Here is a 108,530-nt window from a genome sequence, read left to right on the forward strand (position 1 = left end):
CGCGCATCTGCGACGACGGCGGACCCACGCGCGCGGCGGGCTTCGCGTTCGGCGGCGACGCGGCGGGAGACTCCGCCGGGACCGGCACCGTGCCGCCCGCGGCGGCGGCCGCGACCTGCTTCGGCGCGCTCATCGCAGGACGCGAGCCGGACGCGAGCGACGCCGACGGACCGGACGAGGACGCCGCCGGCGCCGAGAGCATCGACGAGGAGGCCTTCTGCCAGGCCCCGCCCTTCGCCGCCATCGGGCTCTTCTTCTGCCCCTTGAACGAGAACTGTCGCGTCACCGCGAGGGTGTAGACGAGCGAGGAGACCGTCTCGTCGTCCGCGATGCGGCGCTTGAAGAGCTCGTGGAGCGGCATGCTCTCGGCCCGGATCGCGTCGAGCACCTTCTGCTCGTCGGGCACCGCGGCGAGGTTGCCGAGGTCCGACTCCGCGTGGACCGCGAGCGGGTGTTTGCCGATGCGATTGAGCGTCGCGCGGACGCGGCTGCGATCGGTCCAGTGGCGCACGCTCGCGAGGATCGGATTGAGCGGATGCGTGACCGCGATCTCTCCGCCCCACTCCGAGAGCAGGTCGACGTCGCGGTAGAACGAGTACTCGATCTCCGGCGCGAGGTTCGCGACGTGCGCGATCTTGCGGAGGAGCTGGCCCTCGAGCGCCCACGCGAGCGCGTCGCGCGAGACGAGGTCGTGCCCGACGAGGTACTCGCCGAAGAGGAGCTGCATCCGCTTCGCCCCGGCGACCGCCTGCTCGACCGCGTTCTCGTCGAGCGAGCCGTCGGCGACGAGCACCTCGCCGAGCAGCGCGACGCTGTCGCCGAGGCGGACCTTCGACGGCACGCCGTTCACGAAGTAGATCGTGTCGTCGATCGTCTGGCCGCCGCCGGTCCCCTCGAAGACGACGCTGCCGGTGAGGCCGTGGTCGAGCATGTAGACGAGGACGTGCGGGATCGGCGTCGCGGCGAGGTTGCCGCGCGCGGTCGGCTCGCGCGGCGTCGTCGAGATGCGCGCGGGCGGGGCGCTCTCCGGCGCGCCGGCCGCGCCTTGCGGCTGGAACACGGTGCGATCCGGGCGATCGGCCTCGCGCGGCGGCATCGACGGCGGCGCGAGCGGCTCGTTGATCATCCGCCCCATCGCCTCCGCGACGGCCGAAGGCGTGGACCCGATCGACGGGACGGACTGGTAACCAGGTTGCTCCGCCTCGCCCTCGCTCTCCGCCGCGGCCGGCCCCGACCACGACGCGAACTGATCCGCGTACTGCTCCGCGACGCTCTTCGAAGGGTCGTTCTTCGGCGGGTCGTTCTTCGGAGGCACCGCGGTCGCGGTCTGCACCGGCTCCGCGCCGCCGTCGTCGTGGCTGACGTCGCCGTCCGAGTCGGGGCCCGCGCCGTGCCCGTCGTCGGCGGTCGGCATGCCGGCGAGGCCCTTGTTCCAGCCGTCGATCGCGAGCACGCGGAGGACGTTGCGGCGCGGGTCCTGCGCGACCTCGAGCTCCATCGGCTGCGCGTACTGGACGTTGTTCGCGTCGGCGAGGAGCATGACGCGCGGCTTGTCGCCGAGCCCCCTCGCCCCGCGCGTGACCTCGGCGATCTCGCCGGTCTGGAGCTGCACGATCGTCCCGATCGGCAAGAGCCCGAGCGCCGACACGAGCATGCGGAGCACGGTGCGGTCCTGCGCGTCGGTCAGCTCGTTCGCGAGCATCGCGACGGCGTAGTCGGTCGTCGGCGGCGGGAGACCAGGCTCCGGGGTGAGAAGATCGTTGTAGCGCCGCGCGACCGCGATGATCGTCGCGTGCAAGGTCGGCGCGCGCACGCCCCAGTACACCGGGCCGAGCCACGTGCGCCGGCGGAGCCAGAGCGACTCGAACGCCAGCACCGTGCGCGTGATCGACGGCTCGTTGACGCGACCGAGCGCGGTCAGGACCGCGGCCGCGCCGGCGGCGAGCCGGTCCTCCTGATCCTCCGAGAGCGTGGTCGGCCCCGCCATCCCGGGCATCGGTCCGCCCTGCGCCCCGGCGAGCGCGAGCGCGCGCGGCCGCGCGACGTCGTGCATCATCGCCGCCATCGCGATCTGGGAGAGCGCGATGCGGCTCGAGGTGGTCTCCTTCGCGATCGCGACCGCGAGAATCGCGGTATTCACGGCGCGCCCGGCTTCGTCGAAATTCGCGTTACGCACCTCGGTGACGCCGAGGTAGGAGGCCGCCTGCGCGTCGGAGAGGTCGACGAGGCTCTGCGCGATGCGCTTGATGCGGCGCGGGAGGACGTACTTGCTCGCGGAGAGGTCCTCGAAGAACCGCCGCATGATGACGACGGCGGACGCGTACGCGCGGACCATGCGCTGATCGGGCGACAGGTCCTCGAGCTCGATGCCGCGGAGGCGCGCGGTGTCCGCGACCTGGCGCAGCTGCATGCTCCGCGGGAGCCGCACCTGCGCGGCGTTCCCGGAGCGATGCATGATCGAGATCTGCTCCGCGAACTGGTGCAGCTCCTCGCGCGTGATGTCGCGCGCGATGTGGAGCTCCGAGCCGCCGAAGCGCTCGAGGATCGCGCCGAGGTCGGTCGCGGCTTCGTAGGCGCCGCGGTTGCCCTTGAGGAGCTGCCCCGCGACGAAGGTGGCCTTCTCCGCGAACAGCACGCTCACGTTGGAGCCCGATCGGAGGCCGTACTCCCCGATCATCTGGTGCGTCTGCTCGAGCTGCCGCACGAAGGCCTGGTTCCCCAGGTCGTGCATCTGCGCGAGCTTCACGAGCCGGTAGATCGCGACGACGACGCCGCTGCCGAGATCGCGCGCGTGCTCGCGCCGGACGTTCTCGCCCGCATCGTTCGTCACGATGTCGAGACGCATCGTCATGCGATCGCGGCCCCTTGCGGCTGCGCGAGGCGCTGCCCGATGCGCTTGGCCGCGTTGGCGGCGGCCATGCGGGTCTCCTCCGAGACGCCCCAGCGCGCGTTCGCGATCTCCTGGAGCGCCATCGCGGTCGGACGCGAGCGCGAGAGCTCGCCGAGGAGCTCGGCCGCCATCGCGCGCGTGGCCTCGCGCTCCTCGCTCGTGAGCACGCCGCCCTTCTTCGCGAGCTCGAGGAGCACCGGCTCGCCGCGCTCCGGCGAGAGCACGACGCAGGCGCGGAGCAGCTCGCGGCGCTCGTCGTTGCCGAGCTCGTTGAAGCCCTTGCCGTTGATCACGCGCGCGATCGACGGCCACGCGTTCCGCATGCCGTAGCGCACGCTCGTGCGGAGCGCCGCCATGCGGACGAGCGCGGAGCTGTTCTCGAGGAGGGCGGAGACCTCCTTCTGCGCCTGGTCCGGGTTCGCCGCGACGAGCACACGAGCTTCGACGCGGACCCCGACGTCCTCTGACTGCGCGAGCTGGCCGAGGACCTGCCGCGCGCCGGGGGACTGCATCCGCCCGAGGAGCTGCACGATGTACGCGCCGGTGTCGGGATCGGCCCCCGCCGCCGCCTGCCCGAGCTCGGCCTCGCGCCCGCCGGCGTGGCGTTCGATGTAACCTGCAAGCAACTGGCGGACCTGCGGGTGCCCCACTTGGCGGAAGGCCGCGAGGACGATCGCGAACTCGTTGCTGGAGAGGCCCGGGAGGACGTGGGCGAAGGCCTCCGCCCCCGAGGGGTCCTCCTTGAGCCGGGTGAGGAGGAGCTCGAGCGTCTCTCCGCCGAACATCGCGTTCGTGAGCGCGGCGGCGAGCTTGAGCTGGTTCTCCTGCCCTTGCACGCGCGCGCGCAGGCGCTCGATGACGGCGAGGTTGATCTGCACCGCGACGGTGAGGCGCCCCGCGACGATGAGGTCGGCGGCGGAGCGGCGGAGCGAGGCGAGGACGAGCGGCGCGTCGCGATGCGCGGCCGAGTCGAGGTATCCCTCGACGAGCGCGTCGACGAAACGCTCCGCCCACACGTCGTGCGTGAGCTCGAAGTGCGGCGCGAGGTGGGCCTTCGTCTGGTCGTCGAGCGCGAACGGCGAGCGCTCCTTCTGCTTGCCGAGCGCGGCGTCGTCGGTGTTGACGACCATCGCCTGCGCCTCGAGGCGGTCCATCTGGTTCTTCGCCGCGGCGTCGGCGAGGTGCTCGATCTGATCGGTCTCTCCGTAGAAGGCCTCGCGCTCGGCCGCGTCGCCCTCCGCGAACGCGTCGACGGTGTCCCACTTCACGTGCGTGAGCGACTTCTCCCAGAGCGCGGCGGCGAGGTCGTCCTCGGGCGGGAGGTCGCGCCCCGGATCGAGGAGGAGCAGCACGAAGAGCTCCCGCAGCTCCTCGAGCGTGATGCCGGCCTCGACGCGGAGGTTCCGGATCCCGCACGCGAACAGGTTGTACGGGATCGCGTCGTACGGCGCGGTGGGCTCCCAGACCGTGTGCCCGAACGCCATGAAGTTGTACGGACGCACCGTCCAGCTCACGAGGGTGGGCATCTTCGTGAGCGCCTCGGTGAAGCCGTCGAACGCGATCCGGAGCGCGCGGTCGGTCGCCGGGTGCGCCCAGCCGAGCTGGCGGACGCTCGGGAAGAGGCGATCGCAGTGCTTCATCAAGTCGCGCAGCGCCTGCACGCGCGGATCGGACTCGGGGACCTCGCCCGGGCCGAGCGCCGCGGGCACCGCCGGCGACTGCGACTGCATCGGCGAGAAGCCGCCGAGCATCGGATCGAACGCCGGCGCCTGCTTCGCCGCGACCGGAACGGGCGGGGGCGGCGCGGGCGCGACGGAGATGGCCGGCGCGGCCGCGGCCGCAGCCGCCATCGAGATCGACGGCGCCGGCTGCACGGGAGCCGCCGGCCCCGCCGGCGCGGCCGCCTTGAGCGAAGAGACGGACGCCTGGCCGACGGAGCTGCTGAACGCTTGCTGGAGCGAGGGCGGCAACTCCGGCGCGGGCGGCGCGACGACCTCCTGCGGTCGCGGCGGCGGACGCCCGAAGAGCGGAGCGACGCCCTGACCCGGCATCAGGTCGATGAGCGCCTTCTGCATCTCGCGCGCGTCCTGGTAACGGTTGCGGCGATCCCACGCGAGCGACTTGTCGATGACCTTGATCAGCTCGATCGGGAGATGGGGCGCGAGGCGGGCGACGGAGGGGACCGGCTTCGTCGCGGCCATGACGAGCGCCTCCTGCTCCGTGCGGCCGTTGTTGATGCGGTGGCCGGTGATGAGCGCGTGCATCATCGCGCCGACGGAGAAGAGATCGGCGCGTCCGTCGAGCTGATCGACGAGGCCCATCGCTTGCTCGGGCGACATGTACGCGGGCGTGCCGAGCGCGGTGCCGGTCGCGGTGCGCTCGCTCGTGGCGTCGCGCATCTGGGCGACGCCGAAGTCGAGCACGCGGATCTCGTCGTTCTCCTTGAGGATGAAGATGTTCGCGGGCTTCAGATCGCGGTGAATGACCTTGATCGCGTGGCACGACGCGAGGCAGTCGAGGACCTTCTCGCAGATCTGGAGGACGCGGCCCGCGTGCATCGTGCGGCCGCTCTTTTTCCAGGCGTCGCGCACGGTCTCGCCTTCGAGGAGCTCCATGATCAAGAACGGCTCGCCGCTCTCGGTCATGTCGTCGTCGAGGACCTGCACCGTCGCGCCGTGATTGACCTTGTTGGAGACGTAGGCCTCGCGGAGGAAGCGCTCGCAGATCGTCTTCTCGCGCGCGAAGTCGGTGTGGAGGATCTTCAGCGCGGCGCGCTGACCGTTGCGGTGCGAGGCCGCGTACACGGCGGCCATGCCGCCGACGCCCAAGAGGGAGTCGATGGTCCACTTGCCCTTGATGACATTGCCGACCCGCGCGTTGGGGCCGCCGTCATCACCACCTTTCGACTTGTTGGCCACCGCGAAATCACCCCACTAGGGCTCGTCACAGGATATCGAGATGGCCCGGCCGAGGACACTTTCATCTGCGCGTTTCCCCCGAGGTAGGCAGGTGTGGGGTCGAGTCAGGCCGGCGCAGCCCCGGATTCTCGGGAAATCGAGAGGATGAGCACGGCGGACATCACGCCGAGGACGGGGATCGCGACGGGAGGAGCGATCCCGAAGGCGAGCGCCAGGCTCGCCGCCGCGGAGGTCAGGCCACCGACCAGGACCGCCGTGCGCGCTCGATCGCGCGCCGCGCGCGGGACCGTCAGCGCGAGCGCCGCGTCGCGGACGTCGTCCGACGCGAGCGCGACCGCCCACTCGCCGGGAGCGGCCCCCGCCGCCTCCATCGCGATCGAGACGTCCGCCGCGCCGAGCGCGCCGTCGTCGGTCGACGCGTGACCGATCGCCGCGACGACGCGCCCGTCGTCCGCGAGCGCGCGCACCTCCGCGCCGCGCTCGGAGGGGAGGATCTCGGGGCGCACGTGCTCGATGTCGAGCGATCGCGCGATCGTCTCGCTCGTGTCGCGCGACTCGCCGCTGAGGAGCACCGGCTCGATACGTGCATCATGCAAGCGTTGAACGGCCGCCCGCGCGCCGGCGCGGAGCCCGTCTTGCAGCGCGAGGACGCCGACGAGGCGACCGCCGAGCGCGACGAGGAGGACGGAGCGACCTTCGGCCTCGAGCGCCGACGTGCGCGCGTCGGCGATCGCGACGCTGACCTTCTCCTGCAAGAGGAACGCGCGCGAGCCGACGATCACCTTGTCGCCGTTCGCCGCGAGCGCGGTGACGCCGAGGCCGGAGTGACCGAGCGCGCTCCGCACGTTCTCGGGGCGGACGCCGCGCGCGCGCGCCTCGCGCAAGACGGCGGAGGCGAACGGGTGGCTCGACGACATCTCCGCGCCGGCGGCGAGCGCGAGCACGCGCGCGATCTCGGGGCTCGGCGGCTGGGAGGAGCGGCCGATCCGCGGCTCGGAGCGCCACACCGCGTTCGTCGCGACGCCCTCCTTCGTGATCGGCTCGACGGCGACGATCTCCGGCTCGCCGAGGAGCACCGTCCCGCGCGAGCAGAGCACCGCGACGTCGGCGCGCGCGGCTGCGTCGAACGCCGCCGCGTCCTTGTAGACGATGCCGCGCCGCTGCGCGGAGGCGTGCCCGCGCGCGTGGGCGAGCCCCGCCGCCGCCGTCGCCGCGAACGCGCCGAGCGCGAGGCCGGACGCGGCGGCGGCGACGATCACGTCGAGCCACGAGCCGTTGTCGGCGTAGACCGCGGCCGCGACCACGAGCGCGGCGATCGGCGCGCCGCGCTCCACGACGCGCCGCGCGAGCACCACGAACGGCGACGCGACGTCGATGCGCGTCGCGGTCGCGCTCACGAGCCGGAGCCAGGCGCGCTCGGAGCCGGAGAACGTCGTGTTGATCCGGAGGCGGCCGCTCACGACGACGGCGCCCGCGACGACGGCGTCGCCCTCGCTCTTGCGCAGGAGGGCCGGCGACTCGAGCCACGGCGCGACGTCGGCGTCCCCCGCCGCGACGATGCCGTCGACCGGGATCGTCTCGCCTACTTCGACGACGACCTGCTCGCCCGGCTTGATGTGCGCCCCCCCTTCCTCGATCACGCCGTCGCCGCGCACGACGCGGGCCGACACCGCGAGCGCGGTCCGCACCCGCGCGCGGACGGCGAGCACGTCCTTCCGCGCGCGCGCGAGGAGCACGTCGACCGCGAGCGCGCCGGCCGCCGCGACGCCGACGAACGAAGCGTGCGCGATCGCGTGAGGATGACGGAGCACCGTCGACGCGCCGGCGGCCGCGGCCGCGACGACGATCGGCAGCGTGACGACGAGCGACGAAGGCTCGCCGTGCTCGCGCGCCCCGAACGCGCGGCGCGCGACGAAGACGAGCGCCGCCGCGAGCGCCATCGGCAAGCGCAAGAACGCCGCCGCGTCACCGGCGAGCCCCACCGCGGGCGCGAGGACGCCGAGCACGATCCCGACGTACGGCACGAGATCCGCGCCGTCCGTCTCCGCACGCTCCGCGCGCTCGGCACGCTCCGCGCGCTCGGCACGTGAAGGCTTCTCCTCCTCGCTCTCCTCGGCCGCCAGCGGCTCCGGCTCCTCTTCGGGCTCGCCCTTCCACGCCGGCGCCTTCGACCACCGCGTGCTCTCGCGTCGCCGCTTCGCGTCCTCCTTCGGCGACCGCAGCGTCTTCGGCGTCAGCTCGAGCGCGGGCTCCGACTCCGGCTCGAGGAGGCTCCGGCGCGACGGCGGCGGCTCGGGGAACGAAGGCGGCGGCTCGGAGAACGGCTCCTCTTCTTCTTGAGGCTCGGGTTCTTCTTGAGGCTCGGGCTCTTGGTGCTCCGGCTCGTCCGGCTCCTCGACCGCGACCGGCGGAGGAGGCGGCGGCTGCTCGCGCACGTGCGAGACGGGCGGCGGCTGCGCGGTGTGCGCCTCGAGCGAAGGGCGCTTCGAGAGCACCTCGACGAACTCGGCCTTGCACTTGGCGTCGCAGAAGTAACGGAAGACGCCGTCGAGGATCGCGACCTGACCGGCGCGGAGCGCGTCGATCGGCTTCCGGCACGCTGGACAAAGGGAGGCCGATGTCGGTCCGCCTTCCCCCGATCGTGCGCGTCCCTCCATGACCGCGCTCAGCTCGGCGTCGAGAGGACCTTGCGAACGATGTCGACGCCCTCGGCGATCTCCGCCTCCGAGATGACGAGCGGCGGCGTGAACCGGAGCACGCGCTCGCCCGCGGCGGTGAGGAGGAGCCCCGCGTCGGCGATCTTCGGCAGCACGTCGCGCGCGAGCATGCCCTGCTTGAGGATGAGGCCGCGGAGGAGGCCTTGCCCGCGCTCGCCTTCGCAGACGTTCGGGAGGTCCTTCGCGACCGCGGCGAGGGCGGCGGAGAGCTTGTCGCCCTTCGCCTTCGCGCCGGCGACGAGCCCCTCCTCCTCGATGATCTCGATCACGGTGAGCGCGGCGCGGCTCGCGAACGGGTTGCCGCCGAAGGTGGAGCCATGGGTCCCGGGCGGCAGCGCGCCCGCGAGCTCCTCGGTCGTGAGGAGGCAGCCGATGACGGCGCCGCCGCCGAGGCCCTTCGCGAGCGCCATGAGGTCCGGCTTGATCTTCACGTGCTGGTGCGCGAACCACGCGCCGGTGCGGCCGATGCCGGTCTGCACCTCGTCGAGGACGAGGAGCGCGCCTCGCTCGGTGGTGAGCGCGCGGAGCGACTCGAGGAACCCGGCCGGCGCGGGGAGCACGCCGCCTTCGCCCTGCACCGGCTCGACGACGATCGCGGCGACCTCGTCGGTCATCACCTTCTTCACCGCCTCGAGGTCGCCGTAGGGGACGTGGACGACGCCCTCGACGCAGCCGAAGCCCTCGCGGTACTTCGGCGTGCCGGTGAGGGAGACGGCGCCCATCGTGCGGCCGTGGAACGCGTTGTCGAACGCGATGAACTTCGTGCGCTTCTTGTCGCCCTTCGCGTAGAAGTGGCGGCGCGCGAGCTTGAACGCGGCCTCGTTCGCCTCCGCGCCCGAGTTGCAGAAGAACGCGCGGCCCATGCCGCTCCGCTCGCAGAGCGCGTCGGCGAGGAGCACGTTCTGCTCGTTGTAGAAGTAATTGCTCGTGTGCATGAGCATGCCCGCCTGCTCGGCGAGGGCCTTCACGAGCTTCGGGTGCGCGTGCCCCACCGAGCACACCGCGACGCCGGCCGCCATGTCGAGCCAGCGCTTCCCCTCGACGTCGAAGAGCTCGCAGCCCTTGCCGCGCTGGAGGATCATCGGCGCGGGCTTGTAGTTGGGATAGAGCCGTTTCTGCGCGAGGGAGAGGAGCTCGGAGCCTTTGGACATGGCGCCCGCACCCTAGCGCACCGGCCGCCGCGGAGCTACGTGCCGGAAGCGAGAACCGTCACCGGCGTGCGCATGTAGACGTGCTGGCGGGCGCGGTTGAAGCGGACGCCGATCACGTTCCCCGTTTTCAGCTTCTCGAGCGTCTCGTCGCCGACGAAGACCGTCTCCGCGTCCTGGAACGTCTCGCTCCCGTCGTCGGGCGTGACCTCGAAATGAACGACCGCGATGTGCGCGTCCTCCTCGAGCTTGCGAACCACGCCGCAGCGAACGATGCGTCCCTTCCCCGACGCGCCGAACGCCGCCGTCCACGTCGACGTCGCCTGGCGGAAGAACCCGAACGCGCGGAGGACCAGGACGACGATCGGGAAGACGATGATGACCTTGAAGATCGACGCATACGGCACGAGGAAGACGAAGAGCACCACGAGCCCCACGCAGAAGAGCAGCGTCAGGAACGAGAGGAACATCCCCCGCGCGGTGAGCGGGAGGTGTTTGGTCAGCTCGTAGTGCGACGAGAGCACGAGCGCGTCGATCGCGGCCTCCGCCTCGCCGCGCGGCATCGCTCCGATGCGCATGTAATGCGTGATCGCCTCCTCGCGCTTTCCGTCGAGGAGGAGGGCCTTCACGGTCTCGATGTCGGCGACGGAGAAGCCTTCCGGCGTGAGCGACGCGGGCACGCCGGGCTGCGTCCGCGTCACCGAGAGGCTGCGGTTGCAGTAGACGCAGATCGCGTGGAGCGTGCCCGGCGGCACGTTCACCGGCGCCCCGCAGTTCGGGCACAGCGACACCGTCACCCTCGCCATGCGCCCACGCTACATCAACGCGCTACGATGGGTGCGTGCGACGTGCGCTCTTCCTCTTCCTCGGCGGCCTCGCCGCGTGCACCGCCCGCGCTGGATCGCGATCACGTGGGCGCCGTCGATCGCGACGCACCACGAGGCGATCAAGCCGTCGCGCGACGTGGTCGCGGAGCTCGCGCGAACCTCCGCCCCCGGCGTCACGGGCGCGGTGCTCGACGTCCGCCGGATGTCCTACGGCGACCTCGACGACGAAGCGCCAGCTGACTAGCGCGAGTGCTACGATGACCAAGCTGATGGCCCAGCGCGCCTCCACGCGGCACCGCTACACCTACGCGGAGTACCTCGCGTACGAGCGCGACAGCGGCCTCAAGCACGAATACGAGGACGGGGAGATCACGGCGATGGCGGGCGGCTCACGCCGCCACAACGCGCTCGCGCTCCGGGTCGGCGCCGTCCTCGACACCGCGCGATCGCGTGGCTGCCTCGGGTTCCAGTCCGACCAGAAGGTGCGCGTGCTCGCGACGGGCAAGGCGACGTATCCGGACGTCACGGTCGTGTGCGGCCCGATCGAGGGCGATCCCGCCGATCCCGACGGCCCCACCATCACGAACCCCACCCTCCTCGTCGAGATCCTCTCTCCATCGACCGAGGAGGAGGACCGCGGGAACAAGTGGCGTCACTACCAGCAGATCCCGTCGCTCCAAGAGTACCTCCTCGTGAGCCAGGACCAGCGGGTCGAACGCTACCGGCGACTGGCCGGCGGCGCTTGGGAGTACACCGACACGACGAAGGGTGGTGTCGAGCTCTCCGTCGGAGTCACCCTCGACCTCGCGTCGCTCTACGACGCGCTCCCTCCCTGACGCCCGCCACGCTTCGCGAGGATCGCGCGCGCGATCTCCGCGAACCCCGCGCCGCGCTCCGCCGCCGCGATCCAGCGCGGCGGGACGCTCAGCTTCGAGACGAAGGGCCTCACGTTCGCGACCCCGAACGTGAGGCGCAGCGCGGCGAAGCACGCCGCGTCGTTCGGGCTGTCGCCGACGAACGCCCACGTCGAGACGACGCGCCCCGGGTCCTCGCCGAGCCGCGTCCGCGCGAAGCGGAGCGCGCCCGAGGCCTTGTCGTCGCGCTCGTACGACGCGTGGAGGTGCACCGTCGATCGCGTCGTGCGCGCGCCCGCGGCGACGACGAGCCGCCCCAACATCGCGACGCGGTCCTCCGCGACGACGACGCGCTCGCCGATGTCCCACGTCACGTCCGACCTCCGCGCGCGCACGTCGTCCGAGAGCACGAGGTCCGGCATCGCCTCGCGCACGGCGCCGACGAGCGCGTCGAGCCGCGCGCGCCGCTCCGCGAACCCCTCCTCCGTGATCACAGAGGCGCCCTTCCCCGCGCGCACCACGAACACCGCGCCGTTCTCCGTCACCGCGCCGTCGATCGGCCAGTTTCGCACGAAGACCTCGGCCCACCCGCTCGGCCGCCCCGTCACCGCGACGAGCGGAATGCCTGCATCATGCAAGTCCCACAGCGCGCCGTACGCCTCGCGCTCGAGCAGCCCGTGCGTGAGGAGCGTGTCGTCGAGGTCGAAGAAGACGCCGCGGAGACCGGCGACGTCCTCGCGCGCGAGCGAGGCGAGCGGCCTCACCATTTCACCGTTTCACCGCGGCTCGATGCGCGCGACGAGGGCCTTCAAGTAGAGGCCTTCGCCGAACGCGGCCGGCACCGGGTGGTCGGGCCCCTGGAACGCGCGCTCCACCACGAGCGCGCTCACGTTCGCGCGGACCGCGCCCGTCGCGAGCGCCCGCGTCAGCGCGGTGAGGTCCACCGCGGCGGAGCAGGAGCACAAGACGAGGAGCCCGCCTGGCTTCGTCGCGCGGCAGCCGAGCTCGGCGAGCTTCGAGTACATGACGAGCGCCTGCTCGCGCGCGCTCCGCGTCGGCGCGAGGCGCGGCGGATCGACGACCGCGATGTCGTAGACGCCGTGCGCGCTCTGCATCACGTGCCGCGCGTCGTTGCGCTCGAACCGGACGCGCTCGGCGAGCCCGTTCGCGCGCGCGTTCTCGGCCGCGATCTCGATCGCGAGCGCGCTCTCGTCGACGCACGTGACCTCCGCCCCCGCGCGCGCCGCGGCGAGCCCGAAGGCCCCGACGTACGAGTACGCGTCGAGCACCTTCTTCTTCGCGACGCCGCCGGGCACGTGCGCGAGCGCCTCGACGCGCGCGCGGAGCTCGCGCTGATCGAAGTAGAAGCCGGTCTTCTGCCCGAGCGAGAGCGGGATCTTCCACCCGATGCCGCGCTCGGTGAACTCGAGCTCGGTGACCTCCACCGCCCCCCGCACGACGCCGCTCGCGGCGGTGAAGTGCTCCGCCTTCGCCGAGCCCGCCGGCGTCCGGTCGACGATCGCGCGCGGCTTCATCACCTGCCCAAGCGCCTCGAGGACGAGGACCTCGCGCTGCTTCATCCCTGCGGTGAGGAACTGCACGGAGAGCACGTCGCCGCAGCGATCGACGATGAGCCCCGGCACGAGATCGCCCTCCGCATGGACGAGGCGGTAGCCGGTGGTCTGGTCGGACGCGCCGAGGCCGATCGACGCGCGGGCGGCGATGGCGCGCTCGAAGCGATGGCGGAAGAACCCGGTGTCGAGCGGCGCCTTCGGATCGCGGGTGAGGAGGCGGACGGGGATCGCGGAGCCGGGCGAGTAGAAGCCGCGACCGAGGAAATTCCCTCGTGGATCGACGACGTTGACCTCGTCCCCGCGGCTCGCGCCGCCCTCGACGCGATCGATCGCCTGCGCGTACACCCACGGGTGGCCGGCCCAGACGGGCTGAACGTGGCCGGGCTTGAGCCTCACCGTTGCCAAGGCGGCCGCCTTCTAGCACGAGAACCTGATGTCGTGCGGACGTGAACCACCGGCCACAGCCGCGACACGCACCCCTCGATTTCCCGCTGTTTCCGGAGGCCGGTCGCCGTTGCCCCGTGGCACACCGGGTGCTTTGCTTGAAGGACACCTCATGAGCCTCAAGCGCGTCGTCAGCTCGCTCACCTTCGTCTCGGCGCTGGCCGTCCCGGCCGTCGCCGCCGCCCAAGAACCGAAGAAGGACTGCGAGCCCGGCAGCTGGTTCTGCGGTGACACGCAGGCCCAGCCCGCGAACAAGGACAACCTCGACCCGCTCCCCACGGAGAAGACGGACACGACGCCGGCGGAGACGAAGCCGTCGTCGCCGCCGCCTCCGGTCGTGGTCTACCAGCCGCCGCCTCCCACCGTGGTGGTGCAGGCGCGCGAGGCGCCGGCCCCGTACTACTACGTCCCGAAGAAGGCTCAGCCGAAGAAGGAGTGGGGCCTCAACCTGCACATCGGCGGCGCGATGCTGGGCAAGGGCCGCGACGACAACGCGGGCCTCGGCATGGCGGGCCTCGGCCTCCGCTTCCGCCCCATCCCGCAGGCGGCGATCGAGGGCAACCTCGATTTCGCGGCCGGCCGCGACTACAACGGCTACCGCCGCAACGAGACGGCGTTCACGGTCAACGGCCTCATCTTCCTGAACCCGAAGAACATCACGCAGGTCTACCTCCTCGGCGGCTTCGGCTGGTCGGGCGCGAAAGCGACGGACGACCGCGCGGGCTACGACGCGATGGAGTACAGCTACGGCTACTTCGGCATCCAGACGGGCATCGGCCTCGAGTTCCGCCTCTCGCGCGCGATCGCGCTCAACGTCGACCTCCGCGGCCTCGTCCGCACCCGCATCGACGACGACAAGCGCCGAAACCCCGAGTTCGTGTCCGGCGACGGGAAGTCGACGAACACCTCGGGTGCTGGTCTGATCACGGGTGGTCTCACGTTCTATTGGTGACGCGCGCGCGCGCCCGCGCCCACGCTACGACCGTCGCGACCTGATCGCGTTCGCGAGCGGCCTCGTCTTCGCCGCGTCGACGCCGCCGATCGACTTCACGCCCGGGATCCTCGTCGGTCTCGGGCTCTTCGCGTCCTCGCGCCCGACCGCGCGCCGCGGCTTCCTCTTCGGCTTCGCCGCGAACCTCGAGGCGCTCCGCTTCGTCCCGGAGGTCATCGCGCGCTTCACCGATCTCGCGCGTCCGCTCGGCTGGCTCGCGCTCGTCCTCCTCTCCGCCGCGCAAGCGCTGCCGTGGCTCGCCGGCGGCGCGCTGACGAAGCGCCTCACCGAGCGCCGCGGCGTCCCGAGCGCGCTCGCGTTCGCGATCGGCGTCTACGTCGCCACGCTCGTCCCCGCGATCTTCCCGTGGACCCCCGCCGGCGGCATCTCGGGCTGGCCGATCCTCCTCCAGACCGCCGAGGCCGTCGGCGAGCGCGGCGTGAGCTTCCTCCTCGCGCTCGGCTGCGCGCTCGCGGTCGAGGCGCTCGCGACGCGCTCGCGCGCCGCCGCTGCGCTCGGCGCGGCGACGTTCACGCTCCTCCTCGCGTACGGCGCGATCCGCATGCGCGCGATCGACGCCGAGCGCGCGGCCGCGCGGCACGTCCGCGTGGCGCTGCTGCAGCCCGACTTCGACGCGATGATGCGCACGGAGCGTGACAGCGGCCCGCCGATGATGGCGCGCCTCGGCGCGCTCACGCGCCATGCAGAAGAGCAAGGCGCCGAGCTCACGATCTGGCCCGAGTCCGCGTACCCCTACACGCTGAAGCACGGCCTGACGCGCATGCCGCGGGACCATCGCGCCATCCACGCGACGCGCCCGGTCCTCACCGGCGCGTACCTCACGAAGGGCAACGGCGTCGGCACGAACTCGGCGCTGCTCGTGACGCCCGACGGCGCGGTCGCGCGCTCCTACGACAAGCGGCACCTCCTCTGGTTCGGGGAGACGGTCCCGCTCGCCTCGCAGCTCCCGGTCCTCCGCCGCGTCTTCGCGCGCGGCACGGGCCTCGACGCGGGCACGGAGAGCGTGCCGCTCGTGACGGGCCCCATCGTCGCGTCGGTCCTGAACTGCTACGAAGACACCCTCCCGCTCGCGGGCCGCGAGGCGATGGCGCCGCGCCCGAACCTCCTCGTCAACGTGACGAACGACGCCTGGTTCGCCGGCACGGCGGAGAGCGAGCTGCATCTCCGCACCGCGGTCCCGCGCGCGATCGAGACCCGCCGCGACATGGTCCGCGCCGTCAACCGCGGCCCCACGACATGGCTCGACGCCAACGGCCGCATCCTCCGCCGCGCCGAGAGCGAGCCCGGCCTCGGCCCGTCCCCGCCCCTCCTCGCCGACCCCGCCCTCCTCGACCGCCCCCTCACCCTCTACACCCGCGCCGGCGAAGCCCCGATGCTCATCCTTCTCGTCGCGACGGTGCTCGGCCTCGTATTAAGACGCAGAGCTGCAAACCTGAAGAGGACAAGCCATGGATGCCCTTGACGCCGACATCGTCGATATCGCGCTCCAAGACGGACGGACCTTGTACGTGCTCGCCGTGTTCGAGCCCACCCCAGACGCGTGCTTCAGCGCTCTCTATCGTCACTCCCTCGACGAGGAGAACGCGACGCCCGTCAGCCCCGTCTTCCACGCGAGCACCTGGCTCACCTGCGTCCGGCCGCTGCGCGAGGGCGTCGCGCTGGGCACCGCCGACGGCGAGCTGGTGCTGGCGCTCCCCGACAGCGACGTCGACGTGGTCGAAGCGTCCGCGCGCGCGATCTCGGCCATCGTCGAGGACAACGACACGCTCATCGCGACGACGACCGCCGGCGAGGTGCTCGCCCTCCGCGACGGCGAGCTCGCGCGCTGGAAGACCGGCGGTCCGGCCCTCTTCGCGCTCGCATCCCTGGACGGAGCGCTCTGGGTCGCAGGCGACAGCGGCTACCTCGCACGACGCGACGGCGACGACTGGCGAGCGTTCGAAACGAAGACACAAGAGACGCTCAACGCCCTCGTCCAAACGCCGGAGGGCGTGCTCGCCGTCGGCAACAACGGATCGCTCGTGCTCGTGCAAGGCGACCGAGCAACGCTCGAAACGGCGGGCCAGCTCAAGCTCACCCGCGCCGCGCGCTGGCGAGGAGAGACCTTGCTGGCAGCCGGCGTCGACGGCCTGCGCCAGCTCGGAGCCGCGAGCCGCATCGTTCGCGAAGGACCCTGCCACGCCGTCGTCGCGGGACCGACCTACCTCGCGGTCTCCGGTGAAGGCACCGTCTTCGTGAGTCGAGACGGCGTCGAATGGCAGTCGTTGCGGCACTCTCGTCCCGCCCCACTCGACTGAGCGAATTGTTCTTCAGGACGTTGCACTGGCGTCTTCCCACCTGGAACCTCTTCGCATGCGGCGCTGCAACCGCCTTCTGACCGACGAGGTCCCGCCGCCACTCTCCGCCTCCCCCACCCCCCTCGCACGGCCACACACCCCCAGCAAGCTGCCCAACGAAGCCTCGCCGCCAGCCCATACACCGCAGCGTTGGAAGTCCCGCGACGGCGCCGCTAGACGACGGACGCCGACGCACGACCCCAACGCGCAACGCCGCCAAAATGGCCGGGCGGCGCGACGCGAGCACCCCAAATGCACGGCGGGCGCTCGTCCTGGTGGACGGCGCCCGCGGTGGCGTGATGTTGGCGCAGGTCGCTGGGAGACCTGCGTCAGGGGATCACTGGATGAGGTCCTTGAGGGCCTTGAGCGCCGTGGCGCGGACCTTCTTCGACGCCGGCTTCGCCGGGAAGTCCTGCATCTGGCCCGTGAAGGGGTTGCGGCGCTGGCCGGCCGGGATCGCCTTCTTCTTGACCGTCTTGAGCTTGAGGAGGCCGGGGATCACGAACTCGCCCGGGCCACGGGGGCCGAGCTGCTTCTTGATGAGATCCGTGAGGCCCTCAAACACCTTGGAGACGCTCTTCTTGTCGAGATCCGAGTAGGTCGCGATCTCACCAATCACTTGAGCCTTCGTCATGCGCTTAGCAGCAGCCATCTTCCAATCCTCCTGTCGAGAGCCATCACCGAACGTCGAGAAGACGCCGGCGCACAGAGCTTTTCAATCACGGGACCTTTTCCGGATTTCGTCCTCGCCTCATCGGAGAGGGGAGCCGGAGCGGACCGTGCGGGAACCCGTTTGCAGCCCCCGCGACCCGCTCGAAACCGGGCGAAATCGCGGTACGCACGATGGTTAACACCCACGGTTCCATCCCCGCAAGGGAAATTCGCCGAGAAAGTGCGTTTTTTTGTGAGGCACGATCGACGCGGTGCGTATTTTTTCGGTCTCGCATGCGTCCCGACGCATCATCCTTTCGGTGAGCGGCGAGCTTTCAAGCCACGAGTTGCTTGGTCTTTCTTCGGTCCGGCACCGGTCCGGACCACATGCCGTTTCGAGGTGAGAGCCGCCTCGCCTCTTCCCTTTGAGGCGCGGCCCTCGGTCCGACGAGCCGGAGCTGCGGCAAGACAGAGGCGCTCGGTCTCGGCGGTCATGCGGCGATCCTTCGCCGGGGTGTCGTGGTCCCAGCCGAGGAGGTGGAGGAGGCCGTGGGCGGTCAACATGGTCACTTCCTCGAGCACCGTCTTGCCCCTCTCCGCGGCCTGTTTCCGCGCCGTGGGAACGCTGACAATGACGTCACCGAGGGCATCCCCCGCGAGCTCGGCGAAGTCCCCTTCACGCATCGCAAAGGCGAGCACGTCGGTCGGGCGATCTTTGTGGCGATAAATCTTGTTCAGCTCGTGGATGCGATCGTCGTCAGTTAGGAGGAATGAAACTTCGACATTCTCCAATTGAAGCTCAGACATCATCGCATTGATACGACGAACCACCTCCGCACGCCCAACCCCCGGATGCGGCCCCCGCTCGAACGTCACGCTAACCCGCACCCTCCCCGCCCCGCGCGCCCCATCGCCACCACGCCCACGAACATCGGCACCACGATCTCCCCCACCAGCACCGCGAGCATTCGCATCAACGCGCCCGCGCTTCGCGTCCCCATGCTTCGCGGCCCCACGCTTCGCGTTGCTGTGGTTCGTGGGGCCGGTCGCTTGGGTTGCCGGGGCGGGGGGGCGCTTTGGCTTCGTGGGGTGCGATCGCATGGCGCCGACGATACGACGGGCTTTGCGTGCATGGTGATCGTTGTGCAAGAGTCGGAGAGAACCGATGAGCGACGCGTGTGTGATCGTCCCCGCGCTGGATGCTGCGGCCACGCTCGGTGCCGTACTCGACGATCTCCACATGCACATGCCCGCGCTCGAGGTCGTCGTCGTCGACGACGGATCGCGCGACGACACGGCGCGCATCGCGCGCGAGCACGGCGCGACGGTGATCGCGCACCCTACCAACCTCGGCAAAGGCGCCGCCCTGCTCGCCGGACTGGAAGAAGCCCGCGCACGCGGCAAACGCGTCGCGCTGACCGTCGACGCGGACGGTCAGCACCCCGCCGCCGAAGCAAAGGCGCTCCTCGAGGTCGATGCCCCCGAGCGCGCGCTCGTGCTCGGCGTGCGCGACCTCGATCGCGACGGCGCTCCGCGCGCCAATCGGGTGTCGAACGGCATCTCGAACTTCTTCCTCTCCCGCTTCGCGCAGCGAACGCTGCACGACACGCAGTGCGGCCTCCGCCGCTACCCCGTCGCGGAGACGCTCGCGCTCGGCGCGCGCGGCCGCGGCTACGACTTCGAGGCGGAGGTGCTCCTTCGCGCGCTCTGGTCCGGCATGACCGTCGTCGAACGGCCCGTCCGTGTGCTCTACCCCGACGACCGCATCACGCACTTCCACGTCGCGCGCGACCCGTGGCGCATCATCCGCACCGTCGTCGCCGCCCTCGGCGACCACTGGCTGCGAGCGCCACACGACCACGCGTCGTCAGGGCACGACGCGAGCGGTGCATGATCACCCGCCGTCGTCACCGTGCTCCTCTCCTCCCGCCGTTCGGAGCAGCGCGGAGCAGAGCGTGAGCGCGTCGGCCGACTCCGCCGCGGAGGCTCGGGCGGAGGCTCCGGCGAGGGCCCCTCGGCGATGGGTGCGGAGGCTGCTCGTCGGGGCGGCGGTGGTGATGCTCGCGCCGGTGATGGCGCATCTCGCGATCGGGCCGCTGACTCGGATCGAGCCGCCGACGCAGGACACGCCGCGGTTCACGATGCAGGAGCGGGACGACGTACGGCGGGCCCAGCGCGGATGGAGCGCCGTGCGCGGCGTGCGGCTCGTGTACCTCGCGGGGACGCCGGAGGAGATCGGCGCGCAGCACACCGCGCTGCTCTACGACCGTATGGCGGAGGACGAGCGCGTGCTGTGGGACGGGTTCGCTGAGCTCGTCCCGCTCTCGCCGGCACGGACGCTCCTGTTCGACATCGGCCGCGTGCAGCACCGGCACGTGAGCGACAACTTCCCCGCGGAGCGGCGGCGCGAGATCGGCGCCCAGGCGAACGCGTTCGTGCCCGATCCGTACGCGTCGCTCCTCCCGACGTACCAGCGCATGATCACGCTCCACGCGCTCTACGACATCGCGCTCGGGTTCGAGCGCTCGCCGCTCCTCGCGTGCACCGCGTTCGGGATCGCCCCGCCCCAGAGCGCGGACGGACACGCGTTCTTCGCGCGCGCGTTCGACTTCGAGGCGGCCGAGGTCTTCGATCAGGACAAGGTCGTCTTCATCGTGGAGGAGCAAGGCGCGATCCCGTTCGCGAGCGTCGCGTGGCCGGGCTTCATCGGCGTCGTCACCGGCATGAACGAGGAAGGCGTCGCCGTCGCGGTCCACGGCGCGCGCGCGCGAGAGACCTCCACGACCGGCATGCCGGTCCCCTTCTCGCTCCGCAACGTCCTCTCGAAGGCGCGGACCGCCGAGGAGGCGATCGCGCTGCTGAAGAGCGAAGACGTGATGGTCTCGCACATCGTCTACGTCGGCGACGCGAGCGGGAGGTTCGTCGTCGTCGAGCGCGCGCCCGGCGTGCCCGCGTTCGTGCGTCCTTCGAGCGCGATCACGAACCACTTCGAGGGACCGCTCGCGGGCGATCCGAAGGACGACGAGGTCCGCAAGACGACGACGACGCTCGAGCGCCGCGCGCGCATCGACCAGCTCCTCGCGAAGGTCGACCCCGCCTCCGCGACGAAGGAGAGCGTGCTCGCGATGCTGCGCGATCACGAGTGCGCGGCGGAGCCCTGTCCCGCCGGCGATCGCCGCAGCATCGACGCGTTCATCGCGACGCACGGCGTGATCGCCGACCTCACCGCACGCGAGCTCTGGGTCTCGGAAGGACCGCGGCTCTCCGGTAAATTCGTGAAGGTGAAGCTCCGCGGCGAAAGGAACGACGCCCCGCCCGCCGACGTCGAGGAGCTCCCCGCCGATCCGGCGCTCACCGACGGCCGCTACACCGAAGGCCGCGCGCGCGCCGGCGGCCCGCTCCTCGGCGCAAAGAAGGGAGCGGCCCAGTGACGCGCCGCCCGACGACCGAGCAACGACGCCTCGGCGAAGTGAGCCGCGCGCGAGGCCCAAGAGGAATATGCATCTGCATCCTTTTGACGTCGGCCCTCGCCCCCGCCGGACTCGCGCACGCCGACGCGCCGCTTTCGGAGCGCGGCGTTGCGACGTCGGGGCTCGCGGCCGCGGGAGACGATGCGGGGGCGCGGGAGGTCGTGGATGGGGCCAAGCTCGATGCGCTCCTCGCGGATGTCGCGAAGGCGCGGAAGGGGGTGACGAGCTTGCGGGCGGGGTTTCGGCAGGAGCGAAAGCTCACGCTGCTCGCGACGTCGGTGGTGTCGAACGGCGAGCTGATCTTCGTCGCGCCCGATCGCCTGCGATGGGACCTCGCGGCGCCGGATGACATCGTCTACTTCGTCGGGCCGGAGGGGCTCTCGTACAAAACGAAGTCGTCGTCCGCGACCGTGCCGGCGCAGGGGGCGAGCGTCGCGCGCGCGCTCGCCGACGTGCGGGCGCTCCTCGGCGGCGACCTCGCCGCGCTGCGCGATCGGTACGTCCTCTCCGCGACGCGCGGCGCGAGCGACGTCGAGATCGGAGGCGCGGCGAAGGACCCGAAGGCGAGCGTCCGCGCGTTCACGCTCGTGCTCGAGCGCGGGCTCGTGAACCCCGTGCGCGCGAAGCTCCTCGAGGGCAAGAGCGACAGCGTCGAATTGCAGTTCAATAACGTCGTCGTTAACGGGCCCGTCGACCCCGCGAAGATGCGTCCGTAACTTGGCCATCGGGCGCGCGGTCGAGCATCGTCGGCCGCGTCATGGCCGAAGCCGCACAGACGATCGAGACGATCGAGAGCCCCGAGTCGAAGCGTCCGCCGAAGGAGCGCCGGCGCCATCGCGTCTACGTGACGCGCAACACCGAGTATCACTTCCGCGACGGGTTCTGCGTCGCGGTGCGCGACCGCCGCTCGGGCGACTTCCTCCCCGGGCACCTCGCGGTGCAACGGCGACTGCACGGCGGGCTCAAGTTCTTCGCGAACGGCGCGATCGTCCCCAACGCCGGCGATCCCAAGCCGGGCGAGGCGCTCTACTTCGCCGCCGACGGACGCGATCTCGTGACGAGCCCGCTCGAGAGCATCGAGCGTCCGGCGAAGGCCCTCGTCGAGGCCTACCCCGAGCCGCCGCGCCCGCCGCCCGTGCCGACGCGGATGAAACGCCACTCTGCTAGCTGAGCGCCGAACAAACGATCTACGCTCTCCGCGTGCTCGCCGTTCCGCCGCGCTCCGAGGTCCGGTTTCGTCCGGTGGAGACGAAGCGGCTCCAGCTGTTCCCGCTCGATGCGACCGACACCCGTGAGCTGTGGAGCGCGGTCGAGAGCTCGCGCACGCACCTCGAGCCGTGGCTGCCGTGGGTGCCCTTCAACGCCGACCTCGACTCGAGCGGCCGCTACGCCGAGGCGAGCGCCGCGGACTGGGACGCCGCGCGCGCCACGCGCTTCTCGATCCGGGACAAGGGCTCCCATCGCTTCCTCGGCGTGATCGGCCTCGAGTCGTTCGCGCACCTGCACGAGAGCGTCGAGCTCGGCTACTGGCTCCGCGTCGACTCGTGGGGCAAGGGCCTCATGACCGAGGCCGGAAGGGCCGTGCTCGACTGGGCGTTCGGGTCCGTCAACGCGCATCGCGTGCGCGTCGCGGCGGCGACGGACAACCACCCGTCGCTCGCCGTGATCGGACGGCTCGGCTTCCGCTTCGAAGGGATCGCGCGGCAGGCCGAGCGCGTGAACGGGCGCTGGCTCGACCATGCGGTCTTCTCGCTCCTCGTGACCGATCCGCGCCCACGCGCTTAAAGCCCGCGCCATTTCGGCCGTTCGATCGGGTGCCATGCAGCGCCCCGTCACCGCCCTCTCCTTCTTCCTCTTCATGCTCGGAGGTGGAGGAGCCGCCCTCGCGGCCGAGCCGGTCCGCGTCCACGTCGGCGCCGGCGCCGCGCACGCCGTCGGCGGCGCGCAGGTGAGCGAGTTCTCCGCCGGCGGCGCGGGCGACGCGACGGTCGAGGTTCCCGCGACGTCCCGCTTCGGCGTCCAGGCCGGCGTCGGCGCGGTCGTGCTCGGACAAGGTGACGCGGCGAGCGATCCGAACCTCGCGCGCACCGGGACCGGCGTCGCGTTCGTCGGCACCGCCGGCGTCCGCCTCCGCGCGTTCGGCGAAGGACGCCCCGGCGGACCGTGGATCGACTCGAACATGGGGCTCGCCCACACCGGCGGCCTCACGCGCCCCGCCGTCGGCGCGCACGTCGGCTGGGACTTCCGCGTGTCGTCCGGGAGCCGGATCGACGTCGGTCCCTACGTCGGCTACACGCAGATCATCCAGCCGGACTCGGCGCTGCGCGGCGACGACGCGCGCATCCTCTCCGCCGGCCTCGCGATCAGCCTCGGCGCGAAGGAGCGGCCCAAGGCCGTCGCGCCGCCGCCGGTCGAGGCGCCTCCTCCTCCGCCGCCTTTGCCGTCGCGGCAGGACCGCGATCCGGTCGAGCTCGCGGAGGCGTACGACGCGTGCCCCGACGGCGAGCCCGTCTCGGCGGAGGGCTGCGTCGGCGAGATCCGCATCTTCGAGGACCGCATCCTCCTCGAGGACGTCATCCACTTCGAGTTCGCGAGCGCGAAGATCCGCGCGAACAGCTTCCGCGTCGTGAAGAAGCTCGCGAAGTTCATCCTCGATCACGACGAGATCGTCGACGTCAGCATCGAGGGGCACACCGACGAGATCGGCACCGACGAGTACAACCGCGTGCTCTCGGTCGAGCGCGCGACCGCGATGCGAGAGCTCCTCATCTGGTTCGGCGCACCGGCGAAGCAGCTCCGCGTGATCGGTCACGGCAAGTCGCGCCTGAAGATCGTCACGCTGAAGGCCGAGGAGTCGAACCGCCGCGTCGAGCTCTTCGTCACGGTCACGCGCACGGCGGTCACCGGCGGCGCCGCCGCGTCCAACGGAAAGAGCTCGAGGTAGTTGGTCATGAATCGGTCGTTCGTCCTTTCGCTGTCTTTCTTCCTCGGCGCCTGCAGCGCGGAGAGCGCGCTCGTCGGCGGGGAATGCCGCCCCGGCACCTCCGCCGAGTCGGGCCGCTGCCTCGCGCCGCCCGCGACGACGATCGTGCCGGGCCCCGCCGCGCCACCGCCCGCACCGCCGGCCGTCACGCCAGCGCCGAGCACGCCGTCTTCGTCATCTTCATCCTCGTCTTCGTCGTCGGGCAGCGTCGCGCCCGAGCCGGAGCCGCCGGTCGTCATCGTGACGCCGGAGCCGGAGCCGACCACGTGCGCGGACGGCTTCGTCGCGTGCCGCGGCGGGTGCCTCCGCGTCGACGCGGACGGGCAGAACTGCGGCGCGTGCGGGCGCGTGTGCCCGTCGAACATCTGCGTCGCCGGCGTCTGCCAGGGCGCGACGCCGGGCGACGTCGTCGTCATCGGCCACGACATGGCGGCGGCGCCGTCGTTCTCGACCCACGCCAAGGTCTTCACGAACGCGGTCTCGATCCCGAAGACCGATCCGCTCCGCGTCCTCGCGTTCGAGGCCGACACGACCGACGACGTACGCCAGAAGACGCGCGCGCTCACGGTCGCGAGCAACCCGTCGCGCGGCGTGCGCTTCGCGGTCGCGACCGCGCCGGAGGCGCTCGAGGACCCGAACCTCTACGCGAGCTGGGACGTCGTGCTCGTCGACGGCGTCGCGACCGCGAACGCGGCCGCGTTCGGCGCGCGCTGGAGCTCCGCGCTCGACACGTTCACGAAGCAAGGCGGCGTCCTCGTCGCGCTCGACGACGGCCGCGGCGACCTCCCCGCCTTCTTCGACGCGACCCCGCTCCTCTCCCTCGGCGCGCGCGTCACGCTCGCGCCCGAGACGCCGCTCACCGTCGCGGCCCCGAACGACGTCGTCGGCGTGCACCTCCTCTCGCCGTACGCCGCCTTCGGCCGCGCGATCGCCTACGACGTGCTGCCGTCGGCGAACGTCACCTGGGTCGTCACGACCACGGCGGACGACGTCCGGCCGACCGTGCTCCACAAGGTCGCGCGGTGAGCTTCAGAGCGCGTCCTCGAAGTGGGTGATGAATGCATCGTACACGGGATGCGAGGTCTCCTCTTCCGGGGCGAGCTTGATGAGGATCTCGTCGTAGTTGTGCGCGGCGCTTCCGCTCAGGTTGTGGGATCCGGTGTAGACGCGGTAGGCGTACTTGGCGCCGTATTTCGCGTAGACGAGGAACACCTTGTCGTGGATCGGCTTGCCGGCGTGGACCTCGATCTTCGCCGCGGCGAGGAGCTGGGCGGCGCGCGGCTCCACCGTCTCGGCGACGACCTGCAGCTTGCAGCCGCCGTTCTTCATCGTGATGAGGTGGCGCACGACGTCGAGGCGGCTGTCGCGGATCGAGGCCTGCATCACGCGCACCTCGCACTTGCCGTCCGGCGTGATGTCGTCGAGGCGGTTCACGACGAGGTCGGTCTGGACCTCGGGTGAGACGTAGACGTCGGCGCTCTCGGTGAGGACGTGGCCGCGCCCCGTCGCCGGCACGTAGTAGTCGCGCGCGGTGCGCCGGAGGTAGAGGTCGTCGAGGTAGCCGCGCATCCGGCCGTAGAACGGCGCATCGCCGTAGATGGTGACGGTGTTGTTCGTGAGCTTCATGCCGCTCGCGTAGGTCTGGTTCGCGGACCCGAACCAGACGACGTCCTTCGAGACCTTGCCGTCGGGCGCGGTCGCGGTCGTGAACGTGAAGAGCTTCGTGTGCGAGATGCCCTTCGCCGCGGTCGACACGCACGACGAGCGATCGGGCGAGGTGCAGTAGACCTTGTGCGTGAGCTTGTCGAGGTAGTCGGTCTTCGCCTTCGCGGTCGACGCGGCGACGCCGCCGTCGGTGGAGATCCACACTTCGACGCCGCGCTTCTCCGCCGCGAGCAGGGCCGCCGCGACCGAGGGCACGGTGATGCTGAAGATGTGGCCGTCGATCCGCGCGCCGGCGGGGACGCTGTCGATGAGGCGCGTCAGCTCGTTCAGGGCGTGCGCGTCCGATCCCGGCGTGCCCGCGCATGGGCGATCGGGGCGCGTGAAGAAGATCCAGGTCGGGTACCCGGCGAGGGTCGCCTTCGCGGTGCATCCGGGGACCTCGAGCGCGGGCGCGACGGTCGGCGCGGGCGCGACGGTCTCCGCGACGAGCGCCTCTTCGGCGGTATCCGCGGCCTGCTCCTCGTCGACGAACGCCGTTTCACCCGCCGGCCGGCTCGACAGCGTGCTCGCCTCGTCACCCGCGTCGACCGCGCACGAAGCGCAAAGGAGGAGGAAGGACCCACGCTTCACGAACGCCATGCCGCCCCCAAGGCAAGAACCGTGACCACACCGACCCCCGCAATTCTGCGCGGCTCGCGCACGATCGCGCGCAGCCGAGTGGCCGCTCGACTGCAGCCGCATGGCCGCTAGTCGAGGGGCAGGGTGCTCCTTCTTACAGGCCGGACGAGACCACCGTCTTGACCGAGGCCGATCCGAATCGCGAGATCGCGTCGCTCACACGCGACCAGGTGAAGCTCGGCCTCAGCGCGCCGATAAGGCCTCGCTGGCGAGAACCCGCGCAAGCGCGCGACGCACGCGATTCCAGCGACTCCACGAGCAGCGCATGCTCGCGCGCAGGTGGAGAGGGCCGGCATTGCGCGCCGGTGACTACACGCTCACGACGCTGGCGCCGCCGTCATCCAGCACTTCCTGACGAATGAGGTGGGTGAAGAGCAATCAAGGACATCCGACGATGCCATCGCGACCGAGCGCGACGGCACCATTCATCCACACCCCCGTGCCCGTGCCGTTACCGCGGCTCGCCTTCGAGGCTAGACGGACAGGCGCTGCCGGACATCACTTCGTTGCCGAGGGCCTCATCGCAGTTTGTGAAGACCCCGCCCGGGTTCGGCAAGCTCCCGCCGACAACAACGAGTCCGTCGCGACGAACGAGACAAGCCTCGTCAAGTGTGGAACCAGAATTTGTTCCCTTCTCATAGCAGCTCACCGTCGACGATGTGAGCGTTCTGCACTTCCGCGACTTGTCGTATCGTTGGGCGACAACGGCATTGCACCCATCGGGACACGGACCGTCGCTGACTGCAGGACATGCATCGGAATCGCACGCCATCAACAAAGTAGCAGCGACGAACGAGCGTATTGCGCACTGAATGCTCATGCGTTGACCCTCCTGCCAAACGACCTACCAGGCAGTCGGTAGGTGCTGGCCACTATCGCTGGGCGAATCTATCGCTGTTCGGCGATGAGGGTGCGCAGGCGCGGGAGGCCTTCCACCGTCCAGGCGCCGTACCAGCACAGGTCCTTGCCGCTCGTGTGGACGACCTTCGCGCCGGTGCCCTGGGCGCGGAACGTGGCGGCGTCTTCGGGGCTGAAGGGGTGCGGCTCGTCGGGGAGCAAGATGAGCTCGGGTCTTCGCGCTACCACCTCCTCCATCGTGACGCGCGGGTAGCGGACGTCGCGGCCCGCGAGCTCGGCCTCGGGGAGCGGCCTCGCGGTGCCGAGGTCGGCCGCGAGCGGGTAGCGGCGCTCGCGATCGGCGAAGACGTTCTGCGCGCCGGCGAGGTCGAGCATGTCGCTGATGAAGGTCGCGCCGTGGATCGTCATCAGCGGCTTCATCCAGATCGGGCAGAAGGTGCGGAGCGGCGTCTGTGCCGCGCGCGCGGTCTCGGCCTCGGCGACGGCGGCGTAGCCGCGCTTCAGCATGTCGCGCACCGCGGGGTCGCGCTCGACGCGGAAGACGCGGGCGAGGCGCGCGAGGTGCGAGAGGCCGTCGGCGGCGCGCTTCGGGAAGCAGACGAGCACCTTGATCCCGGCCTGCGCGATCGCCTCGAGGTCCTTCTTCGTGTTCTCCTCTTGATTGGCGATCACGAAGTCGGGCTCGAGCGCGAGGACGTCGGCGACGCGCGGGTTCTTCGTGCCGCCGACGCTCGGGACGCGCTTCGCCACGTCTTCGGGGAGCTCGCAGTAGTCCGTGCGCCCCACGAGCGCGGCGACGCATCCGAGCGCGGCGACGCTGTACGTGTCGCTCGGGACGAGGGAGACCACGCGCTGCGGCGCGCGGCCGAGCGTGAGCTCGCGCTTCATGTCGTCTTCGAAGCGGAGGATCATTCGTCGTCCGTCGGCGCCGGTGGCGCGGGCGGCCCGCCGTCGGTGTGGATCCCGATCTTCGCCGCGCAGTCGGCCCAGACGACGTCGGTGCAGCGCCGCGCCCCGCCGGCGACGCACGCGATCACGTTCTTGCCCTCGCGCTCGACGAGGCGATCGATGATGAACTCGCAGCCGCGCCAGCACTCGTCGTCGGTGCAGTTACGCTTCGCTTGCTCGGTGCAAGTCTTGTGACAGTTGTCGATCGGCTTGTTCGCGGGCTCGTAGACGCGGCACGCGAGCGGACCGAGGACGAGCACGAGGAGGAGAGCGAAGCGCCGCATGGGCTTTCGGGCGGGAGGTTTACCCTGCTATCGCTCGAGCGTCACGAACTCCACGCCCTCGGACTCGCCTTTGCGGCGCGCGGTCTCGCGCCAGCCGCTGCGATCGAGGTGGAAGAACGCGTCCCCCTCCACCGCGCGATGGACCTCGGTGAGATGGATCTTCGTCGCGAGCGGGAGCGCCGCTTCGTAGATCGCGGCGCCGCCGATGACGTGCGGCTCGTCGTCGGTCGTCCGCGCGCGCTCGATCGCCTCCTCGATCGAGCGCGCGGTCTCGCAGCCGTCGAAGCCGTCGGCGGTGCGGCTCACGACGATGTTGCGGCGGCCGTCGAGCGGGCGCCCGATCGACGCGTGCGTCTTCCGGCCCATGATGACGGCGTGGCCCATCGTCACCGACTTGAAGTGGCGCATGTCCTCGGAGATCTTCCAAGGCAGCGCGCCGTCCTTCCCGATGACGCCGCCGTCACCGATCGCCACGACCAACGTGAGCGGCGCGCGCTCGCTCACTAGACGCTCACCTCGGCCGCGATATGCGGGTGCGGGTCGTAGCCTTCGATCACGATGTCCCCCGCCTCGATCGCGAAGAGGTCCTTCGTGTCGGTCGCGATCTTCAGGGTGGGGAGCGGGCGTGGCGCGCGTTCGAGCTGGAGGCGCGCTTGCGCGAGGTGGTTCTGGTAGAGGTGCGCGTCGCCGAGCGTGTGGACGAAGTCGCCGACGCTCAGGTCCGTGACGTGCGCGATCATGTGCGTGAAGAGCGCGTAGCTCGCGATGTTGAACGGGACGCCGAGGAACACGTCGCCGCTGCGCTGGTAGAGCTGGCAGGAGAGCTCGCCGTCCTGCACGTAGAGCTGGAAGAGCGTGTGGCACGGCGGGAGCGCGACCTGATCGGCCTCCTTCGGGTTCCAGCCGGTGACGATGAGGCGGCGCGAGTGCGGCGTCTCGCGGATGTCGCGGAGGAGCCGCTTGATCTGATCGACGCCGTCCTGCTGGTACGAGCCGTCGGGGAGCTTCGACGCGCCGAAGTTCCGCCACTGATGGCCGTAGATCGGTCCGAGGTCGCCCTCGGCGCGCCCGAAGCGCGCGGTCTGCTCCGCGGTCGCCCACTCGTTCCAGATCCGAACGCCTGCATCCTGCAACGATTTGACGTGCGTCTCGCCGCGGAGGAACCAGAGCAGCTCCTGGAAGATGGAGCGCGTGTGGAGCTTCTTCGTCGTGAGGAGCGGGAACCCCTTCCGGAGATCGAACCGCATCTGGTGCCCGAAGACGGCGCGCGTGCCGGTCCCGGTGCGGTCGGGTCGGTCCTTCCCGTCGTCGAGGATCCGCCGGAGCAGGTCGAGGTACTGCTGCATCGCGATTTGAGTACCACAACGACGGAAAGATCCGTCGCGCGGCCTGGATCAAACGTGATGAGACGCGATCGACACGGGTCAAGTTGAGCAATCGACGATCCGGATCGCGCTTTACCTGGCGCTTCAGACCCCAGTCGTCATACCCAATCGCACCGGAGGTTACGCGAGATGACCCTTCGACCTTCCTTCGCGCTCGTCCTCGTCGCTGCATCGCTGATGGCCTGCACGGCGGAGGGTCTGCCGGAAGAGCCGGTGACGGCGACGGACTCCGCGATCGTCGGCAGCGTGATGACCGACACGGCGGAGGTCGAGGCCGACCGCATCGTGTTCGAGAGGGGCACCGTGCCCGCCGTCCTGAAATCGCGCATCGACGCGTACGCGAAGGGCCGCGCGAATGGCACGAACCGGCAGAACGTCGACGACGTGATCCTGGCGGGCGATCGCCAGAAGGACGCGGTCGGCGAGGACGGGCGGATCCGCGAGGGCATCGGCAATCCGTACGGCTTCGTGCGCCGCGCGGTCGGCTGGGAGGACCGCGGCGACAAGACGATCGTGCTCACGGAGAGGGTCTCGCTCGAGGAGGCGTTCCAGGAGTTTCGCGAGGGCAAGATCATCCAGGTCGGCACGCAGCCGATGGAGCAGGGGCTCGCGCCGCGCTTCAACACCGAGCTCCGGTACCGGATCCCGGTCATCGACATGAGCGGGCGCGAGATCTGGTCGAACGGCAACGCGAGCGTGCGCCTCAAGACGGCGTACGTGAACCTCGACACCACGGTCGACCTCGGCGCCGACATCTCGTGGTTCAGCCTCAGCGACGCGCACGTGATCATCGACGCGAACGTCGACTCCGAGCTCGTGGTCGAGACGCGCCTCGTCGGCGCGCTCGACAAGTCGTTCTCGAAGGAGGTCTACCGCGGCAGCTGGCCGATCGGCAGCGTGGGGCCGATCCCGGTCACGCTCGGCCTCGTCGCGAAGGTCGGCTGCGACGTCCACGCGAAGGCGGCGGTGACGGCGTCGGCCGGCGTCGGCATGAACATCGCGCTGAAGGGCGGCGTGAAGTACGAGAAGGACAGCGGCACGAGCCCGGTCTGGGAGAACCCCCGCTTCACGCCGCGCGCGATCTCCCCGCAACTCACGGTGAAGGGCGACGCGACGACGCGCTGCTACGTGCGCCCGCAGCTCTCGCTCATGCTCTTCGACGCCGCCGGCCCCACCCTGACGCCGGACCTCGCGGCGAGGGTCGACGCGACGTATCCGCCGCTGCGCGCGACGCTGACGGGCGAGATCGGCCTCGACGTCGGCGGCAAGCTCGAGGTCTTCGGCAAGAACCTCGGCGAGGTGAACTACCACCTCTTCACCGTCGACAAGCAGCTCTGGCAATACCGGCCCTGACGGGGCGGCGCGGTCACCGCCTCCGCGGGGTCCGAGCGGCCCTGCGCGCGGGCTTCTTCGAGAGAGCATCGAGCCTCTCCTCGATGTTGCGATGAGTCCCCGTGTGCACGGTGAGCTCGGCATCGATGCTCGCGAGGGTCTTCCGCGTCTCGGCCCGATGCTCGTCGAACTCTTTGCGAAGCCCCGTGACTTCGGTGCGAAGCCCCGCAAACTCGACGCGATGCTCGTCGAACTCTTTGCGGAGCCCCGAGACTTCGGTGCGAAGCCCCGCAAACTCGACGCGATGCTCGTCGAACTCTTTGCGGAGCCCCGTGACTTCGGTGCGGAGCCCCGCAAACTCGACGCGATGCTCGTCGAACTCTTTGCGGAGCCCCGAGACTTCGGTGCGAAGCCCCGAGACTTCGGTGCGAAGCCCTGAGACTTCGGTACGAAGCCCCGCGAACTCGACGCGATGTTCGTCGAACTCCGCGCGAAGTCCTGCGAATTTGGTGTGAAGCCCCGAGACTTCGGTGCGAAGCCCCGAGACTTCGGTGCGGAGTTCCGAGACTTCGGTGCGGAGCCCCGTGACTTCGGTGCGGAGCCCCGAGACCTCGACGTGAAGTCCTGTGACTTCAGTGTGAAGTCCCGAGACTTCGGTGTGGAGTCCTGAGACTTCGGTGTGGAGTCCTGAGACTTCGGTGTGGAGTCCTGAGACTTCGGTGCGGAGCACGTTGGTCAGCGTGCGATGTTCGTCGGCTTTCTGGTCGAGCGCGGAGAGCGCGGACAGCACGTCGTGGAGGGTCGGTTCGGACATCGCTCCCCTATCGTACGCGTGGGCGCGCGGGTTCGCGAAATCGACGTCGACGCGCGGCTGGCGCGCCGTCGCTTCGAGGCGCGAGGATCCTCGCGTGCGGGCGAAATCGTCGGCGCTGCTGTCAGGAGCGATGCGACGGCGACGTCCTTCACGCACGAGCCGGGCACGTAACCCCCCGGCAAATGAAAGGAATCGGTCAGGTCATCATGTTTCGTCGTATCGCCGCCGTCGTCGTTGCTACCGCTGCTCTCGTCGTGCCGAGCCTCGCGCTCGCCGGCAACACGACCGGGCCCGCGACGCGGTTCGGCGTCGTCGACGCGCACAAGAGCGCGAACTACTCCGTCACGCTGCGCGGCGGCGAGAACGCCACCATCCTCGTGAAGGGCGACGGCCACGCCGACCTCGACTGCTACCTCGAAGACGAGAACGGCAACGTCGTCGCGCGCGACATCGACAGCACCGACTCGTGCCTCCTCTCCATGACCCCGAAGTGGACCGGACAGTTCCGGGTCGAGGTCCGCAACATGGGCAAGAGCTCGAACCGCTACCTCATCACCACGAACTGAAGAGCCCGCTCAGGGTCGGGCCATCTCCCGCAACGCGAACGCGAAGCCCTCCATCAGGGTCGCGTTCGCGTCGTCTTTGCCGCCGCCGCGGTGGCCTGCGTCCCAGAGGACCTTGAGCAGCACCTCGCGGCCCGCCGAGGCATGCTGGAGCGCGGCGACGAGCTTGCGCGGATGCATCGGATGAACGCGCTCGTCCTTCGACGGCGACGTGACGAAGAACGCCGGATACGGGACGCCTTCCTTGATCTGGTGATACGGCGAGAAGCCGAGGAGCGCCTCGAAGTCGCCCGCGTCGGCCGGATCGCCGTACTCGCTCACGCCGCCGCGGCCGAAGAGCGGGAAGCGGATCATGTCCTCGAGCGGCGCGAGCGCGAGGACCACGCGCTGGAGGTCCGGCCGCTGCAGCGCCGCCGCCGTCACCATCATGCCGCCGTGCGACCAGCCTTGCGTGACGGTGCGCGCCGGCGTCGCGTAGCGGCGGCGATGCAGCTCCTCGAGGCAGGCGTGGAAGTCCTCGAGCGTGCGCTGGCGGTTGCGCCGCGCGCCGGCCTCGTGCCACGGCTCGCCGTGCTCGAGGCCGCCGCGGATGTGGCACGTCGCGAAAGCGCGCCCCTGCTCCGAGGCCCACGCCATCCACGGCGGATAGAAGATCTGCTCCGCGTTGCCGCGGAAGCCGCCGTAACCGTAGACCGCGAGCGCGGCGGTGCCGTCGACCGGCGTGTCGATGCGGCGCAGCACCGTGATCGGCACCTTCGTCCCGTCCTTCGACGTCGCCACGAGCAGATCGCGATCGTAGGCGCGCTCGTCCCAGTCGACCTTCGAGGGGACGAACGGCGTGAGCGCGCCGGTGCGAGGATCGAGCTCGTAGCGGCGCTGCGGGACGCCGAGGCCCTCGCGCGTCACGATGATGGTGGGGCTCTCGGGGTACGCGAAGTACCAGTCCGTCGCGCCGCGCGGCGTCGACGCGGAGCCGAGCCGCGTGAACGACGAGTCGTAGAAGTCGCGATGAACGAAGCCGCTCGCCTCGTCGCCGGGGCGCGCCGCGCGCGTCGCGGTGAGCGTGCTCCCGTGGACGCGCAGGTCGAGGAGCTCCGGCGACGCGGCGGCGAGCGCTTCGGCCTCGGCGCTGCCCGCGTTGAAGCGCGCGATCGCGTCGGCGCCGCCGTCCGCGCGGACGATCGCGAAGACCGTGTCGTCGACGACGACCGGCGACTCGACGCGCGCGCCGGCGGCGGCGAGCTCGGTGAGGGGCCAGCTCGGCTTCGCGAGGTCGACGAGCGCGTAGGTGGAGCGCGACCAGTTGCCGAACGTCTGCACGAGGAGCCGCGCGCCGTCCTTCGTCACCGCGATCGGGTTCATCGCCGACGACGCGTCTTTGTCGCGCGTCGCCGGGACGACGACGCGATCGCGAGCGCGCGGCGCGCCGACCGCGTGCCACCGGATCTCGCGGTTCGCCCAGCGATCCGCGTGCGCGGCGGCGGGCGGCGTGTAGCCGTAGAAGAAGCCCTTGTCGGCCCAGACGATCTCGGAGCCCTCGAGGCCGTCGACCACCTCGAGCGGCCGGAGCGCCTTCACGTCGACGACCGCCGCCGTCTGCATGTCGGCGCCGTGCGAGCTGACGACGACCGCGACGAAGGCGCCGTCGCGCGACGGCTCGAACGAAGCGATGCTCTCGAAGCGCGTCTCGTCGACCTCGAACAGCACGTCTTCGCGCGCGCCCTTCGTCACGGTGAGGCGCCGCCCGCGCTGCATGAAGACCAGCTCGCCGCGTTTGGTCGCGAGGCGCGGCAGCGGGCTCTGATAGAGCGCCCCCATCGCGGCGATGAGGCCCTTCGTGTCGAGCTTGTCGATCTCGCGGCGCGCGCGCTGGTCCTCTGCCTCGAACCACGCCTTCGTCTCGTCGCTGTCCTCTTCGAGCCAGCGGTACGGATCCGGCACCCGCCGCCCGTGCATCGTGTCCGCGTCGCCGGTGCGCCGCGCCGGCGGATAGTCGAAGCTCGGACGCACGTCGATCGGCGGCGGCGTCGCGGTCGTGACCGGCGGCACCACGACGGCGGGCTCGTGCGCGCACGCGGCGAGCGCGACGCAGCCGAGCCAGCGACGCATCTCAGGCGACGACTTCGATGACGCCGAGGTCGAGCAGCGCGTGGAGACGATCGAGCGCCTCCGGCGGGGGGAGCCCGGAGAGGCGCGCGACGGTCGCGGCATCGGTCATGCCGTCGACGTGGCCGAGCACGAACGACGAACGCGAGTCGATGTGCTTCGACTGCCGCTCCAGCGCCGCGAACTTGAGGCGGACGACGCTCGACGGCGAGAGCGTCTGCCCCTGCGGCTTCATGCGCTCGCGGCAGCGATCAGCGACGAGCTGCGCGAGCGCGTGCGTCGGCTCGCGATCGAGCACGCGCTCCGCGAGGACGAGCGCCTCGGGGAAGTCGCTCGCGAGGTACGAGCTGTACATCTCGCGCCCGATCTCCTCCGTCGCCGCGTCGGGCTGCGCCGTGTCTTCGAGCGCGAACTGGAGCTCCGGCACGCGGCTCGGCGGCGTCGCGTCCGGATCGCACTGCCGCAGGCGGCCCGTGACCGGGACGAGCTCCGTCGGCGGCAGCGGCTCCGTCGGCGGGATCGGCTCCACGATCGCAGAGTTTCCGTCCTCCGGGAGCACCTGGAGCTCCGTCTCGGTCGCACCTTCGGCGTCGAATGCCTCCGCGGCGCGCGCGTAGTCGAGCGGATCGAACGGCGGACGCGACGTCTCGCAGTTCGCCTCGTTCTCGATCTTCTTCGCGAGCTCCTTGGGATCGAATGCCGGCACCATCGTCCTCCGCTCGCGAGGCTTCTCGTTCTTCCTTCGTCGCACTGCCACCCCGACCTCGAGAGCCCTCCTAACACGGAGGGCAGCAGCCATCGAGTCCAACAGGCCTCAATCCGCGCATTAAATAGCGCCAAACGTGCCGCATCCATGGGGGCAGGGTGACCACGCCGATCGAGATACGGGAAGAAAGCTCTTCAACGCAGGGGGTTGCACCCCCTGCACCCCGCTCGCAGCCGTAGGACGCGCGCGAAGACGCGCGCATCCTCCGCTGCTCGCCGATGCACGCCCCACGGGACGGGCGAGCTTGCGCCCGGACGTCGAAGGCGAGCACGCGGCGTTGAAAGCGAGCACGCGGCAGAAAAACGTTCCGACGTTATTCTGCATCGTGCGAGCGGGGTGCAGGGGCGCAGCCCCTGCGTTGAAAAGCTCAGCGCAGCGCCATCAGTGAGATGAGCTGCCAGCTGCCCTTCTGAACCAGGATCTCCTGCGAGCGGTTCCAGCCGCGCACGTCGATCGAGACCTTGTGCCGCCCCGCCGGCAAGCGCACGCGCGCGACCGCGACGCGCGACGGGAGCGTCTCCCAGCTCCGCGTGTCGGGCGTGTCGAGCGCGGTGAGCGTGGCCTGCGCGCCGAGCGACGCGAGGAGGCCGACGACGTTGTCGCGCCCCGCCGCGCTCTGGATCCCCTGCCCGACGAGGACGCGCGCGACCATGCGCGTGATCGCGCTGACGATGATCTTCCCCTCGATCTTCTTCCACTCCGCGCGGACCTCGCGCTCGACGTTCACCGCTTCCTCGAGCTGGATGAGCTTGCTGTCGAGCTTCACGCCCGGCGCCGAGTAGCCGCCCTGCCCCGGGGCGAGGGACGGGAAGTTGATCCAGGTGACGAGCCCCTGCGCCGCGAGCTTGTTCGCGTTCGCGCGATCGTGCGGCGAGATCGAGTCCGCGAAGAGCGTGAGGGCGAGGCCGATCGGGATGCGCTGCGCGATCTTGTGCGGGACGCGCCCGTAGCCGACGACGAAGAGGACCTCGCCCTCGTTCGCGTCGTCGTCCATCTTCGCGCCGGGGTGCTTCTCCATCGCCGCCTTGATCCGCGGCGAGCGGTAGTTCCCCACCGACGCGAGGCGCGCGACCGCCTCGCCGTTCGCGTCGAAGCCGCTGAACTGGAGCGCCTCGTCGTAGTAGCGGAGCGCCTCGTCGGTCGCGCCGTCCTTCTCGAACGCGAAGCCGGCGAGGAGCGAGCCGAGGCCGAGGACCGGGTTGTTCGGCTGCTTGAGCGAGTCCCGGTAGTACTTCTGCATCACCGCGAGGCGGCGCGCCTCGACCTTCGCCCCGTTGAGGTCGTGCTGCTCGAGGTAGTTGATCATGTCGAGCGTGTTGATCATCAGCTTCTCGTACGGGGGCGCCTGGTACTTCCCCGCGTCGCTGCTGAACACGTACTCGCCGATCGAGTCGCCCGCGTTGTGGGCGAGGTCGAGCATGTCGATCGCCTTGTCGGCCGCCTCGAAGTCCCGCTTCGAGAGGTCCCACTTCATCAGGCCCTGCTGGATGCTGCCGCGATCGAGGACGAGGAGCGCGTTGTCGCCCTTGATGTCCTTCGGCAGGTCCTTGTCGCTCTTGACGTCGAGCTCTTCGTTGATGTCCGCGATCGCGCCCTTCGGGTTCCCCGCGTCGAGGGCGGAGCGGAACTTGAACGTGCGCGCCTCGTGCCCGCCGCAGCCGACGAGCCACGGAGCGGCGAGGAGCACGAGCGCGCTCGCGATGCGGAGGACGGCGTGATGCACCGCAGTCTCCTCAGCGAATGGCCTTCGTGATCTCCGACTTCGCGAGGAAGAGCTTCTCCGACGTCTCGACGTCGACGACCTCGAGGTAGAGGAAATACTGGATGCGCCGCATGTCCTCGTTGCGCTCGTCGTTGCCGGAGACGTGGCCGGTGATGAAGTACTTGGCGCCCATCTGCTTGCCGTACTTCGCCGAGTTCTGCGGGTTGAACGCCGCCGACTGCTGGCCCTCGACCGCGCGGATGAACTCGTGCTGGCGGCGCTGGTCGATGATGCGCACGGTGCCGGCCTCGAGGATCCAGTTCTCGGTCTCGCTCAGGATCGTGTCGAGCTGAGGCTCGATGTGCTCGGTGGTCGAGTTCTGGAACGGGAACACCGCGACGAGCGGCTTCGGGCTCTCGGTGCGCCACTGGTTCATCACCGGCGACGCGCGGAACTTGTTGAGCGTCTCCTTCAGCGCGCGCTTCATGTCCTCTTTGTCGAGGCTCGTCGAGACGGCAGCGCGATCGATGCTCGGATCGTCGGCCCCGCGGACGACCTCCTTCCCGCATCCGGGCTGGAGAGCGAGCGCAGCGAAACCGAGGGCGATCGACGCGTGGCGAACGAAGCGAAAGAGCATGGAAGAGAGCCTAGAGCCGCCGAATCGCGCCGTCGAGAGCGGCCTCGAGGTCGGCCCTTTCCTGGACGCCCTCGAGCTTCGTGTCGTCGACCCAGATCGTCGGAAGACCGTGCCCCTTCGCCTGCTTGAACGCGGCTTTGTCCTGCTCGATCCGCGCCGCGGTGGCGGGATCGTTCACGCATTTCCGGAACTGCTCGACGTCGAGGCCGTGCGCCTGCGCGATCTTCTCGCAGCCCTCGGGCGTGAGCTCCGTCTCCGGCACGGTGAAGAGCGCGTCCGCGATCTCCTCCCCTTTGCCCATCGACTCGCCGCAGCAGCCGGCCTTCGCGGCGTCCATCGCGTGCGGATGCATCCGGAGCGGCACGTGCTTGCGGACGAGCCGCACCTTGTCCTTCCGCGCGGCGACGAGCGGCGCGAGCTCCTGGTGCGTCGAGCGGCAGAACGGGCACTCGAAGTCGGCGAAGTCGACGACGGTGACCTTGCCGCGGCCGGTCCGGCGGATCTCCTCCGCGACCGGCTCCGGCAGATCGCCCGCGAACGCGCGCCGGTTGAAGCCCACCGCGAGCGGGACCGCGAGCGCGACGACGAGCGCGACGACGACGCCGCCGATCACGCTCTTCTTCTCCGGCGGGTCCCAGTCCTCGCGCCAGCGCAGGAACGAGAGGCCGGCGAGCACGAACGACGCGCCGTCGACGACCGCGCAATAAGGACAGAGCGCGCCGAGGCGCGCCTGGATGATCAAGAAGACGGCGCCGGCGACGCCGCCGATGAGCCCCAAGAAGAGCTGGGCGGTGCGGGCGCGCATGCCGGGGAGGAGCGCCGAGAACCCGAGCGCGAGCATGCCGAGGAGCCCGATCGCGGGGAGCGGGATCCCGAACGGCCGCGCGAGCGCGGTGGCGCGGACCTTCGCGCAGCCGCCGCCGGCGTCGCAGAAAACGGGGGCGGGGCGCACGTAGTCCACGAGCAACACCGCGCTCGCGACGAGCGCTGCGGCGACGAGGACGACGGTGAGCCAGAAAACGGCCTGTCTCTTCACGCGACCATCATAGTGGCAAAGGGCCGCCGATTATTCCCGGGGACGGCCGGATCGATCTCGTCTAAGACACCGCCATGCCCCGAAAAGCGCTGCCTTCGCGCACGCACGTGCTCGACGTATTCGAGCAAGCCGACGGCGCGCTCCACACCAACGAGGTGGCCGAGCGCCTCGGCGTCGCGGAGGAGTCCATCCCCGGCCTCCTCCGCCTCCTCGACGACCTCGTGTTCGACGGCATCCTCGTCGCGCGCGGCCAGCGCTTCAAGCTCGATAGCCGCGGCCCCGCCAGCGCGCCCGCCGCACCGCCCACACTCCACGCCGCAAAGCTGCCAGCTCCCGCGAAGAAGAAGGGCCTCCCTCCGAAATCGCCCAAACGCACGAAGGCGCACGACCCAGACCCAAAGCCGCTGTTCGAAGAAGAGGCGGAGGAAGAACCCTCTCGGGGGCCCGGGGCGGCGAAGCGCGTCTCCGCGCGTAGAGGCCCCGGCGGGGTGAGCTCGAGAGGGGCTGGCCCCTCTCGAACTAGAAGAGAGGGGCTGCTGAAGATCAACCCGCGCGGGTTCGGGTTCGTCGCGTCGCCGACGGCGACCGGCGACGACGTGTTCATCGGCGCCGAGTCGCTCGGCGGCGCGATGCACGGCGATCAGGTCATCGTCGAGGTCGTCGCCCGCGGCACGCGCGGCGCGGAGGGCCAGATCGTCGAGGTCGTGAAACGCGGCGTCACGCGCGTCTCCGGCATCCTCCAGCGCAAGGGCAAGAGCGCGTGGGTCGACCTCGACGATCCGCGCATCCGTGGCCCGGTCGTGCTCGCGCGCGAGATCGACCAGAGCGTCGAGGGCAACAGCGGCGAGAGCGGGCAGGTCGTGGTCGCGGAGATCACGCGCTTCCCCGAGAACCCGGGCGAGAACCCGGAGGGCCGCCTCGTCGCGGTGCTCGGGCGTCCGGGCGAGCTCTCCGTCGAGGTGAACAAAGTGCTCCTCATCGCCGGCATCGAGGAGGTGCACTCCGCGGAGGCAGTCGCCGACGCCGAGAGCTACGGCGCCGAGGTCCCGAAGGAGATGCTCGAGGGCCGCGAGGACCTCACGCATATCCCGCTCCCCACGATCGATCCGGACGACGCGCGCGACCACGACGACGCGATCTGGGTCGAGCGTACGGACTCCGGCGGCTACGAGGTCTGGATCGCGATCGCCGACGTGAGCTCCTACGTGCGCCCGGAGAAGAAGGCGCTCGACGACGAGGCGCGCGACCGCGGCTGCAGCATCTACCTCCCCGACCGCGCGATCCCGATGCTGCCGCGCGCGCTCTCCTCCAACCTGTGCTCGCTCCTCCCCGACGTCGTTCGCCTCTGCCTCTGCGTGCACGCCGAGCTCGACGCGAGGGGGACGATCAAGAAATCGCGCATCGTCCGCGGCTACATGAAGAGCGCGGCGAAGCTGACCTACGGCGGCGTCGCGCGCGCGCTCCGCTTCACCGATCAGCCGCCGAAGCAGCCGAAGGCGGAGGCGATGGTCGAAGGCCTGAAGGTCGCCTACGAGTGCTCGCGCCTCCTCCGCGGCCGCCGCATGAAGCGCGGCGCGCTCGATTTCGATCTGCCGGAGCCCGTCATCAAGCTCGTCGACGGCAAGCCGGTCGACGTCACCAAGCGCGCGAAGGACGAGGGCGTGAAGAAGGCGTATCAGCTCATCGAGGAGCTGATGATCTTCGCGAACGAGGTCGTCGCGCGCTGGCTCCTCGATCGCGAATTGCCGGGCGTGTACCGCGTCCACCTCCCGCCCGATCCGCTGAAGCTGATGCGCCTCCAGGCGATGTGCGAGGTGCTCGGCATCGACCTCGACGTCGATTCGCTCCAGACGCCAAAAGGCCTCTCCGAGACGCTGAAGGCTTTTGCCGATCATCCGAACGCCGCGGTCCTCAACAACCTGCTCTTGCGGTCGATGAAGCAGGCCACCTACGACACCGCGAACCTCGGCCATTTCGGACTAGCGAGCGACGCCTATCTCCATTTCACGTCCCCGATTCGCCGTTATCCCGACCTCGTCGTGCACCGCGTCTGCCACGCGGCGCTGACGAAGGACGAAAAGGCGAAGAAGAAGGCGCTCGCCCGCGACGCGAAGCCGGAGGACCTCCAGGACGCGGCGATCCGCTCGTCCGCCGCCGAGCGCCGCGCGATGGAGGTGGAGCGCGAGATCGCGGACATCTATCGCTGCTTCTACATGATCGACCGCATCGGCGAGCGCTTCGAGGGCACGGTCTCCGCCTTCGTCGGCGCGGGCGCGTTCGTCACCCTCGACGATCCGTTCGTCGACGTGATGGTGAAGACGGAGGACCTCGGCTTCGACTACGTGATCGAGGACGACGGCCTGATGGCGACGAGCAAGCGGAGCGGCGCCGCGATCCGCCTCGGCGACCGCATCGTCGTCGACGTCACCGACGTCGCCATCCTCCGCCGCACGGTCTACGCGAAGAAGGCGCGCGGCGAGGGCGGCCTCTTCGAGGACGACGGCGGTCGCCCGCGCTTCAAGAACGTCAAGGACCGCGCGCGCGGCAGCCGCGACGCGAAGGGCAAGAAGTTCCCGGGCGGCGGCGGCCTCGGACGAGGCCGCGACCGCGACAAGGGCGGCCCGCCGAAGGGTCACGGCCCGAAGAAGGGCAAAGGCGGCGGCGGCGGCAAGAAGCGCCGCTGAGCCGCGGTCGGCGCGCGTCAGTTCACGTACGGATCGAAGGCGACTTCGGGCGACTGCTCGCGGAGCATCGGCTCGCCGGCGAGCTTCGTGATGACCATTTCGACGATGTGGACGTTGTCGTCGAACATGAACTTCTGGCCGTTCGCGTTGCGGACGCCGAACTCGTAGCGGCGGCCCGTGACCTTGTTCAGGCCGCGGACCTCGTCCCAGCGGATCTGCCAGAGCGGCTTGCCGTGGCCGTTGATCGCCATGAGCCGTTTGTTCGTGATGGTTTGAACGTACGTCGAGTGACTGCGGTCGGTGATCGTCAGGTAGAGCAGGTAGAGCCCGAGGCCGAAGGCCGGGATCATGATGATGCCGATGATCAGGCCGAAGATGACGTAGCCGATGCGGTTCGCGCGGTAGTAGTAGAGGACCTTCTCGCCCGGCTCGAGCGCCACGCCGCCGACGAGACGCTGCATGGGCTGGCCCTGCGGACCCCACTGCCCGTTCGCGACCGGCGGCTGCTGCGGCTGCATGTACGGCGCCGCGGCCGGCTGCGCGTACGACGACGGCGGCGGCAACGGCTGCGTGCCGATCTCGGGCGGCGGAGCGGCGACGGGCGGCGGCGGCGCGCCGGCCGGCGGCGGCGCGACCGGGTACTGCGCCATCACTTCCGTGCCGTGCTGCCCTTTCGCCGGGCCCGGAGGTGGACCGCCGCCATAAGGGTTCTGCATGACGCTCAGCGTATCAGCGCGCCTGTCGTCGATGGAGCGTCAACGATGCTCGAAGACGGCGCCGTCCCAGGGAGGCAGGTCGACGGCGAAGCGGCCGTTCGCCAGCGAAACCGCCTCCTTACCGGTCGTCGTCACGCGCTCGACGCTCCGGAGCGCGGCGGCCGCCCGCACCTCCACCCGTCGCGGATCCGGACCGTGGTTCACGAGCACGAGGTAGCGATCGCCGAGCGGCGTCGCCTCGACCTCGGGCTGCGCCGGCGCGAGCTCGAAGCGCGGCCGCGGACCGAGCGCGCGGACGGCGCGGTAGAGCCGATCGACCAGCTGCGGCTTCGCGCGGAAGTCCTTCGCGTCGAACGCGGACGGCGTCGTCGCGAGCCAGCTCTCGAACGGGAACGCGGCGAGCACCGTCGTCCCGCGCCCGAGCTTGTTCACCACGATCGCCGGCCGTCCGTCCTGATCGACCGCGACGACCTCGCCGCGTCCGGCCTCGAGGACGGAGCCCCAGTAACGCGACGAGGCGACCGGCACCGTGAACGAATACGTCTCGCCCGGCGCGAGCTCACCGAACGCCTTCACGATCCTGATCGTCACCGACGACGCCGTGTTCGTGTCCGCGAGGCGCGCGCCGAAGAGCGGCTCCATGTCGGGGACCGCCGCGTCCGCCGCGACCGACGCGTAGAGGACGCCGCCCGCCTCCACGTACCTCCGCGCCCGCGCGTAGAAGCCCGTGTGCACGTGGGTGAGGAACGGCGTCGACGTGCTCGTGAGCGGCGACGGGAGGAGCACGATCGGCCGCCGCGTCCACGCGTCGTCGTACTCGCGCGGCATGTCCGCCTTCATGCCGGCGCGGCGCGCGAGGACGAACGAATTCAAGAGCCCGCCCATCAGCCACTCGTTCCCGCTCGCCGCCTTCTCGAGCGTCCCGACCGTGTCCTCGGTCGAGACGTAAGGAATGGGCTCTTTGCCGGTCAGCCTCTGGCGCGAGAAATCGCCGTGCGGTTTCGCCCACTCCTCCGGCACCACCAGCGCCGCGTCGGCGGCGGCGACGCCCGTAACGTCCATTCGCCCCACGACCTGGGTGAGCTTCCGGAATTCGCGGCCGCGCGGTTTGTCCTTGCGGTCCCACGTCGCCAATCCCCACTCCGTCTCCTGCGGAGTCCGCAAATAAGGCAATTGGCTCCATTGCTCCGGAGCGGCGTCGGTATAACACCAGAGGTCGACGCCGATCGACCCCGCCGCGAGGGCGGAGTAGAGGCTGGCGCGCTCGTAGTTGGCAATCCGCTCCGGCGCGTACTGGGCAGTGGAGGCGCCCATCTCGTGCACCATCGCCGGCCGCCCCGCGCCGCTCGCGAGCGCGATCTGGAAGGCGGCGCCGTACGTGCTCCGCTCCGACAGCATCGCGTCCGGGAACAGCTTCGGATCGTAGATCGTGAACGGGTGGACGCTCAGGAAGCCCACCGCGTCGACCTTGACCATGTTGTCGGCGCGGAACGGGCCGTGGCTCGTCTCCTGCCCCGCCGCGCCGACCACGATCGGATGTTTCTTGTCGTGGCGCCGGATCCCCTCCGCGATCGCGCGCGTCCACGCGATCGCCTCCGCGTCGTTCACGTCGGTCGCGATCCAGAACGGAGGCTCGTCGGTGAGGTCCCAGGCGAGGATCGCGGTCTCGTCGGCGTAGCGCCGCCCCAGCTCCGCGGCGAGGTTCGCCTCGAGCCGGATCATCTCCGGGTCCTTGTGCGGGTGCCGCCCGTTGCGCCACGGCACGTCCCAGTACGCCTCGCCGACCTCGCCGCCGATGAACAAGCTCGGATGGAGGTAGACGCCGTATTTTCCCGCGAGCGCGACGAGCGTGTCGAGCTGCTTGAACGCCGCTTCGTTGTAGACGCCCGGCCGCGGCTCGAACCACGCCCACAAGAGATCGAAGCGCGTCACGGTGAAGCCGAGGTCGCGCATCTTCGCGAAGTCCGCCTCGACGTCGGCGGGATCGAAATGGAGCGGCCAGCCCATCGCCGCCTTCGCCGGCACCCAGTGCGCCCCGAGCGGGACGAAGCGCTTGCCGCCGCGGACGAAGCCGTGCGCGTCGAGCGTGACGGCGGGGAGCGTCGCGGCGCGGACGTGCGTGGCCGAGACCGCCGGCGCGGGCGGCACGCGCGCGCACGCGCAGAGGAGCAGGCCCGCCAGCGCGACTCTCATCGCGCGCGAGAATAGGCGATACGTCAGACCGCGGTCGACTCGAGCTTCGAGCGGAGGTTCGGATCTTCGAGCTTCGCGATCTCGTCCGCGATGCGTTCGAGCTCGGGCGAGGCCTTCGTCGGGACGTGGACGACGAAGTGGACGTAGAGATCGCCCTTCGGACGCCCCTTCCGCTCGACGCCCTTCCCGCGCACGCGGAGGACGCCGCCCGACTGCGTCCCGGCGGGGACCTTCACCGCGACCGCGCCCTCGAAGGTCGGGACCTTCACCTTCGCGCCCTTGATCGCCTCGCTCACGTGGATCGGCACCTCGATGTGGAGGTCGTCTCCCTCGCGCTTGAAGAGCGGATGAGGCGTCACCTTGATGACGAGGATGAGGTCCCCGGACGGCCCGCCGTTCGGCGAGCGGCCGCCCTGCCCCGGGATGCGGAGGCGGCTGCCGTTGTCGGCGCCGGGCGGGACGCGCACGGTGACGGTCTCGGTCGCGCCGTGCTGCCGGAGCTGGAGCGTGGTGCCCTTCACCGCCGCGTCGAAGTCGACGGTGAGCTCCTGCTCGAGGTCCTCGCCCTTCATCGGCCCGCGCGAGCGACCGGCGCTCCGGCCGAAGAGGTCGCCGAAGTCCGCGCCGCCCACGCCGCCGCCGAAGAGGTCCTCGAGGTTGACCTGATGCGCGCGCCCGCGGAAGCCGCCGCCGGCGAACGGGTTTCCGCCGCCACCACCGCCGCTACCCCACTGTTTGTAGGCGCGCGCCTTGTCGGCGTCGAAGCCCTCGCGGAGCGCGTCCTCGCCGAACTCGTCGTAGAGGGCGCGCTTCTTCTGGTCGCTCAGCGTCTCGTAGGCACGGTTGACCTTCTTGAAGCGCGCCTCGACCTCCTTGTTCCCCGGGTTCTTGTCGGGGTGGAGATCGCGCGCGAGCTTCCGATACGCCTTCTTGATCGCATCGGCCTCGGCGCCCTTGGAGACGCCCAGCACGCCGTAGAAGTCCTCGGCCATCGTCGGATGAACCTAAATCCCAGGCGCGCTCGTTGCAATGAGGTGCTTCGCAGGAAAGGCGCCCGGGCGGTGAGGCGTTGCTAGAGTCGTGCAGATGCTCCTCGGGAGGCGTGGCTGGGCGGTGGCGTGGTTCGGCGGTGCAGCGGTCGTGCTTGCGTGCAGCCCCACGCAGCCGCCGCACGACAACGTCCCCGACACGAAGGCGCCCGCGGTCGACGCGGCCGCCGGCGGGAGCTCGACCGACGCCGCGATCGAGGCCGCCGCCCGCGCGATCCTCGACGCAGGGCCGGCCGACACGGGCGCGCCGATCGTCTACTCCGACCCGATGACGAGCCACAAGGAGTCGACGGAGGAGATGCTCTCGCTCTTCGAGATCCGGAAGTTCACGGAGCAGGAGGAGAAGACGATCCAGGCGCAGGCGTTCTTGAAGCGCATGTTCCAGCCGAAGGGCCCGCAGTTCGCGAACCAGGGCAACAAGGCGATCGCCCAGCACTCCATCTCGAAGGAGAAGTGCCTCGAGGGCCTCGCCGGCATCACGCTCCAGACGCCCGAGCAGAAGGAGAAGTGTGGGGCCGAGAACATGGTCCCGGTCTGGATCAAGGGCAAGGAGGCCTGGTACTGCGTCGACATCTTCGAGTTCCCGAACAAGGCGTGCGAGCTCCCGATGGTGTGGACGCAGCCGCCGCTCGCGAAGAAGGTGTGCGAGCTCCAGGGCAAGCGCCTCTGCTCCGACATCGAGTGGAACATCGCCTGCCGCGGCGACCCGGAGGGCGGCGAAGACTGGAAGTACGCTTACGGCAACAAGCTCGACATCGAGATCTGCCACACCAACCTGCGCCACCGGCAGCCGTGCGTCGTCCAGGACGCGCAGACGACGTGGAAGACCTGCACGACGGACACCGAGCCGAGCGGCGCCTACCCGAAATGCCGATCACGCTTCGGCGTGTTCGATCAGCACGGCAACGTCGCCGAGGTCATGATGCGCCGCGACAAGGCGACGAACAAGGTCGTCACCCAGCTAAAAGGCTCGGCGTGGTTCTACAACGAGCTCGCGCGCGAGCCAGGCGAGCCGGTCCCCGCGACGACGACGAACAAGACAGGCGCCTATCCCGATCACTGCAATTTCGACCCACGCTGGCACGTCGAGCCGCTCGAGAGCGCCGGCCACGTGAATTACCACTTGGGATTCCGCTGCTGCAAGGACATCGCGTACCTGAACCCGCCGCCGGCGAAGTAGAGCGCATTACCGTTTCGACGCCTCGGCGCGCTCCCACATCCGGATGTACGCCTCCGCCGATTGAAAGGCGGCGCGGAGGTCCTTCACGCGCGCGTTGCGTACCCGCAGCTGGTTCGAGACGTCCTGCAGGAAGTCCGGAACGAGGCCGTAGTGCGCGAGCCCGTCGAGGTTGTAGTCGTAGTCGCGGACGTTCGGGATGACGTAGCGCTCGAGCGGCGCGTCGACGTTGCCGCTCTCCATCCGAGACCACTGCAGCGCGACCGCCTTCACGGTGTCGTACGCGCGCCGTAGATCGCGCGGCTCCTGCGGCCGCGGCTTGGCGGCGGCGACGCGCGAGGCCGCTTCCCACCAGATCGCGTCGCCGGTGACCGGACGGCCGCACATCCCCGCCGCGACGGGACCGACGACACCACGTTCCTCCTTCAGGTCTCGCTCGACCGCCGCCGTCGCGCCCGCCTTGCAGCGCGCGATCCCGATCCATACCGCGCGCTCGGTCGCCGTGTAGGCCGCGTGGTCGCTCTTGGGACCGAAGAAGCGGTGCACGCTCGCGGAGGTGATCGGCCGGTCGTAGGTCACCCCCGCCTCCTGCGCGTCCGCGTCCGCGCGCAGCGTCTCGCGCATCGATCGCGCCGGGAGCCGCCGCGCGTCGTCTTTCCCGCCGCCGACGCGGAGCCGCGCCGAGCACGCCCACGGACCGAAACGTGGGAGCGGTTCCTGCGCGAGGCCGTTCATGTCGCTGCCGAACCCGACGCCGGTCCCCTCCATCCTCTCGACGGTATACGCATACGCGTTCATCCACGAGGTCGAGGCCCCCTGACACTCGGGGCCGGGCAGCACGCTCCGGACGTCGCCCTGATTGGTAATCGGATTGACGACTCCGCCGAGCCCCCGCACCCAACCGAGCTCGTTGCCGGTCTTCATCGGCTCGCTCCGCAGCTTGGTCGAATCCTCGGACTCGTTGACCGAATACCCGAGATCGCGCAGCCACGAGTGGCCCATCGCCACCGGCGTGCACGTCGTCGCGAAGTGCTCGAGCGTATCCATCCGCGCGAGCTCGCTCATGTGATCGACGTCGACGACCGCCCCTCGCCGCCGCAGCTCGTCGATCACCTCGAATCCCAAGTCGGTCAGGCCCACTCCGTTGATGTGCCCGCCGGCGATGCTTTTGTAGTCGCCCATCGGCGGGTCGAACGGCGCGCCGCCGTAGCGATTGGGCTTTTGCAGGAGCTGCGCGCCCCAGACCGGAAGCGCCTGCTGCTCGAGCGAAAAGGCAAAAGCGACCGAGTCGTCGTGGATGACGCGCTGATAGTGGCCCGTCATCCACCAGGTCAGCAGGTTGAAGACTCCCTCGTGATAGACGGCCGCACCGCCAAACGCATTGTCGGCGAGGTGGATCGGGAAGAAGTGCCGCGCCCCGAGCCGATACAGCTCGTCGACGCCGGCGAGCGCGCGGGAACGATGACAGTCCTCCGCACGACGGCACCCGCCGATCGCGTCGACCTCGACGCCGAGGACCACCGCGAGCTTTCCCGCACCTACGATCCGGCGCGCGTCCGCGGGCGTCTCGGCGATCTCCATGAAGTCGCCGTGTCGGCCCACGAAGGCGCGCGTCTCGACGAGCTGCTTCACCGCCGCCGGCATGTCGTCCTTCGGCTCCGCTCCACGGAACTCGCGCGCGAGCAGCTCGTTGTGAACCGCGAGCGCGATCATGATGCGCTGCCCACCGCGCCAGGCGCGTCGGATCCAGTCGACGTGCATCTGCTGATGCGTCTGCGTCGCGAACCAGGGCCAGCCCTCGAAGCGCGCCGCACCACCCGTGACATGGCCGGGCAAGCCGTCCGTCGAAGGCTCGAACAGCGCCATCATCGCGCCCGCCTTCCCGTCGACGCCGAGGCCGCGCGTGCCATGCTCGCGGCGACAGTCCGCGAGCGCAGCGTCGAACGGTCCTTCGTTCTGCCCGACGAGGACGTGCGTTCCGAATCCATGCTGGCTGAGCGGATGCGCGTGCGTGTCCGCGAATCCCCACACCGGCGCGGGCGCGGGCGCCGGCGTCTCCTCCGAGTCGTAGATCGCGTCGACGAGGATACCGTCGGGCGCGCTCCCGTCGTCGAGCACGCGGAGCCGCGCGGTCTTGCCGCGGTACGCGGCGACGTCCCAGACGACGGCGCCGAGTTGAACGTTGCCGCTGCCGTTCACGACGATGACGGGGGCGAAGCCGTTCTCCTCCAGCTCGAGCTGGACGCTGCGTCCCGGTCCGCCGCCGCCGACGCGCAGCGAGAGGTAGCGATGCGCGAGCGTGAACGTCGGCGAAACGATCGCCTGCGCGCGACGCTCGAGGCCCGTGTCGAGGCGGCACTGGCCCTCCTGCCCGACGTCGATCGGCGTGCGCCAGTAGCTGCCCGCCGGCGAGAGCGGCTCGAGACGCTTCACGCGATCGGCCATCACGAGCCCACACGCGGGCTGCGCGCCGGCGTCGGACTGCCATCCCTCGAGCCCGTGCTCGAACGACCAATCGATGGTCCGGCCCCGCTCCCGGCCGAGCGGCTGCGCGCACACGATCGGCCCCGGCGCCGCCGACCGCGCGATCACGGGCGGCAGGTCGCGACACGCGGAGAGGAGGAGCAGCAAACACCACGACGAATGACGAGCTCGCACGGCGCGACGATACACGAACGATGATGTCCGAAAAATCGCCTATACCAATTATACCGGCTCTACGAGATAACCCTTATCACCCCCAGGGGTGATGGCGGAGCGGCTCCGAACCGAATAGGTTGCGCTCGATGCTGCGTCACACCGTCCTCGGGCTGATGCTCGCCACGCCGGTCCTCCTGGGATCTCGACCGGCCTCCGCTTTCATCTTCTCCGAGCACTCGCAAATAACGGAGCAGGCGCTCACCACGCTCACTCGAGACGGCGAGGTGCGCGCCATCTTCGACGAGCTCGCGAGCATGACCGACCTCTGCGCGCGGGAAGGATCCATCAACGAGACGGACTGCCTCGCATTGATGAGCGACTTCGTCGCCATCGCCGGCGACCACGCCTGCACTCCCGTGGAGCTCGCGCGAGAGCTCGCGGCTTCGAACGAGCCGACGAAGAAGGACCGTCATGGCGACAACGAACGCGACCACTGGTACTGGGAGGTCCGCCGTGTCGCGTGGGACGAGGACGCGGAGCTCAACGGCGACAATCCGAAGAACCGCCGCCGGCTGAACGTCATCGACATCCTGACCGACGGGACGAAGGACGCCGCCGGCTACACGTACAGCAACGACCGAAAGAAGCTGGACGACGGCGACTACTCCACCCGCAACTTCGTCCGGCGTCGCCTGAACCTCCAACTGCAGAACGCCGATCCGAAGTACACCTCTCGCGCGAAGGGCGACGATGGGCATTTCCAACTAGCGAGAGCTCCCGGCGCAGAGACCTCTCTCACGGCGTTCCTCGAGCAATCCCTCGCGCCGGACGCGCTCTCGAACGCGACCGCGTTCTATGCGACCTACCACCTCGCCGCGCTGAGGCTCGCCGCCGAAGCCGAGGCCGCGAAGGGGAAGCCGGAGCGTCCGGGCCTGCTGAAGCGCGCGTTCCTCGCCGAGGTCTTTGCGCTTCACTTCCTCGAAGACTCTTTTGCTGCGGGGCACGTCGTCGGCCATTGGGGTGACGAAGGGATGGGCGGAGTCCGTCTGCCGCTTCGGAGCGAGAGCGTTCGAATCGGAACGCACGACTACTATTGTGACCGCGGCGTCGAGACGACACGCTGGGTCGACCTCGCGTCGCCGCCGGCGGGTCCGTACTCGGTCGCTCACCACGTCACGCACGGCGACGCGAACATGACGACGACTGATCTCGATTTCGCCGCCGCCGCCGTCTTCACGAGCCTCCGACAGGTGCTGCTCGTTGCGTCGCAGCGCACGCCAGCGGACGCCGCCCATCGGCTCGCGGCCTTCCTCCCGGCCGGAGACGAGTCGTTCGACTCGTGCGTCGGCGGCAAGCACACCCCGCAGGGGCTCGCCGGGATCGCTCGCGTCGCCGGCCCGATCCAGGAGGTGCTGCAGCTCGAGCCGATTCCGAGCGCACGTAGCCCGGAGCTCCCACGCTTTCGTGCGGAGGTCGGGCTCTTCATCGGCGCGGCGGCGGCGGTCGACGGCGGCACGGGCTTCACGCGCATCGATTCGGGCGGCGAGGGCGCGATCGGACGGGCGCGCGCGACGCTACGCGCCGGCGTCGGCCTCGGCGGCATCAGCACGGATCCGATGAACAGCTTGATGTTCGTCGAGGTCGGCGCCGTCGCGCTGGGAACACGCATGTTCGAGAGTCCAAACTCGAACGTCGGGCTCTCGGTGCGGCTTCGCTCGCCAGGGCTCATCTCGCTCGTCGAGGGCACGCCGCTCTTGATCCTCGCCGCGGCGACGCGCGCGCCCTGGCTCCTCGAGGCCGCGTCGACCGCCGCCAACGGAGGCTGGCTCCCGAGCATTTTCCGGTCACATCACATCACGGGGACCTGGAACTGGCAGATCTCCGCCCTCCGTGACGTCGCTTGGAATTTCTACCCGCGCGGGAGCGACGGACACTTCCGGTGGGAATTCCAGGTCCCGATGCTCACCGCTCGGAGCGCCAATCCGAGCTCGGGCGTCGTCTGGGCGCAGTCGAACGACTTCTGGTTCGACCTCGGGATGACGGCCGGCCGCTCGAATCAGTTCCGCGACGGAAACTACGGCGTGTACCTCGGCTTCTCGGCGTCATCGCGCTCGTTCCCCTGATCGTCGCCTCAGTTCTTCGTGCACGTGAGGGTGAAGGGTTTGCAGTCGCCGCCCTTGTTCATCGCGACGGCGTCGCCGGTCATTGCGCGGCCGCCGGGGTCGAGCTTGAGGCGGCCGCCGGAGTAGGAGTCGTCGGCGTAGCGGAACTGGAGCTCGCTCCCGACGACGGCGCCGCTCCACGTGCGCGACGCGTCGGGGCCGCCCGTGATCGTCGCCGTGATCTTCCCGTCGGCGAGCTGCACGATGTTCATGTGATCGGTGCCGGTCCACGTCCCGCCGATCACGCACGTCCACCGGCCGTCGACCCTCACCTTGCCCGGCGCCGGCTTGTCCGCCGCCGGCACCTTCGCCGCGCACTCCTTGTGGCCGGCCGCGGTGCGCGCCGCCTGCTGATCATGCTCGATCGCCGCGACGCGCGCGTGCGCCTTGCTCTGCGCGTAGTAGGTCGCGGTCGTCTCGACGGCGGTGTAGCCCGCGGGCGCCGGCGGCGCCTCGGGCGGCGGCTTGTCCCCTTCGTAGACGAGGACGCGCGTGCCCGCTTCGGTCAGGTGGAGCTTCTTCTTCAGCAGGACCTCGACGAACTTGTGGCTCCGGAGGGTCACGAGCCACACGCCCGGCTTCACCTTGAAGTCCTGGGTCGAGGACGGCGCGATGACGGGGCGCTTCGAGTGGTAGTTCTCGCCGAGGTAAATGGTGCCGCTCTCGGTGCGCCCGCCCGGCGGCACGTCGGCGAGCTCGAGGTCGACGTACTGGATGTGATGCGGCGTGTAGTTCGAAATGACGAGGGGCGCCTTCCCCTGCATCGAGCCTTCGACCGCGTTGTAGTCGTGCTCCTCCGCCGGGCCCGCCGGCTGCGGCTTCACCACGCACGAAATCAAACCGATCGCGAAGACGAGACCGATCAGCCCACGAACGAGCGTCCCCACATGATTCATCCCGACCGATTGTCTACCAATCGAAGACCTTGTCGAGCGGATTCGCGGCGTCCTTCGGGCGCAGGCTCTTCGTGCGATCGATGTCGACCGAGAGCACCTTCGCGAAGGACGCCGGCGCGGCGCCGTGCGCGAAGTACGTCGCGGCGTTGATGCGCGGCGTGTCCGTCTCCTTCGTCACGTGCAGCACCGCGTAGCCGAAGAGCGGCTTCCCCTCGTACTTCTGATCGGAGAGGTCGGAGCCGGCGCCGAAGCGGAGCACCGCGAGCTCGCGCGCCCCTCCGTCCGCGCTCCCCTCGAGCGAGAGCCGGTTCGGGACGAGCGGATCGTCCTCGACGAGCACCTCGAGGCTGTTGAAGTGCACGTGGCCGAGGACGAGCGTGCGGACCTGCGCGCTCGCGGAAATGCGGCGGAGCAGCTCGACGCCGGACATGAAGTAGCCGGCGCCGTCTTTGTCGAGCTCGCCGTCCGGCGCCATCCACTCCTGGAGGCCGTCGTGGCGGCAGCTGTCACGCTCGTCGACCGACATCGAGAGCTCCGGCTTCTTGCAGACGAGGGGCGTGAGCTGCTCCGAGAGGAGGTAGTTCAGCGTGCTCTGGCCGATGCCGCGGTAGTCGACGACCGGCATGTAGTAGCCGTGGTCCTCGCCCTTGTGCCCGCCGCGCGGGTCGTGGTGCATGAGGAGCACGACGTCCTCCCCCGCCGCCTTGCCGCGCACGAGCTCGCGATCGAGCCACTCGAGCTGCACCTTCGACATGCCGCCGCCGTAATTGACTGTGTACATGCCCCAGCCCGTGCGGCGGTGCTGGCGGAGCTCGTAGGAGTTCATCGACACGTAGCGGTTCTTGCCGAACGTCCACGACGACGTGAGCGGGCCGTACGTCTTCTGCCACTGGTAGAAGCCGTCGTAGAGGACCATGTTGCGATCGGCGCGCGGCACGCTCGTCCACCCCGCGCCGAACGAGTCGCCCGGGAGCCGCTCGAACGAGCCGGCGACGATGTCCTTGGGGAGGCCGCCGGGCGTCGCCGCGGTGCGGGCGAGGAATGCCGAATAGTCGCTGAACGAATAACCGGGCCAGGCGATCGCGTTCTGATCGTCGATGACCTCCTCGAGCGACGAGCCCGCCCGCGCGTCGATCGCGGCGACGGCGGCGGGGACGTGGCCGATCGCGGCGTACCCGTCGTGGTTGCCGGCGGTGAGGAAGATCGGCAATCGAAGTCGCTTGAGCGCGCCGAGGACGCGGGAGGCTTCACGCATGTACGTCGTCGCGACGTTGCGCTGGAAGATCGAGCCGGGCGAGCCTCCGTTGTGGAGGTCGCCGTTGAACGTGATGAAGGCGGCGTTCTTCACGTCGGGGCTGGTCTCCGCGTTCACGCCGTCGACGAAGTCCTCCAGCTTCTCGGCGGTGAGCGTCTTGTATTCGGCGCTGACCGATACTTGGGTATCGGTCACGTTGAGCGCGGTGTATTCCTCTTTGACGTCGTCGAACACGCGCACCGCGTTGTACTGGTACTCGTAGACGTTCGCGAAGAGCGCGCCGCCCTTCCGGACCTCGAAGCGCGTGTCGTAGAGATCGGCCGGGACGTCCGCCATCGCGGCGCGGTCGAAGATCGCGCGGAGCGTGTGGCGCTTCTTGAGCGCGACGGGCATGTCGCTCGGCTCCGGGCTCTGGACGATGCGCGCCGGCTTGATCCGGAAGACGCCCGCCTTCGCCTCCTGCGCCGTCTTCGCCTCCGCCGCCGCCCGCGCCGCGCGCGCGACGAGGAAGAAGGCGAGCGCGTCCTCGGCGTCGTCCTTCAACGTCACCGCGCCGTCGGCTAGGACGTTCGGCGCGAGGTGCGCGTACGCGTCGGGCTCGAGGCGGAGCACGACGACGAGCTCGTCGCTCGCGTCGCTCTTCACGTAGAGGTTCGGGTTGCCGAGCGTCGGGTAGATCAGGCGATCGATCTGGGTGCGGCCGTCGACCGTCCACGGCATGATCTGCTCGTTCTCGCTCGGCTCGGCGTAGAACACGTTCGAGAGCAGCGTCTCGTTCTTGTTCGAGAGGATCTCCCACGGCCGCTCCCGCACCGCCGCGGCCTCCTCCGCGTCCGAGACGCCGTCGCCGTCCGAGCCCGTCTTCGCGCGGGAGGTCGCGTCGTCCTCTCCGTGCTCGTCGCCCACCCTCCCGCCTTCGGACCCGCACGCGACGAGGAGCCCCGTGAAGAGGAGAGCGAGGAGCGAGCGAGCTGCCATGCCGCCACTGTGTGCAGCTGTCGGACCACGGCTCCTGACGCGCCGCATCCACTGGAAACATTCAGGATTACGGTAACGACCCGACCGCCCTGGATCACCCCTGGATCGTCGCCGACCCTCAGAAAGACGGGAGAACTTCGATCTGGTCGTCGACGCCCTCGACGCCCTCGACGCCCTTCACGCGTTCGAGGAGCGCGGTCTCCTGGGCCTGGCTGTTCACGATGCCGGCGAGGATGACCTTGTTCCCCTCCGTCTCGATCCGGACCCGAAAGAGCGCCATCTGGTTCAGCGCCGGGTCCGCGATGATCGCCGCGCGCACGCGATCGCTGATCCGCCGCTCGTCGCGCCGCCCGCGACCTTGCGGCGAGACCGACGCGGTGAGCGGCGCGTTCGAGCTCGTCAGCGTCTGCTCCGACGCCACGTTGGTGTGCGGCGCGCCCTTGGCGATCGGGAGCAGCGACGCGTCGCTGAACGTGCAGCCCCCGACCAACGAGAGGAGCGAGAGGAGGATCGTCTTCGTCTTCGTCACGTGACCTCGCGATGGGATTCTAGCGCAGCTCCCACCGCGAGGCGTCCATCGAGGAGACGACCGTCGACGAAGTTCGTCGTCGCCCGGCGCGCGAGCTCCGTCGCCGCGTACGTCAGCACCGCGAGCGCCACCTTCTCCGCCGCGACGCGGAAGAAGGACGGACGCGCGACGAGGTCCATCTCGCGCACCGCGTGGACGACGCGCTCGCCGAGCGAGCGGCGGCGGCGGCGCCGGACCGCGACGCCGAGCGCGTACGCGCTCGCGCCGAAGAGCGCCGCGACCGTGAGCGCGCCGGCGAGGGCGGGGAGCGCCGCCTTCTTCGCGCGCGCGCCGAGCTCCTCGACCTGGTGCCGGCGCGTATCGAGCGCGTCGACCGCGCGGAGGAGCCGCGACCGCACCACGTTGGCGCGGCGCTCGAGGATCTCGGCGCGGTGGCGAGTCGATTTCCCATTACCGGCGTTCATGCGAGGTGCTCCTTCAGCTGTTCGAGGTCGCTCTCGAGCCGCGCCCGGGTATGCGCGAGCGGCTTCTTCGGGAATACCGAATAGCCGAGCGCGACGCCGAGCCCCGCGACGAGCAGGAAACCGCCCGCGACCGCGATCGCGGTGAGCGGCGTCCCTCCGAGGGCGAGCACGAGCGCGACCGCGAGCATGCAGAGCGCGAGGACGCCGAAGGCGCCCGCGAGCGCGAAGCCCACCGCCGCCTTCTTCGCCCGCGCGATCTCTTCGTCGATCTCGGTCTTCGCGAGCTCGACCTCGAGGCGGACCAGCTCCTTCGCCTCGTCGAGGGCCTCCTTGACGAGGTCGACGGTCGAGGCCTCCTCGATCGCGAGCCGCTCCGGCGGCGGCACCACCATCTTGTTCACGCGCTTATCCATCTTGCCCTCATCAGCTAATAACGCTTCTGCCAGATGGCATCCATCTGACCTTTACCTCTGTCTCCGACCGTAGTCTCGAGTGACCAGTTCTTGTAAAATCGGTATTCGACCTTCGCGAGGTTCCGGTCTGGCTCCGTGATCGGCGGCGTGCCGAGGACGTGCCCGAAGGCGATCGCGACCTTCGACGAGACCTGGAACTCGACCTCCGGGCGCGGGTTGCGCGGGCTCGACGTGTCGATGCGCGCGGTCGCCTGGATGCCGGCCATGTCGTCGAGCGCGTCGGTGAGGCCCTGCGCGGCGACGCCGCCGCCGACGCCGACCGCGGCCGTCGTCGTGCCGTCCTTCTGCGTTTGCTGCGCGTGCGGGCGGGGGTTCACGCCGTCGGCGGTGCCGAAGAGGACGAGCGCGAGGATCTCGTTCTGCGGGCGGCCCGGCTCGGAGCGGAGGACGACCTTGCCCGTCTTCACCGGCCCGACGAAGTCGGCATAGACCTTCGTCCCGTCGGGCGCGTCCCACATCGCGGTCGCGAGGACGACGGGGTTGACGTCCGGCGAGCCGTCGAACGTCACCGTGGCGCGCTCCACCTCGAACTTCTTGCCCTGGACGTCGGCCCAGCCCTCGATCGCGCGGATCTCGCCCTTGATGCGGGTGTCCTGCCCGACCGAGACCGCGAGGTCGCCGCCGAGCGCGACCCGCGCCTGGTTCCCGCGCTCGATGTCGATGCGCCCCAGCTTCAGCGCGACCTCGAGCCGCGAGGGATCCTCCGCGCGAATCGAAGGAGGCGGGAGCGTGTCGTGCTTGTCGAGCGGCAGCTTCACGAACGTCTTGTCGTCGCGATAGACGCCGACGTGGACGTTCTCCTTCTTCTCGAGCGTCGCGACGCCGGTCTTGGTCGACTGCGGGAGCTCGACGTTGAGCTTGGGGACCTCGACCGCGATCGACGTGACCTTCGCGTCGGCCGACTGCTTCGCCCGCACGCGCACCGTGCCGTGGACGTCGCCCATCGGCTGGCCCTGGAGCGAGAACGCGAACGGCTTGCTCTTCGGGATGTCCACGTTCACGACCGCGTCCGCGAGGCGCATCCCGTCGATCTTCGCGGTCGCGTTCGCGCGCACCTCGCCCTGCACTCCGGAGGCGGAGACGTCGTCGACCTTGATCGTGCCGTCCTTCGCGAGGGTGACGGTCGCGCGCACCTTCCGGAGCTCGTCGCCGAGCGCGGCGACGCCGACGGTGCCGTCGCGGAACGTGATCTTCCCCTCCAGCTCCGCGCCCGGTTTGCCGGGGACGACGCGCGCGGCGGCGTGGGCGTCGAGCCGGCCGTCGAGGGTGGGGACCGCGCTCGCGACGAACGGCTGCGCGGCGGCGGCGTCGAAGTTCTTCGCCTCGAGCTTGGCCTCGAGCGGCGTCTCGTCGTCGAGCGTGGGCGCGAGCTCGGCGCCCCACCTCATGCCGCTCTTCGCGCTCGCGTCGATGAAGCCGTCCTTCTGATCGATCCTGACCTTCGCCGCGAGCTTGCCGCGACCGGCCTCGAGGTCGATGTTGCCCTTCTCGTATTCGACGCGGCCGACCTTCAGCTTCTGGAGCGCGATGTGGCCCTTCACGATCGCGTCCTTGTGGAGATCGACGAGCTCGACGTCGCCGCTGACGCGCCCCTTCACGCGCTGCTCCGCGAGCGGCGGGAGCGACTCGAGCGGGAACGAGGCGAGGTGCGCGCTCGCGGAGGCGGTCCAGTCCGGCGCGGCGCCGCCCGGCGTGCCGGCGATGAAGTCCTTCGCCTTCGCCTTCACCGACGCGGCGACGGTGAGGAGGTCCGCGCCGCCGGCGGCGGACTTCAGCGCGACCTTCGCCTCCTGGCCGTCGTAGTCGAGCGCGAGGTCGACGTCGGAGCGCATCTCCTTCCCCATCTGCGGCGAGCGCAGGCGGCGGCCGCGCGCGACGAGCCGCACCTTCGGATCGAGGATCGTCCCGCCGGCCTCGAGCTCCGCCTCCACCGCGCCGGAGGTGTCCTCGAGGTTCACGACCGGCGGCAGGTCCTCGAGCCGGCGGGGCGGGACGACGAGCCGCGCGGAGATCGGCGCGGCGAAGACCTGCTCCTTCGCCTGCTCCGGTCGCGCGACGAGCTCGTCGTAGGGGAGGACGGTCTTCGAGTCGAACGCGACGAGGACGCCGTGCGCGTCGGTCACGCGGAACGCGACGCTGGTGAGCCCGCTCGTCGCGTCGTTGCGCACGTCGACGCCGACGTCGACGCCGGTGACGCGCCACGGCGCGACCGCCTCGACGCGCACGTCGCCGATCGGCTCCGCCCGCTGCTCCGGCGCGCCCGCGAGCGCGAGCCCGTTCGTGTGCGCGTGGAGCTGCACCTCCGGCGGCGCGCCCTCACGATCGCGCCCGAGCCGCCCCTGCACCACGACGAAGCCGCGGAGATCGCCGACGGGGAGCTTCTCCGGCGCGACGAACGCGGCGACCCTGGCGAGGTCGACGCGGCTGTCGAGGCTCACCTTGCCGTGCGCGCGCTTCCACGCGTTCGGATCGGTCGCGTGCCCCGCGAGCACGACGTGGTCCGTCTTCAGCGTGAGCTCGCCGGTGTCGCCGACGCGCGCCGCGAGGTCGAGCGCGACCTCCCGCCCGTCGATCGCGGCGTCGACCTTCGCGTTCGCGTCCTTCATGTCCTGCATCGCGAGGTCCTTCAGCTCGACGTGCACGCCGGCCTTCACGTCGCCGCGACGGAGCGCGACCTTGCCCCCGAGCGCGAGGGTGCCGGACTTGATCCCGAGCTCCTCTTGGCCGGCGATGCGCGCGAGGAGCGGGAGGTCGATCGCGGGCGCCTCGATCGCGCCGTCGACGTCCTCGCCGCTCTTCACGACGTCCGCCGCGATCGGCGCGCCGACGCCCTCGATCCGCGCGCCGTCGACGCGGAGGTTCGCGCCTTCGATCTTCACCTGCCGCGCGACGACGACGATGGAGTCGGACGTCGGGCGGACCGCGGTGGCGCGCGGTCGTTCGATCGCGAGCGCGTCCCCGTCGAGGACGACGCGCGCGGCCGCGTCCAGCTTCGCGATCGGGAGGGTGCCGGTCACGAGCTCGCGCGCCTTCACCTCGGCGTCGACGACGGGACGGTCGAGGGTCCCGCTCACCTTCGCCTCGGTCGTGACCGCACCGATCGCGATCTGGGTGTCGCGGACGCGCGACGCGGTGAGCTTCGCCTTCGCGTCGATCGCGTTCTCCGGGAGCGTGAGCTTCGCGGAGGCGTCGACCTCGGCGCTGCCGCCGAACATCGCGCCGACGACGGGGACGCGGTGGAGATCGGGCGCCTTCGCCTCGACGCGCGCGGTGATGATCCTGCCGTCGGGCCGATCGGCGCGAGGCCGCATCTCGACGCGCACCTTCGTCGGCATCGCCTCGTCCTGGACGACCGCGGTCGCCTCCGCCGACCGGCCGGCGAGCTTCGCGCGCACCTGCACCGGCGGGAGCCGCTGGCCGTCGACGACGCCGGGCAGCGTGTCGACGGCGGCGACGCCGTTCACGTCGTCGCCCTCGATCGCGACGTCGGCGGTCGCGTCGAGCCCGAGCTCCGTCTTCGGAGCGGTCGGCTGGATCGCGCGGACGTCGACGTTGCGCGCCGCCACGGTGGCCTGGATCTTCGTCGTGTCGCCGGTGACGACGACGGCGTTCGCGTCGACCGTCGCGCGGCCGAGGGTGAGCTTCGCCTTGGCCTCCACGCGCGGGAGATCGCCGTGCGCCTCGGCGTGGAGCGTGAGCGCGTCGTGGATCGCGATCTCGCTCACGACCGCCTGCGTCCCTGCCCCCGTCGCGTCGTGCGCGTCGACGACGGCGTCGACGCGGCTCCCGTTCATGCTCGCGCGCGCGGACGTCGGGATGTCGCCGACCTTGCCGTCGAAGCGCGCCTCGAACGCCATCGGCGGGGTGTCGCCTTCCATCGGCATCGAGAAGCGGCCCGACACGGTGCCGTTCGGATCGAGCCCGCGCGGGATCGCGCGCGCCTGGAGCGCGACCTTCACGAGCTCGGCGTCGAGGCGCGCGGGATCGAGGTGCGCCTTCGCGACGAGGCCGTGGACGTCGGCGTCGACGGGCTGTCCCCCCGGCGGCACGCCGTGCGCCCACGCGTGGCCGAGCTGGACGTCGGGGGCCTCGACGCGGACGCCGCGGCCCGGCGGCTCGTTCGGATCGGACGGCGTCTCGTCGCGCGGCATGAACGCGTTCGCGAGGCGGAGGTTCTCGGCCGGCGTGCCGTCGGTGTCGAGGTTCGCGTCGACGTGATCGATCCTGACCTGATGCACGGGGATCACGATCGGCCCGTCGCCGAACAGCGCGGAGCGCGCGATCGCGAGCGCGTCGGTCTTCGCGTGGACGCCGGTCACGTCGAGGACCTGGACCCCCTCGGGGTCCTTCACCCGGACCTTGATCCCGGAGGCGCCGTCGAGCCCGATGTGGCCGATGCGATCGACGATGACCTCGCCCTCGAGCGTCGACTTGAGGATCGCGTTCGCCTGCGTCGTGACGAGGCGGTGCGTGAGCGGGAGGTCGAGGTGGAGGAGCGCGCCGGCGGCGATGCCGGCGACGAAGGTGACGGTGACGCCGACGACGCTGCCGAGGACCCCGAGGACGCGCCGGGCCCGACTACGCTTGGAATGGGACGACATGCTCAGAAGGCCTCACCGATTCCGAACGACACTGCGATAGGGATGCCAAGCGGGAAGGTCTCCGGCTCGCGCTCCTCCCGCGTGAGGCCTCCGATCGTCTGGAGCCCAGGAATGCGGTATCCGACGTCGAGCCGGACCGGCCCGACGGGGGTGTCGTAGCGCGCGCCCGCGCCGCAGGAGAGGTGCGGGTGGTTGAGCCGGATGTTCGTCTGGCGTGGCGAAACGTCACTCGCGTCGCAGAAGGTGGCCATCGAGAGCGGGCCGTCGACGACGAAGCGGACCTCGGCCGAGGCCTCCCAGATCGAGAAGCCGCCGGTCGGCGAGCGGCAGTCGAACTCGCCGCCGGGCCCGCAGTCGAGGTTCACGCGCTGGAGCTCGGCGTCGGGCGAGAGGAAGGGCACGAAGTCGTGGGGCCCGACGCCGCGGAGCGGATAACCGCGATTCGAGGTGGGCCCGCCGGAGAAGAAGCCGCGGAAGAACGTGAATTGATAATCGCGAGTCCGCTCCTCCGATCCTTCGTAGACGCTGCGCGGGTCCTGGACGCTGCCGCCGTAGTTCTGCGCGAACAAGAACCCGAACGATCCGCGGAGCGCGAGCGTCACGCGCTTCTTCGTAATCGGGATATACCCGCGGAGGTCGGGCTGCACCTTCACGTCGCGCGCGCCGCCGCCGAAGGGTCCGCCCGCGACCTGCAGCGTATTGAGGAGGTAAATGCCTCTTCGCGGGTGGACGCGATCGTTCCGGAGGTCGATCGCGAGGAGGAGCTCCGGATACGAGATCAGGAGCGGCCCGAGGGTGGGGTCTTTTCGGCCGACGTAGACGAAGGGCTGCGCGGCCTGGAGGTTGTGCGAGACCGTGCCGCTGAGCCGCCAGATCGTGCGCTCGAGGCCGACGCTGTTGCGCGCCTCGGCGTAGCCGATGACGGGCTGGTTGGGCGGCGGGTTGGGGTTGAGGAGGAGCGCCTGCGCGCTGATCTCCGGCCGGACGAAGCCGTTCGTGCGCGGCTCGAAGAGGCCGGGCTGCATGAGCTCGAGGCGGAGCCGGCCTTCGGGGAGGAAGTTGGTCGGCGCGGTGATGTTGTTGACGCGGATCGGGTAGAGCACGATGCCGGGCTTGAAGCTCACCGAGAAGGTGCGGAGCCCGCCGAAGAAGTTCTTGTGCTCCCAGCCGACGAGGCCGTGGACGTCGGTCTTCAGCGCGTCGAACTCGAAGCCGCCGCCGAGGCGGATCGTGCGGAGGCGCGACGGCTCCGCCTTGATCCGGATCGGGACGACGCGGTTCGGCGCCGGCGGATCGGGGAGCTCGGGCTTCACCTCGACCGACGCGAAGACGCCGAGATCGAGCAGCGCCTGCTGCGCGCCGTCGAGGTCGGCCTCGGAGTAGACCGCGCCCTCTTTGAGGTTGGCCGTGCGGCGGACGCGGTCCTCCGGCAGCGGGCCGAGGCCCTCGATCGTGACGGGGCCGAGGACGCAGGGCGCGCCGGGCTTCACGGTGAGGACGACGTCGGCGCGGTGCGCGACGAGGTCCACCTTCGCGTCGTTCTCGACCTTCACGTAGGCGTAGCCGCGATCGGTCAGCGTGCGGCGCACCTCGGCGAGGGCCTTGTCGAAGGCCTCCTGCTCGAAGCGCGCGTCCTTCACGAGCGCGAGGCTCGCCTTCTTCCGCGCGAGGTCGGCGATGTCGCGCGGGACGCCGTCGAGCCCGTCGACGCGCACCTCGCGGATCAGGGTCGCGGGTCCTTCCTCGACGACGATCTCGACGCGCGTGTGCTTGGCGTCGACCTCGTAGATGCGTCCCGCGCGCGCATGCGCTTCGAAGAAGCCGTGCTCGCGATAGACCGCCTCGACGCGCGCGAGGTCGCGCTGGAGCACGTTCCGATCGAAGACGGAGTAGTCGTAGAGGATGCCGCGGAAGAGGCCGAGGAACTTGTCGCTCGGCGTCGTCGCGATCTTGTCGGTGACGTCGTCGGCGTCGAGCTTGTCGTTGCCGCGGACGGTGACCGCGTCGACGGAGGAGCGCCCTTCGGGCACGTGTTTGCATCCCGTCGTGAGGAAGAACAAGGCCGCGCCGAGCGCCGCGAGGAAGGACGAGCGGATCATCGGGTCGAGCGGCCCTCGCCAAAGCAAGCCGCAGGCCCATGTCGTCGGCTCGCGTCCCGCGCGGACAAACCTGCGATGGTATGTGGAGTGCTAGTCCGCGCGCCGTGCACGTCTCGCGCTATCGGATGCTCGGGTTCATCGGTGTGGCGATCGCGATGAGTGTGGCGATCGCGTGCGGCTCCACGGTGCCGACGCCGAAGTACACGAGCCACCCGACGTCGGCGCTGGTGCAGGTCCCGTATCCGCCGCCGCCCGCGCGCGCGGAGGTCGTGCCCGATCAGGACACCGACGGCGCGGTGTGGATCGACGGCGAGTGGGTCTGGCAGACGCGACGCTGGGCGTGGCGCGCGGGGCGCTGGGTGGTGCCGCCGAGCGGGGCGCGCTTCGCGCCCTGGACGACGGTGCGCGACGAGGACGGCACGCTGTTCGTGGCGACGGGCGCGTGGCGCGCGGCGGACGGGAGCGAGGTGACGGAGCCGGAGCCGCTCGCGAAGGGCAAGCCGCGCGGCGCGTCGGTCGTCTCGCCGGACGGCGACGAGGTGCCGGTCGGCGCGCCGGCCTCGTCCGCGAACGCGCGCCGCGTCGATCGCCGCGACGCCGCCGCCGGTCGCGACATGGAGGCGCTCGACGCGGCGGTGCTCCCGAGCCTCTCGCTCGACGCGGCCGTCACCGACCAGCTGCTCGACGCCTCGCCATCGGAGCGCGCGCCGACGTTGCCCCGAGCTATGCTCGACGCGAGCACGCCGTGAAGGACATCATCGTCGTCGGTCTCCTCGTCATCGCGTTCGCGTGGCTCCTCACCGTGCACGCTGCGATCGTCTTCGGCCTCGCGAAGAAGCAGCCCCGCTGGCGCGCCGCCGCCGCGCTCTTCGTCCCGGTCCTCGCCCCCTACTGGGCGTGGCACGAGCACATGCGGGCGCGAGCGGGCATGTGGCTCGGCGGCATCGTGGCCTATCTCGTCGCGCTCCTGCTCGCCTCGCGCTGACCGCGTGCGCGCGCTTCGCCGCGGCTCCCGAGGCCGCGGCGCGCGCGATGCATTCGGGACCGGCATGCGGCGCACGAAGATCCTCACGGCCCTGTTCGGTGTCTCGCTCCTGCTCTCGTCGTCTGCGGTCGCGCTCGGCTTCGCGCGCGCGCACGTCGAGCCGACCCCCGCGCAGACGCCGCCGTACCCGGGTCCCACGCCGGGCCCGGTCCCGACGCCGCCGCCCTTCCCGGCGCCGACGCCGGTGCCGACACCGAGCCCGACCCCGACGCCGACGCCTCCTCCTCCGCCTTCGCCGATCCTCGACGCCGGCCGCTGACGCTCATCGCATCTGCTACGCTCGCTGCATGTCCCGGAAGACGCAGGTCGCGCGCGGTCCGTTCGTCGCCAGCCAGCTGCGCTCGGGCGATCCGTACGAGCTCTCGAACGGACACCCGGTGCTCTGCCTGCCGACGGGGCAGCGCGGCAGCACGCGGAACCTCGTCGGCGGCTCGGCGCTCGAGACCGATCCGAAGGTCGTGTCGGGCGGGGTCGATCTCGGCGTCTCGACCGAGCCAGGGATGCTCCGCGCCCCCGACATCGCGATCGGCACGATCGAGGACAAGCCGGGTTGGTCGGGGACAGCGCCGCCGCTCGCGGTCGAATACGCCGACGTCGGACAGGACGAGGAGGAGCTGGAGGCCAAGATCGTCGAGCTGCACGCGGCGGGCACGAAGCTCATCTGGGTCATCCGTCTGAGCGGGCCGCGTCGCGTCGAGGTCCACGAGCGCGGCAAGAAGATGCGCGTCGTCCCCGCGGAAGGAGTCCTCACGGCGCCTGGGATCCTCGAGAACCCGGTCCCCGTGACGGTGCTCTACGATCGCGAAGCGGCCCACGAGGCGACCCTCCGCAACCTTCTCCAGCGCAAAGGCTACGACGGCCTCGACGCCGTCCGAACGGAGGGCCGGGAAGAGGGACGCGTCGAAGGACGGGAAGAGGGACGCGTCGAAGGACGGGAAGAGGGACGCGTCGAGTCGCGCGTGGACACGCTGCGCGAGAGCATCCTGACCGTCCTCCAGGCACGCGGGATCGACGCGCGCGCGATCTCCGCGCAGATCGCCGCGGAGACGAACGTGACGAAGCTCAAACGCTGGCTCCTCGCGGCCGCGACCGCCTCCAAAGCCTCCGACGTCATCGCGCCGCGCTCGAAACGCTCTCGCTGACATCCTCTCGCTGTACCAGGACGGCGCGCTCCCGCGCTGAGCGCCTCAGGTGCAGACGCGCTGGCTCGTGCAGACGTCGCGGTAGATGCACGTCGTTCGACCGTACGACGTCGTGCAGATGCGCTGCGGGACGCAGCGATTGACGTAGGTGCAGACCGGCGTGCGCGTGCAGGTCACCTCGCTGCGGCAGACCCGGCGTCCGGCCTGGTACCAGCAGACCTGCGTCGTCCGGCAGTCGGCCTCGGCCACGCGCGGCGCCGCGACGAGCGCGACGCCGCCGAGCACGAGGATGACGGCGATGCGGCGGAGCATCAGAGCCACCTGCGATGGATGTGAGCGAGCCGGCCCGTGCGCGCGAGGTCGGCGAGCGCCTTGTCGACGGCGGCGAGGAGCTCCGGGTGACCGTTCGGCACCGCCGCGACGTACGACTCCGCGCCGGGCGCGACGGTCTTGGTGACGGAGTACGGCTTCGTGACGCTCCGCACGAGCTGATCGGCGATCGGGCGATCGGTCACGAGGTAGTCGATCTCCTCGTTGTCCATCGCGTACGCGACCTCCTGGTAGGTCGTGAACACGCGCTCGGTGCCCTTCACGTCGGCGGGGAGCTCGCTCGTCGTGCCGGCGACCTTCGCGATGACGGGGACCTTGCGCGTGATCTTGCCGGCGGCGAGGAGGACCTTGTCCGTCTTGAGGTACGGCTTCGAGAGCCCTACCTGACCGGCGCGCTCCGCGGTGTGCGAGAGCGACGCGACGAGCACGTCGCAGCCGTCCTCTTGCAGGCGCTTGATGCGCTCCGGCGCCGAGACCACCGTCCAGTCGATCTTGAGCGGCTGCTTGTAGTCGATGCTGATCTGCTCGACGAGCGCGCTCGCGAGCTCGACCTCGAGCCCTTGCAGGCCGGTGGAGGAGAACGAGCCGAACGGCGCGACGTCGGCGCGCACGCACACGCGCACGTGGAGCCCCTTGATGATGCGGTCGAGCGCGGAGCCGTCGGGCGCCTTCTGCGTCTCGGTGTCGAGATCGAAGAGCGGCGTGTCGCCAGTGAGCGGAGCGGGCGCGGCCGCCGCCGTCGTCGAGGCGATCGGCGGCGTAGCGTCCGCCTCTGCCTTCTCCTTCGACCGATCGCAGCCGAGGAGCGTCGCCCCGACGAACAACAACGTGATGATCCTCTTCATCCATCCTCCAGGCCGCCCGATCGATTCGAGAACGGCGAGGCCCGACGTTGCAGGCGCGAGGCCAACCCGCCGTCGCGCGACGACACGAGCGATCACGCAGAGATGGGCGCGCGCGCCGACCGCGGTTGTGCGTCGATCCGCGCTCCGTTGTGCACCTCTCCGCGCTTCGCGCTTCGCCCCCGATGAACGGCGCGCGCTAATTACCTTTCTCGCGGAGCCTCTTCCGCAGCGCGAGGGTCGCGGTGCGTTGCTTCGACTTGTCGACCTGGGTGCTGCGCTCTCGCGCGAGCTTGCGCCACGCCTCGAGGCGCTCCGGCGCGAGGTCGCCCGCCGCGACCGCCTCGCGCACCGCGCAGCCGGGCTCCGACTCGTGCGCGCAGTCGCGATAGCGGCAACGGGCGGCGTGCGAAGCGACGTCGTCGAACGCGTCGTCGACCTCGCCGCCGGGGAGCCACGGCTTCAGCTCCCGCATCCCCGGCGTGTCGATGAGCAAGCCGCCGCCGGGCACCGCGAAGAGCTCACGCCGCGTGGTGGTGTGGCGGCCGCGGCCGTCGTGCGCGCGCACCGCGCCCTCGAGCTGCGCGTCACGGCCGAGGAGCACGTTCACGAGCGCCGACTTGCCCACGCCCGACGAGCCGACGAACGCCACCGTCATGCCGCGCGGGATGCGCGCGCGGAGCTCGTCGAGGCCCGCGCCCGTCTTCGCGCTCGTGACGAGCGAAGGCGCGAGCGCGTCGGTCGTCTCGACGTCGGCGCCGAGATCGGACTTGCTGAGGACGATCTGCGCCTCCGCGCCGCCGGTCGCGATCGCGACGAGGTAACGCTCGAGCCGCCGCAGGTTCCAGTCCTCCGCCGACGTGACGACGAAGACGCGATCGACGTTCGCCGCGATCGCCTGCGGCTCGGAGCGATCGCCCGCGGCCTGGCGGAGGAACACCGTCCGCCGCGGGAGCACCTCCTCGACCACGTCCTCCGTCGCGCCGAGGAGCACGAAGTCGCCGACCGCGACGCCGCCGTCGATGCGGAGGAACCGCGAGCGGAGGCTCGCCTGCACCGGGCCCGCGGTGGTCCACACGTCGACGCGGACCGCGTGCACCGACGCGACGCGCGCGGGCCGCCGGCCGTCGTCCGGCGCGGGGCCGGGGAAGCCGAGCTCCTCGAGCGTCACCATCACGCCGCCATCACGAGGGCGGGAGCACGACGTTCGACTTCGCCTCGATCTTGTAGGCGAGGACGATCTCGCGCGTCGCGTGCGGCGCGATCGAGACGTCGAACGTCGCGAAGCCGTCACGCGCGTCGAACCGCATGTCCTTCGTTCGCTCGAGCGTGATCTCGACGTCCTCGACCTCGCTCACCGGGACGCGCTCGACGACGGAGAGCCCCTTCGCGCTCGACGAGAGGTTGGAGACGTAGAGCGTGACCTCCCGCTCCACGTGCTGCGTGCCGGAGATCGCGGTCGTCTTGCGCTTCTCCGTGACCTTGCGCCGGACGCGGAGCCCGTCGTCGACGCCGAAGCCGAGCTCGAACGGCTCGCCCGCGCCGACGAGCTCGGTCTTCGCCTTCCCCACGATCTCCGTCTCGCGGCCGACCGTGACCGGCCCCGCGAGGAGCGGCCCCGGCCCCGGCAGCGTCCCGTTCGCGCGCAGGTGCGTCGCGGACCCGAGCTCCGGGAAACACACGCGCTCGACCTTGCACGACACGACCCGCGCGCCGATCTCCACCCGCACCGGATGCCCGTCGCTCGCGATCGTCGCCGGCGAGCGGCCGTCGAGCCACTGCGCCTCGCCGCCGTCGTCGACGCCAGGCATCTCGTCGACGTCCCGCGTCCCCCGCGCCGCGCCGGCGACGTCGATCGCTTGATCGCGCGCCTCGACGACGACCTGTCTCCGCTCCATGTCCGACTTCTTCCGGCTCACGAGCACGTCCTCACGGAGGTGAGGCGCCGACGCGCTGCGCGCCGGCCGCGCGGTCGAGAAGCGGCAGCGGACGTCCTTCCAGGTCTCGCCCGTCGCCTGCCAGACCGTCGCGTACGAGGTGATCGTGATTTCACCGGCCGTACCGTCGGCATTCCGCGTGAGCCGCGCAAGGTGCTCCGGCCGCCAAAGTGCGCACGGCGTCCGATAGGTCACCTCGATCGCGACCTCCCGCTCGTCCGGCGCGACGATCTCGACCTCGGCGAACGCGGAGTACCGCGGCGTCCGCTGCCGAGCTTGTTCGAGCCGAACCTCGACCCGCGCGAGCTCGTCCCGCGCCTCGTGCTTCTGCGTTCGCTGCGCGGCGTAGGCGTCGAGGAGCTGGGTGTGCTCTGCGTCCAGCGCGGCGTACGCGCGCTCGAGCTCCTTCGCCGCCTCGCCCGCGCGGGACGGCACCGCCGCGACGGAGCCCACCCACAGCCCCAGCATCGCCGCGACGCGCGCGCCCTCGACGTGCGCGTTCGCCTGCGCGCGCTCCGCCCGCCCGAGCCGCTCCCGCGCGAGGGCGACCTCCTCCTCCAGCGCCGTCACCTCCGCCGCGCTCGCCGCCGCGACGTCCTCCACCGTGCGCCGCACGCGGCTGTAGACGACCTCGACGCCGCTCGCCTTGCAGACGAGGCTGCGATCGTCGACGAGGAGCGTGATGCCGTGCGCGTGCACGCGCGATCGCCCGGCCGGCACCTTGCAGCGCACGACGCGCACGACCTCGGCGCGGTCTTCGAAAAATGTGATAGCCGAGACCTCGCTATCCGCCCGCGTGATAGTGCTCTCAGCCACGGCGGCTCCCTCCCACGATGTCGAGCTTCGACGCGAAGACGAGGCGGTAGACGATCTCGAGCGACGCCGGCTTCCCCGGCGTCACCGCGACGTCGAAGCGTTGGCCGCCGCGCACCGGCTCTCCGCGCTCGGCCTGGTCGTACGCGACCGGCTGCGGCGCCGCCCGAACGAGCTTGATCTCGATCGCCTTGTCGTCGGTGACGGGGACGCGCTCGAGGACCACGACCTTGATCGGGTCCTTGATCGCCGAGGTCAGCTCGATGCTCACGGTGTGCGTGACCGCGAGCGAGCCGCCGAGGAGCCCCGCCGACTCCTCCTCCGCGCGGACGTTGCGCGCGACCTTGACCCGATCGTCGACCCCCATCCCGCACCAGAGCGTGCCGCCGCGATCGATCCGCGTCGACGTCGTCTCCGCGAGGAGGCTGCCGTCGAGGTACACGTCGACCGGCCCGCCGAGCAGCGCCTGATCGAAGGGGTTGATCACGTTCGCTTCGCGGTACACCTCCGTCGCCTCGCTCGGGACCGTGCGCCACGCGATGAGCACGTTGCACGGCATCGTCGCGACGCCGACGCGATGCACGCGACCATCCGACGGCACGTCCGCGCGCCCCGCCGCCTCGTAGCGATGATCGAACATCCCGCGCGACTCGAGCGGATCGACCCACCGCGCCTTCGCCGCTCCGCTCAGGAGCGAGACGTCGAGGTCGAACATCGTGCGATCGAAGCTCGATCGCTGCGGCACCAGCTTGCCGCGGCGCGGGTGCTCCGCGCCCGCGAGCACGAGCGCGTCGAGGTCGCTCCACTGCTCGCCGAGGACCAGCTCGGGCTCCGGCTCCGCCGCCGCCGCCGCGAACGCGCCGAGCTCGTACGCGTCCGCGCCGCCGTCACCTCCACCTCCACCTCCGCCGAACGCCGCGCCGAACAGGCCGGCCGACTTCGCCATCGCCGGCATCACCATTCCGGCCGGGGCGGGCACACCTCCGCGCGCGCGCATCGCCATCGGCGCTCCTTGCATCGCCGGCGGTGGAGGCGGGGGCGCGCCGGTGTCGGAGAGGGACATGGGCGCCGCGCCGGGCGGCGCCCCGAACGACGCCATCGCGCCTTCGTAGGCCTCCTTCTTCGACGGCCTCGCCGCCTCGAGGCGCGGCGCGCTCTCGGGCAACGCGCGCACCGCCGTCGCCTCGTCGTCGTCCGCGTCCGCCGGCGCGATCGTACGCGCGGGCGGCGGCCCCGGCACGATCGGCGGCAGCGGCCGGAACGCGAGGTACGCCGCGAACATGTCGTCGCCGCCGGCCGGCGCGGGGCGGAGCGGTCGTCGCTTCGACGGCTGCGCGCGGCCGAACCGCAGCGACGCGAGCTCGGGCAGCCGCGCGTCGAACACGAGGTCGGCGCTCGAGAGCGCGAGGAGCGCCGCGGTCCAGTCCTCGCCCGTGAGCTGCGCGACGAGCGCCTCGAACGTCCACGTCGCGCGCGCCCCCGCGTCCTCGATCCGCAGCGTATAGGACGGCCACCAGCGCGCGGCCGCGACGGCGTAGGTGACGAGGAGCTTCCCCGGCGCGCCGTCGCCGCTGACGCGAACGACGATCCGGCGCGTCGGCTGCTGCGCCCCCATCCGCTCTTGCGACGACGTCTGCGCGTCTTCGAGGCGCGCGGCGTCGATCGCGCGCTGCACGTCGCGCTGCTCCCGTTCGAGCGAAAACAGCCGATCGTCGAGGTCGGCGATCTTCGCCGCGAGGAGCTTCGCCATCGCGAGCGTCTCGGTGAAGCGCACGTCGATCGCGTCGCGCGGCCGCTTGCTCCCGTCGTGCGCGCGCAGCGCGGGGGAGAGCGCGCACTGCGCGAGCTGGTGACGCCGCGCCGCGAGGACACCGTGCTCGTCGACGAGCCGCTTGTGACGCGCGCGCAGCTCACGCACCTTCGTGACGCTCGCGCCGGGCTTCGCCTCCTTCGCCGGCACGACGACGCTGGTGTGCACCGCGACGACGAGCCGCTCGCTCCCTTCCAGCTCCGCGCGCGCGCTCCCTGCCCGCGCGGCGACGGTGACGCCGGGCACGGCGACGTCGACGATCCCGCCGCCGAGGTCGGCCGGGAGCGTCACCTCACGCGTGACGAGCGCACCGCGCGCGTGCACGACGACCTTCGAAACGGCGCTGGCGCACTCGATCTCCACGGAGCGAGGCTATCTGGTACCCATGGGGAGATGAAGCCGACAATCCGTCGCCTCGCCTGCGCGCTCGCCCTCTTCGCCGCGGCGTGCGACGAAAAGAAGGAAGAGAAGCCGACGGATCTCCAGCCCGCGCTGTCGGCCGTCGCGTCGGTCATCGCCTCGACGGGCCCGCCGATCATGTCCGCCGCGCCGGTCGCCTCCGCCCCGGCGCCGGCGACGCCGCCGGACTCCGTCGCCGCGCAACACGTCCTCATCGCGTACAAAGGCGCGAAGGGCGCCGACGCGAAGGTGACGCGCACGAAGGCCGACGCGAAGAAGCGCGCCGAGGAGGTCCTCGCGAAGGCGAAGGAAGGCACCGACTTCTCCACCCTCGTCGCGAAGTACTCCGAGGACCCCGGCAGCAAGACGCGCCAGGGCAGCCTCGGCAAGTTCACGCGCGAGAAGATGACGAAGCCCTTCTCCGACGCCGCCTTCGCCCTCCCCGTCGACGGCATCAGCGACATCGTGGAGACCGACTTCGGCTTCCACATCATCAAGCGCAACCAATGAGGCGGGCGGAGCCGGCGCGCGATCAGCGCATGCTCCTGACGGGCGTGAGCTGGGACCAGTACATCGCGTTGAGCGAGCTCTTCAACGGGCGGCCCAGCGTCCGGCTCACGTACATCGACGGGGTGCTCGAGATCATGACCACGGGACCGCTCCACGAGCGCCTGAAGACGCTCCTCGCTCGGCTCCTCGAGGTGTACGCGCTCGCGCGCGGCGTCCGCCTCCACGGCTACGGTTCGACGACCTACCGGCGGAAGGCGAAGAAGCGAGGCCTCGAGCCCGACGAGTGCTACTTCGTCGGTGAGGTCGACGGTCCGTTCCCTCACCTGGCGATCGAGGTCGCGATCTCGAGCGGAGGGCTCGACAAGCTGCCCGTCTATGCCGGCCTCGGCGTGCGCGAGGTCTGGATCTGGAAGAAAGGCCGCCTCACCGTGCACCGCTTCCAGAGCGGCACGTACGTGCCCGCGGTGCGGAGCGCGCTCCTCCCGGCGCTCGACCTCGAAGAGCTCGCGCGTTTCGCGACCATCGAGGACCAACCAGAGGCGGTCGCCGCGTACTTCACGCACCTCACACGCCGAACGACGCCGCGACGCGCAAAGAAGGCTCGCTCGCGGCGGTAGCGTCTCGCGGACGCGACACCGCGCGGCGTCCGGCAAGACGCGATCGTCCAGGGATCACGGCCCCGCGAGGCGGGTACGACATGTGCTTCGGCGGGTCGCATGTCCTCGTCTCCGCTCCGGTGCGTGCTGCTCACGGTCGTCGCGCTCGCGGCCGCCTGCAACTCTCGCGACGACGAGGTGGGCTCCTCGTATGCCGCGGCCTCGGCCACGGCGAGCGCCGAAGGTCGCGACCGCATCCCCGCCGGGTTCCCGATCGGCGTGCTCGACGAGGCGCTCGCCGGCGCCGAGAGGTTGAGCAAGCGGACGTACGACGCGACCGGCACCTACGACATCTGGTTCACGAGCGACGCCCCCGATCCGTCCGAGACGATGTACGGCTCGTACGACTCCGATCGCTCTCGCTTGTGGCTGAGCGCCCCGCGCGCCGGCCATCCCCGCTTCGACCTCGAACGTCAGGCCCGGCTCCTCTCGACGGTCGCCGTTCACGAGCTCGGTCACCACGTCTTCGACAACTTCATGCTCTCGCGCGACGGCGTCTGGGGAGCCTACGTCCGCGACGAGATCCGGAGCGCGACGCATCGCGAGACGGTGCGCTTCATGCTGCTCGCCTACGGGGAGCTCTTCGCGGACATCTTCGCGGTCATCCACTCCGGAGAGCCGACGATCATGCGCGACTACGCCGAGACGGCGCTGAGCTCCTCGCCGATGGACGTCGCGTGCCGAGACTTCACGACGGATTGCAGTCAAGAGCACGCGGAGACCTGGCGCGCGTCCTTGGACGCGGATCGCTCCCGCTCCGATCCCACCGCGTACAAGTACAACTACTTCGGCCCGGCCCGCGCGAGCTGGGGCGGCTTCGATCGAGAGCTCACGACCTTCGCCGGCAAACAAGACCTGCTCGCGACCATCGCTACCGTCATGGCGGAGGACTTCGAGGCGCGATTCACCTCCGCGACGACGACGCTCGCGTCGCTCGATCCGACGTCCCACAACCTCGATCTCGCGCAGCGCCTCGTGGAGGTGACGCCGTCGCCATAGCGCGTATACGATACTTTCTTTATTTGGGCCTCGCACTGACCTCGTCTCCACCAGCGAGGTCTCGGTGTGGGGCGTTTCGAGCGTCTTCTCCACCGGGAAGGTCCTCGAGCCGTCCACGCGCCGTGGTTGCGTGGTGCGTTCCTTCGTGCTTCGGTGACGTCGGTGCGGGGCGTGGTCCTTTCCGTCGTCGTGGTGCTCGGCGCGATCGCGGGAAGCGGCGAGGCGCGCGCGGCCGACGCCGGCGAGCCGAAGAGCGACACGAGCGACACGAGCGACACGAGCGAGGTGACGACGCTCGAGGCGCAGCTCGGACGCGAGACGAGCGAGCTCGCGACGTCCGACTGCGCCGCGGCGTGCCGCGCGCTCGCGTCGATCCAGCGCGCGGCGGACCGCATCTGCGAGCTCGAGCCGGGCCCGCGCTGCGCCGCCGCGCGCGAGAAAGCCGACGCGGCATCGAAGCGCGTGCGCGAGGCGTGCCCCGACTGCGCGCTCGCGTCCGCGCCGCCGAAGCCGCTGGACGATCGCGCGGTCACCCCCTCGCCGAGCGAGAGCCACCCCGCCGCGGCGCCCCCCCCCGAAGCCGAGCGCGGCGGCTGCCGCTCCTGCACCACCACCGCGCGCCCCCCCACGAGCGGCGACCTCCTCCTCTTCGCGGCCCTCGCCGCGCTCGTGCGACGGCGCAAGAAACGAGTGTAAGGCCCGCGGCGGAGCGGCGTTGGACGTGACCGGAGGAAAATCATGTCCAAACGCGCGCTCGTGACGATGCTGTGCGCCGTCCTCTTCATGCTCCTGCCGCGCGCGGCCCGCGCCGGCGGCACGCTCTACCTCGCGAGCGACGCGAGCGGAAACAAGGACACGAACGGGACCAAGGCGCTCGACACCGAGCTGCCGCTCGAACGGACCGACGTGGAGCTCGACGTCGCCGGATCGATCGTCGGCGCGACGGTCACGCAGCGGTTCAAGAACACGTACGACCGCCCGATCGAGGTCGTCTACGTCTTCCCCCTCGCGCAGCGCGCCGCCGTCGACGCGATGGAGATGAAGGTCGGCAAGCGCACCATCACCGGCAGCGTCGCGCCGCGCGAGGAGGCCCGCGCCGCCTACACCGCCGCGCTCCACGACGGCCGGCGCGCCGCGCTCCTCGAGCAGGAGCGCCCGAACATGTTCACGTTCTCGGTCGGCAACATCGACCCCGGCGCGTCGATCGACGTGAAGCTGCACTACTTCGAAGTCGCGCAGTACGACCACGGCACCTACGAGCTCGTCGTGCCGACCACGATCGGCCCGCGCTTCATCCCGGCGAAGGGCGTCCCCGACGCCGACCGCGTCACCCCTGGATACAGCAAGAGCTCCGGCGCGAAGATCGGTATCGTCGCGAAGATCGACGGAGGCGCCAAGCTCGAGAGCGTGTCCACGCCGGCGTGGGACACCGAAATCAAGCAGCCGACGGCCGGCGTCGCCGAGGTGAAGCTGAAGAACGGCGACCTCGAAATCCCCAATCGCGACTTCGTGCTTCGCTGGCGCCTCGAGGCGGACTCGTTCGCCTCCGCGCTCTTCACCCACCGCTCGCCCGAGGACAAGTCCGGCTCCGGCTACCTCACGCTCATGCTCGAGCCGAAGCACGACGTCGTCCCGAGCGAGATCGCCCCGCGCGAGCTCGTGTTCCTCCTCGACACCTCCGGCTCCATGCGCGGCCCGCCCCTCGCCGCCGCGGTGAAGGCGGTGAACCACGCGATCGACGAGCTGGGCCCGCACGACACGTTCCAGATCATCGATTTTGCCGATACCGCGTCGACGTTCGCGCCGCGGCCAATCCCGAATACGCCGGAGAACCGCCGCCGCGGCCACGACTACATTTCGCATTTGCGGGCGAGCGGCGGGACGAATCAGCTCGCCGGGATCCACGCCGCGCTCTCGCTCCCCGGCGACGAGAGCCGCACCCGCTACGTCGTCTTCATGACCGACGGGTTCATCGGCAACGACGCGGAGGTCATCGCCCTCACGCGCCGCGAGATCGGCCGCGCGCACGTCTTTTCGTTCGGCGTCGGCTCGAGCGTCAATCGCTATCTCCTCGACGAAGTGGCCATTGCCGGCCGCGGCTATGCCGAATACATGCGCGGCGACGACGCGGCCGAGCTCGTCGATCGCTTCTACACGCGTATCGGGCTCCCGTTCCTCACCGACATCGAGATCGACTGGGGCGGCCTCGCGGTGACCGACACGCGGCCGACCGCGCTCCCGGACCTCTCCGCGCTCTCGCCGCTCGTCCTCCACGCGCGCTACACGAAGCCGGGCGAGGGCGACGTCACGATCAAGGGCCGCGTCGGCGGGAGGCCGCGCACGCAGAAGCTCCACGTCGTGCTCCCGGCCGAGGCGCGCGACCACGGCGCGATCGAGAAGCTCTGGGCGCGCGAGACGATCGCGGGCCTCGAGCGCGTCCCGCGGGCGAAGTTGAACGTCGTGGAGATCACGCGCGTCGCCGTCACGCACGGTCTGATGAGCAAGTACACCTCGTTCGTCGCGATCGACTCCGCCGGACCGGGGAACGACCACGGCTCGCCGCTGCTCGTGAACCAGCCGAGCCAGGCCCCCGCCGACCTCGACCTCGAGTCGGCCGGCGGCCGCGTGCTCCACGCCGAGCCGATGGAGTCGCACGGCGAGCGCTACGCGCTGATCGACGCCGCTCCCCATCACGGCGGCTGCGCCGGCTGCACGACCGCCCCCACCCCGCGCAGCCCTTCCGCAGCGCTAACCCTCGCGCTCGCGTTGCTCGTACTCATTCAACGTCGACGACTGACGCGCCGAGGCCGCTTCGATCAGGGGCCCCAGAAGCGGCCGCACCGGCGGTCGCGAAGCGACCCTAGCGCTCCGCGCGAGGGCCGTGTCTGGGGTGGGGGTGTCGGGGGCGAAGCCCCCGACGTCAAGTGCCAGTGAACTTGGCGTCGCGGCGTTCGAGGAAGCTTTGCATGCCCTCCATCGCGTCTTCGCTCGTCATCAGGGCGCGGGCGCGATCGAGGAGGCGGAGGGCCTCTGCCGCTTCGCCGTCGGCGAGGGCGCCGCGCACGGACGCGATCGTCGCGCGCACCGCGAGCGGGGCCTGCGCGGCGACGCGCTCGGCGTAGGCGGTCGCGCGCGCGAGCAGCTCCGCGCGCGGCACCACCTCCTGCACGATGCCGGCGCGGAGCGCCTCGTTCGCGTCGAAGACGTCGCCGGTGAGGAGGTGCTTCATCGCGTTGCCGTAGCCCGCGACGGCGGGCATACGCAGCGTCGCTCCGCCGAACGGGAAGATGCCGCGCTTCACCTCCAGCTGCGCGAGCTTCGCGTCGTCCGCCGCGAACCGCACCTCGGTCGCGAGCGCGAGCTCGATCCCGATCGTGTAGCAGTAGCCCTGGATCGCGGTGACGATCGGCTTCGCCGCGCGCCGCGGGCCGAGCCCGAGCGGATCGACGCTCCCCGCAGGGAACAGCGCGCGCCCGGACGCCACCGCGGGCCCCACCTCCGCGAGGTCGAGGCCCGCCGTGAAGTGATCGCCGTGCGCGAACACGACCGCGCACCGCAGCGACGCGTCGTCGTCGAACCGCGTGTACGCCTCCGCGAGCTCGTCGAGCATGAGCAGGTCGAACGCGTTGCGCTTCGCGGCGCGGTTCAGCCCGATGAGCGCGACGCCGCTCTCGCGCGCCTCGTAGGTGATCCTCTCCATCTCGACAATCTAGCCCGAACGGCGCGGCGCCTACCCTCTCGGGGCCCGGGGCGGCGCCCCTCTCGACTCAAGAGAGCTTCTTGCCCTTGAGCAGGTCCGCGAAGGTGCCGAGCGACTTCGGCGTCGCGACCTTGCCCCGCGCGGCCTCGAAGTCGGCGCGCTCGGCGGCGTCCTGCGCGCCCTTGATCGAGAGGCGAAGCTTGCCCTCGCCCGTCTCGAGGACCTTCGCCGTCACCTTCGTGCCTTCGGGGAAGGCCTTGCGGAGGTCGGTGCCGCGCGGGACGCCGAGCTCCACGTTCGGGACGAGGCCGCGACCGGCGCGGCCCTTCGTGCCCTCGACCTGCACGAAGATGCCGTACGTCTCGATGCGCTCGACGGTGCCGGTGACGACCGCGTTCACCTTGAGGTCGGCGCTCGTCTGCTGGATCGTCGCCCCGACCTGCGCGTCGTCGGGCGCGGGGACGAGGCCGATCTTCTTCGCCTGACGGTCCATCTTCTTCACGACGACGCGGACCTCTTCGCCCTCCTCCGCCTTGAAATCACGCCCCAGCTCCGAGACGTGGAGCAGGCCCTCGACCCCGGGCGCGATGCGGACGAAGCGGCCGAAGTCGGTCGTCCGCGTCACCGTGCCGAGGACGACGCGGCCCTCCGCGAGGTCGAGGCCCTCCCACGGATCGGCCGCGAGCGCCTTGAGCGAGAGCGAGATCTTCTTCTGCGGGCCGCGGCCCTTCTTCTTGCCGTCCTTCGCGTCCGGCTCGGCGTCCTTCACGCTGACGACCGAGACCTCCACCACGTCGCCCGGCTTGAGCGCCTCCGTGATCGCGACCGAGCGATCGTGCGAGATCTCCGAGCGCGGGATCATGCCCTCGACGCCGCCGAGATCGATGAACGCGCCGAAGTCGCGCACGCTCGACACGGTGCCCTTGAGCACCGCGCCGGGGACGATCTCGCTCATCGCCTTCGCCATCGTCTCGCTCGCCTCGCGCTCGAGGAGCGCGCGCCGCGACACGACGATGTTCTTCCCGCCCTCCTTGAAGTCGGTGACGACGAAGCGGAGCGACTGGCCGATGAGGTCGTTCATGTTCTGGACGAAGCGATCGCTCGCCTGCGACGAGGGACAGAACGCGCGCGTACCGCCGCCGAGGTCGACCTCGAGGCCGCCCTTGTTCACGCCGGTGACCTTGCCCTCGACCGCGACCCCGGTCTCCTTCGCTTGCTCGATCGCCTGCATGTTGCCGGGGCGGCCGATCGAGCGGCCGAGGCGGACGCCGCCGCTCGCCTCGTTCACCTCGACGACGTGCGCGCGGATCACCTCGCCGACCGCGACGTCGATCTCGCCGTCCGCGTTGCGAAGCTCGCTCGCCTCGATGAACGCCTGCTGCTTGCCATCGAGCTCGACGAAGACGAGGTCCTTGCCGATCTGCACGACGACCGCCTCGAGACGGTCGCCCACCTTCACTCGCTTTCGCCGGCCGCGCGACATGTCCGCCGCGCCCTGCGCCTCGAACAGCGCTGCGAAAGAATCCCCCATCCCACTTTCCGTCTTTTCGGAGCTCATGTGACAGAAGCCTCCTTAGCACGTCGGCGGGCTTGCGGGACTTGGCCGAGCGGCTAGCCTTAGAGGCTCGACATCGTTTCTCGCACCGACGCCCTCTCCACCGGGATCGCGTTCCACGCGACGGGTGTCCAAGAAGAGAGGAGAGGCGCATGACGAACGAGAATCGCATCTACGTGGGCAACCTGTCCGACGAGGCGACCGCGAGCGAGCTGCGACGCCGGTTCGAGGAGTGCGGCGACGTCGCCGACGTCGAGCTGGCGGTCGATCGCGGGAGCGGTAAAAAGCGCGGGTTCGCCTTCGTGACGATGAGCTCGGCGGCCGGGGCGCGACGCGCGATCGAGCAGCTCGACGGGGCGATGTTCGAGGAGCGCCCGCTCCGGGTCCTCGAGTCCACCGACGAGGAGAAGCGTCGGGACGGCAACGGGCGCGGCAAGCGCGAGGTCGCGCGCCGGGCGCGCGTGGTCTTCCAGCACCGCGACAGCACGAGCATGCAGTACGAGGTGGAGTGCGGGGTCGAGTCCCTCACCTTTCGGATGGTCCCCACCGAGTCCACTGGCAGCGGCGAGTCGTGGCGCATCGAGGCGGCCTCGAAGGGCCAACCCGACCGCGTCGTCGCGGCGACGGCCAGGTCGCGGCGCGCCGCGTTCGACGAGGTCGAGCGGTCGTGGGGTGGGCCGACGCTCGACTGGCGCGCGATCGACGAGGCGCTCGCGAGCGTGAGGGCGATCTGATGAGCGGCGGCGACGTCGAGCTGACGCAGCACGGCATCCTCACGAAGGATGGGATCCTGAAGCTCCTCGAGCCCGGCGCGCTCGACCCGGCGACCGTCGCCGGGCGGCGCATCCGTTGGGCATACCGGACCACGCGCGGCGACAGCGCCGAGACGAAGCGCGTCTCCGACGAGCTGAAGCGCCGCCACCTCGAGCTCGGCGCCTTCGAGGTGCTCGTGCATCGCGGGCCGTGGCTCGAAGACGCTCCCATTTGAGGGACTTGCGTTCGCGCGGCAATGACTGAAAAGTAGGCGGCGCTTTGGCCAAGCCTCTCGCCGCGAAGTGCCCGACCTGTGGCGCAAACTTGCCGGTTGTCCCCGGCGCGTTGCAGGTCACGTGCCGCTATTGCCAGAACGTCATCACGGTGCAGGTGCAGAAGGCGCCGCCGAACGTCACCCCGTTCGGCATGCCCGGCGGGATGCCGTCGCGCACGCTGTACGTCGATCCGGCCGCGATGGCGGCGGCGCAGCGCGCGGGCAAGATCAGCCTGGGCGTCTTCCTCGTCATCTTCGCGCTGCCGTTCATCATCGGCATCGGCGCCGCGGTCGGACCGTGCGCGATGCGCTCGTGCAAGGGCGCGATCCGTCCGTTCCCGATCTCGTGCGGCGTCAACGAGGAGGTCCAGGTCTCCGGCACGTGGGAGGGCAAGGGCCCGATCGTCGCGAGCGCCGGCGTGAACTGCAAGATCCGGATCAAGGACTCGAAGCTGAAGGCGCCGGTCTTCATCGACTCGAGCGCGACGAACCTCGAGGTCACGTTCGAGAACGTGCAGATCGAGACGACGGAGACGATGTTCCGAGGCCCCACCAACGTGAAGCTCCGCGCGAAGGGCAGCACGTTCGTCGCGCAGGGCGACGTGTTCGATCTCGACTCGAGCGCCGACTTCACGCTCGAAGACACGACGGTCGAGAGCAAGACCGGCTACGCGATCAAGACGAAGCCGAACTACAAGCTGCGCGCGACCGCCTCGAAGATCCGCGGCAAGAAGGGCGCCGTCGACACCTCGTCGAGCTTCAAGCTCGAGCTCCAGAAGGGATGCGAGCTGACGAGCGCCGACGGCCCCGCGGTCCGGGCGACGTCGGGGATGCAGGCCCGCATCGACGGCGGCAAGATCGACGGCGCGGGCGGCGCGTTCGTCACGCAGTCGTCGTTCGAGCTCAACGGCACCGGCGTCACGATCGCGAGCGCGAAGGACCGGGCGATCGCGACGACGTCGAGCTTCAAGCTCGAGCTCACCGACTCGACGGTGACCTCCGGCGGCGACGCCGCGATCGTGTGCGACTCGAGCTCCGACATCACGCTCGCCAACACCACGGTGCAGGGCACGGCGGGGATCGAGGGCAGCAGCGGCGTGAAGCTGAAGGCGACGAAGAAGTCGCGCGTCGTCGCGACGACCGGGATCGGGTTCGCGGGGACCTCGGGCCTCGAGGTGAACCTCTCCGAGGCGTCGATCGAAGGCGGGACGAAGGCGATCAAGGGCACGTCGAACGTGAGGGTCAAGCTCGCGCCGGGCTCGCGCGTCGCCGCGAAGATGGGCGCGATCGAGACCGAGTCGAGCTGCAACGTCGACGCGAACGGCGCCTCGATCGAAGGCGGCGCCGGCGCGGGAATCCTCACGACCTCGAGCCCCAACATCGCGGTGCGGTCCGGGGTGCTGAAGGGGAACCCCGCCCTCCAGACGTCGTTCGCGTACACGCCCGACCTCACCGGCACCCGCGTCGAGGGCGCGCAGGTCGTGAAGCGCTGATGGCGATCACCGCGCCGAAGCTCTGGCTCGACGGAGCGCTCGTCGACGCGAGCTCGGCGGGGGTCCCGCTCATGGGCCACGCGGCGCAGCGCGGCTCGCTCGTCTTCGACGTCGGCGCGTTCCACGCGACCGCACGTGGGCCGGCGCTGTTCCGTCCTCGGGATCACGCGCGCCGCTTCCTCCGCTCGACGCGCATCGTCGGCCTCGAGGCGAGCGTGACCGAAGAGGAGCTCGTCGACGCGGCGGTGGAGGTCGTCGCGACGAACGGCGCGACCGAAGGTCTCGTGCGCTGGAGCGCGTTCTTCGCCGCGGCGGAGTCCGATCTGATCCCGCGCTCGTCGGCCGCGCGCGTCGCCGTCGCGGCGCAGCTCCTCCAGGATCCCCCGCGGAGCGCGCCGCTCTCCGTCGCCACGTTCGAGGACGCGCGCAAGGCGGGGCCGAGCGCGCTGCCGCCCGACGCGAAGGCTGCCGCGGCGTACCTCGGCCCGATGCTCGCGCGCCGCCGCGCGATCGCGGCCGGCGCCGACGAGGTGGTCCTCCTCGACGACGAGGGCTTCATCGCGGAGGGCCCGATCGCGAACGCGTTCTGCGTCATCGGCGGGACGCTGTGGACACCGCCGCTCGGCCGCATCCTCCCCGGCATCACGCGCGACACCGTGCTCACCCTCGCGCGCGCGGAGGGGATCCCTGTCCGCGAGGAGCCGCTCGCGCGCGCGGCGTTCGTGAGCGCGGACGAGGCGTTCCTCAGCGGCACGTCGCTCCCGCTCGCGCCGATCGGCGTCATCGACGGACGCGCGCTGCCGGCGCCGGGTCCCGTCACCGCGCGCCTCCTCGAGCTCACGCTCGCGGCGCGACGCGGCGCACGCGACGAGTGGAGCGTCTACATCCGCGATCGCCAGAACGCGATCGCCTCGTCGAGGTAGGCCTCGCGCGCGCCGTGCCCGGTCGCGAGCGCGCTCGCCTTCATCGGCCACCCCGCCGTCTTGAGCAGCGCGGCGAGCCGCTTCGCGCCGCCGACCGACGGGTCGGCCTCGCCCCAGCCGACGTAGAACGGCGCCTTCTTCGCGGCGGGAGCGATCCCGGCGCTCGGCGACCCGCCCGACGTCGCGCCGTAGCCGTCCGCCTCGAAGGCGCCCGCGAACGCGAGCATGCTGAGGAAGTAGGCGCCGCTCGAAGAACCTGCAAGATACACGCGTTTGAAGCGGTACCCGAGCGCGCGCTCGAGCGCCTTCCGCTCCTTCGTCCACTCCTCGGTGAGCGGCGCGGCGAGCTTCGCGTAGTCGCTCGGGGTCGTCGGCCAGGCCCACCAGTCCTTCGCGTCCTTCGGACCGATGCCGAGGCGCCCGCGCGGGAGCAGCGCCGTCACGCGCGCGCGACGCGCGACGTTGCCGACGACGCGCTGCACGTGCTCCTTCGACGTGCTGCGCACCGGCGTCTGCGGGACGATCCCCGCGAGGTAGATGAGGAGCTCCGCCGGCTCGTCACCCGCGTCGCCCTCGGGCAGCAAGTAACACGTCGTCTCGTCGAGCCCGCGCCAGCCCTCGAGACACCAATCCGTCTTCACGTCGGGCAGCACGCGCGGCTCGGGCTCCTTCGCTGTCGCTGTCTCTGTCTCTCTCTCTGTCTCTGTCGACGCGTCGGCGACGGCCGCCACCGCGACGGGAGCCGGCGCCGGCGGCGCCGCGTCGCGCCGGCATGCCACGAGGAGGAGTAGAAGGACCCGCGCGCGCGCCACCTCGATCAATGTGCCCGAATGCGCCAAGGTGAGCCAGCCGCTGGAGCGCCGAGCTCGCAAATTCCCGGAAAACCGCGCCCGCGCGAGCGGCATACGTCGTGCTTTCTCATCGTGCATGAGCCCGCTCGTCCCCTGTCCGTCCTGCGCGCGTCACGTTCGTTCGAATGAGCCTTGCTGCCCCTTCTGCCAGAGCGAGCTGCCGGTGGGGCTCGGAGGCCGCGCCGTCCCGAGCGCGACGCGGCGGCTCGAGCGCCTCGCGGCGTTCACGTTCGCGGCGTCGCTCGCGATGACCGCGTGCGGTGGCAAGGAGGCCGATCCGCTCGGCTCCGGAACCGGCGAGATCATCGGCGAGAACGACGACGACGACGATGACGACGACGGCTCGGCGATGCCCATGTACGGCATGCCCGCGCACCCCGACGACGCAGGCGCCGCCGCCCCCATGTACGGCATGCCCGCCCCCCCCGACGAAGACGCCGGCGCCGCCGCCCCCATGTACGGCATGCCCGCGCACCCCCTCGACGGCGGCGCCGCCGCCCCCATGTACGGCATGCCCGCGCACCCCCTCGACGGCGGCGCCGCCGCCCCCATGTACGGCATGCCCCCAAAGTAGCCCCCGATCGCACGCCCGCAGTATCGACCGGCGCCCCAGACGCAGCCGCGGGGCCACACGCCCTCGCGACCCTCCGACCGGGGCCCCAGAAGCGGCCGCGAATGCGGTCGCGAAGCGACCCGAGCGCTCCGCGCGAGGGCCGTGTCTGGGGTGGGGGTGTCGGGGGCGAAGCCCCCGACGTTGAGAGAACATGGTACCGTCGCCCGTATGGCTGCCACTCGGCACACCTACCTCATCGATCCGCGGTTCCAGCTCAAATGGACCGGCTACCTCGTGGTGGTCGTCGTCCTCGTGATGGCGGTCCTCGGGTTCGTGATCGCGCGCGTCGCCGGTCGTGCGTCGGACACCGCGAGCATCGCGGTGCACCAAGCGGAGAAGGCGTACGAGGAGTCGAAGTCGAACAACATCCTCACGCGGCGGACGCTGGAGCTCGCGGGCGGCGACAACCCCGCGCTCCAGGCGGTGATGAACGAGTCGCTCAACGACGTCGACATCCAGTCGGAGAAGAACCTCGCCGACGTGCGGCGCCGGCAGGAAGACATCGCACGCGACCGCCGCAACATGCAGCTCCTGCTCGGCGGATCGGGCGTCGCGCTCGTCGCGCTGCTCCTCCTCATGGGCATCGTCATCACGCACCGCATCGTCGGGCCGGTGCACAAGATGAAGCGGCTCCTCCGCCGCGTGAGCACGGGCCGCCTCGTCATCGAGGACCGCCTCCGCCGCGGCGACGAGCTCGAGGACCTCTTCGACACGTTCCTCCAGATGACGTACTCGCTCCGCGCGCAGCAGCTCGCGCGCATCAAGACGCTCGACGGAACCCTCCGCCGCGCCGAGGCGAGCGGCGCGCCGGAGGAGGTCGTCGACGGGATGCGCGCGCTCCGCGCCCAGCTCGTCCTCGGGCTCGAGCCACGCCGTCCCTCCATGCGTCCTCCCGCGCCGTCCTCCCTCCGATGACCATGACCGACAGCAAGCTTCCGCCGGCGCGCGCGCCGATGGCGACGATGAGCTCGATGACGATGGTCGACGTCGTCTCGCAGGCGATCGACCACCTCGCCGGCGCGTTCGAGCGCCACGGCTACAACCCGACCCCGATCATCGACCTCGGCGTCCTCGTCGTCTCCGCCGACGGCCGCGTCGACGAGCACGAGCGCGAGGTCCTCCTCGACCTCTTCCAGACGCTGCTCGAGACGAAGCTGTCGCCCGACCTCGTCGACAACCTCGTCTCCGCCTGCCTCCAGGTGATCGAAGCGGCCGGCGCGGAGGCTCGCGCGCGCCTCGTCGCCGAGATCCTCGTCGACTGCGACGCGGTGGAGCCCGGCATCCTCGTCGCGCTCGCGGTCGCCTACGCGAGCGAAGGCCTGTCGAAGGAGGAGCGCGTCGTCATCGAGCGCATCGCTGACTGCGCGCGGCTCCCGCGCGAGCGCCTCGAGGTGCTCATCGCGAAGGTCGCGGCGAAGGCGAGCGGCGATCCGACGAGCGTGCGCTCGCTCCTCGCCGCGACGCCGGTCAACGATCGTTCGACGCCGCGTCCGGCCGGTCGCAAATGATCGTGCCCGCCACGTTCGACGCGGTGGCGGCGGCGCACGCCGCGCCGAAGAGCTGGAGCTGACCGAACTCGCGATCGATCCAGTCCCAACCGCCCTCGTGGTCAGGATCGCGCGGCACGTCGAAGCCCGCGACGTTCACGGTGATGAAGTCGGGATCGTTGGGCGACGACGGCGTGACGTAGGAGCACTTCGCGACGCTGTCGCGCACGACGCCGAACGCGGCGCGCAGCTCGGCCGGGGTCTCGGCGGGGTAGTAGCGCGGGACCGCGTTGCGCGGGCGGCCGCCGGCGATCGCCATCGCGTCGAGCGTGCTCGCGAAGCCGCCGGTGACGCCGATGCCGACGACGTACACCGGCGTGTTCCGCTCCTCTGCGATCTCGCGGATGATCGAGACGGTCGCGGCGTCGTCGAGGCAGTTCGAGCCGTCGCCCGGCCCCGACGCGTTGCACGGGTTGCCGGGGGTGACCGGCGCGGTGCACGTGCAGCTCGCGGGCTCGAGGTCCTGGTTGCAGTTCGGCGCGCCGTCGGTCGCGACGAGGATCGCGCGCGCGACGGAGCGGCGGCCGGAGGACTCGCGCGCGGCGAGCTCGATCGCGCGCGCGGTCGGCGTGCCGCCGATCGGCGTGGCGTCGCGGAACACGCGCAGGATGTTCTCGGCGTTGTCGAGCGCGGGCGCGATCGCCGCGCCCTCGGGGTCTTGCTGGCAAGCGCCGGGAGCTTCGCCCGACGCGTTGAGCACCGGATAGAAGCGCGCGCCCATCGCGATCTCTCCCGAGAACGGGGTGATGGTCTGGTCGAGCGCGTCGCGGAGCGCGGTCCAGCGCGACGTCACGCCCGGCTCGGCGACGACGTTCTGATCGAGGCGGTAGAGCATCGACCGCGATCGATCGAGCACGAACATGATCTGCGAGGTCGCGGGCGTGAACGGGAACGTGCCCGGGACGCAGCCGGTGGGCTCCTCGATCACGTCCGGCACCGAGACGTCGGGCGTGGCGTCGACCTGCACGTCGATGCTCGCGTCGATCGCGATCGACACGTCGACGCTCGCGTCGACCGCGATCGACACGTCGACGTCGGGGCCGAACAGTCCCGTCCGCGCGCCGCAGCTCGCGAAGGCGACGAGGACGAGCGACGCGCCGGCGCTTCGAAGAAGCAAGCGGCGCGCAGCGGAGCGACTCACGGCTCAAGCTTCCTCCAATAACCCCTCCGCGTCGAATGGTTTGCGCCGTATTTCCGCGCTGCTTTCCTCGACGGAAACGATGCAGTCCGCAGCACGACCTGGTCGCGACGTTCACGGCGCGGCATGGAGCGCGCCATGAACACGACGCGTCGTCAGGTCCTCCGTTCCGCCGGCATCTTCGGCGCGCTCTTCCTCTCGCGCGGCCTCGTCGCGTGCGCGCTCCCCGGCGCGGGCGAGCCGGTGGGCGGCAGCAGCGAAGCCCTCGTCGCGTGCGGCGACGCGGTCATCGGCCAGAACCATGGTCACGCGCTCGCGGTGCCGGCGGAGGACGTCGCGGAGGGCGCCGACAAGACGTATTCGATCCAGGGCGGCTCGTCGCACGATCACCTCGTCACCGTGACGGCCGCCGACTTCGCCGAGCTCGCGACCGGCGCCTCCGTGACGATCGCGTCGACGACCGACGTCGGGCACCGCCACCCCGTCACGGTGACGTGCGCAGCGAAGCCAGAGCCGAAGCCAGAGCCGGACGGCGCGACCGCGGCGACGATCAGCGCGAACCACGGCCACGCGCTCGTCGTCCCGACCGAAGACGTCGCCGCCGCCGAGACGAAGACGTATTCGATCCAGGGCGCGTCCTCGCATCCGCACATCGTCACGCTCACCGCCGAGGACTTCGCCCAGCTCGCCGCCGGCGCGACCGTGACGACGGCGAGCACGACCGACGCCGGCCACGCGCACTTCGTGAAGGTCATCTGCGCGTAGTAGTCTGCGCCGGCCATGCGCCGTTCTTCCTTCGTCCTCTGCCTCGCCCTCTTCGCCGGCTGCCGCTGCAACGCTCCCGACGAGAAGGAGCTGCCGTCCGCCCCCGCGAGCGCGACCACGGCCGCAACGAGCGTCGCCGCGGTCCCGCGCCCGACTCCCTCCGCGGACCCCACCGCGCCGGTCGAGTGCGGGCCGGACATCGGTGAGCTCGACGTCCTCGGCAGCGCCCCGGTCGTCATCCTCGGAGAGCTCCACGGCCTCCGCGCCGCGCCGATCTTCGCCGCCGACCTCGCGTGCCGACTCGCGCTCCAGGACACGACGAAGACCGTCACGCTCGCCCTCGAGCTCCCGACGGACGAGCAGCCGCGCATCGATGCGTTCATGAAGTCGAACGGCGGCTACGGCGCGCGCCACGACCTCCTCGCCGGACCTTTCTGGACCGGCTCCCAGGACGGCCGCTCCAGCGTGGCGCGTGTCGACATGCTCGAGCTCGCGCGCGGCTACGCGCAGCGCGGCGTGCCCCTTCGCGTCGCGACGTTCGACGTCGACGGCGGCGTGCCCGCCAAGCGCGACGAAGAGATGGCGAAGCGCGTCGTCGCGCTCGCGGAGGAGAAGAAGGGTCCCGTCGTCGTCCTCGTCGGCAACCTCCACGCGCGCACGCAGCCGAGCGGGAACCAGAAGTGGATGGGCGAATTCATCCGCGACAAGATCCCGAACGTCGTCTCCTTCGACAACCGCTACGGCAGCGGAACGGCGTGGGTCTGCATCCCGGGTTGCGGCGAGCACCCGATGACGGGCCACGACGACGACGCCGCGACGAAGTGGCACTTCGAGCGCTTCTCCACCGTCGACGACAAGGGCTTCGCCGGCGCCTGGCACATCGGCCCCGCGAAGGCCTCGCCCCCGATCGTCCCGAAGAAGTAGCGCTACGCCTCGACCTCGGGCGCTCGCCCCCAGGCGGCGGCGAGGCGGCTCTTCAGCTTCAGGTGCGGGCGCACCGCGCCGATGAAGGTGGCGACAGCGTCGCGGACCGCTTGTTCGTCGGCGGTGCCGAGGCCGCGGCCGGCGAACGCGATCTTCTCGACGATCGTCGCCGCGTCGGCGAGGCCTGGGGCGTCGCAGCCGAGGGTGTCCTTCAGCTCCTTCTCCGCGCGCGCGGCGAAGTCCGTCGCCGTCTCGCCGGCGCTGGGCTCGATGCCCGCGACCGCGAGGATCGCGAGCGCGCGGCGCCAGTGGTTCATCACGCGCGCGGTCGGGGCGACGGGCCAGAGCGGCTTCTCGAGGTGCTTGAGGAGGAACGCGCGCCGGATGGGAGGGAGCACGACGAGGTAGAGGAACAAGAGGATCGCCGCGGTGACGAGGAGCCAGAGCAGGATGTTCAGCCCCAGCTTCGCCGCCTCCGCGGCGGCCTCGGAGGCTCCGTCCGTGTCGGGCTCGCCCATCGGATCGCCGTCCGCGCCCTCGCCCTTGCCGCCCTGGCCTCTGCCCCTGCCCTTGCCGCCCGAGCCGCTGCCGCTCCCCTTCGAGACGGACTTCCCCTTGCCCTTCGCCTTCGCGCCCTTGAGGTCCTTGCCGTCGCTCTCCCCCTCCCCCTCGCCCTGCCCCTGACCACCGCTGTCGCCCTTGTAACAGACCTTCCCGTCCTCCTCTTTGCAGTCCGGCTCCTTCGTCCGGAAGAGGTACGGCGAGACGAGCGCCGTCGCGCCGAGGACGGCGAGGGTGAAGCCCATGAGCACGAGGATGCTGCCGCGGCCCGGGCGCGCGACCGCGACGTCCGGCTGCTCCGCCGCGCGCGGGCGCGCGACCTCCTGCCAGACCGTGAGCCCGAGCGCGTTGCGCGTCGCGAGGAAGACGAGCATCCAGAACACCCCGCCCGCGAGGCAGATGATCGTGAATGCGTCCCACACCATGTGCTTCGAGCCGCCGTCGAAGGTCTTCACCGCGCCGTGCGTGTTCATCCACACGATCGCGCCGCCGACGCAGAACATCAGCGGATACCAGGAGGCGACGACGTCGAGGCGGCTCGCGATTCCCAAATAGCCGCCGTAAGCGGCAATCACCGCTATCCAGAGGAACAGCACGACCGGGCCGAGCGCGATCCCGAGCCAGGTGCCGCCGATCAGCAAGAGGAAGAAGATGGCGGTGATCGGGACGAGGCGGAACCCCGCGAGGCCGAGCGCGTTGCCGGCCAAGTGGCCAATCGCGACCGCGCCGAGGATGCCCGCGAGGATCCCCCACGCGCCCGGCTGGAGCCCGAAGCCGCCGGTGCCGAGGACGAGGGCGCACATGAAACACGCGACGCCCCACATCGAGAAGACCGCGTACGAGAGGAGCACCGGCCAGGTCCGGCGCAGCGTCGCCTTCGCGCTCATGCCGACCTCCGCTGGCCCTGGTGCGCGTCGACGTGGTGCGACGAGCGGAGCGAGCCCTTGAGGCCGACGAGGCGATGGCGCCCCTCGACCAGATCGAGGCGATAGACCGCGTCGGGGCCGGCGAGGAGCGCGCCGATCGCGTTGTTGCCGACCGCGACCGCGCGCCAACGGAGCGCGACGCGGTGGGCGCGATCCTCGAGCCGCCGCTGCAGCGTCTTCACGCGCTGGAAGATGCCGTTCTCCTCTGCGCCGACAGGGTACGGGAGGAAGAAGACGCGCTTCATGAGCTCCTTCGCGCCGGCCTTGCGCCCGGTGTCGTCGTAGTCGACCCAGAGCTCCGTCACCGTGCGCGGCGGCGGTCCGAGCGCGTCGTTCGGCTCGTAGACGACCCACGTCGTCTCGCGCGCGATGCGCGACGGCATCGGCGGCGCGAGGCGCATCGAGACGACGATCGCGTTGTCGAAGGCGACCTGCTTCCGCGCCTCCCCCGCCTGCTGCGCGAGCTGATGCTGCATCCCGAAGTCGAGCACGTGCTCGATCGGGAAGCTGGTCTGCCACTCCGCGCGCGCCCCCGCGTCGAGGGCGTGCGCGTGGCTGCCGCTCGCGGCGATGACCTCCGGCCCGAGCTGCCCCGCGTCGGAGCGGCAGACCAGGAGGAGCGACACCTTCTCGCCCTGCTCGTTCAGGCGCTGCCCGATCGCGAGCCAGGCCTCGACCAGCGAGTCGAGCGCGTCGTCGATGACGGCGGCGTGGTTGAGCCACTCCGACGGAATCCAGGTATCGAGCGCCACGCAAACCCGTTTTGCGGAGGTCTCCTTGCTCTCCGGCGTTTTGACGATCATGCGCCCGGCGCGGAGGCTCATTTCCCAGTGAATGCGGCGCGTGTCGTCGCCGGCGACGTATTCGCGAAAACGGAAGAGGTCCTCGGTCGGGAATCGGTGCGGGCGGGAGAGGATGTCGGGCTCCTCCGTCGTCGACGGCGGCGGCGGGATGACCTCCGCGGGCCGCACCGCCGGCAAGACCCGCAATCGCGCGGTGGCGAGGGAGGCGACCTGCGAGCTCGTCACGCCGAGCAAATCGGTAAACGCGATTCGCATCGCGGGGGCGTCGTAGGTGCCGCGCGGGACGCGGCGGAGCATGACGTCGAGCGACAACCGATCTTCGCGCGACTTCGGCGGGATGACGTGGCGGACGTCGGTGTGGAGGCGCGGCGGCAGCTTGCCCTCGAGCGTGAGGAAGAACCCCGGCGGCACCGGCACGCCCTTCACCTCGAGCCGGTCCTTGACGATATCGCCCGCGCGCACGACGCCCGGCGAATACGAGCGATAGACCGCCGCTCCCCGCTCGAGGAGATCGTTCGAGAAGCGCCCCACCACGAAAGAGGTGAGGAACGACGACACCGCCGTCATCAAATAAAACGCGACGAGCGCGAGCACCGCGATGACGCCGAGGTCGGCCCATTTGTAAGCGAGGGAGAGGACGAGGAACCCGAGGCCGGTGAGGAGGAGGAGGAACCCGCGCGCGGTGAGGATGCTCGCCGAGCGCGCCCACGCGTCGAGGCGCGTCCGCGAGGTGAGGGCGTTGGCCTTCTGGAGCAGCTTGATCTGCGCGCGCGCCTTCCGCCACGTGCCGATGAGCTGGATGAGGAGGAGCGGCGCGAGGCAGATCGACGCGAGGCCGGCGAACGCGCCGATCGTCTCCTTCACCTGGCTCGTCTCGAAGAGCGTGAGGCCCGCGCTCACGATGACGTACGGCATCAGGAAGAGCACCGCGACGTTGCCGAAGATGCGCACCAGCGACTCCGCCGGCGTGTACGTGTTCTCCTCGAGCGGATCGACGAAGAGCTTGCCGCGCTTCCACGACCACACCACCGGCAGGCCGTGCTGATCGCGCGGCGTGCCGATGAGGAGGAAGAACCCGTCGATCCAGCCGAGGATCCCGAAGATGCCGCACGAGAAGACGCTGACGATCGCGTAGATCGCGCCGACGGCGTAGCTGCCGATCACCATCCGGTGCGCCCCCGCCCAGCCGAGGAACAGCCAGCACAGGAGCACCGCCTCCTTCGAGGTCGGCGACGTGGGCATCTGCCGCTTCGCGCGGACGTTCGAGAACTGCTGCTCCTGCTCCATCGAGGTTCTTCAGCGCGGGGCGGGGACCTGCCGGACCATGTAGTCGATGTACGAGCCGCCGCTGCGCTGGCCGGAGACGACGACGCGGTGCGCGAGGACGTCGACCGCGCAGCGCTGGAGGTCGTTCGGGACGACGTGGTCGCGCCCGTCGAGCATCGCGATCGCCATCGCCATCCGGAGCCACATCAGCGTCGCGCGCGGCGACGGCGGCGTGATGCAGGCGGAGTCGGAGCGCATCGCGGTGACGACGTTCACCGCGTATTGCTTCACCTGCTCCGCGACGTAGATCGACGGGAGGAGGCGCTGCCAGCCGAGGAACTCCTCTGCGCCGAGCACGGGCTGGAGCGCGTGGATCGCGACGTCCTTGCCCATGTGCACGTCGAGCATGCGCATCTCCGCGTCCGGCGGCGGGAAGCCCATCGAGATTCGGATCGAGAAGCGATCGAGCTGCGCGGCCGGGAGCGGGAACGTGCCGTCGTGCTCGAGCGGGTTCATCGTCGCGATGACGAGGAACGGCTGCGGCAGCACGTGGGTCGTGCCGTCGACGGTGCACTGCCCCTCCGCCATGACCTCGAGGAGTGACGACTGCGTCTTCGGCGTCGCGCGGTTGATCTCGTCGGCGAGGACGAGGTTCGCGAAGACCGGCCCCGGCACGAACTCGAACGCCTTCTTCCGCAGGTTGAAGACGTTGTTGCCGGTGATGTCGAGCGGGAGGAGGTCGGGCGTGAACTGGATCCGCTTGAAGGAGCAGTGGATCGACGCCGCGATCGAGCGCGCGAGCATCGTCTTGCCGACGCCGGGCACGTCGAGGAGGAGGACGTGACCGCCCGAGCACATCGCGGCGAGGACGCGCGAGATGACGTCGCTCTTCCCGAGGATGACGCGCTCGACGTTCTGGAGCACGGTCCGGAACTGCTCTCCGACGTGCGCGATCTTCTCGCGGTTCGGTCCCTGCGCCGCGCCCGGGTTGGACGCCATCGTTTGCGGAATCGGAGCCTGCTGCATTGTCGCCTGTCACCTTGCCGGAAAGAGGAAGAGGCCGATGCGCCGGAACCAGCGCTCGAACCGCCCAGAGTCGCCGAAGGAATAAAGCTCGGTCCATTCGCGGAGGCGCTCGGGATCGATCCCCCACGCCCGCGAGAAGCCGCGGATGACGCGCATCTCGCTCTCGTCCATCTGGCCGTCGGACCACGCCATCTGGAACATCTCTTCGAGCACGCGCTCGCGATCGTTCAACGTCGGCGGCGGGTCGATCTCGGTCGGCCGCCGCACGTGGATCTCGTCCGCGGTGAGGGGCGGGATCCCGCGCTTGTCCGCCGCGCGCTGCAGCATCGCGAGGTCGTCCGCGCTCGCCTCGCCGTCCGCCGCCGCGATCGCCGCGATCGCGTAGAGCTCGTCGCGCGCGGTGCCGTACTTGCGGATCGACATCGGCTGCGGGAGGCGCACCGTGCTCGGCGGCTTCTCCTCTTCTTCCCGCATCACCGCCGGCTCGCCCCCGGTCCCGCCCGCGCCGCCGCCGGAGAAGAGGTAGTCCGCGACGTCGAAGGTCGTCTCGATCCGCTCGCCCCGCTCGAACGCGTCGAGGACGCCCTCGACGTCCGGGAGCACGAAATACGCCTCGACGAGCTCGCCCGCGTGACGGAGCCCCTCCGCGCGTCCCCACGCGTCGAGCGCCGCCCGCATCTCTTCGCGCGTCGCCGGCGGTGCGCCGTCACCGCACACGTGGCACCGCGTCGAGAGGAGGACCTCGTCGTCCCAGGTCTCGATCGACGATCCTTCCACCGCCACGCGGCAGCTCTGGCAGTCGATACGGACCTCGAATCCCATGGGCGCCCGAAGCATAACCACTCGGATGCCCGTTCGGCGGAACCTTCCTCCTCCCGGACGCAGTAATCTGGGTCCTTGACCGGGACTCCGCCGGACGACCCCAGCGCGACGATCGACGATCTCCGTCCGATCGCCGAGCGCGTCGCAGCTCCCCTCCTCCTCGCCGGCCGCTACCAGCTCGGGCGGCTCCTCGGCGAGGGAGGGATGGGCGAGGTCCACGAGTGCCGCGACCTCGTCGTCGAGCGCGACGTCGCGCTGAAGACGATCCGGCGCGATCGCTCCGCGCGCCAGCTCGGGGTCCGCCTCTTCCGCGAGGCCTGCGTCCAGGCGCAGCTCGAGCATCCGTCCATCGTCCCGGTCTACGAGATCTCGCACGACGCGGCGGGGGCGACGTTCTTCACGATGCGGAGGCTCTCCGGCATCTCGCTCGAGAGCGTGATCGACAAGAAGCGCGCGCGCGATCCCGGCGTCGACGAGTCGGAGCGCTACGGCCACCACCGCCTCCTCGCCGCGTTCTCGGAGGTCTGCCTCGCGGTCCACTACGCGCACTCGCGCGGCGTGCTCCATCGCGACATCAAGCCGAGCAACATCATGCTCGGCGACTTCGGCGAGGTGTACGTCCTCGACTGGGGGCTCGCGAAGCTGCGACCGGAGGACGGCGGCGAAGAGGCGGCGATCGGTCCGCCCGGCGTCCGCCACGTCACCGCCGGCGGCGCGACGCTCGGCACGCCCGGCTACATGGCGCCGGAGCAGATCGGCGGCAACGAGATCGACGCGCGCGCGGACGTCTTCGCCCTCGGCGCGGTGCTCTACGAGATCCTCACCCTCGAGCCGCTCCTCGACGCCGCCGCGATCGACGCGCGCCTCCGCCACGAGCCCGCGACCTGGGACGCGCGCGCGAGCCTGCGCGCCGACGTGCCGCCCGAGCTCGATCGCATCTGCGAGCGCGCGACGGCGCTGGCCCCCGCGGACCGCTACGCGTCGGCGCGCCAGCTCCGCGACGCGCTCGAGGCCTACCTCGACGGCGAGCGCGACGTCGAGCTGCGGAAGAAGCTCGCCGCTGCTCACCTCGCGCGCGCGGAGGAGGTCAAGACGAAGAACGCCGACGAGGCGCTGCGCGAGGTGAACCGCGCCCTCGCGCTCGCGCCGGACGATCCGCGCGCGCTCGAGCTCCTCGTCGAGCTGCTCGACAGCCCCTCCGCGACGGAGAAGGGACGCGCCGAGGTCGAGGCGGCCGGCATCGCGCGGCACCAGGGCGCGCAGCCGTTCGTCCTCTTCTTCACCGTGCCGTGGTTCATCGTCTACCCGATCATCCTCTACGTCCGCGGCATCCGCGACGTCGCGCTCGCCGCGCTGCCGCCGATGATGTGGCTCGCGGCGTCGATCGCCACCGTCGTCTCGCGCCGGATGAAGATCAGCGATCGCGTCCGCTTCCCCGTCGTCCTCTTCATGCTCGCGATCGCGGCGAGCACGGTGGTGACGGGGCCGCTCCTCCTCATCCCTTCGCTCATGACCGCCGCGGTCGGCACGCACATGCTCGTGCAGCCGCAGCGCCTCCGGCGGACGACGTTCGCCGCCGGCGTCTTCGCGCTCCTCGCGCCCGTCGTGCTCGTCTGGCTCGGCGTCTTCACGCCCTACACGTTCCCCGACGAGTCGCGCCTCGTCGTCCACTCCGTCACGCGCGCGATGAACGGATGGAACCTCGGGCTGTTCCTCACCGCGACCGACGTCGCGTTCGTGTTCGGCGTCTCCGTCTTCGCCGCGCTCTTCCGCCGCGCGATCGACCGCGCGCGGGAGGCGAAGGTCTTCACCGCGTGGCAGCTCTCGAAGCTCGTCTCCGGCGCGCCGGCGGCCGAGCCGACGACGCTGCCCGCGCCCGACTCGGCGCCGCTGCCTTCGATCGGCGGGGAGCGCGCCGCCTCGCCGCTCCGCCCGCACGACCGCACGACCTTCACCCGCGACCCCACGACCGAGACCGACTTCCCGCTCCTCGCGCTCGACGGATCGCGCTACGTCGACGCGGAGCCGATCGCGGAGGACGGCGCGACGCGGCTCGAGCGCGTGCGCGACCGCCTGATCGGCCGCGAGGTCGCGATGAAGCGGCGGCGCGACGACGCCGGCGTCCGCGACATCCATCGCGAGGCGCTCTTCCAGGCGACGGTGGAGCACCCCGCCGTCCCTCCGATCTACGACGTCGGCAGCGACGAGCGCGGTCCGTGGTTCACGATGAAGATCGCGCGCGGCAAGCGCCTCTCGGAGCTCCTCGAGGCGGGGAAGTTGCCGGGCCGGCACGAGCGGCTCAGCGCGTTCGCGAAGGTGTGCCTCGCGATCGAGCTCGCGCACTCGCGCGGCGTCCTCCACACCGCGCTCCATCCCGAGAACGTCGTGCTCGGCGAGTTCGGCGAGGTGCACGTCCTCGGCTGGAGCCACGCGAAGCGCCGCGACGACGGCGGCGACATGGTCCCCGCGACCGGCCCGCTCATGCAGAGCCGCCCCCTCGCCGCGCTCGACTACCTCGCGCCCGAGCAAGGCCTCGCGCCCGAGAAACATGACGACGGAACGATCGACGAGCGCACCGACGTCTATGCGCTCGGCGCGCTCCTCCGCGCGGTCGCGTCCGGCGCCGCGCCCTCCGCGCAGGCCGAGCTCCCCGCCGCGCTCGCGGAGATCTGCGAGCGCGCGACGAAGGCGGAGCCCTCCGCGCGCTTCCCGTCCGCGCGCGCGCTCCACGACGCGGTCGAGGCGTTCCTCTCGTCCGATCGCGACGACGAGCTCCGGCGCCAGCTCGCGGCGGAGCGCCTCGCGAAGGCGCAGCGCCGCGCCGATCGCGCGCTCGAGACGGGCGGCGTCACCGCGCGGGTGGAGGCGCTCCGCGAGCTCGGCCGCGCCCTCGCGCTCGCGCCCGATCGCTCGGAGGCTCTGCGGCTCCTCGCGCAGCTCCTCGCGACGCGACCGAAACGCCTGCCGAAGGAGGTCGAGCGCGAGCTCGAAGAGCAGATCTGGCGCGCGTCGGTGAAGCAGGGCCCGCTCGCGGCGTTGATCTACGTCGTCGCGTTCGTGATCGGGTTCCCGCTCTACGCCGCGATCGCCGGGATGCACTCGCCGGGGAAGGTGTTCGCGATCGCCGCGGCCTGGGCCGTCGCCGCGCTCATCGTGTGGCGGCAGAGCACCGCGCGCTGGCTCACCCTCGCGCCGTGGGGCGCGGTCGCGGCGTACGTCGCGCTCTTGCTCACGTCGTTCGTGCTCGGACCGTGGTTCATCGTCCCATCGCTCACGATCACGATCACGATGGTCTACGTCCTCGTCGTCCAGCCGCGCTGGCAGTACCCGGTCATCGCGTTCGGCACCGCGACCGTGCTCGCGCCCGCGATCCCGGTCTTCTTCGGGGCCTCGGACGTCATCGACGTCTACGGCGTGGTGGAGCCGACGTTCGAGATCCGCGGCGCGCTCCACATCACCGCGGCGACGTTCCACTTCGTGCTCCCCGTCGCCAACCTCCTCTGCGCCGCCGCCGCCGCGCTCTACGCGACCCGCTACCGCGACATGCTCGACGAGCTCGAGGCCGCGAACCGCGCGCGCGTGCACGCGCTGTCGCGGCTGATGTGATCACCCTGATGATCACGGGATCGGATCCGGCCTCACGCCGCGCGCGGCGGCGCGGTCGCAGCCGAGCGGCGCGGTCGCGGAGCCGTCGCTCGTCTTCACGATCTTGAACTCGACGCGGCGGTTCTTCGACCACGCCGACTCGTCGTGCCCCTCCTCGATCGGACAGTAGTAGCCGTAGCCCTTCGCGCGGAGGCGGCTCCGTTCGACGCCGCGCGAGACGAGCGCCTGCATGACGGAGTCGACGCGCGCCTGCGTCAGCGTGAGGTTGTAGCGCTCCGCGCCGCGCTCGTCGGCGTGGCCGGCGATCTCGATGAGGAGCAGCTCGGCGTGCTCCTTCATCGTCTTCGCGAGCTGATCGAGGATCGAAAACGATCGCGGGAGGATCTTCGCGCTGTCGGTCTCGAAGAGGATCTTCTCGAAGATGAACATCTCGCCCGGCCCGAACCGCACCGAGGGGCAGCCGTGCCATTTCAGGTCTTCGGGGTGAGGATCGCCGGGCTCGGTGGGGCACGCGTCTTCGCTGTCGGGGATCCCGTCGTGATCGTAGTCGGAGGGCGGCGGCGGCTCGGGATCGCGGAGCGGCGGGCAGCCGTTCGTGCGCGGATCGTCCGTGCGCGGTCCCTTCACGTACGGGCACGCGTCCTCGATGTCGGGGATCCCGTCGCCGTCGGTGTCGACGAGCTCGTCGTCGACGTCGGCCTTTCCGGCGCGCCCCTCGAGGCGCGGCTCGAACACGAAGCCGACGGTGGCGCGGAAGTCCGCCGCCTCGAAGCCGCTCGTGTAGCGCGGCCCCGCGCCGAGCATGAGGAAGGAGCTCTTCTCGACGAAGACCTTGATCCCGCCGAGCACCTCGTTCGAGGGCTTAACCGCGGGCGCGGAGTCGGAGAGGAGGTACGTGGCGTAGGTCTCGGCGACGACGTCGACCGGCTCGAGGACGCGGTACGAAGCCGCCGCGCCGTAGGTGAGGAGGCTCCCGTCGCGGTAGCGACCGCGCTCGAGCGCGAGGATGGTGTCGCTCGCGGCGTGACCGCGCCAGCCGCCTTCGAGCGCGACGCGGAAGCGATCCTCCGCCCCGAAGCGCTGCTCGAAGATCACGCGCGGCCAGAACCACACCGACGGATCGGCGCCCCCCTGCCGCGCGGCGTCGCCGACCGGGACGCCGACCTGCGCCGCGACCGCGAGGAACGACGTGACCTTCACCTTTCCTTGCAGCGCGACGTGCTGGATCGCCTGCACGTCGAGCTGCGAGCCGTTCATCAGGATCGCGGGCAGCGACACGCCGAGGATGGCGCGATCGGCGACGCCGTAGTCGAAGTGAAACGTGCCCGCGAAGGCGTTGCGAACGAGCGGCTCCGGCCGCGCGCGGAGGACGTTGCGCCCGTAGTCGAGGACGAGGCCGGTGCTGACGTGTCCGCCCGGCATCACGTCGGCGCCGTTGACCGCGAAGAAGCCCTTCGAGTCGAGCGCGGGCCGGAAGAGGTGCGTGTCGAGCCCCTCTCCTGGGATCGCCTGCGCGTGGGCGATGCTCGGAAGCAGAAAGAGCGCCGCGGCGAACGTGAAGCGAACCATCGCTCCACCGCGGAGCAACCCGCACGCCGCCCACGCTCCTACGAAGTCCCCGCATTTCCGCGCCGCCCCCACGCGACGCGTCGCGCGCGCGCTACAGCGTCCACCCTGCGCTGAACGCGACGCCGCCGCGGACGGGCTGCGCCACGAGCGCGGGCATCCTCGTGCGTGGGCGATGGAAGAAGAACGGGATCGCGCCGCCGACCACTGTGCCGATCGCGGCGCCGGCGAGGGTGTCGGTGAAGTAGTGGCGGTCGGCTGCGATGCGTGTGTACGCGGTCGCGGCGCCGATCGTCATGCCGGCGATCCACACGAGCGGGGCGAGGCGGTAGCCGCGCATGCTCGCGACCATGCCGCTCGCGGCGGCGATGCCGAACGTCTCGACGACGTGCCCGGCGGGGAACGAATGGAACGCGCCTGTCTTCGCGATCTCGGCGCGTCGCACGTCGGGATCGCTCATCGCGTGCACGTAAGGCCGCTCTCGCAGCGTGATCGCCTCGAGCACCTGCGTCGTCATCATCGCGGCGAAGCCGCCCTCGGCGACCATCGCGACGTCGGCGGCGGCCTCGTCGCCGCGCTCGTCGGCGACGGCGGCGAGGACGCTCAGCGCCGCGCCGGAGAGCGGCGCCGCGCCGAACGCGAGCACGTAGCTCGTGACGTTCGCGGGGTGCGTGTCGCGGCGCACGAGCGCGTCGCGGAACCAGCGGTCGACCGCGTTCACCTCGCCGGGGCCGTCGCCGTCGCAGATGCGGCAGTAGCTCGGCTCGAGGTCGTCGCGGATCAGGCGAAAGCCCACCGTCGTGACGGCGAGCGCGCCGAGCACGGGGCCGTCGATGCGCCAGTCGAAGCGGAGCTCGATCGGACGCGTGATCGGCTCCTTCTTCGGCTCGGTCTTCGGCTCGTCGGCGCGCGCGAGCGACGGCATCACGAGGAGCGCGAGGGTGACGAGGGCGCGCTTCATTCTTCCTTCGGCGGCGGGCAGCCGGTCGTCTCGGGATCCGTCGTCGCGGGACCCGGCTGCGTGGGGCACGCGTCGCCGAGGTCGTTGATCTGATCGCCGTCGGTGTCGGGCGGGCAGCCGTTCGTGGCAGGATCGGCGGTCGGGATGCCGGCGACGCCGGGGCACGCGTCGACGTCGTCGGGGACATGATCGTGATCGTTGTCGACGATCGGCGGTGGCGACCATGGCGTCGTGGGCGGAGGCTTCCGGCGCGGCGCGGCGCGCGAACCTTGCTCCGGCGCGAGCTCGATCGATCCGAGGATGCGGTAGTTCGGATCGCCGTACGCGATCGTGAAGCCGCGGCCGACGCCGGCGCCGATGCGGACCGTGCGCGCGATGAGCCAGTGCGCGCCCATGAGCCCCTCCACCGGCGTCCCGCGCGCGCCGAAGAAGTCGTCCACCCGCGTCGAGGTCGTGAGCTCCGGTCCGACCACGAGCTGCTCGAAGAGCTTCACGCCTGCCGCGACGGAGACACCGAGCTCGCTGCCGACGCGCGAGTCGCGGAACATGAGCCCGAGCTGCCCCGCCCACGTGAACATGCGGTAATCGCCCGCGACCGTGACGCGCGGGCGGATGCGCCACGTGCCGTCGCTCGCCCACTGCGCCTGCTCGCCGACGGGCGCCCACGCCTGCGCTCCGAGCGCGACGCGGAGCGGCCTGTCGTCCTTGCCGACGACGCGCACGTCGGCGCCGAGGCGGAGATCGCCGACGCCTTGCTCCTTCGGCGGCGACGGGAACGGCGCGAGCGCGTTGCCCTTCGCGAACGCCTGGATCGGGAGGTCGAGCCCGAGACGAAGGTAGTCGAGGAGGACGACGTTCCCGCCGAGGTGGATGACCTCGAGATCGCGGACGGGGGAGCGGCGAACGGAGTGATCGGCGTGGCGAACGACGAAGGGACGCTCGGCGAACGACGACACGGCGCCGACACGGAAAGAGGTGGGGCCGTGGAACCGCAGCGACTCGTTCGCGAACCACTCGCTCCCGCGCTCGGACGGCTCGAAGCGATCGATCGCGAAGCGTGGATCGCCCGGCGCGCTCTGCGCGGAGGCAGAGCTCGCCCAGCAGGAGAGCGCGAACGCGAGCGCGACGACGACGCAAGAGCGAGCAGGGGCTATAACGGTCCGCAGAGTACATCGAAGATGCGCTGGACGCTGAGGACGAAGTGGACGCTCGCCGTGCTCGCGATCGGCATCGTACCGCTCGCCGTCCTCGGCGGCGTCGTCCTCGAGCTGCAGCGGAGCGGGCTCGCGCGCGCGGAGAAGGAGCTCGAGGCCGCGGTCGTCGACGAGGCCGCGACGCGCGTGCTCGTCGATCTCGACGCCACCGCGCGGACGGGCGCGCGGGTCGGGAAGCTGCTCGGCGACGAGAGCGCCGACGTCGACGCGCGCATCGGCGCGATCCGCGAGCTCGTCGCAGGGCCGCTCACCGGGGTCGGGATCTTCGACGGCGAGCGGAGGTTCGTCGACGCCGTGATCGCGGAGGGCAAGGACGACCCCGCGCTCCACGTCGCGCCGGCGCGCGCGGGCTTCGAGGTGCTGCCCGACGGGCGCGTCCGCTGGGCGGGACCGATCGAGGGCGCGGTCGAAGGTTGGGTCGTCCTCGCCGTCTCGCCGGGCGCGCTCGACGAGCGGCTGAAGGACCTCTCGCTCGTGCGCTTCGGCGCGCCCGATCGCGTCTACCTCGTCGACGCGACGCGGAGGCCGATCGCGGGGCGCGGCCGCGGCGAGCCGCTCCCGATCTTCGAGCGTCCGATGCCGACCTCGTTCAGCGCGGAGCTCGTCGTCACGACCGAGCTCGTCGATCGCGGCGTACCGAAGGTCGCGACTCTGCGCACGATGCCGGAGCAAGGCTGGGCGCTCGTGGTGGAGCGCCCCACCGCGGAGGCCTTCGCCGCGCTCTCGCGGACGCGCCACGCGCTCGCGGTCTCGCTCGGCGCGTTCACGTTGCTCGCGGCGATGGCGGGTCTCCTCGTCGCGCGGCGATCGCTCCGGCCGCTCGGGCCGCTCATGGACCTCGTGCGCCGCTACGCGCAGCGCGAGTTCCGAGCGCGGAGCGCGGTGCGGAGCGGCGACGAGCTCGAGGCCCTCGGCTCGTCGCTCGAGAAGATGGCGGACGACCTCGCCGCGAGCGAGACCGAGATCGCGAAGCGCGCGCGCACGGAGGAGAACCTGCGCCGCTACCTCCCCGCCGAGGCAGCCGAGGCGGCCGTGAACGAGGGCGCGCTCGACCTCGGCGGCGCGAAGCGGAGCGTCACCGTCGTCTTCGCCGACGTCGTCGCGTTCACGAGCTTCGCGGAGCGGACGCCGCCGGACAAGGCGGTCGCCTTCCTCAACGAGCTGTTCACGATCCTCTCCGAGGTCGTGTTCCGGCACGAGGGCATGGTCGACAAGTTCATCGGCGACTGCATCATGGCCGTGTTCCGCGGCGACGATCACTGCGCGCGCGCCCTCGCGGCGGCGGAGGACATGCACGCGTTCGTCGCCTCGAACCTCCCGCGCTGGCGCTCGGAGTACACGTTCGACGTGGAGCTCGGGATCGGCGTCGCGACCGGCGAGGTCCTCCTCGGCAACCTCGGGAGCGAGTCGCGGATGGAGTACACCGTCATCGGAGATGCGGTGAACGTCGCGGCGCGGCTCGAGGCGATCGCGCGGCCGCGGCAGACGCTCGCGACGCGCGAGGTGAAGGAGGCGTGCCCCGCTCATCGCTTCACGTCGCTCGGCGAGCACGCGCTCCGCGGCAAGGCGCAGCCGGTCGAGGTCTTCGAGGTGGTCACGTGAGCGCGCGGCGCGTCGGCGATCGCTTCGTCGTCGGCGACGTGCTCGGCAGCGGCGGCATGAGCAGCATCCATCGCGGGACGGACGAGCGCCTCGGCGAGGAGGTCGCGATCAAGTTCCTCCGCCAGAGCCTGACGAGCGATCCCGTCGTGCGCGAGCGCTTCCGGCGCGAGGCGACGGCGCTCGCGAAGCTCCGTCATCCCGGCATCGTCTCGGTCCTCGACTTCGGCGAGGCGGACGGCGAGCTCTACCTCGTCCTCGAGCTCCTCCGCGGCCGCACCCTCGAGGAGCGGCTCTTCGAGGGCGCCCTCGCTCCGGTCGCCGCCGCGCCGATCTTCGATCAGCTCCTCGCCGCGCTCGAGCTGTGTCACGAGGCGGGGGTCGTCCATCGCGACATCAAGCCGTCGAACGTGATGCTCACCGGCCCCGAGCGCGTGACGCTCATCGATTTCGGTCTCGCGCGGATCGAGACGCAGGAGGACACGAAGCTCACCGAGACGGGCACGGTCCACGGCACGCCGAGCTACATGGCGCCGGAGCAATGCCGCGGCCACGAGGTCGGTCCGCCCGCCGACGTCTACGCGGTCGGCGTCATGCTCTACGAGGCGCTCTCGGGCGCGCCGCCCTTCGGCGGCGACAACGCGGCGGTGCTGATGGCGCAGCACCTCTTCGCGCCGCCGGCGCCGCTCCCGCTCCTCCCGCGCGGCCTCGAAGCCGCGATCCTGCATGCGCTCCAGAAGAAGCCGGAAGATCGCCCCACTGCGCGCGCGCTGCGCCACGAGCTGACGTCCGCGTTCAAGGGCACCGACGCGGCGACGCTCGCGGAGGAGGCGGCGAAGCAGCGCGTGCACATGGCGGGGCTGCCGCGCAGCGAGCGCGCGCTCACGGGGCGGCCTCCCGCCGCGAAGACGGAGCCGATGCTCGCGGCGCCTGCCGCGACGGTGGGTCTCTGGATGTCCGCGTCGAACCGCAGCGCGGAGCTCCGCGGCGCGCTCGGCACCGCCGGCTTCGTGGTCGTCCTCGCGGACGGAGACGAGCCGCCGATCGCGGACGTGGTGCTCGCGTCCGCGAAGGACGGCTTCGAGCGACTGCGCGCGCTCGGGAAGCGCGCCTTCGTGCTCGTCGACGTCGGCGGTCCGGCGGAGACGACACGCGCGATCCGCGCCGGCGCCGCCGACATGCTCCTCACGAGCGCCCCCGACGCCGACGTCGTCCCGAAGCTGCAGAAGGTGCTCCGCCGCGTTCGTCGAGGTTGAAGCGGCGCCGAGTCAGGGCACGATCGCCTTCGGCGCGAACGTGTACACACCGTCGAGCGCGACGAGCGGGTTGGGCTGGCAGATACCGCCGAGGGTCTCCGTCACCGTGACGCGCGGCCGCTGCGTGTCGGTGTGCGTGACGCGGAGCTCGATCCGGCAGTCGTCGTCGCCCTCGTAGACGTAGACCTCGCCCTCGCGCGTCGCGACGCCGGCCACGCTGCCCTCGTGCGTCCCCGCGAGCATCGGATCGTCCTCTTCGTCGATCGTGGTCGTGCCGGTGAGCTCGAAGGCGAACGACGTGCTCGACGCGTCGCTGATCGTCAGCGTGCCGTCGACCTCGCCGTCCGCTTCCTCCGCTTCCGCCGCGCGGAGGTAGTCGCCTTCGACGAGCGGGGTCTGCTCGATGTTGGAGACCGTGCCGCCCGTCTCCTCGACGTTCTCCGACCCCTCACAACCGGCGAGGACCACCACACCGAACAGCACCATCATCGCAGAGAGCTTCATGGTCCTCTCCTCAGCAACGACGGTGCCGCGCTCGGGAGCGAACGAAGACGCTTACTTGTCGGACCGTGAGCGACCCGGACGGTGTCCGCTTCGCGAGACACTGCGATAGGATGCGGAAGCGGACGGACGGACGGAGCGTTGATCCGGGCTCCGATGGAGGAGGGATGTCGAGCGTGAACGAAGACGCGAAGCCCGAAGACGCAGAGGCTGTTCCGTCCACCTCGACGCCGCCGCCGGCGAAGTCGCGCCGCCGCCGCATCGCGATGAACGCAGCGCGGGTGGGGCTCGCGGTGGTCGTGGGGCTCGCGATCGCGGAGGTCGCGTTCCGTGTTCGCGACGCGGGGGCGTTCCCGCACGTGAACGTCTACGTGCCCGATCCGGAGCTCGGGGCGCGGCTCGAGCCGGGGGCGACGGAGAAGCTCCGGTTCTCGAACAACCCGGTCACGAGCCTGCGCGTCAACAGCGAGGGCTATCGCGGCGGCGAGTGGCCGCCGCCGGCCGCGGAGGAGCTCATCGTCGTCGGCGACTCGCAGGTCCTCGGCCTCGGCGTCGAGGAGGACGAGACGTTCTCGGCGGTGCTGCAGTCGTCGCTCGGCGGCGGCGCGGTGGTGCGGAACCTCGGCGTGCCGACCTACGGGCCGCCGGAGTACAACGCCGTCATCGAAGAGGCGCTCGCGAAGCGGCCGGCGAAGACGGTCGTGTACGTCGTGAACCTCGCGAACGACATGTTCGAGGCGAAGCGGCGCAACAAGGACCGCCACGCGATCTGGGACGGCTGGGCGGTGCGCAAGGAGACCGCGCCCGCGTCGGTCATCGGCTTCCCCGGCCGCTCGCTCCTCTACACGCACTCGCACGCGTTCTTCGCCTGGCGCGGGTGGCTCCATCGCCACGAGCCGCAGGACAACGAGCAAGGCTTCGCGTCGGAGGGCACCTGGCAGGACATCGCCGACGCGGCCGCGAACGCGGAGACGGAGCACGCGCGCTTGGCGGCCGAGTCGACGCGCCTCGCCCAGCTCCACGAGGCGCAGGTGAAGCAGGCGGAGGACCGCGCCGAGGTCGCGGCGAAGAAGCTCGATCGCGCGGTCTTGGGCGAAATACCTTATAGCGAGATCAACGAGCCGAATGCCAACTACGACAATCCCAACTACATCCCGAAGGACGCGCTCTTCGAGGCCGGGCGCCTGAACCCCGGCGACATCGTGAACGTCTCCTTCGGCGAGTCGGGCCGCGACGTGCGCGTGAACGCGGAGCACATCCGGCGCGGCGCCGTGCTCCGCGTCGCGTTCGAGAAGAAGGTGCGCGCCGAGGCCGAGGCGAAGAAGAACAAGGAGGTGCTCGAGGCCTTCGACGCGCGCGATCGCGAGGCGAAGCGCGCGGCGGAGATGAAGGTCGCCCCGCCGCCGAAGGCGATCCCGTACTCCCCCCTCACGCCCGCCCTCCGCGAGGCGAAGGCGGCGTGCGACAAGCACGGCGCGCGCCTCTTCGTCGTCGCGCTGCCGATCGACGTGCAGGTCTCGAAGGAGGAGTGGACGAAGTACGGCGTGGAGCCGGTCGACATGGAGCCGACGAAGGTGCTCAACGAGGACGTCCTCGTCGCCGCGCGCGCGATCGGCGCCGACGCGTTCGACGCGCTCCCTCCCCTCGCCGCGGCCCAGCCGGGCGCGTTCCTCCACGGCGATCTCCACATGACGCCGAAGGGCCACAAGGCGGTCGGCGAGGCGCTCGCGAAGGCGCTCCGCGCGCCGCGCGTGGCGATGCCGGGCGAGGGCCTCCCCGCCTTCCGCTCGTGGCCGCCGCGCCACGACGAGTGGCGGCCCGAGACGGAGATCGCGGTGCGGGAGTCGGATCCCGCCGGCTGCGAGACGAAGAAGGTGCGCGAGTGGCTCGGCATCTTCTGCCGCCACGAGCCGCTCGCGACCGGCGTCGTGGTCACGTCCGGCACCGAGGTCACCGCCGGCGCGGTGCCGGGCGGTTCCTTCCTCGTCGCGCCGGTCATTCCGGGGCAGGACCTCGCGGCGACGTTCCTCTACGAGGGCGCGAGCCGCGACTTCACGGTGAAGGTCGGCGACGCGGTCGCGACCGCGGACGTCGGGTTCACGAAGCCGCTCGCCGCCCGCCCCGAGCTCGCGACGACGCCGGCGCCGGAGACGAATGCATTCTGCACGTGTTTCATCGCCGAGAACCCGGGCAAGGCGTGCTCCGACGCGACGACGGTGCCGAACGCAGACTGCGCGCGCACGTACGGGACGGACTGCAAGAAGCTCCTCGCGTGCGCGTCCGGCGAGCCGGCGGCGGTGCCCACCTGCGCGGAGGGCTTCGCGCGCGCGGGGGCGGCGCAGCGTTGCCGGCAGCTCTGCTCGAAGGACGTCGCGTGCAAGACGGGTCGCTGCGTCGAGTGGCAAGGCGGTCAGGTATGTCTGTGAGGGTCGCGCCGGCGCTCGTCGCGCTCCTCGGGCTCCCCGCGCTCGTCGCGCTCGGTTGCGACAATGCTCCGAAGCGGACCGCGCCGAACCTCACGCGGGCGGTCATGGACGCCGCGGCGCCGGCGCTGGTGGTCGACGAGGCGACGCTCTCGCTCGCGCGCGCGGCCCGCGACGCCGCGATCGCGGTCGTGAACGCGTGCCGGCTCGACGACTACGGTTACTGGAGCGAAGACACGATCAGCTACTCCGATCGCTGCAACTGGCAGCACGGCGAGCCGAGGAAGATGCGTGAAGCGGTGGACGCGCTGCGCGCGGGCGCGCCCGACGCCGGCGACGTGACGATCTTCGTCGCGCACGCCGAGCTCTTCGCCGACTGGATCGACCTCACGAAGGAGACCGGCACGCAGGGCACGCTCACGCACTACCAGGACTTCGCGCGCGCCTGGAACGCGCTCCGCCCGAGCGAGCCGATCGACGTCGACGTCTGGATCCCGCGTCCGGGCGAAGGCCCGCCGGTGCGACCGGACGCGGGCGGCGCCTCCACCCCGCTCAAGTGGCAGCGCTGCTCCTCGAGCGCATGCATCGTGTTCCCGCGCCCCAAGAGCAACATCGCGCCATGAGCCTCCTCACGCCGATCCTCGCGCGCATCACCGCGCCGCTCGCGTTCCTGACGCGGCGGCGCACGGCGAGGCGTCTCTTCGCGTTCGCGCTCGCGGAGCAGGAGAGCATGCTCGAGCTGCGCGCGGCGGCGGCGCGCTGCCCTTCGCCGGAGCGCCGCGCGCTCTACCTGCGTCACGCGCTCGACGAGGAGCGCCACGCCGCGACGTTCGCCGCGCACGCCGCCGACATCCGCCGCTCGCTCGGCTTGCCGTCGTGGGGCCATCCACGCACCGGCTGCGAGGGCCTCTACGAGAGGCTCGGCGAGGCGGGGTTCCTGGCGTTCGTGCATCGCGGCGAGGAGCGCGGCCGCGAGCAGTTCGAGACGTACCGCGCGCACTTCGAGCGCCGCGGCGACGCGAAGCTCCGCGCCCTGTTCCACGCGCTGATCGGCGACGAGAAGGAGCACGAGCGCTACACCCGCGCGCTGCTCGTGGAGCACGCCGGCGGCGAGCCCGCCGCGCGACGCTGGCTCTGGAAAATGGCCGCATGGGAGGGCTTCCGCGTCTGGCGCCGCGCCGGCCAGACGCTGGCGCAGCTCGTCTACGCCGCGAGCATGACTGTGCTCTACCTCACGCTCCTCCCCTTCGCGCTCCTGGTCCGCCTCACCCGCCCCACCCCTCGCGGCACCTGGCACTAACGGCATGCCCGCCCCCCACCTCGACACCCACGACGCCGTCGCCGGGCCCCAGAAGCGGCCGCGCCAGCGGGCGCGAAGCGCCCCGAGCGCAAAGCGCGAGGGCCGTGTCTGGGGTGGGGGTGTCGGGGGCGAAGCCCCCGACGATGAAAGCTGAGCGTGGCGGCGGTCCTTGGTGTCTCCGCGCACTACCACGATGCCGCCGCTGCGCTCGTCGTGGACGGCAGGCTCGTCGCGGCGATGCAGGAGGAACGGTTCTCGCGCATCAAGAACGACGCGGCGATCCCCGTGCAAGCCGCGCGCGCGTGCCTGCAGATGGCCGGGCTCACCGCGGGCGACCTCGACGCCGTCGTCTACTACGAAGACCCCTTCGCGAAGCTCGAACGTGTCCTCGTCTGGCTCCTGCAAGGCTTCCCCCGCACCGCGCGGCAGTTCCCGCGCGCGATCGCCGATCAGCTCGGATCGAAGCTCTGGGTGCTCGACCAGATCGCCGAAAGGATCGGCATCGAGCGCACCAAGGTCACGCACGCGGACCACCACCGCTGCCACGCCGCGAGCGCCTTCTTCCTCTCGCCGTTCGCGAAGGCCGCGGTGCTCACCGTCGACGGCGTCGGCGAGCACGCGACGACCGCGCTATGGAAAGGCGAAGGAAGCTCGCTCGAGCGGATATCCGAAATACGATTCCCCCATTCCATCGGGCTCCTCTACGGCGCATTGACGGCGTATTTGGGATTCGAGGTCAACGAGGGCGAATACAAGGTCATGGGCCTCGCCGCCTTCGGGACTCCCAAATACCGCGACGAGTTCCGCGAGCTGTTCCTCCCCGGCGCCCACGGCAGCTTCGAGCTCGGATTGCCCTATTTCACCTACGACACCGGCGCGGAGGTGGGGTTTTCGCCGCGCATGGAGTCGCTCCTCGGCCCGCGCCGACCGGTCGGCCGCGCGTGGGACCTCTCCACCGAAGAAGACCGCCGCTACGCCGACGTCGCCGCGACGCTCCAGGCCGTGACGGAGGAGGCTCTCCTCGCCCTCGCGGCCGAGGCGCGGCGGCGGGTGGAGGGCGCCGACGCGCTCTGCCTCGCGGGCGGCGTCGCGCTCAACGCGGTCGCGAACGCGCGGCTCCTGCGCGACTCGGGCTTCGGCCGCGTGTTCGTCCAGCCCGCCGCGGGC

Annotated in this window: 89 protein-coding genes and 1 pseudogene; 42 read left to right on the forward strand and 48 right to left on the reverse strand. The window is 70.8% G+C overall.

The window, feature by feature from the left end; translation table 11 throughout:
• The 5 genes from KF837_41270 to KF837_41290 form a co-directional block, all read right to left on the reverse strand.
• Nucleotides 1–2,851: hypothetical protein (locus tag KF837_41270; protein ID MBX3233827.1), on the reverse strand; the 2,851-nt coding region annotated here is incomplete at its 3' end.
• Nucleotides 2,848–5,808, reverse strand: a complete 2,961-nt coding sequence (locus KF837_41275) for a protein kinase (GenBank protein MBX3233828.1) — start codon at nt 5,806–5,808, stop codon at nt 2,848–2,850. The genes KF837_41270 and KF837_41275, both read right to left, overlap by 4 nt.
• A gap of 104 nt (nt 5,809–5,912) precedes the next feature.
• Nucleotides 5,913–8,465 (reverse strand): HAD-IC family P-type ATPase, encoded by a 2,553-nt coding sequence (locus KF837_41280; GenBank protein MBX3233829.1) that lies wholly within the window; start codon nt 8,463–8,465, stop codon nt 5,913–5,915.
• A gap of 8 nt (nt 8,466–8,473) precedes the next feature.
• Entirely contained in the window at nt 8,474–9,676 is a 1,203-nt protein-coding gene (locus KF837_41285; protein MBX3233830.1) for an aspartate aminotransferase family protein, read from the reverse strand.
• 35 nt (nt 9,677–9,711) lie between these two features.
• Nucleotides 9,712–10,479: a hypothetical protein gene (locus KF837_41290; protein MBX3233831.1), complete on the reverse strand. Its 768-nt coding sequence runs from the start codon at nt 10,477–10,479 to the stop codon at nt 9,712–9,714.
• 76 nt (nt 10,480–10,555) lie between these two features.
• On the opposite strand from KF837_41290, the gene KF837_41295 reads away from it, so the two are divergent.
• Complete coding sequence (locus tag KF837_41295; GenBank protein ID MBX3233832.1) at nt 10,556–10,744, forward strand: hypothetical protein; 189 nt, start codon at nt 10,556–10,558, stop codon at nt 10,742–10,744.
• Between the two features lie 25 nt (nt 10,745–10,769).
• The gene (locus tag KF837_41300; GenBank protein MBX3233833.1) at nt 10,770–11,336 is read left to right on the forward strand and encodes a Uma2 family endonuclease; all 567 of its coding nucleotides are present in this window, start codon (nt 10,770–10,772) and stop codon (nt 11,334–11,336) included.
• On the opposite strand, the gene KF837_41305 is transcribed toward KF837_41300, so the two are convergent.
• Complete coding sequence (locus tag KF837_41305; GenBank protein ID MBX3233834.1) at nt 11,315–12,121, reverse strand: HAD-IIB family hydrolase; 807 nt, start codon at nt 12,119–12,121, stop codon at nt 11,315–11,317. The genes KF837_41300 and KF837_41305 overlap by 22 nt on opposite strands.
• 9 nt (nt 12,122–12,130) lie before the next feature.
• The gene (locus KF837_41310; protein ID MBX3233835.1) at nt 12,131–13,324 is read right to left on the reverse strand and encodes a class I SAM-dependent rRNA methyltransferase; all 1,194 of its coding nucleotides are present in this window, start codon (nt 13,322–13,324) and stop codon (nt 12,131–12,133) included.
• Nucleotides 13,325–13,484: 160 nt separating this feature from the next.
• Here KF837_41310 and KF837_41315 point away from each other — a divergent pair, with 160 nt between their 5' ends.
• Genes KF837_41315 through KF837_41325 form a run of 3 tightly spaced genes read left to right on the forward strand, consistent with a single transcriptional unit; the run spans nt 13,485 to nt 16,681 of the window.
• Nucleotides 13,485–14,324 (forward strand): outer membrane beta-barrel protein, encoded by an 840-nt coding sequence (locus KF837_41315; protein MBX3233836.1) that lies wholly within the window; start codon nt 13,485–13,487, stop codon nt 14,322–14,324.
• Nucleotides 14,302–15,846 carry an apolipoprotein N-acyltransferase gene (gene lnt / locus KF837_41320; GenBank protein ID MBX3233837.1) on the forward strand — a complete coding sequence of 515 codons (1,545 nt, stop codon included), beginning with the start codon at nt 14,302–14,304 and terminating at the stop codon, nt 15,844–15,846. Before KF837_41315 ends, lnt begins: the two co-directional genes overlap by 23 nt.
• On the forward strand, nt 15,833–16,681 hold the full coding sequence (locus tag KF837_41325) for a hypothetical protein (protein ID MBX3233838.1): 849 nt from the start codon (nt 15,833–15,835) through the stop codon (nt 16,679–16,681). The genes lnt and KF837_41325 overlap by 14 nt, the downstream gene beginning before the upstream one ends.
• Before the next feature lie 376 nt (nt 16,682–17,057).
• On the opposite strand, the gene KF837_41330 is transcribed toward KF837_41325, so the two are convergent.
• Both KF837_41330 and ybeY read right to left on the reverse strand, forming a co-directional pair.
• On the reverse strand, nt 17,058–17,372 hold the full coding sequence (locus KF837_41330; GenBank protein ID MBX3233839.1) for an HU family DNA-binding protein: 315 nt from the start codon (nt 17,370–17,372) through the stop codon (nt 17,058–17,060).
• A 308-nt stretch (nt 17,373–17,680) separates the two neighbouring features.
• The gene (gene ybeY, locus KF837_41335; GenBank protein MBX3233840.1) at nt 17,681–18,247 is read right to left on the reverse strand and encodes an rRNA maturation RNase YbeY; all 567 of its coding nucleotides are present in this window, start codon (nt 18,245–18,247) and stop codon (nt 17,681–17,683) included.
• 289 nt (nt 18,248–18,536) lie between these two features.
• Here ybeY and KF837_41340 point away from each other — a divergent pair, with 289 nt between their 5' ends.
• The 7 genes from KF837_41340 (at nt 18,537) to KF837_41370 (ending at nt 24,850) form a co-directional block, all read left to right on the forward strand.
• The gene (locus tag KF837_41340; GenBank protein MBX3233841.1) at nt 18,537–19,265 is read left to right on the forward strand and encodes a glycosyltransferase family 2 protein; all 729 of its coding nucleotides are present in this window, start codon (nt 18,537–18,539) and stop codon (nt 19,263–19,265) included.
• Nucleotides 19,266–19,395: 130 nt separating this feature from the next.
• Nucleotides 19,396–20,802, forward strand: a complete 1,407-nt coding sequence (locus tag KF837_41345; protein ID MBX3233842.1) for a hypothetical protein — start codon at nt 19,396–19,398, stop codon at nt 20,800–20,802.
• Nucleotides 20,803–21,002: 200 nt separating this feature from the next.
• The gene (locus KF837_41350) at nt 21,003–21,557 is read left to right on the forward strand and encodes an outer membrane lipoprotein carrier protein LolA (protein ID MBX3233843.1); all 555 of its coding nucleotides are present in this window, start codon (nt 21,003–21,005) and stop codon (nt 21,555–21,557) included.
• Between the two features lie 62 nt (nt 21,558–21,619).
• On the forward strand, nt 21,620–22,012 hold the full coding sequence (locus KF837_41355; GenBank protein MBX3233844.1) for a hypothetical protein: 393 nt from the start codon (nt 21,620–21,622) through the stop codon (nt 22,010–22,012).
• Nucleotides 22,013–22,041: 29 nt separating this feature from the next.
• Entirely contained in the window at nt 22,042–22,626 is a 585-nt protein-coding gene (locus tag KF837_41360; protein MBX3233845.1) for a GNAT family N-acetyltransferase, read from the forward strand.
• Between the two features lie 34 nt (nt 22,627–22,660).
• Complete coding sequence (locus KF837_41365; protein ID MBX3233846.1) at nt 22,661–23,785, forward strand: OmpA family protein; 1,125 nt, start codon at nt 22,661–22,663, stop codon at nt 23,783–23,785.
• A 6-nt stretch (nt 23,786–23,791) separates the two neighbouring features.
• Nucleotides 23,792–24,850, forward strand: a complete 1,059-nt coding sequence (locus KF837_41370; GenBank protein MBX3233847.1) for a hypothetical protein — start codon at nt 23,792–23,794, stop codon at nt 24,848–24,850.
• Nucleotides 24,851–24,853: 3 nt separating this feature from the next.
• Here KF837_41370 and KF837_41375 read toward each other — a convergent pair whose 3' ends face one another.
• From KF837_41375 to thyA, 5 genes are all read right to left on the reverse strand, one after another.
• Nucleotides 24,854–26,128 carry a hypothetical protein gene (locus KF837_41375; protein ID MBX3233848.1) on the reverse strand — a complete coding sequence of 425 codons (1,275 nt, stop codon included), beginning with the start codon at nt 26,126–26,128 and terminating at the stop codon, nt 24,854–24,856.
• A gap of 927 nt (nt 26,129–27,055) precedes the next feature.
• Nucleotides 27,056–27,937 carry an ABC transporter substrate-binding protein gene (locus KF837_41380; GenBank protein ID MBX3233849.1) on the reverse strand — a complete coding sequence of 294 codons (882 nt, stop codon included), beginning with the start codon at nt 27,935–27,937 and terminating at the stop codon, nt 27,056–27,058.
• Nucleotides 27,934–28,257 carry a hypothetical protein gene (locus KF837_41385; GenBank protein MBX3233850.1) on the reverse strand — a complete coding sequence of 108 codons (324 nt, stop codon included), beginning with the start codon at nt 28,255–28,257 and terminating at the stop codon, nt 27,934–27,936. Before KF837_41385 ends, KF837_41380 begins: the two co-directional genes overlap by 4 nt.
• A gap of 27 nt (nt 28,258–28,284) precedes the next feature.
• Entirely contained in the window at nt 28,285–28,761 is a 477-nt protein-coding gene (locus KF837_41390; protein ID MBX3233851.1) for a dihydrofolate reductase, read from the reverse strand.
• A complete protein-coding gene (gene thyA / locus KF837_41395; protein MBX3233852.1) occupies nt 28,761–29,603 on the reverse strand; it encodes a thymidylate synthase in 843 nt (280 codons plus the stop codon). Before thyA ends, KF837_41390 begins: the two co-directional genes overlap by 1 nt.
• Before the next feature lie 168 nt (nt 29,604–29,771).
• Between thyA and KF837_41400 the strand changes: the two genes are divergently transcribed.
• On the forward strand, nt 29,772–30,995 hold the full coding sequence (locus KF837_41400; protein ID MBX3233853.1) for a hypothetical protein: 1,224 nt from the start codon (nt 29,772–29,774) through the stop codon (nt 30,993–30,995).
• 13 nt (nt 30,996–31,008) lie between these two features.
• Here the strand turns inward: KF837_41400 and KF837_41405 are convergent, their stop codons facing one another.
• A complete protein-coding gene (locus KF837_41405; GenBank protein MBX3233854.1) occupies nt 31,009–31,788 on the reverse strand; it encodes a hypothetical protein in 780 nt (259 codons plus the stop codon).
• Between the two features lie 206 nt (nt 31,789–31,994).
• Between KF837_41405 and KF837_41410 the strand changes: the two genes are divergently transcribed.
• Entirely contained in the window at nt 31,995–32,354 is a 360-nt protein-coding gene (locus KF837_41410; protein ID MBX3233855.1) for a hypothetical protein, read from the forward strand.
• Nucleotides 32,355–32,363: 9 nt separating this feature from the next.
• Here KF837_41410 and KF837_41415 read toward each other — a convergent pair whose 3' ends face one another.
• The 5 genes from KF837_41415 to KF837_41435 all read right to left on the reverse strand — a co-directional run bounded on the left by KF837_41415 (nt 32,364) and on the right by KF837_41435 (nt 38,598).
• Nucleotides 32,364–34,460 carry a S9 family peptidase gene (locus KF837_41415; protein ID MBX3233856.1) on the reverse strand — a complete coding sequence of 699 codons (2,097 nt, stop codon included), beginning with the start codon at nt 34,458–34,460 and terminating at the stop codon, nt 32,364–32,366.
• Between the two features lies 1 nt (nt 34,461).
• The gene (locus KF837_41420; GenBank protein ID MBX3233857.1) at nt 34,462–35,166 is read right to left on the reverse strand and encodes a hypothetical protein; all 705 of its coding nucleotides are present in this window, start codon (nt 35,164–35,166) and stop codon (nt 34,462–34,464) included.
• Between the two features lie 424 nt (nt 35,167–35,590).
• Nucleotides 35,591–36,946 (reverse strand): hypothetical protein, encoded by a 1,356-nt coding sequence (locus KF837_41425; GenBank protein MBX3233858.1) that lies wholly within the window; start codon nt 36,944–36,946, stop codon nt 35,591–35,593.
• Nucleotides 36,947–36,956: 10 nt separating this feature from the next.
• Nucleotides 36,957–37,562 carry a hypothetical protein gene (locus KF837_41430; GenBank protein ID MBX3233859.1) on the reverse strand — a complete coding sequence of 202 codons (606 nt, stop codon included), beginning with the start codon at nt 37,560–37,562 and terminating at the stop codon, nt 36,957–36,959.
• A gap of 10 nt (nt 37,563–37,572) precedes the next feature.
• On the reverse strand, nt 37,573–38,598 hold the full coding sequence (locus KF837_41435; protein MBX3233860.1) for a thioredoxin domain-containing protein: 1,026 nt from the start codon (nt 38,596–38,598) through the stop codon (nt 37,573–37,575).
• Nucleotides 38,599–38,672: 74 nt separating this feature from the next.
• On the opposite strand from KF837_41435, the gene KF837_41440 reads away from it, so the two are divergent.
• Entirely contained in the window at nt 38,673–41,282 is a 2,610-nt protein-coding gene (locus tag KF837_41440; GenBank protein MBX3233861.1) for a VacB/RNase II family 3'-5' exoribonuclease, read from the forward strand.
• 17 nt (nt 41,283–41,299) lie between these two features.
• Here KF837_41440 and KF837_41445 read toward each other — a convergent pair whose 3' ends face one another.
• Genes KF837_41445 through KF837_41455 form a run of 3 tightly spaced genes read right to left on the reverse strand, consistent with a single transcriptional unit; the run spans nt 41,300 to nt 45,183 of the window.
• Nucleotides 41,300–41,998, reverse strand: a complete 699-nt coding sequence (locus KF837_41445; GenBank protein ID MBX3233862.1) for a hypothetical protein — start codon at nt 41,996–41,998, stop codon at nt 41,300–41,302.
• Between the two features lie 39 nt (nt 41,999–42,037).
• Nucleotides 42,038–44,191 (reverse strand): cellulase family glycosylhydrolase, encoded by a 2,154-nt coding sequence (locus KF837_41450; GenBank protein MBX3233863.1) that lies wholly within the window; start codon nt 44,189–44,191, stop codon nt 42,038–42,040.
• 23 nt (nt 44,192–44,214) lie between these two features.
• Nucleotides 44,215–45,183 (reverse strand): J domain-containing protein, encoded by a 969-nt coding sequence (locus KF837_41455; GenBank protein ID MBX3233864.1) that lies wholly within the window; start codon nt 45,181–45,183, stop codon nt 44,215–44,217.
• An 88-nt stretch (nt 45,184–45,271) separates the two neighbouring features.
• On the opposite strand from KF837_41455, the gene KF837_41460 reads away from it, so the two are divergent.
• The gene (locus tag KF837_41460) at nt 45,272–46,420 is read left to right on the forward strand and encodes an SUMF1/EgtB/PvdO family nonheme iron enzyme (protein ID MBX3233865.1); all 1,149 of its coding nucleotides are present in this window, start codon (nt 45,272–45,274) and stop codon (nt 46,418–46,420) included.
• A gap of 6 nt (nt 46,421–46,426) precedes the next feature.
• Here the strand turns inward: KF837_41460 and KF837_41465 are convergent, their stop codons facing one another.
• Nucleotides 46,427–49,075: a membrane dipeptidase gene (locus KF837_41465; protein MBX3233866.1), complete on the reverse strand. Its 2,649-nt coding sequence runs from the start codon at nt 49,073–49,075 to the stop codon at nt 46,427–46,429.
• A gap of 128 nt (nt 49,076–49,203) precedes the next feature.
• On the opposite strand from KF837_41465, the gene KF837_41470 reads away from it, so the two are divergent.
• Nucleotides 49,204–51,180 carry a hypothetical protein gene (locus tag KF837_41470; GenBank protein ID MBX3233867.1) on the forward strand — a complete coding sequence of 659 codons (1,977 nt, stop codon included), beginning with the start codon at nt 49,204–49,206 and terminating at the stop codon, nt 51,178–51,180.
• Between the two features lie 8 nt (nt 51,181–51,188).
• Here the strand turns inward: KF837_41470 and KF837_41475 are convergent, their stop codons facing one another.
• From KF837_41475 to KF837_41505, 7 genes are all read right to left on the reverse strand, one after another.
• On the reverse strand, nt 51,189–52,115 hold the full coding sequence (locus KF837_41475) for a hypothetical protein (protein MBX3233868.1): 927 nt from the start codon (nt 52,113–52,115) through the stop codon (nt 51,189–51,191).
• A 13-nt stretch (nt 52,116–52,128) separates the two neighbouring features.
• Nucleotides 52,129–54,348, reverse strand: a complete 2,220-nt coding sequence (locus KF837_41480) for a metallophosphoesterase (GenBank protein ID MBX3233869.1) — start codon at nt 54,346–54,348, stop codon at nt 52,129–52,131.
• Between the two features lie 118 nt (nt 54,349–54,466).
• A complete protein-coding gene (locus KF837_41485) occupies nt 54,467–54,877 on the reverse strand; it encodes a BON domain-containing protein (protein MBX3233870.1) in 411 nt (136 codons plus the stop codon).
• The gene (locus tag KF837_41490) at nt 54,874–55,341 is read right to left on the reverse strand and encodes a hypothetical protein (protein ID MBX3233871.1); all 468 of its coding nucleotides are present in this window, start codon (nt 55,339–55,341) and stop codon (nt 54,874–54,876) included. The genes KF837_41485 and KF837_41490 overlap by 4 nt, the downstream gene beginning before the upstream one ends.
• Complete coding sequence (locus KF837_41495) at nt 55,338–55,754, reverse strand: phage holin family protein (GenBank protein ID MBX3233872.1); 417 nt, start codon at nt 55,752–55,754, stop codon at nt 55,338–55,340. The genes KF837_41490 and KF837_41495 overlap by 4 nt, the downstream gene beginning before the upstream one ends.
• 14 nt (nt 55,755–55,768) lie before the next feature.
• A complete protein-coding gene (locus KF837_41500) occupies nt 55,769–60,415 on the reverse strand; it encodes a translocation/assembly module TamB domain-containing protein (GenBank protein MBX3233873.1) in 4,647 nt (1,548 codons plus the stop codon).
• A 2-nt stretch (nt 60,416–60,417) separates the two neighbouring features.
• Entirely contained in the window at nt 60,418–62,514 is a 2,097-nt protein-coding gene (locus tag KF837_41505; protein MBX3233874.1) for a BamA/TamA family outer membrane protein, read from the reverse strand.
• A gap of 104 nt (nt 62,515–62,618) precedes the next feature.
• Between KF837_41505 and KF837_41510 the strand changes: the two genes are divergently transcribed.
• From KF837_41510 to KF837_41525, 4 genes and pseudogenes are all read left to right on the forward strand, one after another.
• Nucleotides 62,619–63,263: a YXWGXW repeat-containing protein gene (locus KF837_41510; protein MBX3233875.1), complete on the forward strand. Its 645-nt coding sequence runs from the start codon at nt 62,619–62,621 to the stop codon at nt 63,261–63,263.
• Nucleotides 63,260–63,499, forward strand: coding sequence for a hypothetical protein (locus KF837_41515; GenBank protein MBX3233876.1), 240 nt, complete (start codon nt 63,260–63,262; stop codon nt 63,497–63,499). The genes KF837_41510 and KF837_41515 overlap by 4 nt, the downstream gene beginning before the upstream one ends.
• Before the next feature lie 64 nt (nt 63,500–63,563).
• Entirely contained in the window at nt 63,564–63,818 is a 255-nt protein-coding gene (locus tag KF837_41520; GenBank protein MBX3233877.1) for a hypothetical protein, read from the forward strand.
• Nucleotides 63,819–63,846: 28 nt separating this feature from the next.
• A pseudogene (locus KF837_41525) lies at nt 63,847–64,557 on the forward strand (Uma2 family endonuclease).
• 189 nt (nt 64,558–64,746) lie between these two features.
• Here the strand turns inward: KF837_41525 and KF837_41530 are convergent.
• The 5 genes from KF837_41530 to KF837_41550 all read right to left on the reverse strand — a co-directional run bounded on the left by KF837_41530 (nt 64,747) and on the right by KF837_41550 (nt 70,796).
• Nucleotides 64,747–65,013, reverse strand: a complete 267-nt coding sequence (locus KF837_41530; GenBank protein MBX3233878.1) for a hypothetical protein — start codon at nt 65,011–65,013, stop codon at nt 64,747–64,749.
• Entirely contained in the window at nt 65,013–65,876 is an 864-nt protein-coding gene (locus tag KF837_41535; GenBank protein ID MBX3233879.1) for an amino acid ABC transporter substrate-binding protein, read from the reverse strand. The genes KF837_41530 and KF837_41535 overlap by 1 nt, the downstream gene beginning before the upstream one ends.
• 196 nt (nt 65,877–66,072) lie before the next feature.
• Complete coding sequence (rsgA, locus tag KF837_41540) at nt 66,073–67,047, reverse strand: ribosome small subunit-dependent GTPase A (GenBank protein ID MBX3233880.1); 975 nt, start codon at nt 67,045–67,047, stop codon at nt 66,073–66,075.
• 10 nt (nt 67,048–67,057) lie between these two features.
• On the reverse strand, nt 67,058–68,626 hold the full coding sequence (locus tag KF837_41545) for a DUF4139 domain-containing protein (GenBank protein MBX3233881.1): 1,569 nt from the start codon (nt 68,624–68,626) through the stop codon (nt 67,058–67,060).
• Nucleotides 68,619–70,796 (reverse strand): DUF4139 domain-containing protein, encoded by a 2,178-nt coding sequence (locus KF837_41550; protein ID MBX3233882.1) that lies wholly within the window; start codon nt 70,794–70,796, stop codon nt 68,619–68,621. Before KF837_41550 ends, KF837_41545 begins: the two co-directional genes overlap by 8 nt.
• A 30-nt stretch (nt 70,797–70,826) precedes the next feature.
• Between KF837_41550 and KF837_41555 the strand changes: the two genes are divergently transcribed.
• From KF837_41555 to KF837_41575, 5 genes are all read left to right on the forward strand, one after another.
• Nucleotides 70,827–71,342 (forward strand): peptidyl-prolyl cis-trans isomerase, encoded by a 516-nt coding sequence (locus tag KF837_41555; protein MBX3233883.1) that lies wholly within the window; start codon nt 70,827–70,829, stop codon nt 71,340–71,342.
• Entirely contained in the window at nt 71,339–71,959 is a 621-nt protein-coding gene (locus KF837_41560; protein MBX3233884.1) for a Uma2 family endonuclease, read from the forward strand. The genes KF837_41555 and KF837_41560 overlap by 4 nt, the downstream gene beginning before the upstream one ends.
• 99 nt (nt 71,960–72,058) lie before the next feature.
• A complete protein-coding gene (locus KF837_41565) occupies nt 72,059–72,997 on the forward strand; it encodes a hypothetical protein (protein MBX3233885.1) in 939 nt (312 codons plus the stop codon).
• 153 nt (nt 72,998–73,150) lie between these two features.
• Complete coding sequence (locus KF837_41570) at nt 73,151–73,693, forward strand: hypothetical protein (protein ID MBX3233886.1); 543 nt, start codon at nt 73,151–73,153, stop codon at nt 73,691–73,693.
• Between the two features lie 42 nt (nt 73,694–73,735).
• The gene (locus KF837_41575; GenBank protein MBX3233887.1) at nt 73,736–75,931 is read left to right on the forward strand and encodes a VWA domain-containing protein; all 2,196 of its coding nucleotides are present in this window, start codon (nt 73,736–73,738) and stop codon (nt 75,929–75,931) included.
• Here KF837_41575 and KF837_41580 read toward each other — a convergent pair.
• Complete coding sequence (locus tag KF837_41580) at nt 75,918–76,697, reverse strand: crotonase/enoyl-CoA hydratase family protein (GenBank protein MBX3233888.1); 780 nt, start codon at nt 76,695–76,697, stop codon at nt 75,918–75,920. The genes KF837_41575 and KF837_41580 overlap by 14 nt on opposite strands.
• Before the next feature lie 67 nt (nt 76,698–76,764).
• Nucleotides 76,765–78,228 carry a S1 RNA-binding domain-containing protein gene (locus KF837_41585; GenBank protein ID MBX3233889.1) on the reverse strand — a complete coding sequence of 488 codons (1,464 nt, stop codon included), beginning with the start codon at nt 78,226–78,228 and terminating at the stop codon, nt 76,765–76,767.
• Nucleotides 78,229–78,404: 176 nt separating this feature from the next.
• On the opposite strand from KF837_41585, the gene KF837_41590 reads away from it, so the two are divergent.
• From KF837_41590 to KF837_41605, 4 genes are read left to right on the forward strand one after another with little or no spacing between them, the layout of a single operon-like run.
• Complete coding sequence (locus KF837_41590; GenBank protein ID MBX3233890.1) at nt 78,405–78,986, forward strand: RNA-binding protein; 582 nt, start codon at nt 78,405–78,407, stop codon at nt 78,984–78,986.
• The gene (locus tag KF837_41595; protein MBX3233891.1) at nt 78,986–79,240 is read left to right on the forward strand and encodes a hypothetical protein; all 255 of its coding nucleotides are present in this window, start codon (nt 78,986–78,988) and stop codon (nt 79,238–79,240) included. Before KF837_41590 ends, KF837_41595 begins: the two co-directional genes overlap by 1 nt.
• Before the next feature lie 44 nt (nt 79,241–79,284).
• A complete protein-coding gene (locus KF837_41600; protein MBX3233892.1) occupies nt 79,285–80,772 on the forward strand; it encodes a hypothetical protein in 1,488 nt (495 codons plus the stop codon).
• Nucleotides 80,772–81,695, forward strand: a complete 924-nt coding sequence (locus tag KF837_41605; GenBank protein MBX3233893.1) for an aminotransferase class IV — start codon at nt 80,772–80,774, stop codon at nt 81,693–81,695. The genes KF837_41600 and KF837_41605 overlap by 1 nt, the downstream gene beginning before the upstream one ends.
• Here KF837_41605 and KF837_41610 read toward each other — a convergent pair.
• The gene (locus KF837_41610) at nt 81,653–82,336 is read right to left on the reverse strand and encodes a hypothetical protein (GenBank protein ID MBX3233894.1); all 684 of its coding nucleotides are present in this window, start codon (nt 82,334–82,336) and stop codon (nt 81,653–81,655) included. The genes KF837_41605 and KF837_41610 overlap by 43 nt on opposite strands.
• 286 nt (nt 82,337–82,622) lie before the next feature.
• On the opposite strand from KF837_41610, the gene KF837_41615 reads away from it, so the two are divergent.
• The 3 genes from KF837_41615 (at nt 82,623) to KF837_41625 (ending at nt 84,667) form a co-directional block, all read left to right on the forward strand.
• Complete coding sequence (locus tag KF837_41615) at nt 82,623–83,120, forward strand: hypothetical protein (protein MBX3233895.1); 498 nt, start codon at nt 82,623–82,625, stop codon at nt 83,118–83,120.
• A 207-nt stretch (nt 83,121–83,327) separates the two neighbouring features.
• Nucleotides 83,328–84,074 carry a HAMP domain-containing protein gene (locus tag KF837_41620; GenBank protein ID MBX3233896.1) on the forward strand — a complete coding sequence of 249 codons (747 nt, stop codon included), beginning with the start codon at nt 83,328–83,330 and terminating at the stop codon, nt 84,072–84,074.
• 56 nt (nt 84,075–84,130) lie between these two features.
• Complete coding sequence (locus tag KF837_41625; protein MBX3233897.1) at nt 84,131–84,667, forward strand: TerB family tellurite resistance protein; 537 nt, start codon at nt 84,131–84,133, stop codon at nt 84,665–84,667.
• On the opposite strand, the gene KF837_41630 is transcribed toward KF837_41625, so the two are convergent.
• Nucleotides 84,627–85,847, reverse strand: a complete 1,221-nt coding sequence (locus tag KF837_41630) for a VWA domain-containing protein (GenBank protein ID MBX3233898.1) — start codon at nt 85,845–85,847, stop codon at nt 84,627–84,629. The genes KF837_41625 and KF837_41630 overlap by 41 nt on opposite strands.
• Before the next feature lie 135 nt (nt 85,848–85,982).
• Here KF837_41630 and KF837_41635 point away from each other — a divergent pair, with 135 nt between their 5' ends.
• The gene (locus KF837_41635; protein MBX3233899.1) at nt 85,983–86,609 is read left to right on the forward strand and encodes a hypothetical protein; all 627 of its coding nucleotides are present in this window, start codon (nt 85,983–85,985) and stop codon (nt 86,607–86,609) included.
• Between the two features lie 15 nt (nt 86,610–86,624).
• The gene (locus KF837_41640; protein MBX3233900.1) at nt 86,625–87,533 is read left to right on the forward strand and encodes a hypothetical protein; all 909 of its coding nucleotides are present in this window, start codon (nt 86,625–86,627) and stop codon (nt 87,531–87,533) included.
• A gap of 2 nt (nt 87,534–87,535) precedes the next feature.
• Here the strand turns inward: KF837_41640 and KF837_41645 are convergent, their stop codons facing one another.
• Genes KF837_41645 through KF837_41660 form a run of 4 tightly spaced genes read right to left on the reverse strand, consistent with a single transcriptional unit; the run spans nt 87,536 to nt 92,937 of the window.
• Nucleotides 87,536–88,981, reverse strand: a complete 1,446-nt coding sequence (locus KF837_41645) for a DUF4129 domain-containing protein (protein MBX3233901.1) — start codon at nt 88,979–88,981, stop codon at nt 87,536–87,538.
• Nucleotides 88,978–91,110: a DUF58 domain-containing protein gene (locus KF837_41650; protein ID MBX3233902.1), complete on the reverse strand. Its 2,133-nt coding sequence runs from the start codon at nt 91,108–91,110 to the stop codon at nt 88,978–88,980. Before KF837_41650 ends, KF837_41645 begins: the two co-directional genes overlap by 4 nt.
• A gap of 9 nt (nt 91,111–91,119) precedes the next feature.
• Nucleotides 91,120–92,088: a MoxR family ATPase gene (locus tag KF837_41655; protein MBX3233903.1), complete on the reverse strand. Its 969-nt coding sequence runs from the start codon at nt 92,086–92,088 to the stop codon at nt 91,120–91,122.
• A 36-nt stretch (nt 92,089–92,124) separates the two neighbouring features.
• Nucleotides 92,125–92,937, reverse strand: a complete 813-nt coding sequence (locus tag KF837_41660) for a TerB family tellurite resistance protein (GenBank protein ID MBX3233904.1) — start codon at nt 92,935–92,937, stop codon at nt 92,125–92,127.
• 75 nt (nt 92,938–93,012) lie between these two features.
• Here KF837_41660 and KF837_41665 point away from each other — a divergent pair, with 75 nt between their 5' ends.
• A complete protein-coding gene (locus KF837_41665; GenBank protein MBX3233905.1) occupies nt 93,013–96,543 on the forward strand; it encodes a protein kinase in 3,531 nt (1,176 codons plus the stop codon).
• A gap of 12 nt (nt 96,544–96,555) precedes the next feature.
• Here the strand turns inward: KF837_41665 and KF837_41670 are convergent, their stop codons facing one another.
• From KF837_41670 to KF837_41680, 3 genes are all read right to left on the reverse strand, one after another.
• Nucleotides 96,556–98,112, reverse strand: a complete 1,557-nt coding sequence (locus tag KF837_41670; protein MBX3233906.1) for an OmpA family protein — start codon at nt 98,110–98,112, stop codon at nt 96,556–96,558.
• A gap of 91 nt (nt 98,113–98,203) precedes the next feature.
• Complete coding sequence (locus KF837_41675) at nt 98,204–99,070, reverse strand: phosphatase PAP2 family protein (protein ID MBX3233907.1); 867 nt, start codon at nt 99,068–99,070, stop codon at nt 98,204–98,206.
• Entirely contained in the window at nt 99,067–100,026 is a 960-nt protein-coding gene (locus KF837_41680; protein ID MBX3233908.1) for a transporter, read from the reverse strand. The genes KF837_41675 and KF837_41680 overlap by 4 nt, the downstream gene beginning before the upstream one ends.
• 222 nt (nt 100,027–100,248) lie before the next feature.
• Between KF837_41680 and KF837_41685 the strand changes: the two genes are divergently transcribed.
• Nucleotides 100,249–101,886: a HAMP domain-containing protein gene (locus tag KF837_41685; protein MBX3233909.1), complete on the forward strand. Its 1,638-nt coding sequence runs from the start codon at nt 100,249–100,251 to the stop codon at nt 101,884–101,886.
• Nucleotides 101,883–103,139, forward strand: a complete 1,257-nt coding sequence (locus KF837_41690; protein ID MBX3233910.1) for a serine/threonine protein kinase — start codon at nt 101,883–101,885, stop codon at nt 103,137–103,139. Before KF837_41685 ends, KF837_41690 begins: the two co-directional genes overlap by 4 nt.
• Before the next feature lie 12 nt (nt 103,140–103,151).
• On the opposite strand, the gene KF837_41695 is transcribed toward KF837_41690, so the two are convergent.
• The gene (locus KF837_41695) at nt 103,152–103,643 is read right to left on the reverse strand and encodes a hypothetical protein (GenBank protein ID MBX3233911.1); all 492 of its coding nucleotides are present in this window, start codon (nt 103,641–103,643) and stop codon (nt 103,152–103,154) included.
• Between the two features lie 164 nt (nt 103,644–103,807).
• Between KF837_41695 and KF837_41700 the strand changes: the two genes are divergently transcribed.
• From KF837_41700 to KF837_41715, 4 genes are all read left to right on the forward strand, one after another.
• The gene (locus KF837_41700) at nt 103,808–106,066 is read left to right on the forward strand and encodes a hypothetical protein (GenBank protein ID MBX3233912.1); all 2,259 of its coding nucleotides are present in this window, start codon (nt 103,808–103,810) and stop codon (nt 106,064–106,066) included.
• Nucleotides 106,057–106,686 carry a hypothetical protein gene (locus KF837_41705; GenBank protein ID MBX3233913.1) on the forward strand — a complete coding sequence of 210 codons (630 nt, stop codon included), beginning with the start codon at nt 106,057–106,059 and terminating at the stop codon, nt 106,684–106,686. The genes KF837_41700 and KF837_41705 overlap by 10 nt, the downstream gene beginning before the upstream one ends.
• The gene (locus KF837_41710) at nt 106,683–107,363 is read left to right on the forward strand and encodes a hypothetical protein (GenBank protein MBX3233914.1); all 681 of its coding nucleotides are present in this window, start codon (nt 106,683–106,685) and stop codon (nt 107,361–107,363) included. Before KF837_41705 ends, KF837_41710 begins: the two co-directional genes overlap by 4 nt.
• Nucleotides 107,364–107,519: 156 nt before the next feature.
• The coding region (locus KF837_41715) for a hypothetical protein (protein ID MBX3233915.1) at nt 107,520–108,530 on the forward strand (1,011 nt) is incomplete at its 3' end.

The organism is Labilithrix sp. (genome assembly GCA_019637155.1).
Classification (GTDB): Bacteria; Myxococcota_A; Polyangia; order Polyangiales; family Polyangiaceae; genus Labilithrix.

Excerpts from the sequence above, each read along its gene's own strand:
- KF837_41280 (MBX3233829.1), bottom strand. The coding sequence starts at position 8,465 with ATGGAGGGACGCGCACGATCGGGGGAAGGCGGACCGACATCGGCCTCC.
- KF837_41285 (MBX3233830.1), bottom strand. The coding sequence starts at position 9,676 with ATGTCCAAAGGCTCCGAGCTCCTCTCCCTCGCGCAGAAACGGCTCTAT.
- KF837_41290 (MBX3233831.1), bottom strand. The coding sequence starts at position 10,479 with ATGGCGAGGGTGACGGTGTCGCTGTGCCCGAACTGCGGGGCGCCGGTG.
- KF837_41300 (MBX3233833.1), top strand. The coding sequence starts at position 10,770 with ATGGCCCAGCGCGCCTCCACGCGGCACCGCTACACCTACGCGGAGTAC.
- KF837_41305 (MBX3233834.1), bottom strand. The coding sequence starts at position 12,121 with ATGGTGAGGCCGCTCGCCTCGCTCGCGCGCGAGGACGTCGCCGGTCTC.
- KF837_41315 (MBX3233836.1), top strand. The coding sequence starts at position 13,485 with ATGAGCCTCAAGCGCGTCGTCAGCTCGCTCACCTTCGTCTCGGCGCTG.
- KF837_41325 (MBX3233838.1), top strand. The coding sequence starts at position 15,833 with ATGGATGCCCTTGACGCCGACATCGTCGATATCGCGCTCCAAGACGGA.
- KF837_41330 (MBX3233839.1), bottom strand. The coding sequence starts at position 17,372 with ATGGCTGCTGCTAAGCGCATGACGAAGGCTCAAGTGATTGGTGAGATC.
- KF837_41340 (MBX3233841.1), top strand. The coding sequence starts at position 18,537 with ATGAGCGACGCGTGTGTGATCGTCCCCGCGCTGGATGCTGCGGCCACG.
- KF837_41365 (MBX3233846.1), top strand. The coding sequence starts at position 22,661 with ATGCAGCGCCCCGTCACCGCCCTCTCCTTCTTCCTCTTCATGCTCGGA.
- KF837_41370 (MBX3233847.1), top strand. The coding sequence starts at position 23,792 with ATGAATCGGTCGTTCGTCCTTTCGCTGTCTTTCTTCCTCGGCGCCTGC.
- KF837_41375 (MBX3233848.1), bottom strand. The coding sequence starts at position 26,128 with ATGGCGTTCGTGAAGCGTGGGTCCTTCCTCCTCCTTTGCGCTTCGTGC.
- KF837_41380 (MBX3233849.1), bottom strand. The coding sequence starts at position 27,937 with ATGATCCTCCGCTTCGAAGACGACATGAAGCGCGAGCTCACGCTCGGC.
- KF837_41385 (MBX3233850.1), bottom strand. The coding sequence starts at position 28,257 with ATGCGGCGCTTCGCTCTCCTCCTCGTGCTCGTCCTCGGTCCGCTCGCG.
- thyA (MBX3233852.1), bottom strand. The coding sequence starts at position 29,603 with ATGCAGCAGTACCTCGACCTGCTCCGGCGGATCCTCGACGACGGGAAG.
- KF837_41400 (MBX3233853.1), top strand. The coding sequence starts at position 29,772 with ATGACCCTTCGACCTTCCTTCGCGCTCGTCCTCGTCGCTGCATCGCTG.
- KF837_41405 (MBX3233854.1), bottom strand. The coding sequence starts at position 31,788 with ATGTCCGAACCGACCCTCCACGACGTGCTGTCCGCGCTCTCCGCGCTC.
- KF837_41410 (MBX3233855.1), top strand. The coding sequence starts at position 31,995 with ATGTTTCGTCGTATCGCCGCCGTCGTCGTTGCTACCGCTGCTCTCGTC.
- KF837_41415 (MBX3233856.1), bottom strand. The coding sequence starts at position 34,460 with ATGCGTCGCTGGCTCGGCTGCGTCGCGCTCGCCGCGTGCGCGCACGAG.
- KF837_41420 (MBX3233857.1), bottom strand. The coding sequence starts at position 35,166 with ATGGTGCCGGCATTCGATCCCAAGGAGCTCGCGAAGAAGATCGAGAAC.
- KF837_41430 (MBX3233859.1), bottom strand. The coding sequence starts at position 37,562 with ATGCTCTTTCGCTTCGTTCGCCACGCGTCGATCGCCCTCGGTTTCGCT.
- KF837_41440 (MBX3233861.1), top strand. The coding sequence starts at position 38,673 with ATGCCCCGAAAAGCGCTGCCTTCGCGCACGCACGTGCTCGACGTATTC.
- KF837_41445 (MBX3233862.1), bottom strand. The coding sequence starts at position 41,998 with ATGCAGAACCCTTATGGCGGCGGTCCACCTCCGGGCCCGGCGAAAGGG.
- KF837_41450 (MBX3233863.1), bottom strand. The coding sequence starts at position 44,191 with ATGAGAGTCGCGCTGGCGGGCCTGCTCCTCTGCGCGTGCGCGCGCGTG.
- KF837_41455 (MBX3233864.1), bottom strand. The coding sequence starts at position 45,183 with ATGGCCGAGGACTTCTACGGCGTGCTGGGCGTCTCCAAGGGCGCCGAG.
- KF837_41470 (MBX3233867.1), top strand. The coding sequence starts at position 49,204 with ATGCTGCGTCACACCGTCCTCGGGCTGATGCTCGCCACGCCGGTCCTC.
- KF837_41475 (MBX3233868.1), bottom strand. The coding sequence starts at position 52,115 with ATGAATCATGTGGGGACGCTCGTTCGTGGGCTGATCGGTCTCGTCTTC.
- KF837_41480 (MBX3233869.1), bottom strand. The coding sequence starts at position 54,348 with ATGGCAGCTCGCTCGCTCCTCGCTCTCCTCTTCACGGGGCTCCTCGTC.
- KF837_41490 (MBX3233871.1), bottom strand. The coding sequence starts at position 55,341 with ATGAACGCCGGTAATGGGAAATCGACTCGCCACCGCGCCGAGATCCTC.
- KF837_41495 (MBX3233872.1), bottom strand. The coding sequence starts at position 55,754 with ATGGATAAGCGCGTGAACAAGATGGTGGTGCCGCCGCCGGAGCGGCTC.
- KF837_41500 (MBX3233873.1), bottom strand. The coding sequence starts at position 60,415 with ATGTCGTCCCATTCCAAGCGTAGTCGGGCCCGGCGCGTCCTCGGGGTC.
- KF837_41505 (MBX3233874.1), bottom strand. The coding sequence starts at position 62,514 with ATGATCCGCTCGTCCTTCCTCGCGGCGCTCGGCGCGGCCTTGTTCTTC.
- KF837_41520 (MBX3233877.1), top strand. The coding sequence starts at position 63,564 with ATGCGGCGCACGAAGATCCTCACGGCCCTGTTCGGTGTCTCGCTCCTG.
- KF837_41530 (MBX3233878.1), bottom strand. The coding sequence starts at position 65,013 with ATGCTCCGCCGCATCGCCGTCATCCTCGTGCTCGGCGGCGTCGCGCTC.
- KF837_41535 (MBX3233879.1), bottom strand. The coding sequence starts at position 65,876 with ATGAAGAGGATCATCACGTTGTTGTTCGTCGGGGCGACGCTCCTCGGC.
- rsgA (MBX3233880.1), bottom strand. The coding sequence starts at position 67,047 with ATGGTGACGCTCGAGGAGCTCGGCTTCCCCGGCCCCGCGCCGGACGAC.
- KF837_41555 (MBX3233883.1), top strand. The coding sequence starts at position 70,827 with ATGAAGCCGACAATCCGTCGCCTCGCCTGCGCGCTCGCCCTCTTCGCC.
- KF837_41560 (MBX3233884.1), top strand. The coding sequence starts at position 71,339 with ATGAGGCGGGCGGAGCCGGCGCGCGATCAGCGCATGCTCCTGACGGGC.
- KF837_41565 (MBX3233885.1), top strand. The coding sequence starts at position 72,059 with ATGTCCTCGTCTCCGCTCCGGTGCGTGCTGCTCACGGTCGTCGCGCTC.
- KF837_41575 (MBX3233887.1), top strand. The coding sequence starts at position 73,736 with ATGTCCAAACGCGCGCTCGTGACGATGCTGTGCGCCGTCCTCTTCATG.
- KF837_41580 (MBX3233888.1), bottom strand. The coding sequence starts at position 76,697 with ATGGAGAGGATCACCTACGAGGCGCGCGAGAGCGGCGTCGCGCTCATC.
- KF837_41585 (MBX3233889.1), bottom strand. The coding sequence starts at position 78,228 with ATGGGGGATTCTTTCGCAGCGCTGTTCGAGGCGCAGGGCGCGGCGGAC.
- KF837_41590 (MBX3233890.1), top strand. The coding sequence starts at position 78,405 with ATGACGAACGAGAATCGCATCTACGTGGGCAACCTGTCCGACGAGGCG.
- KF837_41595 (MBX3233891.1), top strand. The coding sequence starts at position 78,986 with ATGAGCGGCGGCGACGTCGAGCTGACGCAGCACGGCATCCTCACGAAG.
- KF837_41605 (MBX3233893.1), top strand. The coding sequence starts at position 80,772 with ATGGCGATCACCGCGCCGAAGCTCTGGCTCGACGGAGCGCTCGTCGAC.
- KF837_41615 (MBX3233895.1), top strand. The coding sequence starts at position 82,623 with ATGAGCCCGCTCGTCCCCTGTCCGTCCTGCGCGCGTCACGTTCGTTCG.
- KF837_41620 (MBX3233896.1), top strand. The coding sequence starts at position 83,328 with ATGGCTGCCACTCGGCACACCTACCTCATCGATCCGCGGTTCCAGCTC.
- KF837_41625 (MBX3233897.1), top strand. The coding sequence starts at position 84,131 with ATGACGATGGTCGACGTCGTCTCGCAGGCGATCGACCACCTCGCCGGC.
- KF837_41635 (MBX3233899.1), top strand. The coding sequence starts at position 85,983 with ATGAACACGACGCGTCGTCAGGTCCTCCGTTCCGCCGGCATCTTCGGC.
- KF837_41640 (MBX3233900.1), top strand. The coding sequence starts at position 86,625 with ATGCGCCGTTCTTCCTTCGTCCTCTGCCTCGCCCTCTTCGCCGGCTGC.
- KF837_41645 (MBX3233901.1), bottom strand. The coding sequence starts at position 88,981 with ATGAGCGCGAAGGCGACGCTGCGCCGGACCTGGCCGGTGCTCCTCTCG.
- KF837_41650 (MBX3233902.1), bottom strand. The coding sequence starts at position 91,110 with ATGGAGCAGGAGCAGCAGTTCTCGAACGTCCGCGCGAAGCGGCAGATG.
- KF837_41655 (MBX3233903.1), bottom strand. The coding sequence starts at position 92,088 with ATGGCGTCCAACCCGGGCGCGGCGCAGGGACCGAACCGCGAGAAGATC.
- KF837_41660 (MBX3233904.1), bottom strand. The coding sequence starts at position 92,937 with ATGGGATTCGAGGTCCGTATCGACTGCCAGAGCTGCCGCGTGGCGGTG.
- KF837_41670 (MBX3233906.1), bottom strand. The coding sequence starts at position 98,112 with ATGGTTCGCTTCACGTTCGCCGCGGCGCTCTTTCTGCTTCCGAGCATC.
- KF837_41675 (MBX3233907.1), bottom strand. The coding sequence starts at position 99,070 with ATGAAGCGCGCCCTCGTCACCCTCGCGCTCCTCGTGATGCCGTCGCTC.
- KF837_41685 (MBX3233909.1), top strand. The coding sequence starts at position 100,249 with ATGCGCTGGACGCTGAGGACGAAGTGGACGCTCGCCGTGCTCGCGATC.
- KF837_41695 (MBX3233911.1), bottom strand. The coding sequence starts at position 103,643 with ATGAAGCTCTCTGCGATGATGGTGCTGTTCGGTGTGGTGGTCCTCGCC.
- KF837_41700 (MBX3233912.1), top strand. The coding sequence starts at position 103,808 with ATGTCGAGCGTGAACGAAGACGCGAAGCCCGAAGACGCAGAGGCTGTT.
- KF837_41705 (MBX3233913.1), top strand. The coding sequence starts at position 106,057 with ATGTCTGTGAGGGTCGCGCCGGCGCTCGTCGCGCTCCTCGGGCTCCCC.
- KF837_41710 (MBX3233914.1), top strand. The coding sequence starts at position 106,683 with ATGAGCCTCCTCACGCCGATCCTCGCGCGCATCACCGCGCCGCTCGCG.